This is a genomic window from Ruegeria sp. YTSA135 (genome assembly GCF_059610165.1).
This window is the reverse complement of the sequence record NZ_JBXWNC010000006.1, coordinates 111,716-222,667: the sequence shown is the minus strand read 5'-3', so window position 1 is coordinate 222,667 and position 110,952 is coordinate 111,716. Positions and strand designations below refer to the sequence as shown.

The window sequence follows — 110,952 nt, the reverse complement described above, 5'->3', positions numbered from 1 at the left end:
CTTCACAAACTTCAGGATCGGGCAGTGTGTCTTCGGGTACGGCGGGCGGTTCCTGATAGGTAATGGACAACGAGAACGCTTGTGCGTCGCCCAGTTTTTCGGACAAAAACCCAGCGATCTGCGCCTTTGTGTCCGGGCTGTGACTGACACCATTCAGAACAAGATCATCAGGCGTGACCGTCAGCGCACCGTTGTGCAGATGAGCAAGCGCTTCAAGCCCGGTCAGAACGCGAACGGGCCACGTCATTGGCAGATCCTCTGGCGCGATGCGGGTCGCGGTGTAGACGTGTTCGGACCCAAACGCAGCGCGGGCATAGCTGTCCACCATGTCACGCTGAGATGCATCGCTCAGCCGGCCACGCATCTGAACCAGGCCTTCGGGGCTGCGTGTTGCTGTGAACTCTGGCGGGCCGGCCTCTTCTTCGGTCTCGGGCGGTGGCAAGATCGCGTGCAAGGCAAAGACCGGAGGCAAGGCGTTCTCAAGCTCACCCACCACCCGGTCAAAGGTTCCGGCATCGGTGCCTTCTGCGGCGACCAGCGTTATGTCTGCGTCCGACATCGTTACCGACCCTCGGCCAAGTTCGGCCAAAGCGCGAATGCTGAGTGCGGCGGCCTCGGGCCAACGCGGTGAGGGTTCGCCCAGCCCGATGGTGCAGGTGTAGATGGAATTCAGACCGGCCTCTTGCGCTGCGGCAATAATGGCATCGCGCGCCTTTGTGTCCTGGGCGGAACAGGCGTCGAATTGACCACCGTTTTCGTCGATAAGAAAGCGCAGGGTAAAGGGTGTGATAACAGGACGCGGTGCCGAGATTGAAAGACCGATCCGAAGGCTGGGCGGGGCTGCACGCATCAGGCCTTGTTCCAGTTGTTCCTTTTCCTGTTGGCTGTCGGCAATAGCCGTGATCTTGACCAGACCGGGGCTGGCCGAAATTTTTGCCCGGGGCAGGCGGGCCAGTGCCTCAACGGCAAATCCTATTGCGTCGTCCCAGCCCGTGGGCTTGGGATAGTTCGCGGTTTCCATCAGGTCCGAAACCGGGCTGCCATTGCCCAGGTCGCTCAGTCGTTTCACCAGCGCATCTCGGTCCTCGCTGGCCGGAATAAGGCCGATGACGGAAATGCCGCTGTCGTTGCGTAGAATCTCGGCCGAGAATCCGGGTGCAGCCAGCTCGGTTGTTGGCGCGACCTCCATCTCGTCGATCACGCGCGAGGTGTCGACCTCGGTGCCTGCGGCCGTAAGCGCGCTAAAGCGTACTGCCTCTGTGCTGGCCGTGCCCGTTAGAACAACGCGCAAACCGTCTGAATATACCTCAGCCCAATCATGCCCCTGAAGGTCCAGCGCGCGGCGAACAGCAAATTCCGACGTTTCCTCGACCTTGGTCACTGCAAAGCTGGCGGCCAACAGACACAGGCCCGCAGACAAAAGAAAGATGATAGCAGCGGCAAGGGCATAGGGTAGGCGCATGTTCGGTTTATCGACTCCTCAAGCGATTGTGCGAACTCTTACAGAGGCCCGCGCCAAGGTGCAATCAGAGCACAAGCGCGACGCAGATGAAGATCAGCGGAATAAGGCCGGTATCGCGATTGGCGCGGAACAGTTGCAGCAGTTTCGCGTTGTCCTCAATGTCCAGTCCGCGAAGTTGCCATGCCATATGCCAACCCATCGCCCACGGACCGGCCAGCGCCACGACAAGGGCCAAAACGGAAACCTGCGCCAGCGCCCCGTCAATAATGGCCAATGCCATGAGGAAAACAGTCGCCACAAGAAAGTACTTGAGCCAGCGCGCGGTATCGGTGCCAAACAGCCGGGCGGTGGACTTGATACCAATCAGCTCGTCATCCTCGGCGTCCTGATGGGCGTAGATTGTGTCATAGAACAGCGTCCACGCGATTCCAGCCAGGTACAGCGTGATCGCCGGAACACCGACCGAACCCGTATGTGCCGCCCACGCCAGCAGAATACCCCAGTTGAAGGCCAGCCCCAGAAACACCTGCGGCCACCATGTGAACCGTTTCGCAAACGGATAGATCGTCACCGGTAGCAGTGACAACACCCCCATAGCAATGGCCGCTTGATTGAAGGTCAGCAGAATCCCCAGCGCCAGCAGGCATTGCAGGCCCATCCAGATCACTGCTTGCCTTACGCTGACCTGACCTGACGGGATCGGGCGCGATCTTGTGCGTTCGACCTGCCCGTCAAAATCGCGGTCGGTGATGTCGTTCCATGTACATCCGGCACCGCGCATTAAGAAGGCCCCGATCGCGCAGCCGATCGCGATCCACAGGTCCTCCCCCCGGGGATTGCCATCACTCAGAATCGCCAGCGCCAGACCCCACCAGCAGGGGATCAGCAAAAGCCACGTGCCGATGGGCCGGTCTGCGCGGCTCAGGCGCAGGTAGGGGCGGGTGAAAGCCGGTGCGTGTGTGTCCACCCAGTTGCCGGATACCGCATCAGCGACCTGACCGTCTGGTGTTGGGGCGTTGCCTTGCATATGTAGCGTCTCATGAGTGCAAAGATCAGACTGTATGTAGAGCACCCTCTGGGTCAGGGGCAATCCGTTGATTTGACGCGTGAGCAGGCCCATTACCTGTTTGGCGTCATGCGTCTGTCTGTCGGCGGTCATGTGGCCCTGTTCAACGGGCAGGACGGAGAATGGCTGGCCGAGGTGGCCGAGGCAGGCAAGCGGGGCGGTGTTCTGGCCTGTTTGGAACAGACCAAACCGCTTCAAATGCCGCCCGATCTGTGGTTTCTGTTCGCGCCGATCAAAAAGGCGCGTACAGATTTCATTGTGGAAAAAGCGGCGGAAATGGGCGCGGCGCGGATCATGCCGGTACAGACGGAGTTCACCAATTCGGAACGTATCCGTCAGGATCGCTTGCAGGCTCATGCAGTTGAGGCCGCAGAACAATGCGGCGGAACGTTTGTGCCCGAGGTCACTGATCTGCAGCGGCTCAACCATGTTTTGGACACATGGCCTGACGGTCGTCAACTGATGTTCTGCGACGAGGCCGAGGTTGGTTCGGCGCTTCGTTTGGCCGCAAATGAAAAGAAACAACCCTGGGCCATCCTGATTGGACCCGAGGGCGGATTCTCTGAACGTGAACGCGCGCGGCTGACCGGTTTGCCCTTTGCGCATGTGGTCAGTCTTGGGCCGCGCATCCTGCGGGCAGACACGGCTGCAGTGGCGGCGCTGACGCTTTGGCAACAGGCTTTGGGGGATTGGTCGTGATGTGGCGCCTTGCCCAGAAGCAGGATGTGCCAAGGATCGAGGCGTTCCTTTCGCAGCATATTCAAACCTCGATGTTTCCCTTGGCCAATCTAAGGGATTACGGTCTTTCCGCGTCACATCCACGCGGTATCAAGGCCTGGGTTCTGGGGAACGAGCCAAACGCCGTGTTTTGCATCACGAATGAAGGCATGGTGATGCCGCAATGCCCCGACTGTTCCGATGATCAACTCGCCGCCGCAATTCAGTTGATCCGCGGTCAACCACTGTTCGGAGTCGCTGCTGAGGCATCACAAGCGCGCAGGATCATGCGGCTTGCGGGCTGGGAAAATCGCCCTGCGACATTGAACAGCGATGAGCCCGGGTTTTCACTGGATCTGGACAAGCTGGTTTTACCTGATGCCAATGGCGCGATACTTTTGCCATTGGGTAATTTCAATCTGACGATCTTTGACGCGTGGCGCGAAAGTTACCTGATAGAGGTCTCGGGGTTCCCTCCAGAAAGGGCGAAGACGCAGGCAAGGCAGGATATTGCGGTTTATGCGGAACGTGACTCGCACCGTGCCTTGGTGATTGACGGGCAACCGGTAGCCATGACCGGCTTCAACGCCCGCCTGCCTGAAACCGTCCAGATCGGAGGCGTTTATACACCGCCTGACCTGCGCGGCAACGGTTACGCTAAACTGGCTGTCGCGTTGCATCTGCTTGAAGCACGCACCGCCGGTGCGACGCGCGCGGTTCTGTTTGCGGCTTCCGATTCTGCCGCTCGTGCCTATATCGCAATCGGATTTCAACCTGCGGGTCAATTCTCGCTGCTTCTGTTCACAAACTCAAAGGATACGGCATGAGTTTCATCCGACCCGAAGCCAAACTGACCCTGTGGCGCTGGCGCGAGGTGCTGGTGGCCGGGTTTGTCCTGCTGGTTGGCCTAAGCTGGATCGGTGGCCCCGGTGGGTTGCTTGCCTGGCTTGGCTGGGTGCTGGTATTTGTAGCCGTGGCGCTTGCCGTCATCGGTATTCAGCGCGCCCGCTTCCGCAGGGGGGCTGGTGGCCCCGGCGTAGTGGCGATCGACGAAGGTCAGATCACCTATCTGGGTCCGTTGGAGGGTGGCATGGTTGCGACGCGGGAAATTGAGCGCTTGGCACTGGACCCAACCTCGTCTCCGGCCCATTGGGTGCTGGAACAACCAGGTCAGCCCGCGCTTCACATTCCCGTGAATGCCGAAGGGGCCGAGGCGTTGTTCGATGTCTTCTCGGCCCTGCCGGGGTTGAAAACCGAACAAATGTTGACCGAATTGAACAGTGGTGGGGCACATCCGGTGGTGATCTGGGAACGCACGCCATCCCGTCCGACTCATCTCCGCCTGCATTGACACTCGCGCGGTTTGCCCCCACGACTGACCAACTAAACAGACACAGCAGGATCGGAGCGCGATTCATGTCCATCCCCCAGTCCGGCGGCGGGCCGATCGAACGCCATGAGCAATTGGCAGAATATCTGGAATCGGGCTGCAAGCCCAAACAAGATTGGCGCATCGGGACCGAGCATGAAAAGTTCGGTTATTGCAAAGATACTCTGAAACCATTGCCATTCGAAGGTAAGCGGTCGATCGTTGCGGTGCTGGAAGGCTTGCGGGATCGTCACGGTTGGAGCGAGGTGCGCGAAGGCGACAAGCTGATCGGTCTGGAAAAAGACGGGGCCAATGTCAGCCTTGAACCCGGCGGCGCGCTAGAGCTGTCAGGTGCTCCGTTGGAAACGATCCACGAGACCTGCGACGAGGTGAACACCCATCTGCGCGAGGTCAAGGATATCGCAGATGAAATCGGCGTGGGTTTCATCGGTCTGGGCGCGGCTCCGATCTGGACCCATGACGAGATGCCGCTGATGCCTAAAGGCCGCTATCGGCTGATGAATGACTATATGGCGAAGGTTGGAACCATGGGCCGCGCCATGATGCGCCGGACTTGCACGGTGCAGGTTAATATCGATTTCGGGTCCGAGGCCGACATGGTGCAAAAACTGCGCGTCGCGCTGGCCTTGCAGCCGGTGGCTACAGCGCTGTTTGCCAACTCGCCGTTTTTCGAGGGTAAGGTGAACGGCCAGAAAAGCTGGCGCAGCTATATCTGGCGGCATCTGGATGATGCGCGCACTGGCATGCTACCTTTCGTGTTCGAAGATGGGTTCGGGTTCGAGCGTTACGTGCAATACGCGCTGGATGTACCGATGTATTTTGTCTACCGCGATGGGCAGTATATTGATGCGCTGGGCATGTCCTTCCGTGACTTCCTGCAAGGCAAACTGCCGGCGCTGCCGGGTGAAACGCCAACTCTGTCTGATTGGGCCGACCATCTGACCACCGCTTTCCCCGAAGCGCGGATCAAAAAGTTCATGGAGATGCGCGGCGCCGACGGCGGTCCGTGGCGGCGTCTTTGCGCGCTGCCCGCCTTTTGGGTTGGTCTGACCTATGATCAGGGCGCGCTGGATGCGGCTTGGGATTTGGTCAAAGGCTGGGATGCGGAAACGCGCGAGGCACTGCGCGTTGCTGCCGCCAAGGACGGGTTGCAGGCGCAGGTCGGCAGCATCAACATGCATGACCTGTCGCGCGAGGTTCTTGCGATTTCCGAGGCGGGCTTGAAATCCCGTGCCTTCCCCGGTGCAGGTAGTCTGGTGCCGGACGAGACTCATTTCCTCAGCGCGCTCAAAGACAGTATCGAAACCGGTAAGGTTCCGGCGGATGAGTTGCTGGATCACTACAACGGCGACTGGAACGGTGACCTGACCCGAATTTATCCCGAATACAGCTATTGATCCGCACCGTCCCGCTTGCATTCGCGGGGCGGGGCCGATAGCAGGTTCTGGACCAAATTCAGGGGCCGGTTTCGGAAAGCGTCATGGACGATCTAAAGGCAAAATATCTGGGGCAGATCGCCGAGGCTGGCGATGAAAGCACGCTTGAGGCGATCCGCGTCGCCGCCGTTGGCAAAAAGGGTGAGGTCGCGCTGAAGATGCGCGAACTGGGCAAGATGACGCCCGAGGAACGCCAAGTCGCAGGCCCGGCGCTGAACGCCCTGAAGGATGAGATCAACTCGGCGCTTTCCGCCAAGAAAGCAGCACTTGCCGATGCCGCACTGGACGAACGCCTGCGTACCGAATGGCTGGACGTCACGCTGCCGACCCGTGCCCGTCGTCAGGGCTCTATCCACCCGGTCAGTCAGGCGACCGAGGAACTGACCGCGATTTTTGCCGAACTGGGATTCTCGGTGGCCGAGGGGCCACGGATCGAAACCGACTGGCACAACTTTGATGCCCTGAACATCCCCGGCCACCACCCCGCGCGGGCCGAGATGGATACGTTCTACATGCACCGGGCCGAGGGCGACAACCGCCCGCCGCATGTTCTGCGGACGCACACATCGCCCGTGCAGATCCGCTCGATGGAGAAACAGGGCGCGCCGATCCGCGTGATCTGTCCGGGCGGCGTGTACCGCGCCGATTATGACCAGACCCACACGCCGATGTTCCATCAGGTCGAAGGGCTGGCCATCGACAAGGACATTTCGATGGCGAACCTGAAATGGGTTCTGGAAGAGTTCGTGAAAGCGTTCTTCGAGGTTGATGATGTCGAACTGCGCTTCCGCGCCTCGCACTTTCCCTTCACCGAACCTTCGGCCGAGGTCGATATCCGCTGTTCCTGGGATAACGGCCAGCTAAAGATCGGCGAGGGCGACGACTGGCTGGAGATTCTGGGCTCCGGCATGGTCCACCCCAAGGTGATCGCCGCAGGTGGCATCGACCCCGAGGTCTATCAGGGCTTTGCCTTCGGTATCGGTATCGACCGTCTGGCGATGCTGAAATACGGTATTCCTGACTTGCGGGCGTTCTTTGATTCCGATCTGCGCTGGCTGAGGCACTACGGGTTTGCAGCGCTGGATATGCCGAACCTGCATGGTGGTTTGTCGCGGTGAGCCTTGGGCAGTTTTTTCTCGGCTTAGTAACCATTTTGGTAGCAACGGTCGTGTACCGTTGGCAAAAACTTGTTGAACGAGAGGCCGTGCTCCAGGATAAGCAAAGAGAGTTGTTTGCCAGATACCTGACGCTAACGAACGCGCACTTCTTGTCACAGCCGTACAAAGACGTGGAATATTCCAAGGAAGAACTTGATGAGTTTTTTGGAATCTCCAAAACAGAGATAGAAATCTACTCGACTAGAGACGAACTGGTTCTGATTTCGTCAGACCGCATCTATGACGCGGTTAGTAGCCATGACGAAAAGTTCCGAGCTTGGAAAATTTCTTTTCCTAGAGAGACAGCGACTGATATCGAAATCGCGCAACGAACAAGACTTGCAGATGCGGAATATCGAAAATCTAGGCACGAACTAATCGACATTATGCGGTTAGAACTGGCAGATCACCAAAGCTTTCGTTTTCCTAAACGCTTCGGCAAATGGATGACCAAAAGTTTGCCAATTGGGCGGTCACGTTGAAAGCTGCAGCGGCTTAAGCATTTGACTTCTATTTGTCGATTTTTTTTTGGGGCTGCGAAGACGTGGCAAAACGCGGAGCAAGGGCCAATAGGCCGTGCTGTCGCCAGACCACTCGGACGGGCTGGTGATTTATCTCCGCCCGCGCGCCGCTCGAACAGCACAAGGAGTTGGCGGGCATAAAGTGCGCAACATCAGCCGAGGGCCGCCATCCTGCGGTCTGGCGACAGCGCGGCTTGTTACAAACTTGCACAGGGTTGTGACGTGACAGTCCTCGTCAGGCGGCTAGGCTCCGGGCTATGATTTACCGTCTGCTTTTCCTGCTGCTGACCGCAACCCCTGCACTCGCCATGGGTCCGTGGAAATCCGATTGCCATGGCGACACCGCCTGCGATCTCGGCGACCGCTCGTATCATGTGCTGGAGCCCGAGGGGTGGGATGGCAAAACGCCTTTGCCGGTGCTGATGCATTTCCACGGCTGGGCGCGGCAGGGAACCGTGGTTGTAAACCACGAACGGATTGCAGGGGCCACGAAATTGCGCGGCGTGCTGTTGGTGGCCCCGAACGGGCTGCGCAAAACATGGGATTTCTGGACCTCGGACACCGGCGATGTGGGGTTTGCCGACGAGGTTCTGGACGATGTTGCAAAACGCTATCCGATTGACCCCACGCGCATCTATGTTTCGGGCTATTCCTACGGCGGCGCGATGGCGTGGCGGTACGCCTGCCAGTCTGGCAATGACACGGCGGCGCTGCTGGCTGTTGCGGGATCGATCCGTCAGACCGAGCACTGCCCCGAGGCCCCGCGTGAGGTGCGCCATGTCCATGGCCTGAAAGACACGGTGATGGATTTCCCCTTTGGCGCAGATGGCGACACGACCTATCCGGTGGCGCTGTGGCGCGCGAAATACGACTGCCACGATGCCACCCCGCGCGGAGATTGGAGCGTGGTGCCGATCCTGACGCTGACCCGCGTGGAATGGACCGATTGCGTGCAAGGGCAGGTCACGCTCGACACCCATCCGGGCGGGCATTTCATCCCGCATGGCTGGATCGGGCGGCAACTGGATGAGCTTTTGGGCCGTACCCCGACATACCCTTGATCCGAATTCCGACACGGATGTGTCGTGAACAGGTATGCCTGCGATCTTTGTCCGGACTACCCGGTGGAAAACGGGGTATCCATGGCGACAATTCTCATCATCGAAGGCAACACACCTGACATGGTCGCGGCTGGCCATGCCGGCGCGAATGGTTTCATCGGAACGCTTGCCGCTTTGTCGCCCGAGACGCGCATCCGCATCGCCAACCCCTATGCGAATCCGGTTGGTAACGACGACCTGCGGGATGTGGACGGTGTAATCTTTACCGGATCGGGTGTCAGCTGGCCCGTTGACGCGGCAGAGGGTGCGCCACAACGCGCGGCCATGGAGATCGTACTTGCCTCGGGCCTTCCCATTTGGGGCTCTTGCAACGGGCTGCAATTGGCAATGCATGTACTTGGCGGGAAAGTCGGGGCCTCGCCCGTTGGGATGGAAGTTGGAATGGCGCTGGACATGTCTTTGACCAAGGAGGGTGCCATGCACCCGATGATGGCGGGTCGGACGCAAGGATTTGGTGCCCCGTGCATTCATCGCGATGAGGTTCAGCTGCTGCCGGATGGAGCAGTTCTATTGGCAGGGAATGACCACTCTCCGGTGCAGTCGGTGGCATATGAGCGCGCGGGTGTCAGGTTCTGGGGTACTCAGTACCATCCGGAACTCAGCTCACGCGACATCGGCATCTACGTGCGCGATCGCGGTATTTTTTCAGATCATATCGGTCTGGCAGAGGATCTGGAGGCCGCAGACTCGAGCGAAGCGGCGGCGGCGCGGCTGGGAACACATCCCGATGCCATAGTGTTGCCCGCGCGCAGCCGCGAACTGGCGAACTGGCTGCAATTCGTCACTGGCGGTTAAGCGGCCCTTCCACCCGCGGGGAATATCCGTTACACGCGATCCGACCCGAAAATTCTGGCGGATAGCGACTGATGAAATTCACCCTTTCCTGGCTGAAAGACCACCTCGACACTGATGCCTCGGTTGATGAGATCGCCGAGGCGCTGACTGATCTCGGGCTTGAGGTCGAAGAGATCGTGAACCCGGCGGATCGTCTGGCGGGCTTTACGCTGGGCCATGTGAAACATGCCGAGAAACACCCCGACGCCGACAAGCTACGCGTCTGCAAGGTGGACACGGACGAAGGGGAATTGCAGATCATCTGTGGCGCACCCAATGCACGCGAAGGCATCACCGTCGTCGTCTGCAAGCCGGGCATGTATATCCCCGGCCTCGATCTAACCATTGGCGTTGGCAAGATCCGCGGCGTCGAAAGCTTTGGTATGATGGCGTCTGAGCGCGAGCTTGAGCTATCGGACGAGCATGACGGCATTATCGAGCTGCCCTCGGGTGAGGTCGGTGACAAGTTCATCGATTGGCTGGCCGAGAATGAGCCCTCGAAAGTTGATCCGGTGATTGAGATTGCAATCACCCCCAACCGCCCAGATGCGCTGGGCGTGCAAGGGATTGCCCGTGATCTGGCCGCGCGCGGCATTGGTACGTTGAAGCAGCGCGACTATGCACCGGTGCCGGGTGATTTCGAAAGCCCGATCAAGGTCTCAATCGACGACGACACACTGGATGGTTGCCCGCATTTCACCGGGCGTTTGATCAAGGGCGTAAGGAATGGCCCCAGCCCGCAATGGTTGCAGGACCAGTTGAGGGCAATTGGTCTGCGTCCGATCTCGGCCTTGGTGGATATCACCAACTACATGACCTTTGACCACAACCGGCCTCTGCACGTGTTCGATGCCGACAAGGTGCAGGGCAATCTGCGCGTCCACCGTGCCAAGGGTGGCGAGAAACTTGTGGCGCTGGATGAAAAGGAATACACTCTGCAGCCCGGTATGATGGTCATTTCCGACGACAACGGTCCGGAGTCGATCGCGGGCATCATGGGCGGGCAAGAAACCGGCTGCACCGAAGAAACGGTGAATGTGTTTTTGGAAAGCGCGTTCTGGGATCACGTGCAGATTGCCCTGACGGGCCGCGCGCTTAAGATCAATTCTGACGCCCGCTATCGCTTTGAACGCGGGGTAGATCCGGAATACACGCTGGAAGGGCTCGAACAGGCCACTCAGATGATCCTTGATATCTGCGGTGGTGAGGTTTCCAAGGTGGTTGAGGCCGGTAAGGCTCCAAATCATTCACGCGCTTTCAAACTGAACGCGGAGCGGGTGCAGTCGCTGGTCGGCATGGACATTCCCGAAAGCGAGCAGCGTCAGACCCTGACCCGACTGGGTTTCCGTCTGGAAGGTGAAATGGCGCACGTGCCCAGTTGGCGCCCTGATGTAAACGGCGAGGCCGATCTGGTGGAAGAGGTCGCGCGGATCGCCTCGTTGACCAAACTACAAGGCAAGCCGTTGCAGCGTGTGACCGATGGCATCCCCAAGCCGGTGATGACGCCGACGCAGCGCCGCCAGTCCATGGCGCGGCGCACCTGCGCGGCGTTGGGCTACAATGAATGTGTGTCGTACACCTTCATTGATCAGGCGTCTGCCGCGTTGTTCGGCGGGGGCGATGAAGCGACGCAGCTGGAAAACCCGATCTCGTCGGAAATGAGCCATATGCGCCCCGATCTTTTGCCCGGCCTGCTGCAGGCGGCTGCCCGCAATCAGGCGCGCGGCTATGCCGACGTTGCGCTGTTCGAAGTCGGCCCCGTTTTCCACGACGGTGAGCCCGGCGACCAGAAAACCCAGATCACCGGTCTGTTGGTCGGTCGCAGCGGCCCGAAGGACGTCCACGGTGCTGCGCGACCGGTCGACGTGTTCGATGCCAAGGCAGATGCCGAGGCTGTTCTGGCCGCGATCGGTGCGCCAGCCAAGGTTCAGATTCTGCGGGACGGCGATGCCTGGTGGCATCCGGGTCGTCACGGCAAGATTTGCCTGGGTCCAAAAAAGGTGCTGGGCGTTTTTGGTGAACTGCACCCGCGCATATTGCAGGCTATGGATATCAAAGGCCCGGCGATGGCGTTTACAATCTGGCCGGACGAGGTGCCGTTGCCCCGCAAGTCCGGTGCCACCCGCGCCGCGTTGGAACTGCGGGATCTGCAAGCGGTCGAGCGTGACTTTGCCTTTGTCGTTGATGAAAGTGTAGAGGCGCTGACACTGGTGAACGCCGCCGCCGGTGCTGACAAGGCACTGATCGAGGATGTCCGTGTTTTCGACGAGTTCATCGGCGGTAGCTTGGGTGAGGGCAAGAAATCCCTCGCCATCACCGTGCGCCTGCAGCCGACGGATGCGACGCTGAAGGAAAAAGACATCGAAGCGGTGGGTGAGAAGATTATCGCCAAGGTCGTCAAGGCAACCGGCGGCGTTCTACGCAGCTGACTTTTTCAACTGGTTTCCCTTCTCTGGCTCATAGGTAGGGTGGGGAACAAAAGCGGAGTATAGTCATGGGTCTGAACGTTTACCTATCTGGCGAGATTCACACCGATTGGCGCGAACAGATCATCGATGGCGCACAGGGGCTGGACATCACCTTCAACAGCCCTGTCACCGATCATGCCGCCAGCGATGATTGCGGTGTAGCCATTCTGGGGGCCGAGCCAAACAAGTACTGGCACGACCACAAGGGCGCGATGGTCAACGCAATCCGTACCCGCAAAGGCATCGCAGATGCTGATGTGGTCGTTGTCCGGTTTGGTGAGAAATACAAACAGTGGAACGCGGCCTTTGACGCAGGCTATGCCGCGGCGCTGGGTAAATCCCTGATCGTGCTGCATGGCCCCGATCACCAGCATGCGTTGAAAGAGGTTGATGCAGCAGCTCTGGCCGTGGCCGAGGAGCCGGGCCAAGTGGTTGAGGTGCTGCGTTACGTCCTGACCGGCAAGCTGCCCGGCTAAAATCAAAAGGGCTTGCGAACCGACGCGGCCGCAAGCCCTTTTTCAGCGCACGAACTGTTGATCAGTCCCGCGCAGGTGTTTTCAACCCCTTCTGTACGGCCGGCCGCTGCAAAAACCGGTCAAGATAGGCCACCACATTGGCGTAGCTGTCCCAGCCCACGACCTCTTTGGTGCCGTAATACTCTAACCCGCGCAGCCAGGGTGCAATCGCGATGTCAGCAATTGAATAGTCGCCGGCGATCCAGTCCTGCCCGTCGAGTTGTTGGTTCAAAACGTTTAACAGCCGTTTGGCTTCGTTGACGTAGCGTTCTCGAGGGCGGGGATCTTCGATTTCTCTGCCGGCGAATTTGTGGAAATAGCCCAACTGTCCAAACATCGGCCCAACGCCGCCCATCTGGAACATCAGCCATTGGGTGATGCGGTGCTTGTCACCCGTATTCCGTCCAATGAACTTGCCCGTTTTTTCTGCCAAATACAAAAGGATCGCGCCGCTTTCGAACAAACCCAATGGTTCACCATCCGGGCCGTTGGGGTCGATGATCGCGGGAATCTTGTTGTTTGGGTTTAGCGACAGGAACTCGGTACTTTTGACATCCGAGTCAGACAGGGTGACCTTGTGCGCCTCATACTGTAGGCCGGTTTCTTCCAGCATGATCGAAACTTTGACACCGTTCGGTGTTGGGAACGAATAAAGCTGAATGCGGTCTGGAAACTGTGCAGGCCAGCGGTTCATGATCGGATGTGATGTGTTGTCCAGCATTGCGGCGCTCCTGTTTGGCGATCATCGGTACGTAGGTGGTCGCGGGCCAAGTTGTAAGGCCTGAATGCCAGCAGGTCCGGTGATCGCATGGTTTTGTCGGACAGCGGGGAAAACAGGGTCAAGAGGACCCTAGACCAAAGGGATAATTTACCTCACAATTCGGTGACTCCCGCGTGAATGGCGCGGGTTTCTTGTTGCTGAAAGGAGATGCGCGTGGATGAGGTCGTAACACAGGTGGGTGCCTTTGCCCCGCTGATCATGAATGCGGTAAAGGCTCTGATCGTTCTGATCCTGGGTTGGATCGCGGCTGGTGCGATCGGAGGCATGGTGCGTCGCCGGATCAACGCGACCCCGCAGATCGACCCAACGCTGGGCAATTTCATGGCCAGCTTGGTCAAATGGGCCATCCTTGCGATGGTTCTGGTCGCTGTTCTGGGAATATTTGGTATCCAAGCGACTAGTATCGTCGCCATTCTGGGTGCCGCATCGCTGGCAATCGGACTGGCATTGCAGGGCACGTTGAGCGATCTGGCAGCCGGTGTGATGCTGGTGGTGTTCCGTCCCTACAAACTGGGTCAATACGTGGATATCGGCGGCACGGCCGGAACGGTCAAAGACTTGAACCTGTTCACCACTGAACTGGTGACACCGGATAATGTGCAGATCATCGTGCCTAACGGGCAAAGCTGGGGCTCGGTCATCACCAACTACTCCGCACACGATACACGGCGTGTCGATCTGGTGTTTGGTATTGATTACGGCGACAGCGCGGATGAGGCGATGAAGATCATTCTGGACATTGCCAAAGCGGATCAGCGTATTCACGATGATCCCGAACCTTGGGTACGTGTTACCAACCTTGGGGACAGCTCGGTCGACTTGACCGCTCGCCTGTGGTGCGCCGCGGCGGATTACTGGGACGTGAAGTTTGAAGTTACAAAAGCGGTGAAAGAGGCGTTCGATGCAAAGGGCGTGTCAATCCCGTACCCTCATTCAGTGGAAATCCACAAAGAGGCGTAAAGGCTCCCGCCCGTAGAGCGGGCATTGAAATGCCCTCCTCCGGTTGGGCCCGGCGCAGCGCTGGCCGCGTGGCGCGGTGTCGTGTGTGGAACGGTTGTATCAAGGGCCAACCGCGCCGCACTGCAGGTGCGGCGCCTTGCCCAACGCTGTAAACGCCCTTGTCAAAGGGCGCTTTCAGAGGCGGGAGGGCTTCAGGATTTGATAACCACGTTGGGTGAGACGACGTCGATGCCCAATGCCTTACCAACGGCGTAATAAGTCAGCTGCCCGGCATGCACGTTCAGACCGGCCAGCAAATGCGCGTCATCCTGACACGCCTGTTTCCACCCTTTGTCAGCCAGCGCCAGCATGAACGGCATCGTCGCGTTCCCCAGTGCGATGGTCGAGGTGCGCGCAACCGCGCCCGGCATGTTGGCCACGCAGTAGTGCATGATGCCGTCTACGTTATAGATCGGGTCGGCATGCGTAGTGGCTTTCGACGTCTCAAAACATCCGCCCTGGTCGATGGCAACATCCACCAGAACCGCGCCGGGTTTCATTGTCGACAATTGCGCGCGGCTGATCAGTTTGGGGGCGGCCGCGCCTGGGATCAAAACCGCACCGATGACCATGTCGGCATCCTCGATCAATTCGGACGTCGCACCAGCGGTCGAATACCGGTTTTTGAACTGACGCCCGAACACATCGTCAAGATAGCGCAGGCGTGGCAGTGAACGGTCAAGCACGGTAACATCCGCACCCATGCCAGCGGCAACTCGCGCCGCATGGGTGCCAACCACGCCACCCCCGATCACCACAACTTTTGCCGGGCCGACACCGGGCACTCCACCCATCAGAACGCCACGACCGCCATTGGCTTTTTGCAGAGTCCACGATCCGACCTGAGGAGCCAGCCGACCTGCGACCTCGGACATTGGTGCAAGCAGGGGCAGACCGCCGCTTGCATCCGTCACAGTTTCATAGGCGATGGCCGTGCAGCCCGATTCCAGCAGATCATGCGTCTGATCCGGGTCTGGCGCCAGATGCAGATAGGTGAACAAAAGCTGACCTTCGCGGAGCATCTTGCGCTCAACGGCTTGTGGTTCCTTGACCTTTACGATCATGTCCGCGGTGGCAAACACTTCTTCAGCCGTGCCGACAATTCGCGCACCGGCGGCGACATAGGCGTCATTGTCAAATCCGGCACCGATCCCGGCATTTGTCTCGATCAGAACCTGGTGGCCGCGCGCAACGGCCTCTTGCGCGGCGTTCGGAGTCATTCCAACGCGGAATTCCTGGGGTTTGATTTCCTTGGGGCAACCGATTTTCATTGCGCTCCTCCCTTCACAATTTGAGCGGATATTGGGTAATTTCGGGTGCAATTTCTGTGAAACTTTGCCCGCTTGCAGGCTTTTTTTCAGGAAAAACTCCGCTAATCTAACGAAAACCTGCAAAGGACTTGCGTCGATGATACTGGATGCGACAGATAAAAAGATTCTCGCAGCACTTCAGCGGGATGGTCGCATGTCGAATGCCGAACTGTCCGAGCAGGTAAACTTGTCGCCCTCAGCGTGCCATCGGCGGGTTCAACGGCTGGAGGCTGACGGCTACATCCGGAACTACGTCGCGCTGCTGGACGCACGCAAGATGAACGTCCCGACAACGGTATTTGTCGAGATTACGCTACAAGGGCAGGCCGAGGAACTTTTGGACGCGTTCGAAAAGGCAGTCGCCCGAATACCAGATGTGCTTGAATGCCATCTTATGGCGGGAACGGCTGATTATATTTTGAAGGTTGTCGCGGAAAACACCGAGGATTTTGCACGTATACACCGGCAATACCTGTCGCGGCTACCGGGGGTGGCCCAGATGCAAAGCTCGTTTGCCTTGCGGACTGTTTTCAAGACCACGGCCCTTCCTGTGTAAGGTCAATCTCGGGCCGAAATGGTAAGAAAGGCAACAGATGAAAGCGTCAACCCGAAGTGTATGAGGGCTAGCCGCAAAAAATCAGGCCCGGCTCGTTCCCAACTTCAACAAGGGCCATTGCCGTGGTCTGCCTGTGTTTTTTGGCTGGGTCCAGGGCGCACTGATGCCAACCCGCTGGCAATGCGTCAATTCTAACGCTTGCATCCCTTGGCGTGTCGGCTCAAGTTTACTAAAAGACTAATTTCCGTTTTGCATCACCTTGACCCCGCAACCACTGCGGTTTCGCTTGGGAGAGGCTTTCATCAAGTCTTCTGATGACATCAGGCAGTTACGCGCGTGGTGTACGGTTCTGACCCGATAGACGATAAGGAAAAGATCTTGGTTTACGAACGCAATGATGGCCCCAAAGACTGGCTGGAAGCCGAGTTGGAAGACACGCTGGACGAAGATTTTGAGATCGAATTCAGCGAACCCATGCTCTCGATGGAAATCCGCAAGATCTACAGGGATCAGCACCCGGACATGCTGGACCGCAAGGTCTATTTCCGCAATCTGCTGCGATTGCAGGCCGAACTGATCAAAGTTCAGGATTGGGTGCAGCATACCGGGGCCAAGGTTTGTATCCTGTTCGAAGGCCGCGACAGTGCTGGCAAAGGTGGTGTGATCAAGCGTATCACCCAGCGCCTGAACCCGCGTGTTGCGCGCGTTGTCGCCCTGCCCGCGCCCAGCCGTCGAGAACAGAGCCAGTGGTACTTTCAACGTTACGTTCCGCATCTGCCCGCAGCCGGGGAGATTGTTCTGTTTGATCGGTCTTGGTACAACCGCGCCGGGGTGGAACGCGTAATGGGTTTTGCCTCTGACGACCAGGTTGAACAGTTCTTTCAGGACGTTCCCGAATTCGAGCGGATGCTGGTTCGGTCAGGGATCATCTTGCTGAAATATTGGTTCTCGATCACAGACGAGGAGCAGCAACTGCGCTTTCTCATGCGCATTCATGATCCGATGAAACAGTGGAAACTCTCCCCGATGGATCTGGAATCGCGCATCCGTTGGGAGGCTTATACAAAGGCCAAGGAAGATATGTTCTTCCGCACTAACATCCCAGAGGCGCCTTGGTACATCGTTGAAGGCAATGATAAAAAGCGCGAACGTCTGAATTGTATCGAGCATCTGTTGACCAAGATTCCATACACGGATGTGCCGCAGGAAAAAGTCAATTTACCGGATCGTAAGTACAACCCTGATTACGAGCGTCGCGTTCTACCGGATGAACTGCACGTGCCCAAAATCTATTGATCAAAAAAACACCCCCCGGAATCGGGGGTGTTTTGTGTCAAATCGCCAGCAAATTCAGAACAGAAAATGATCCATCGTCAGGTCTGCAACTCGTGTATCTTCCAGAGTTAGAGAGTTTCCTGCGCCGTCGTCGATAATCACATCTCCGCGCGATTCTGAAATGTGGTTGTTCATCAAATCGCTGTACCCGGTGATGGCGGCATTCAGGCTTAAGTCGATGTAATCCTCATCGGTGAAATCCGTCACGGTGTCCGGCCCGATGGTGAACACAAACGTATCCGAACCGGAACCGCCGGTCATGGTGTCGATGCCGCGCGCCCCGATCAGGGTGTCGTCGTCATCGCCGCCGATCAGTGTGTCGCGGCCGCGTCCGCCCCGCAACACGTCATCGCCAGCACCGCCTTGCAACCGGTCGGCGCCCATGCCTGATTGCAGCCAGTCATTGCCCGTGGCACCCTTCAACAGGTCGACGCCCTGGCCGCCAAGTAGGGTGTCATTGCCGCCATAACCGCTGAGAGTGTCATCGCCGAGCCCACCAATCAGGGTGTCACGGCCATTTCCTCCGCCCAGAATGTCATCGCCATCGCGACCTTCCAAGGTGCCGGCCTGACCTGATTTCAGGATAAACCAGTCATCCGACGCATCGCCGATGGTGCCAGCGTCCACGGCCTCTTGGCCCGGTTCGGTTGGGGTCGGTGCAGGGGTACTTCCACCCGAGCCACCAGTATCCAGATCAAGCTGCCCCGAGGTGCGGGCGAAATTCTGGGTCACGATGATCGCGTCCCAACCTTCGAACTTGCCAACCTCGATGCCAATACCGACCACGGTGACATTCGGATCAAGGATGTTCGCCCTGTGGCCCGGGCTGTTCATCAGGCTGTTGTGCAGGTTTTCAACGTCGTCCGATAGTCCGGGTGCCCCCCGGACGCTTTGCCACGCGATGTTTTCGGTCGCGCGCCAACTGCCGGAAAAGTCAAACCCGGCCGCATCCATGCGCTGCGACGGGCTGGAGCCGCCCTGGCCGGTATGACTGAACGTATCGGTGTTCAGCATCCATTGACTGTGGTCTTCCGCGGCCTCATTCAAATTCAATTCAAGCCGGACAGGGGGAAGTCCGGCCTGCGCGCGCTCTGCATTGATCAATGCGAGCATCTGCCTTTCTAGTTCGCTTGCGGTTGACATGATTCTGCCTCCAAAGAATTGCGTTATTTTGCGGCGACATTAATGGCGAGAATTTGGCGGGATACAGACGCAATCTGGGCCGCTGGCCTCGTCGGCGAATTGCTACCGCCCTATTTGCCTTTGTGTGCAAAAAACTGCGCATGCGCAGTGTCAACGCGTTTGAGGGACGCCATTGCGGCACCCTGCGGGCCTAAGAGGCTGTCCGGCAAAATCCATCAAAAGGCCGAGGTCGAGCTGCATAAGGCTTGAAGGAATTTCGATTGCGCCACGGGTTGGGCCGGTATGTTTACGGGTGCCGATGATAGGCGTCCAGGTCTTGCGATCATCGGCAGGGTCACCAAACCGACCTTCCGGATTCAGCCGGTTTGCCCGTGGGCGATTCAGCGGGCTACAACCGGTGTCTAAAACGACAAACCCCCGGGCAGGGCCTCGGGGGTCGTCAAATAGTGTCATCCAAAGCTGGACGAGACGGGTCTTAGAGCAGACCTTCGCGCTGGGCTTTCTTGCGTGCCAGTTTACGGGCACGGCGGATCGCTTCAGCTTTCTCGCGCGCTTTTTTCTCGGACGGTTTCTCGAAATGTTGCTTCAGCTTCATTTCACGGAACACGCCTTCGCGCTGCAGCTTTTTCTTCAGGGCACGAAGCGCCTGATCGACGTTATTGTCGCGAACACTAACCTGCATGTGGTTGTCACCACCTTTCTAGATAGAGTTGCAAGGAAATTGCAGGAGTTGGCCGTATAGCAAAGCTGGCCTATCTTGTCTAGTACTGGCCCCGAGAACCGGAGAACCCCATGACTGTCACCTACGAAGATGCCAAGCAACAGCTTTTGGACGCGATCTTGATGCACGTCCCCTTTGATGGCTGGTCCGAAAACAGCTTTCGCGCCGCGGTAGTCGATTGTGATCTGGATCAGGGTCTGACGCGGGCAATTTGTCCCCGTGGTGCGGTTGATCTGGCACTGGCCTTTCATGCCCGTGGCGATGCCGCGATGGTGGAACGACTCAATACCACCGATCTGAGGGAACTGAAATTCCGTGACCGCGTGGCCGCAGCCGTACGCTTTCGGCTTGAGGCTGTTCCCGACAAAGAGCTGGTTCGTCGCGGGATGACGCTTTTTTCTCTGCCAAGCCATGCGGCCGATGGAGCGAAGGCGCTTTGGCAGACCTGTGACCTGATCTGGGACACGCTGGGCGATACGTCGGATGATGTGAACTGGTACACCAAACGAGCAACCCTGTCGGGGGTCTATTCTTCGACCCTACTGTTTTGGCTGGGCGATGATTCTCCGGATCATCAAAAGACGTGGGAGTTTCTGGACCGTCGCATCGACAATGTGATGCAGATCGAAAAGCTCAAGGCGCAGGTAAACGGCAATCCGCTGCTCAAACCCCTCCTTGCGGTGCCGAACTGGTTTGCCAGTCAGGTAAAGCCGCCAATCAGGATGAGGGCTGATCTGCCCGGAGTTTTGAACACGAGAAAGTAACTGTCTGGGCCTTCTGTCACTACCCTGATAGGCATTGGGCAAAGGAGATTTGCCAATGACCCAGACAATGCGCGCTGTTGAGATCACCAAGCCCGGAGGACCGGAGGTTCTGCAGGTGACAGACCGTCCAATACCCGAGCCAAAAAACGGTCAGGTGATCCTCAAGATCGCTTATGCCGGCGTGAACCGCCCGGATGCGTTGCAGCGCGCAGGAGCTTATGATCCGCCGCCGGGGGCGAGCGATCTGCCCGGGCTTGAGGCTTCGGGAGAAGTGGTCGCAGTAGGTTCCGGCGTTGAAGGGCTTTTTTTGGGTGATCAGGTTTGTGCGTTGTTGCCGGGCGGCGGCTACGCCGAATACGTGGCCACGCCTGCCGCACATTGTCTGCCGGTGCCGGCGGGGATGGGCATGAAAGAGGCCGCGTGCCTGCCCGAGACATTCTTCACCGTCTGGTCCAACGTCTTTACCCGCGGTGGGCTCAAGGCTGGTGAGCGGTTTCTGGTCCACGGCGGCTCAAGCGGGATTGGCACCACGGCAATTCAACTGGCCCATGCCTTTGGCGCCCGCGTTTTCACCACTGCCGGGTCGGATGAGAAATGCGAGGCCTGCTTAAAACTTGGTGCCGAGCGCGCAATCAATTACCGGGATGAGGATTTCGTCGCGGTTATGCGGGCTGAAGGGGGTGCAAACCTGATCCTTGATATGGTGGGCGGTGACTATATCCCGCGCAACGTAAAAACTCTGGCCGAAGACGGTCGGCTTGTTCAGATTGCCTTTCTGCAAGGTTCAAACGTCGAGTTGAACTTTGCGATGATGATGGTCAAGCGCCTGACCCTGACCGGCAGCACCCTGCGTCCGCAAAGTGATTTGGCCAAGGCAAAAATCACTCGGGACTTACACGAGGCGGTCTGGCCGTTGCTGGAGGCAGGGAAGGTCGCCCCCGTCATGGACAGCGAATTTGATCTGGGAGATGCCTCGGCCGCCCATGCGCGAATGGAGAGTTCAGATCATATTGGAAAGATCGTTTTAAAAGTCTCAGGTTGACAGAGTGCGCGGGCTGGTACCGCGCAATTTCCTCAAGTCACAGCGCGGCGGTACAGGTGCCAGGTTGCATGGCCAAGTACCGGCATGACCACGATCAGCCCAAGCAGCATCGGAATGGCACCGGCAATTAACATGACAGCAACGACGAGACCCCAGGCCAGAATGACCCTTGGGTTATGTCGAAGGACACGGACCGAGGTCACAACCGCCACCGGAAGCCCGACTTTACGATCCAGCAAAAGCGGAAAGCTGACGACACTGATCGCCAGCGCGACCAGGGCAAACAGAAACCCTACCGCGTTGCCAAAGATGATCATCGTCCAACCCGCACCGGTGGTGAATACTTGCGCCACGAATGCGCTGAAGGATATTGGCAAATCTGGGCCTAGCGTGTGGACATAGATGCTCTGCGCAACCATGAGCCAGACCAACAGCCAGATGACCAGATAAAAGCCCAATAGCAGAATTGCACCGAATGAGGGTGAGCGGAAGACACCGAAGGCGTCCAGCCAATGCACATCGCCCCCTTGTTCTCGTTTGCGGCTGATTTCATACAATCCCACCGCCGCAATGGGGCCAATCAATGCAAAGCCCATGATCAGCGGTGCAAGCAATGGCACCATGTTCTTGTTCAACCCAAAGCCAAACATGAGCAGCCCTGCAATCGGGTAGATCAGTACGATGAAAATGGCATCTGCCCGCGTTTCCAGAAAATCGTTGTATCCTGCCCGCAGGCAATCCTTCAGGTCTTGCATTGTCAGCGTTTGCACCACCGGCATTTGCCGCGTATCCGCGCTGCCGATGCGGTTCACGCTTTCCGCAATGTGATCGCTGGTCGCGCCGATGTTCTTGGCGGCCCAGCTGATCGGGTTTCCAATCGTTTTCGCCATCGATATCCCCTCCCGTAGCGTATCAGCGCAGCAGAGTGAATCCGGCACGGGTTGCCCTTGGCCGGACCAGCCGGCAACGCCCGATGGTCATTATACCACATTTTTTCGCCTTTTGGTTGCTTGATGCGAAACAGAGCCGATTGCCCTGATTCTCAGGCGTGTTAGCTTGGTCGCAGGCAACAGGAGGTCAGCATGCATCAAACGGCAAGAACCGTCGTCATTCACGAACACGGCGGCCCGGAAGTATTAAGGATCGAAGACCGGCCGCTGGGCGATCCCGGTCCCGGAGAAGTTCGTATCCGTCACCATGCTTGCGGGTTGAACTTTATTGATGTCTATCAGCGCTCCGGACTTTATCCGCTGGATCTGCCGCATGCCTTGGGCATGGAAGCCGCAGGCGTGATCGAGGCCGTGGGCGAAGGCGTGACTCACCTGGAACCCGGCCAGCGGGCGGCATATGCAGCGGCCCCTCCCGGTGCCTATTGCGAGGCACGGGTGATGCCTGCTGCGCAGGTGTGCCCTTTACCCGACGAGATTGGATTTGACGCAGCGGCGGCGATGATGCTCAAGGGGATGACGGTCGAATACCTGTTTCACCGCACCACGCCATTAAAACGCGGTGACACCGTCCTGTTTCACGCAGCGGCTGGTGGCGTGGGGCTGATCGCCTGCCAATGGGCCAAATCCGAAGGTATCACTCTTATAGGCACCGCCGGAACCGATGAAAAATGCAGTCTGGCGCAATTCAATGGCGCAGCCCACTGTATCAATTACCAGACCGAAAACTTTGCTGAACGAGTGGCCGAACTTACCGGGGGCAAAGGCGTGGACGTGGTGATGGATTCAATCGGGGCGGATACCTTCAGCGGGTCACTGGACTGCCTCAAGCCCCTTGGGATGATGATATCGTTTGGCAATGCCTCGGGACCGGTGCCGCTGATCGATCTGGGAATATTGGCCAAGAAAGGGTCGCTCAAGATCACGCGCCCGACTCTTTTTTCGCATATCGCCGATCACGTTGTCTGTCAGGCGATGGCGCGGCGGCTATTCGGCAAGGTCGAGGGTGGAGAGGTGAAAATCCACATCGACCAGCGCTTTCCGCTGGAACAAGTGGCCGACGCCCACCGCGCGCTTGAGGCGCGCCAAACCACCGGTAGCACGGTTCTTGAGCTTTGAGAAAAGACCCGGCCTGTCGGCGCCGGGCCGGTTTTCAACCGCTTTTCCGATCAGAACCGATAGGAGGCGCGGATTTGAACCGTGGTCGCATCCACGTCGACCCCTGTTGAGTCAAAGTCGTTGAACTCGTGATAAAGGATTTCACCGCCGACACTGATATTCGGGGCGATAATCTGTTCGTAACCTGCGCCGAAGAACCAGCCGTCATCGCTGCCAAGGTTGTCGGTTCCGGCCCTGGCGTAACCGCCGATACCATACAAAAGACCTTGCGGAATCACGTTGTAACCGGCGCGGGCTTTAATGCGCCAGACGTCCTCGACCTCGACGCCCGGCGTCAGTTCGATACTGGTCCAGTCATAGTCGAACCCACCACCGACGACCCAGTCACCCAGATCGACATCATAACCCAGAATGATACCATCGATAAAACCGCCACCGTCTACGTCGGATATATTGGTATCAATATCAGCGTAACCAATTTGTGCGCCGCCGTAAAACCCCGTCCAGTCGCCCGAGGCCTACGCCATCGCCGACCCAGCAAACACGGTTGCCACGCGGAAGCGAATAAAACTTTACCTGCCATGTCGTAACCTTTCGTTCTGACAAATTCATTTCGGAGAGTGACGTTGGTTATTATGTGTTCGTGCCTGACACCCGATCTTGGATCGAAATAGCAGTCCAGGCAGCGGTCCGGTTTCTAAAAGCACAGCCTTGACCTGAAAATGGGTGGTCTGTGGAGTGCGTCATGAACACGTTTAGAGAATGTAAGATTGCATGGTTATGGTTTCAAACAGAGTTGGGTGAAAACGTTGCCTTTCACTGGCCGTTTGGCTGAGTAAGCAAATTGTTGCCACGGGTATGTCCGGAACGGTCGGATACATTTTTGTCGTGTACAATAAAAACTTATGCGCACGCTCAGCTGATGGAGTGTCAAATGCGTTGGGATGGCAAATGGAAACCAAGAATCGAACCTGCCGCAAGGCATTTCGGGATTAGCGCGATTGAAGCTATTCGATCAATCGGTACAAGTGCACGTTTTCCGAATCAAGTTGGATTTTGCTCAATGCGCCGGGCCGTGTTGTGTACCGAAAAAGAAAAGGCGGCGAGGTGACTCGCCGCCCAATGCTTTTCAAACTCAGCTGATTTACTGCTGCAGTTCAGCCGGATCTTTGTCAGCAATGGTTTCCCAGTTTGCGCTGGCTTTTTCGATGAAGCCCGGGACGTCGCCTTCCCAACGTTCCTGAATGTCCTTGGACAGGTTCAGGTACAGTTTGTTGTCAACGATTTTCCAGTATGTCGGGTCACCGTCGAACTTGAAGCCCATGGCCGCGCCGAATGCGCAGTAACCGCCGTATGCAGGCAGGTAAGCTTCCGGGTTGGCTTCGAACGCCGCTTTGTTTTCTTCGGTTGCAAAACGGTACAGAGCGTCGTTGTGCAGTGCGGAGATGCGGTAGTCACCTTTGGTCGGTGCGCCTTCGGTGAAATAGGCAACCGGGTCATAGCCCTGCATTGCAAGACCGGTCGAGCTTGCGTTCAGTTCAACGCCTGCAGCCATGGCCGAGCTTGCGATTGCGACGGACAAGGCAACCCCGCCCAGGATGGATTTGAACTTGTTCATTTGTTTCACCTTTCGTGAACTTAGGCACCCTTTGCCGCCGGAATTGCGGCTGGTGCCCCTTTGGATTTTTTTTCATGTGCGGTCAGCAATTGCCCGGCACGCAGCCTACTTGGGCAGTGATCCCTTCACGTTCAAAGCAATCAATTGTGATTGTGTGGTAACAAAGATTGAACTGTTCAAATATGCACAGAATCAGCTTGCCGATCGGGTCTGAAGCCCAGCACAAATTTGACCACTTTTTCTGCGGGCATCTCGCAGGGGCGCAACAGGGCACCGCTGTTGCGAGTCAAGTAGAGGTTCAGGCTGATGTAATCGTTGCCGCCAAGCTCATGAGCGACCAGCTTTTGGGATTTGCCCCCGGCCAGTTCCGAACGGCTTATGACATAGCGCTTACCATTGCTTTGGCCGGTAGACGACCCCGCGGGAATCGCGAAAAAGGCACTCAGAAAGGTATCAGGGGCGTTCAAGATTGACCGATCTTTGGTTCAGTGCCGGCCTTGATCCGCATAAGGTTGGCCCGGTGACGCCAAAACACAAGAACGGTCAGCACGATACTCAATGCAAGGGCTGAGCCATCCGTCAGGGACAGGACCCATACAGCTGACATCGCAGCGGCCACCAACGCACCCAGCGAGGAAATCCGCCATATTGCAGCCGCAACCAGCCACGTCAGGCAGCAGGCCACCCCAACACGCCAGTCGAGTGCGAGCCAAAGGCCAAGAAAGGTTGCCACGCCCTTGCCGCCCTTGAACCCCAACCAAACCGGAAAACAATGACCCAGAAACGCGGCCAGTGCCGCGATCTGCGCGGCGTCCTCCTGGGCCAGCGCACGGGCCAGCAAGACGGCGATTGCGCCTTTGGCGGCATCGAAAAGCAATGTCATCGCAGCGGCGGGTTTGTTCCCGGTGCGTAATACGTTGGTTGCACCGATATTGCCCGATCCGATGCTGCGCAAGTTACCCAGCCCCATGACCCGTGCGATAATCATGCCAAACGGGATTGAACCCATCAGATAGCCGAGTATTGCCCAGAGGAGCAACTGGGTCATCGAACTGTCAATTGACGGCATCAGGATCTCCGGTACACTTCTTGCCCAGCGACATAGGTTGCGGTGACCTTACCCTGCATCCTTTGGCCGTCAAACGGTGTGTTCTGCGATTTCGATTTTAGCGAGAAACGGTCCAGTATAAACGGCACGTCCGGGTCGAACAGTACCAGATCGGCAGGTGCGCCTAGTGACAACCGACCGCTCTCCAGACCCAACCGCTTCGCTGGATTCAAGGCCATGGCCCGGAACAGGGTGGGTAGGTCTAGGTACCCCGCATGGTAGAGCCGCAGCACTGCGGGCAGTAACGTTTCAAGCGCCACCGCGCCCGAGGCAGCCTCTTCAAACGGTAGGCGTTTGCTCTCTTCGTCCTGTGGTGTGTGCATTGAGCTGATCGTGTCGATCAGGCCGGACCGCACAGCCTCAATCACGGCGAGCCGGTCGTCTTCGGACCGCAGCGGCGGCTTGACCTTGAAGAAGGTGCGATAGTCGGCCACGTCCAGCTCATTCAGGGTAAGGTGGTGAACTGAAGTCCCGGCAGTGATGTCCAGCCCGTTGCGCTTGGCGCGCTCCAGCGCGGGCAGGGCGCGGGCGGTGGTGATCTGATCGGTGTGGTACTTGGCGCCTGTCATCTCAAGCAAGGCGATGTCTCGATCCAGGCCCATACGCTCGGCCATGGGCGAAACAGCTGGCAAACCGCGCAGGGTTGCGAATTTGCCGCTGGTTGCGGCAGCGCCGCTGCTGAGCGTTGGCTCCTGCGGATGGGCGATGACCAGCGCACCGCAGGATCGCGCATAGGTCAGCGCGCGGGAAAACACTTTGGTATTGGTGACCACGTGGTCGCAATCGGTAAAGGCAACCGCACCGGCATCTTGCAGAAAGCCGATCTCGGTCATCTCGCGCCCTTCACGGCCCTTGGTCAACGCCGCCATCGGCAGCACGTTGACCGGCGAGTCCGACTGTGCGCGTCGCGTGACAAATTCCAGGCTTTCAGGGGTGTCGATAGACGGAGTGGTATCGGGGCGGGTGACGATCGTGGTCACACCCCCGGCAGCCGCTGCAAGACCTGCGGTTTTATAGCTTTCCTTGTGCCTCTCACCGGGCTCACACACTTTGACGCCGATATCGACGATTCCGGGTGCAAGGCATTTCCCACCGCAATCAATGGCCTTGGCCTCGGTGGTCGGGGAATTGCCTTCACCACGCGCGGTGATCCGGCCATTAGTCACCTGCAGCCAACCGGGGCTGTCCGTGCCGGTTTCTGGGTCGATCAGGCGCGCGTTGGTAAAGATCAGGTTGGTCATGCCATGGCCCTTTCGATGGAGGCTTTGGTAGCGGCGGGATTGGCCTGATACTTGATCAGATGTTTGTCGCCGCTTTTTGTGACGATCTGGACAAAGCTTCCCATGGTGTTGACGGCCTCAATCTGGGTCAGCGCCACTTTGCGCGGGCCAGGGCCGGTGAGGGCGGTGTCGGTCATCTCCCACGTGGCGACCAGCTCTTCGGATGCCAGATACCACGCGCGCAGGCCGATGGCCGCAAGGCCCGCGGGCGCGCCGGTCCAGGGATAGGGGTTGCCGATCAGCCAAAGCACAATCATCGCGCCCGCCATGGCGACAGCGGCCAACCACGTGTTCGTGCGGATATAGGCACCCTTGTCGGGGGCAAAGATCACAGGATCAGCCATAGGGCACCTCCGACTGCCAACAGAACTACCAGCGCAACAATGGCTGAGCCGACGCGGCGGGGTTTGTCGTATTTCGGCGCGGTTTGAGGGGCAGAAAACGGCTTGGCGCTTTCTGTTTCAATCGGATCACCGGTCCAGTTGGTCGCTTCTTCGGTGTAGAACCCGATCAGGCGCAAGCGGTTGTCCGGGGTCAGAGTGGCCGCACGCCCGCCGAACGCAGCGCTTCGAACCACCATCACCCAGCCTTCAATTGCCTCAAGCCCTTCATGATCCAGCTGATCGGCAACCACACCGCAGCCGTCGTTCAGATAGCCAAAAAGCCCAAGGTCTTCGAGGTCCGATACGGGAAAAACGTCGATCTGACCTGAATCCAGCCCCTCAACGCCTAAGACCTGATCGGCCGCGCCGGGTTCGCGCAGGAACTTCGCCTCTTCAGGGCGCATATCCAAAGAGAAAACGCGGATCACACCGCGTTCATGGGGGGCAATGGTCAGCTTGTTCATGCCGCCTCACGCAGGTTGCGGGCCAGCAGTTCCATCGCGGCCATGCGGACGGCGACACCCATCTCGACCTGGTCTTGAATAACGGATCGATTGATGTCGTCGGCCAGCGTGCCATCAATCTCAACCCCGCGGTTCATCGGACCGGGATGCATGACGATGGCGTCGGGCTTCGCCAGCGCCAGCTTGGCGGCGTCCAAACCATAGCGATGGTAGTACTCGCGTTCCGAAGGGATAAAGCCGCCATCCATACGCTCTTTTTGAAGGCGCAGCATCATGACCACATCGACGTCTTTAAGACCTTCATTCATGTCGTCATAAACCTCGGCACCGAAATTGGCGAAATGGCCGGGGACTAGCGTTGGCGGGCCAATCAGGCGAATGCGGTTTTCCATCTTGCCCAGCAGAATGAGGTTCGAGCGTGCCACGCGGGAATGTGCAACATCGCCGCAAATGGCGATGTTCAGACGGTGAAGACGACCCTTGGCACGACGAATGGTCAGCGCGTCCAGCAGCGCTTGCGTCGGGTGTTCGTGCCGCCCGTCGCCCGCGTTCAGAACCGCACAGTTCACTTTCTGCGCCAGCAGATCGACGGCACCGGAATGCGGATGGCGCACCACCAGCAGATCGGGATGCATCGCGTTCAGTGTCATGGCGGTGTCGATCAGCGTCTCGCCTTTTTTGATCGAGCTGGCCTGCATCGCCATATTCATCACATCTGCGCCCAACCGCTTGCCCGCCAGTTCGAAACTGGCCTGCGTGCGGGTCGAGTTTTCGAAGAACATGTTGATCTGTGTCAGCCCCGATAGCACATCAGATCGTTTTGTCGATTGCCGGTTCAGGTCGACATATGTTTCAGCCAGATCCAGAATGGCGGTAATATCGGATTGCGACAGGTGCTCAATGCCAAGAAGGTGACGATGGGCGAAACGCATGGGCGGGCTCCTGTCTGACAATCGAACCGCTTATAAGAAGCTGCAGAGGCCGAGGCAACCTACGGTTCGGCTCCTTCCGGCAGTTTCTCGCATCCGCCATCGGGCAGGCATTGCTCGCCGGGTTTGCACCATTTGGCATAGCCGCAGTCGATAGCGTTGACCGGTACACATCCCTGATGTTGCGAACACTTAAACCCCGGGCGGCATTGCGAGCCCGTTTCTTCGCACACGAACCATCCGGGGCGCGAGCATCCGCCACCCTGCAAGCACGAAGACCCATCGCCACAGACCAGACCATCGTCGCACACTTTGCGAAGACCGTCGGTCGTTGCGTTCGGGTCAACTCCGGGTGTTGTGGGTTCACACTCGCCACGTGCATTGCAAAACGTATCTCCCGGGCAATCCACGCGCGACGTGCATTTGTTTGGCCCGGCTGGCGCGCACCGTGTGCCGCCCGCGACGCAGCGTTCAAACGGGCCGCAGGTTCGCCCACCGCCGCAATAGGTTCCGCCCAACGGTATACAGTGGCCGTCAAAGCTGCATCTCTGCGCGCCTGAACAGCAGCGAAAACCGCATTTGAATTGCCCGGGCCTGCATTGGCCGTCCCGGTCAAAGAGCTGCGCAAAAGCTGGGCCGCCGAGCATGCCCAGCAGCAAGAAAACAAAAAGGAATCGAAACAGCACAATCATGAATGTCTTGATGGTCGGTGCGATGAACGGCCCGATCAAGGCCTATTCGCTTTCCCTCGGACAAAAGCTGGTTAGATTGAGGGTTATGGAATCGGTTATGGACTATCACACTGCGCGGGCGCTGCTGGATTGGCAGATAGAACTGGGCGCGACGGACGCGATCGGTGATACACCGGTGGACCGGTACGCGCTGCCTGATACAACGCCCAAGGTCAAAAAAGCCACTATATCCCAAGCCGCACCGGAAAAGCCCAAGCACGTGGACCCGGTTGCAGTTGCGAAGGCGGTGGCGCAAAGCTCCGGGTCGCTTGATCAGCTGCGCGCGGCAATGGACGGGTTCGAGCTTTGCGAGCTGAAGCGCGGCGCGCGGCAACTGGTCTTTGCCGATGGGACACCCGGCGCGCGGGTCATGATCATCGGCGAAGCACCGGGCCGCGAAGAAGACCGCGAGGGCAAGCCATTTGTCGGACGCGCGGGGCAATTGCTGGACCGGATGCTGGCAGCGATTGATCTGGATCGTAAACAGAACGTCTATATCACCAATGTCCTGCCGTGGCGGCCGCCGCAGAACCGAGACCCCAAGCCGGAAGAGATCGGGATGATGAAACCCTTCCTCGAACGGCATGTCGCATTGGCCAAACCCGAAGTTCTGGTGATCATGGGCAATATCAGCTGTCAGGCGGTTTTGGGCAAACGTGGCATCACACGGCTGCGCGGACAATGGGAACAGGCGCTGGGCTTGCCGGCCATCCCGATGTTCCACCCCGCCTACTTGCTGCGCCAACCACAGATGAAGCGCCACGCCTGGGCGGATCTTCTGGAGTTACAAGCCTGGTTGGAGGGCAAGTGATGCGCGTCATGGCTTTTTCGGACCTGCACATGGCCCGCTCGCGCGCGGCTGAGATCGTCGCGGCAAGCGCAGAGGCCGATCTTGTGATCGGGGCTGGCGATTTCTGCAATATGCGGCAGGGGCTGGATCAAGCGATGGCGATGCTATCTGGCATCACAGCGCCTTTCGTCATCGTGCCCGGCAATGCAGAAAGTGTGCAGGACCTGACCGAGGCTGCACCCGAGGGCGGCCATGTACTGCACGGCACCGGTATGACGCTGGATGGTCTGCGGCTGTTCGGTCTGGGGTATGGCGTACCCGTTACACCTTTTGGTGACTGGTCATGTGATTTGACCGAGGCCGAAGCCGCTGAGCTGCTGGAGCGTTGCGAAGCTGCGGATATCCTCATTTCGCATTCTCCGCCAAAAGGGTATGGCGATGTTACATCCATGGGTGATGCGGTGGGGTCAGTTGCTGTGCGGGATGCGGTGGAACGCCTGCAGCCACAATACGCGTTTTGCGGACATATCCACGACAGTTGGGGCTATCGCGGGACTTTGGGCCGTACTCAGGTCGCCAATCTGGGGCCAACGGTAAACTGGTTCGAGGTCTCCATATGATCGAGACGGTCACCCTGCTGGCGTTCGTTCCGGCTGCTCTGGCGCTGAACTTTACCCCGGGCGCGGATATGATGTTCTGTTTGGGTCAGGGGCTGCGGTCTGGTGCCAAACCGGCTTTGGTGGCCAGCGCCGGGATCTCTATTGGCCTGATGGTGCATGTGCTGTTGGCCGGGCTCGGGCTGGGAGCCGTGGTCTCCAGTATGCCGTGGCTGTTCGATGTGATCCGTTGGGTGGGTGTGGCGTATCTGCTGTACCTTGCGTGGGGCGTGATCCGGCACGGGGCGATGACCGCCGAAACACCTGCAAAACCGACACGTTACGCGTTTCGCGACGGAATGGTGGTGAACCTGACCAACCCCAAGGTCATCCTTTTTGTGCTGGCATTTATCCCGCAATTCGTGAACCCCGCCAACGGCCCGATCCTGCCGCAATTTCTGATATTCGGCGTAATCATCGCGCTGGGCGGTTTCGTGGTGAATGGGATGGTTGGCATTTTTGCTGGTGGGGCAGGGAGGGTTCTGATCTCAAACCCGCGCGCCTCACGTATCATGGGCTGGACAACCGGGGGTATCTTCACAGCCCTCGCCGTCCGGCTTGCCATAATGGAAAGGGCCTGACGCCATATGTCGCGCATTGACGAGAGCATTGAATTCATCCCGGTCCGGATCGCCGTTCTGACGGTCTCGGACACACGCTCGCTGGACGAAGATCGTTCTGGCCAAACACTGGTCGACCGGATCGAACGCGCGGGCCATTTGGTGGCGGATCGCAAGATCATCCGGGATGAGCGCGCCGAAATCGCGGCGCAGCTGCGGCTGTGGGTCGGTGATCCTGAAATCGACGTTGTGATTTCGACTGGCGGCACAGGGCTGACCGGCCGTGACGTGACGGTTGAGGCGCATCGGGACGTCTATGAAAAGGAAATCGAGGCGTTCAGCACTGTTTTCACCATTGTATCCATGGAAAAGATCGGTACATCGGCCGTGCAATCGCGCGCGACAGGCGGCGTGGCTCAGGGCACTTATCTGTTTGCGTTACCTGGCAGCCCCGGGGCCTGCAAAGACGCGTGGGACGGGATTTTGGAAAAACAGTTCGATTATCGTCACCGACCCTGCAATTTCGTGGAAATAATGCCCCGATTGGACGAACATCTGCGACGGAAGTAGACTGCACACGCGTATAACTGGTTGAAACCGCTTTGTGGCTTGGCATTTTCCTTTGCCCGGCTACCTTCTGCAGGTGGCAGCCTGATGCGACCGGGGTAAGTGACTGATGCGATTCTTAAGGCAAAGCCTTTTTGGTGTCTTTCTGGCGTTTCTGACGCTGGCACTTCTGTTTGTCGCGGTTCAACTGATCACCAACGCGGTGCAAGAGGCGTTGAATCGGGATAACGCGCCGCCAGAGGCGCGTGAACGTACCTTCGCAGTCAGCGTGCAGCGTGCAGAATTTCAGACAGTTACACCTTACCTCGAAGCCTTTGGCGAGGTGCAAAGCCGTCGCCGGTTGGAACTGCGCGCAGCGCTCGGCGGTCGGGTCATCGCGCTGGCGGACGATTTCGAGGATGGCGGCGTCGTTCAAGCCGGAGAGGTCTTGGTGGAACTTGACCCGGCTGATGCACAATCAGCGCTGGATCGGGCCAAGTCCGATCTCTTGGATGCGCAGTTCGAAGAGCGTGATGCAGAGCGCTCACTGCTCTTAGCACAGGATGAGCTGAACTCGTCCACCGCGCAGGCCGAGTTGCGCGGGCGTGCCTTGCAGCGTCAGAAAGATCTGCAAGGCCGGGGCGTCGGAACACCTGCCGCCGTGGAAGAGGCGGAACTGGCCGAGGCTGCCGCCCAGCAATCCGTTCTGGTCCGCCGCATTGCGCTGGCACAGGCTGAGTCCAGGGTTGACCAGGCTGCCACTTTATTGTCTCGCGCCCGCATCGCGCTGGAGGCCGCAGAACGTGATCTGGACGACATGACGGTTCGCGCGGGGTTCGACGGGACATTGACCGATGTTTCACTGGTTGAAGGACGGTTGGTATCGGCCAATGAAAAACTGGCGGAACTAGTGGATCCCAACGCGTTGGAGGTCGCTTTCCGTGTCTCGACTGCACAATATGTGCGCTTGTTGAACGCTGACGGCACGTTGATCGACGCTCCTGTAACCGTTTCGCTTGAGGTGACGGGAACTGATCTGACGGCCAAGGGGCGTATCAGCCGTGACAGCGGCTCGGCGGGTGAAGGGCAGACAGGTCGCCTGATTTACGCGCGGCTGGATGATGCGCCGGGCTTCAAACCGGGTGATTTCGTGACTGTTACTGTCGAAGAGCAGCCATTGGACAACGTGGTGCGACTGCCGGCATCGGTTCTCGACTCAGTTGGCACCGTTTTGGTGCTTGGCGCGGATGACCGGCTTGAGGTTCTGCCGGTGCAACTGATCCGCCGTCAAGGGGACGAGGTCTTGCTGCGAGGAGACGGGCTGGCCGGGCGTGAGGTTGTTGTTGGCCGGACACCTTTGTTGGGTGGCGGGGTCCGGGTGCGGCCATTGCGGGTTGAGGCCAGTGCCGACCCCGACATGGTTGAACTGTCTGACGAGTTGCGCGCGCAACTGGTGGCGCAGGTCGAGGCAAGCGACCATATGCCCAACGACATGAAGGCGCGGGTTCTGGGCCAGTTGAACGAGGTCAAGGTTCCCGCCTCTTTGGTGCGCAGCATCGAGACGCGGGCCGGAGGGTAAGCGCGATGATGCGCAAAATCCCCGGCGCGGCGGGTGGAATTCTCAGCTACTTCACCCGGCATCGCACGGTGGCCAACCTTCTTCTGCTGCTGATGCTGGTTCTGGGCGCGGCGGCGATCCCCGCGATGCGCGCGCAATTCTTCCCCGATGTGATACTTGAGCGCGTGGACGTTCGGGTCTCGTGGGAAGGAGCGGGACCAGAAGATGTGGATAGCGGCATCGTTCAGCTTCTGGAGCCGGAGCTGCTTGCAGTGGAAGGCGTGACCGACACGACCGCGACCTCGCGCGAGGGGTCTGCCCACATCCGTCTTGAGTTCGAGCCTAACTGGGATATGTCGCGGGCGGTGGACGAGGTCAGAACCGCTGTCGATGGTGTCACCAACCTGCCGGAAGATGCCGAAGAGCCAACGATCCGGCGCGGTGCGTGGCGCGATCGGGTTACGGATGTGGTTGTCACCGGCCCTGTCGACCCGGATCAATTGGCCAAGTTCACGGATGAACTTATCAATCGTCTGTTCGCGGCCGGAGTGACCCGCACCACGATCCGGGGTCTTGCCGCGCCGCGCGTGGTGGTCGAGGTGCCAACGGCACAGTTGATCGCCAATGACATCACCCTATCCGAAATTGCCCAAGCCATAGCGGCCGAAGCGATCACCAACCCGGCCGGAGATGTCACAGGGGCCAACGCACGCATCCGCACCGGTACGGAAAAGCGCACCCCTGAAGAGATCGAAAGCATCGCGCTGCGTAACTTTGCCGATGGATCGAAACTTTATGTGGGCGATGTAGCCGAGATCAGGGTTGAGGGCGTCAACCGTAACCGCAGCTATTATGTAGGCGAAAACCCGGCCATGTCGGTGCGCGTGGACCGCTCGAACTTGGGTGACGCGATCAAGGTCCAGCAGACGGTTGAAGATGTGGTCGCCGAAATGCAGGCCAGCCTGCCCGAAGGCGTTACGGCCGAGCTGATCCGAACACGCGCCCAAGCCATCACCGACCGTCTGGATATTCTGGTCGACAATGGGCTGGTGGGTCTGGGGCTTGTGGTTTGTTTGCTGTTTCTGTTTTTGAACGCTCGTATCGCCTTCTGGGTGGCGGCGGGTATTCCTGTGGCGATGTCAGCCGCCATTGCGTTCATGTATATTGGCGGGTTGTCGATCAACATGGTCTCGCTGTTCGGACTGATCATCACGCTGGGTATAGTTGTGGACGATGCCATTGTCGTAGGGGAACATGCGGATTTCCGTGCCCGGCGGCTGGGCGAAGCGCCAGTCGTGGCCGCTGAACGGGCAGCGCAGCGCATGGCGATGCCGGTCTTTGCCGCCACGCTGACCACCGTGATCGCGTTTTTCGGGCTAACCGCAATTGGTGGCCGGTTCGGAGAGTTGATCTATGACATCCCTTTCACTGTTATCGCGGTTCTGATCGCCTCGTTGATCGAGTGCTTCCTGATCCTGCCCAACCACATGGCCCACGCGATTAAGCACTCTGCCAAGGAACACTGGTACGACTTGCCCAATCGCGTGGTCAATCGCGGTTTCCGTTGGGTGCGGGATACGCTGTTTCGACCGTTGATCGCTTGGGTCGTCCGAGCGCGATACGTGGTTGTAGCGATCATGGTGGTGATACTGTCCAGCCAGATTGCCCTGTTTATCAAGGGCGACGTGAACTGGCGCTTTTTCAATGCACCCGAACAGGGATCGGTGACGGGGAACTTCATCATGGTCGAAGGCGCGACCCGTGATGACACGCTTGCCATGATGCGTCAGCTGCAGGTGGCGGTTGAAGAAATGGGCCAAATTTACGAAGAGCGCCACGGCCGCAACCCAATCGAATATGTTCTGGCCGAGGTCGGGGGTACCGCTGGTCGCGGTCTGTCCGCCGCCGATGGCAAGGATACCGACCTGCTGGGCGGGATCTCGGTTGAGTTGATCGACGCCGATCTGCGCCCTTATTCCAGTTTTGAATTTGTGGCTGATTTGCGGGATCACGTGCCCCGCCACCCGAAGGTCGAACTGCTCAGTTTCCGTGGCTGGCGGTCTGGTCCCGGTGGGGATGCGATCGACGTGCAACTCTCTGGTGCCGATCTGGACGCGTTAAAACAGGCATCTGAGGATTTGCAGACAGAACTGTCGAAATACCCAGAAGTTTCGGCGCTTGAAGACAACCTCGCCTATGACAAGGAAGAGTTCATTCTGGACCTGACTGCGAAAGGTGAGGCGCTGGGCTTCCGGATCGAAATGTTGGGCCGCGTGCTGCGGGATCGGCTCAACGGTATCGAGGCCGCGACGTTCCCTGATGGCCCGCGCAGTGCCGAAATACGTGTCGAACTACCCGAAAACGAACTGACCGCTGATTTCCTTGAGCGTACACTGATGCGCACCCCAGACGGTGTTTATGTGCCCTTGGCCGACATCGTGTCAGTTGAACGGAAAGCGGGATTTTCAAGCATCCGACGCGAAAACGGGCTGCGGGTTTTGACAGTGAACGGAGACATTTCAGAGGATGATCCGGCCCGCGCTGCTGAGATTGAGCGCGCTATGGGCGAAGAGATTTTGCCCAAGATCGCATCCGAGCGGCAAGTCGAATGGCAGATGTCAGGCCTGAGCGAGCAGGAGAATGAATTCCTGTCCGAGGCGCGCACAGGGCTGATCCTGTGCCTGACAGGTATATATCTTGTTCTGGCCTGGGTCTTTGCCAGCTGGACGCGGCCCGTGGTGGTGATGGCGATCATTCCTTTTGGGTTGGTGGGCGCGATCTGGGGGCATTACATCTGGGATGTGCCGCTGAGCATGTTCACCGTGATCGGCCTGCTGGGGATGACCGGGATTATTATCAACGACTCGATCGTGCTGGTAACGACCATCGATGGCTACCAGCAGGAGCGCGGGCTGGTGCCTTCGATTGTCGAGGGCACGGCAGACCGTTTGCGTCCGGTGATGTTGACGACACTCACAACAGTTCTGGGGCTGACGCCGTTGCTATACGAAAGCTCCACGCAGGCGCAGTTTCTCAAACCCACGGTGATCACGTTGGTCTATGGGTTGGGCTTCGGAATGTTGCTGGTGCTATTGCTGGTGCCTGCGCTGCTGGCCATATTGAATGACCTGTCGCGCCCGATGACAGCAATGCGTCGCGCGTTGCGTGCGCCGGATCGCGTGGTGCAGGGCGCGGTGGCGGCTACGGCGCTTGCGCTGTTGGTCTGGTTCGGCGTGACTATGATCTGGCCTGCGATAGCTGGCACGCCGTTCGGCCTGCTTTCGGCGCTATACGGAGGCGCCGAGAGTGTCGTGGCCCTGCAAATGGGGCTAGGGGCGTTTGTTGCTGGGGCCGTACCGATCCTGTTGGTCAGCTTTGTACTGTCCGGTCTGTTGTATGTACGGCTACGGGGGCGGGCAGTTTAGGACTGACGCAGCGCGGTTTCCAGCAGGTCGGCGACACGATTGCTCATGGGCAGATCACCTTGCCTGATCCGTCCAACCGGGAACCAGCGAGCGTCCTGCGCGTCATCTCCGGCCAAGGGCGTGCCCGATCGGTATTGGCAGGCGACCCCGACCAGCAAATAGTGTGATTGCACGCTGCCCTGATCGTCGTGGAGCAGTAAATCCAGGTTATCGAGGTAGTGCAGCGGCTCGGCGATGATCGAGGTTTCCTCATGCAATTCCCGCTGTGCAGCCTGCATGACAGTCTCACCCCATTCGACATGACCGCCGGGAAAACCCCAAAGTCCTGCATCAGGTTGCTTGCTGCGCTGCACAAGTAGGACCCGGGCATTGTGCACCACGACGGCAAGCGCGCCGATCTTCGGAGTTTTCTGCATGCCTCAGCCCGCGCTGCATCCCTGAATGTCGACCGCGTGATTGGCACCCAGAACCGTGATCCGAATGTCAGATCGGTCCAAGGCAAAAGACCTGCCCGCGGCGCTGATCACCTCGGATTTGGCAACCAGCGTGTCGCCGTGGCGTGTCGTCTCGGGCTGAGAAGTCCACAATGCCGGATCGCCCGGCTCAATCACGGCAACTTCGCGTCCACCGGCCGAGGGCATAGTAACGCGGGCTTCGATTTGCATGCCATCCGCCGTAGGGGTCAGGTGGCAGCTGGCGGCAGAAACGCGCGCCTCTTTTGCCGAGAAGGGACGCTGCGCCAGCGCAGCGGCGATTGCCGGGTTGCGCGCAGCATTGGCGTCCAGCATATGGTCGAAATCCAAACGTTCGGGAATGCAGACATCCTTGCAGACGCCCAAATCCATGTCCCCGCGAAGCCGCACAGGTTTAGCCGGATTGCGGGGGGTGATTTCAACTGGCAGCACCAGTTGATTGGCGTAGCCGATGGACTGTAGCCCGTTTTGGACAAACACCTCGGGTGCGGGCCAGGTGATCGACACGTCACCCACATTCTGTGAACTCTGCCAGTCAAACTGCGGTGGAATGCCCGCATCGCCGGGCGCGCGCCAATAGGTTTTCCACCCATCCTGCAACGTCAACCTGAGCGCGCCAAGATAGGTGCCACTGGCCGTACGTCCGCCATCAAGAATATCCAGTTGCACAACGCCGTCCACCCGCTGCGCTTGCGCAGGGGCGTTCAGCATGACATAGGCGGTCAGCGCGACTGCAGTCGACTTAAGAAAACGCTTCATACGTAATAAATGCGCGCTTTCGACCGTGATTCCAAGTCACGTTCCGGTCACATGGATGAAATCTGGCGAAATGTGGCTTGATCCCTTGCCAATCCCCACATGCCGGGGCCATTGTTGAAAGGGGACGAAGCGAGAGTCAAAATTCAATGGACCTGACTGGAAAACTGTTGATTGCGATGCCCGGCATGGGTGACCCGCGCTTCGATCACTCGGTTGTTTTCATTTGCAGCCATGGTGATGAAGGGGCGATGGGGCTGATTGTGAACAAGCCATCGGATTTGCGGATCAAAACCCTGCTGAGCCAGCTGAATATCGCTTGCCGCATCCCTGTCGTGGGTGAACGTCTGGTGCATTTCGGTGGGCCGGTCGAGATGTCGCGCGGCTTTGTCCTGCACAGCGCCGATTATGAGGCTAACCTGCATTCGATGCAGATTTCAGATGATTTCAGCATGACAGCAACTCTGGACATACTCGAGGATTTGGCCTCGGGGAGGGGGCCTTTGAATTCGACGCTGGCGCTGGGCTATTCCGGTTGGGGGCCCGGCCAGTTGGAGGAAGAGATCGCAATGAATGGCTGGCTGACCACTGAGGCGACATCGAAACTTGTGTTTGATGTGCCCGATGATGGCAAGTGGGAAGCCGCACTGGCCACGCTGGGTGTGGATCCGCTAACTTTGTCGGCCAGCGCCGGGCGGGCCTGATCAGGTGTCGCGTGGCGCTGCGGCGCGGCGCAGACGGTCGTTGATGGCCGCACCCAGACCCTGATCCGGTATCGGAGAAACGGCAATTGGGCGGCCTGTCCCGTTCAGCGTGTGCAGAGCCGAGAACAGGTTGGCTGCGGCTTCGTCCAGATCACCCGCCTCTGATAGGTTCAGATCGCACGAGACCGGGCCAAAGCCCAGCAAAACCTCATCACCTTGGGGGCTTTCAGCGTTCAGGCGCACCGGAGCGTCCGGGGCATAGTGTGATTGAAGCTGGCCCGGAGCGGTCAGCAGATCTCCGGCCTGATGCAGGTGCAACCGCGTACCCAGAACGGATTCGATGTCTTCCAGTGCCACACCGCCGGGACGCAGAAGGCTGGGCTCTCCGGCCAGTCCGACGATGGTGGATTCCACACCGACGCCACACGGGCCGTCGTCCAGAATGGCGGCAATGCGACCCCCCAGACCCGCACGTACGTGATCCGCTGTTGTCGGGCTGATCTGACCCGAGGGGTTGGCTGAGGGTGCCGCGACCGGGCCACCGAAGGCAGTCAGCAGCGCCCGTGCGGTGCCGTGTGCCGGTACCCGAACCGCAAGCGTATCCAGCCCGGCTGTCACCAGTGAAGAAATCCGGTGCCCCTCTTTCAACGGTAGAACCATGGTCAGGGGACCGGGCCAGAAAGCCGCGGCCAGTGTCTCGGCCTGGTCGGACCATTGCACGAAACGGCGTGCCGCCTCAGCAGATGACACATGCGCGATCAGGGGATTGAAACTGGGTCGACCCTTGGCTGCGTAGATGCTGGCCACGGCCCTGCCATTGCATGCGTCTCCCCCCAGCCCATAAACCGTTTCGGTGGCAAAGGCGACCAACAGGCCTTGTCGCAGCAGGTCAGCCGCCTGCGCGATTCCGTCGGGATCGGCGGACAAGTCCAAAGTGCCGTTAGGGATCATATCTGGTGACGCCGCGTTTTGATTGCGTGTAACATGGGTCCGGTTAGGTATTCACTGAACACCGGATGCATAAAGGTGAGTGTTGGATTTTCCAACCCCAACCGCGAAAACACGCCAAACAAACCCGAGGGAAGACATGCCATACCGTGCCCCCATCTCCGACTACGAAGTGTTGTTCCGCCACGTTGTGGGATTCGATCAGATCGCGGCGACCGAAAAATTCTCGGACGCCAGTGAAGATGTGGTCAGCGCGATCCTGGCAGAGGCAGGCAAATTGAGCGAAGAGGTTATGGCCCCCTTGCAGCGTCCGGGTGATCTTGAGCCTGCGCGTCTGGAAAACGGTGTGATGCGAACATCTCCGGGCTATGCTGACGGCTGGAAGGCAATTGCCGAAGGCGGTTGGGTCGGCATGAGCGGCGACCCGGAATATGGCGGCATGGGCCTGCCGATGACTCTGACCACGGCGGTGAATGAGATGATGTCGGCGGCCTGCTTGTCCTTACAACTTGCACCGCTGATGACCCAGGGACAGATCGAGGCACTGGAACACCACGCAAGTGACGCGTTGAAGGCGCTTTACCTGCCCAAGATGATGTCGGGTGAGTGGGCCGGCACGATGAACCTGACCGAGGCGGGCGCGGGCTCGGATGTTGGGGCTCTGACCACGAAGGCCGAAGCAAACGAAGACGGGACCTATTCCGTGACAGGGCAGAAAATCTTTATCTCGTGGGGCGATAATGATTTCACAGAAAATGTCTGCCACCTTGTGCTGGCACGCCTGCCCGATGGGGTGCCCGGAACCAAAGGGATCTCGCTGTTTCTGGTGCCGAAGTTCCTGCCCGATGAGAATGGCAACCCGGGTGTGGCCAACGATCTGAAGGTTGTCTCGGTCGAGCATAAGATGGGCCTGCATGGTTCGCCGACCTGCGTGATGCAGTATGACGGGGCCAAGGGTTGGCTTGTGGGCGAGGAACATGGCGGTATGGCCGCGATGTTTACGATGATGAACAATGCCCGTCTTGGTGTGGGCGGTCAGGGCGTGGGCGCAGCCGAAGGTGCCTATCAGCACGCGCTGGCCTATGCGATGGAGCGCAAGCAGGGCAAGACGCCCTCGGGTACAATTGTGGACCATGCGGATGTGCGTCGGATGCTAATGGGCATGCGCGCCGATACCTTTGCCGCGCGTGCCATCATGCTGGCCAATGCGGCTGCGATTGATATGGCGAATGCCACTGGGGATGCCGAATGGAAGGCCAGGGCCGCATTGCTGACGCCGATCTGCAAGGCCTTCGGGACAGAGACAGGGATACGCGTGGCTGAGACCGGCGTGCAGGTTCACGGCGGCATGGGGTTTGTTGAAGAAACCGGCGCTGCGCAATACTACCGTGATGTCCGCGTGACGGCGATTTACGAGGGCACCAACGGCGTTCAGGCCATGGACCTTGTTGCACGCAAGATGATGGATGGGGGGGAGGCCGCCTCGCGCCTTCTGGATGAGATCGAGGACCACGCCGAACAGGCTCGTGCCACTATGCCGGATCTGGCTGGCCCGGTTTGGGAGGCCACCGAGAGCCTGCGCGAAACAACCGAGTGGATCGTGGCACAGTCTGACATGAACGCGCGGTTCGCTGGTGCGGTGCCCTATCTGCACGCCTTTGCCCGTGTTCTGGGCGCGCACTATCACCTAAAGGCGGCGCTGACCGATCCCAGTGGTCCGCGCTTTAAACTGGCGCGTTACTACATCAATGCGCTGCTGCCGGAACATACCGGTCTGCTGGTACAGGTGCAGAATGGTGCGGATGACCTATATGCACTCAGCGTTGAGGAACTGGCAGCGTAATGGACGGAAATACCCCCTTGGCGATCCGATACCCGTGGCCTGACCCTCCGGCAGAGGGTGAGGCGGTTGAGATAGCCCAAGGTGTGCTGTGGATGCGCTTGCCGCTGCCCATGGCACTGGACCACGTCAATGTCTTTGCGCTGGACGACGGTGATGGATGGACGGTGATCGATACGGGGATGTCTTCCAAAAAGACACGCCGGATCTGGGAGTCGCTGATGGCTGGGCCTTTGGGTGGCAAGCCGATCACCCGGATTGTCGTAACGCATCACCATCCCGACCATATCGGCAATGCGGGATGGTTCCAGTCCGAGCATGGAGCGGAACTGGTCACAACCCGCACGGCGTGGCTGTTCGCGCGCATGTTGCAACTGGATGTGCAGGAAAGCTGGCCGCAGGAAACTCTGGATTACTATCGCAGTGCCGGGATGGATGCTGAATTCCTGGCCAAACGGATGACGCAGCGGCCATTCAACTTCTGTGACACCGTTTACCCGATGCCGTTGGGGTTTACCCGGATCAAACAGGGCAGCGTGATCCGTATGGGCGGGCGGGATTGGGACGTGCACATGGGCAACGGCCATGCCCCGGAACATGCTACATTCTGGAGCCGCGACGATGATCTGGTGATCACGGGCGACCAGATCCTCAGCTCAATCAGCCCCAATCTGGGGGTCTATGTCACTGAACCGATGGCGGATCCAGTGGCTGAATGGCTAGAAGCCTGTGAACGGTTGAAAGAACTGGCCCGGCCTGAACAACTGGCACTGGGCGGGCATAAGCTGCCCTTCACCGGTCTTCCTATCCGGATGAAGCAGCTGATCGAAAATCATCATAGCGCGTTGGAGCGGTTACAGGATTTTCTGGACACACCCAAAACCGCGGCCGCGTGTTTTACCCCTCTGTTCAAACGCCAGATCGGCGAAGGGGAGTATGGGCTTGCGCTGGTCGAAGCGGTTGCACACCTGAATCATCTCTACCACATTGGAATTGTCACCCGCACACGGCGCGCGGATGGGGCGTGGGAATTTCAGCGCAAAAGGTAGAGCGATGCAGGACAAAATCGAAACGTCGGCCGAAGCTGCAGAGGCTGCGGCCTTGCCTCGGTGCTATGAAGTGCATGCAAGCCCGAACGCCGAATCCGGTGCAAAGGATCTGCCCGGACAATTGAAAAAACCTGTCGCCAGCAAAAGCCCGGCACAATGGGCTTATGAGCGGCTGATCCTCTACATTCAGAACTTCGAAAAGACACTGGACGCAGATCACGAGGTCGCCATGGGATTTACCGGGGGTGACGCCGGTGTGATGCGGATCGAAGGGATGGGGTATTTTGATCCCGATATCATCACATTTTACGGCTCGGACGCGACCGGGGCACGGACCCAGTTGGTGCAGCATGTCAGCCAGTTGAACGTGATGCTGCGCGCATTGCCCAAATCCGTTCAGGACAAGCCCGCCAATCGCATCGGGTTCCGGCTGGCGGCGGATTTGGAAGAAACCTGATCCGCTGACTTGCAATTCACGTCTTCGCAGACTTGAATGAGTTAGTCATTCCAGGGGGCCTCACGTGTCCAGTTTTACAACCGTTTCAACCGCCTATAAGGGTGCGTGGGCACGTCGCCGCGTGTTCGTGCCCATCTATCTTGTTATGCGTCTGTTGTTGATCGCCTTGATCGCGCCGGGTGTGGCGATCACGGTCAACCTTGCGGTGTTGCTGTCGAACCAGACCGCTGTCACCGATCAGGCCATCGCCGCGTTCATCCTGTCACCTGCCGGGTTTGTTGCCGCCGTTGTGGTTCTCAGCCTGTTTCTTCTGGCCGAGGTGTTTGTCTTTTCCGTCATGGCTGGGTCGTTGCGAATGAAAGACCGTGACCCGTGGCGCGCTGGCAGCTCTGCCATCGGTCTGATCTTGTCCCGATTGCCGTCGCTTTTTGGTTTTGCGGTACGATTTGTGCTGCGTATTCTGGTGTTGGTGCTGCCATTTGCCGTTGTGGCTGCGGTGATCGCGTGGTGGACGCTGACTGAATACGATATCAATTACTACCTCACGTTCCACCCGCCATCCTTCTGGGTGGCCGTCGTACTGATTGGCGCGGTGCTTCTGGTGATGGCTTGGGTGCTGATCAGGCGCCTTTCGGCTTGGGCGCTGTCGTTGCATCTGGTGCTGTTCGAAAACGTCCACCCTGCAAGTGCTTTCCACATCAGCGCGCTTCGGATGGAGGGTAAGCGCGGGCGTCTGAAAGTCGAACTGGCTGTGTGGTTGATCGTACGGCTTGTGATCGCGGCCCTGATCGCTTGGGTGGCAGGAATGCTTTTCGATTTTGTGCCGCTGCAAGGCACCAATCACCTGCGTTTGGCGCTGACATACTTTTTGGTGATTGCTGGGCTTTGGACGTTGGCCGGATTGATTCTGGCCGCCACTGCCCTTGGGGCTTTGGCGATACTGCTGGACGGTTTCTTTGAGATTAAAACATCAGAACCCCCGCACCCCGAGCCGCGCCGCCTGCAGACACAGTTGTTTACGGCGGTTGGCTTGGCACTGGCTGCTTTGCTGATTGGGGGTTGGTTCGGGCAGCACTTGCTGGAGCGCATACAGGCACCGGACCGTGCCGAGGTCATCGGTCACCGGGGGGCTGCCGCACTGCGGCCCGAAAACACGATGGCATCCGTACGCAAGGCGATCGAGGATGGCGCGGATTGGGTCGAAATCGATGTGCAAGAAACGGCGGATGATGTGGTTATCGTAGCCCATGACAGTGATTTCATGAAGCTGGCAGGTGTTGATCTCAAGGTTTGGGATGCGACGATGGAAGACATCGCCCAGATCGATATCGGTAGCTGGTACGGCCCCGAATACGCCGAGGAACGGACGCCGACGCTGCGCGACGTGCTTGAGGCCGCGAAAGGGAAATCCAAGGTCATAATTGAGCTGAAGTATTACGGCCACGATGTCGATCTGGAAAACCGCGTCGCGGCCCTTGTCGAAGAGATAGGGATGCAGGACGACATTGCCACCATGTCGCTGAAATATCCGGCCGTGCAAAAGATGAAGTCCATCCGTCCCGATTGGCGCGCTGGTGTTCTGGCAGCAACGGCCATTGGTGACCTGACCGGGCTGGAAGGCGATTTTGTGGCCGTCAACGCTGCGATGGCGACGCCAAGGCTTGTGCGCTCGGTTCAACAAGCAGGAAAGGACATTTACGTCTGGACCGTCAACGACCCCCTGCAGATGTCAGCCATGGCCTCAATGGGCGTGGATGGTCTGATCACTGACCGCCCGGCGATGGCCAACGAGGTTTTACGGGTGCGAGCGGGAATGGGTCCGGCAGAGCGGTTGCTTCTGTGGCTTGCGACCACCTTCGGTATGTCCGTCGATACACAGGCAATGCGCGATGCAAGCCCATAGCCTGGTGGTTGCTGTAATGCTGACGGCTGCACCGGCTTTGGCGCAGGATTTTATGCGCACGATTGAGATGCCAGCGCATCGCGCTTTGTTTGCGCAAAAGGGTGAGGCCGCTCCGATTCCTTTTGAAACGGACGGGTGTTCCGGCGGTCTGTCTACCAGTTGGCGCTTTGTGGCCGAGACCTTCCCAAAGTTCCGCGCGCTGTATGAGGCGCATCCCCCTTGGGAATACTGCTGCGTGACACATGACCGCGCCTATCACAATGCAGGCGGGGCGTCGCAGGCCGATGACAGTTTTGAGGCGCGCATGGCAGCAGACGATGCCCTGCTCAACTGCGTCAAACAGCACGGCGAGGACTATGCCGAAGACTATGCCGAGCGCTATGACATGACGCCCGACCAGATTCGGACCGCTCATTCCCTTACTGCCGAGGCAATGTTCGCAGCGGTCCGTTTGGGCGGTGGCCCGTGTTCCGGCCTGCCATGGCGATGGGGGTTCGGATATCCTGGGTGCTCGGTACTCGGACCGCTGGCCCCTGCGCCCGAATGACGTGGTGACAGCCTTCGGATTTTCGATTATTCAACACTTCAAACACGCGAACTAGGAATCTTTTTCTCATGGTTGAACACAAGCACGGCAACATGGACATCAACGTTCAAACCAAAACCTTCAACGGGTTTGTCAAGGCCATCACGTGGTGTGTGGTCGCAATTGCCATCCTCTGCCTGTTTCTGGCGGTCTTTGCCTCTTAACTGAAAAAACGGGGTAGACCGTGATCAGGATTTTGCTTGTCTGCCTGTTGGCGGTGACTGTGGCTGGATGCACCGGATCGCAGCGGCCACAGGCGGATCAGTCCGAGATTTCAGCCCGATCCTACCGGGACCCGGGTCCGTCAACGCTGACGCTTTACACAATGATCAATACCCGAACTGGGTCGGGCGCGCACACGTCGCTTATGATCAGCGGCAGCGAACGCGTAATTTTTGACCCGGCAGGATCGTTCCGGGCGGATATCGTTCCGGTGAAGAACGATGTGCTGTATGGGATTACCCCGGCCGTGGAACGTGCCTATCGCAGCAGCCACGCGCGGGAAACGCACTATGCGCGTATCCAGACGGTAGAAGTCTCTCCGCAACAGGCCGAACTCGCTTTGCAACTGGCCAAGCAAATGGGGCCAGTGGCAGGCGCATTCTGCGCAAATTCTACCGCACAGCTTTTGCAGCAAGTCCCCGGCTTCGAGCGAATCGGGACCACGTTTTACCCCATCAGTCTGTCTGACCAGTTCGCGCAGTTGCCGGGTGTCGAAACTGCAGAGTACCGAGAATTCGACGACGCCGACTTGCAACAGGGGCTGGCATTTAACAACGCCCGTCTCAATGAGTTGGACGCGACATCATCCCAATAGGTACAGCAACCCATACAACGTACCAGCACCGGTAAAGATTGCCGCAAGCACGTTCTTCGTGATCAACCCGACAACCAGCGCAACCGTGGCCGCAGCCATGCGGCTGGTGTCCGGTTGACCCTCGGTTGCGGTTGGCCAGACCACCAGCGGGGCAATCAATGCAGGCAGGATCGCCACCGCAGTATAACGAAGATGGCGCAGAACCCATGGCGGCATAGGACGGTCGCCGACCAGCCCGATAAACAGGAACCGCAGTCCGTAACTGCCAAGCGCCAGCCCGACGATGATGACCCACATGGTGACTGTGTCGACAGAACTCATGACAATGCTTCTTTTTTAAGCGTCCACAATTCAGCCTGTGCCCCGGCCATCATGCCCGCGCATCCTGCGATCAGCAGACCAAGGTTATAAGGCACAGCAACCGTCAACAGCGACACGGTGATCGCCACGAGTGCCGTAATGACATGAGGCATGGTGCGCAGCATCGGGCCAATCATGGCCAGAAAAGTGATCGGCAGCGCGAAATCCAGCGCCCAGCTTTCGGGGATTTGCGTACCCAGCACCGCTCCCAGAAACGTGGCCAACATCCACAATGGTGTGATCGGTGTGACCGAGCCAAAGAAGTAGGCCATGCGTTGGGGCATGGTCATCTGTGGCTCTTTCTCGAACCGAACGATGCTGCAGGCATAGGACTGGTCCACGATCAGATAAGCGGCGAATGCCCTTTGCCATAACGGTGCCGCCCCAAGGTAAGGCGTAAGTGAGGCTGAATACATTGCCATGCGCAGATTTACCGCCAGTGCCGACGCCAGAATGATCACGGTGGGCGTATTGTCCTGCAGCAATTGCAGCGCCGCGAACTGCGCGGCCCCGGCAAAAACGGTGGCAGTGAATGCCATCGTCTGAACGATGGTCAGCCCGGTTTCGGTTGCAAAGACCCCAAACAGGGTACCGAAGGGGATAGCGACGAAGATAAACGGGGTGCCGTCGCGAAAACCCTTCCAATAGTATGACTTGGATGTGGTGCTTGCCATGTCTTGATCCTATGGTGTTGGCCGCAGCAGTATCGGTCTTGGAAGAGGGTTGCAATTGGCTAAGGAAATAGATGCCTCGGATTACGTCATCGCCCCCGATCCCGGCGCGGAGCGTCTGACCCGCGCGGTTGAGGGCGTAGACCAGAATGGCGCGGTCAGCCGGATCTCGGTCGTGGAAGAGCGGCCCCTGACGATCTTCCTCAACGCGCAGGAAATCGTGACTGCGATGACGATTGGCGATTACCCGGAATACCTGGCGCTGGGTTTCCTGCGCAATCAGGGCATGCTGTTGGCGGATGACGAAATTACCCGCGTCGACTACGACGATGATCTTGAAACTGTCGTGGTCCGCACCGCGCGCGAGACCTCTTACGAGGACAAGCTAAAGAAAAAGACCCGCACCAGCGGTTGCGCGGTCGGTACAGTTTTCGGTGATATGATGGAGGGGCTAGAGGGCGTTCGCCTGCCGCAAGTTCAGGTGCGAACCTCGTGGCTGTATGATCTTGCGGCAAAGATCAATCGAACACCTTCATTGTATCTTGAGGCAGGTGCAATTCACGGTACGGTCCTGTGCCATGAAAACCGGCCACTGGTCTATATGGAAGATGTGGGCCGTCACAACGCGGTCGACAAGATCGCCGGTTGGATGCTGTCCGAAGGCGCGGCGGCGGATGACAAAATCCTTTATACCACTGGCCGTCTGACCTCGGAAATGGTGATCAAGACCGCGATGATGGGCATCCCGGTTCTGGCGTCCCGGTCCGGTTTTACCGCCTGGGGTGTCGAGATCGCGCGCGAGGTTGGCCTGACCCTGATTGGCCGTATGCGCGGGCAGCGGTTCGTGTGTTTGTCGGGTGAAGACCGATTGCTGCGCGACGCCGACCCCGCGAGCATCGCGGTTGAAGACAAAAAGCACCGCAGGAAAAGCTCTCGGGTTTGAAACTCCATCGTTGAAACGCGATGATCTGAGGGCTTTGTGGAACTGATCAACCTTGTTGCGCTGATACTGGCGGTGCTTCTGACCAAGCGGGAAAGTTATAGGGCCCTCGAAACTGTGGCTGTTTGTCCTGCACCACGTTTATCCACCTGCGTTCCAATTGGATTAAGTTCGATCTACAACACGCGAGTGACAGATTTCTCGTCGCGCAGCATGAAGGTGCAGGAATGACCAAACCTCTTGGCGTCATACTCGCAGGCGGTCTGGCCACCCGCATGGGGGGCGGAGACAAAGGCCTGTTGCAGATCGGTGGTCACAGCTTGCTGAGCCACGTTGTCGACCGTTTGGCCCCTCAGGTGGAGGGTTTGGCGCTGAACGCAAATGGCGATCCGGCGCGGTTCCGTGAATTGGGCCTTCCGGTGGTGCCAGACAGTATTGAAGGGTATGCGGGTCCTCTGGCAGGGGTTCTCGCCGGTCTCGACTGGGCTCATTCGCAGGGGGCAGATCGCATCGTGACCGCTGCGGCCGACACTCCGTTTTTCCCGCGTGATTTGGTGGCGCGTCTATGCCAAGCCGCTGAAGCGCAGGATCACCCGCTGGTGCTTGCGACCACGCCGCGCCGCGCGGATGAGGCGCTGAAATCCGGTGGGGGCCGAGGCGTCAATCGTCACCCGACATTCGGACTTTGGCCCGTGGCGCTGCGCGACGATCTGCGCGCGGCACTGAACGACGGGCTGCGCAAGGTCGTGTTGTGGACTGATCGGCACAACGGGCGCGAGGCCTTGTTTTCAGCCGAACCGTTTGATCCGTTTTTTAACGTCAATACGCCCGAGGATTTGGCGCTGGCGAAAAAACTGTTGGAGCAGGCATGAGGGTTTATGGCGTCACCGGTTGGAAAAACGCGGGCAAAACCGGCTTGATGGAGAGATTGGTGGCCGAGATCACCGGGCGCGGATTTACCGTCTCGACCGTGAAACACGCCCATCACAGCGTTGACGTCGATCAGCCCGGCACCGACAGCTATCGTCACCGGGCCGCCGGGGCGTCCGAGGTTCTTTTGGCCTCGGGCCAACGTGTCGCGATCATGCAAGAACTGCGGGGCGCTGCCGAACCTACGCTGGACGAACTATTGGCGCGCCTTTTGCCCGTGGATCTGGTTCTGATCGAAGGGTTTAAACGTGAAGCTCACCCCAAGGTCGAGGCGTTTCGGGCCGAGGCCAACAATCCTCTGATCGCGCCCGAAAACTCCACCATCCACGCTGTTGCCAGTGATACACCGCTGGAACTGGACCTTCCTGTTTTTGACCTGAATGACACTCCGGCCATTGCAGAGTTCATTTTGCATGAGGTTGGTTTGTGATCGGGTTCGACAGTTTTGCCATGGTCGACTGGTCCAGTGGAAACGACACCGGCCCCCGGCCGCGCAAGGATGCGATCTGGGTCTGTGTCGTGCGACAGGGCAAAGTGGACGAAGGGCCAACCTATTTCAGAAACCGTAAGTTGGCAGAGCAATGGCTGCACGATCTGATTACAACTGAGATTGAAGCGGAACGGCGGCTGTGTCTGGGGTTTGATTTTCCTTTCGGTTATCCCAAAGGTTTTGCCCGCGCTCTGACCGGATCGGACGATCCGCTTGGACTATGGGAATGGTTTGAACACCGGATCGAGGATTCGCCAAGAGCAAATAACAGGTTCGATCTGGCCGGGGAGATCAACCGCCTTTTTGGCGGTAAGGGACCGTTTTGGTTCAATGGTCTCAAGCGTGAGATTGACGGTCTGCCGAAGACCAAAGCCGACTATCACTCCCCGTTTCCCGAGCGACGCAGCGTGGAGTTGGCGCCGGAAGCCAAGGGCAGCTTTAGCTGCTGGCAGATGGGCGGGGCTGGTGCGGTAGGCGGTCAGATGATGACTGGACTGCCCGTGCTGACCCGTCTGCGCCGCACTTTTGCCGGAAAGGTCGCGGTTTGGCCGTTCGAGGTGCTGGACACTCCGGTTGCGTTCGTGGAAATCTGGCCCTCGCTCACCCTCGGGACCGCACCGGAAGGCCGGATAAAAGATGCTTGGCAGGTCGAGCAGGTCGCGCTGTCGCTGGCGGGCATGCCGATACAGGATTTGGCGCGGCACCTGAATGTCAGCGCAGCAGAGGAAGGTTGGATTTTGGGAGTGTCACAACGCAAACCGAATATCGCGCCGCCCCCTTTGCGCAATGACTGTTTTGCCTTGCCAGCGGGGATAAACTGGACGCCGGTTGACGAAGCGCTGGGCCTATTGCGCGAACGCTTAACGGTGGTGACGGCAGCAGAAAGCCTGCCGGCAATGCAGGTCAGCGGGCGCATTCTGGCCGAAGATGTTTTTGCCAATCGTTCAAATCCACCGCAGCCCAACACGGCCGTGGATGGATACGGTTTTGCCGGTGCCGCACCAGAGGGCGCGCAGGTCATGCCGTTGTGTGACGGGCGTGCGGCGGCCGGTATCCCTTTCGATGGGGTGGTGCCGGGTGGTCAGGCGCTGCGCGTTTTGACAGGGGCAGCTCTGCCAGCAGGTGTGGATACAGTTATACTGGAAGAAGATGTAACCGTGCAGGACAATCACATCGCCTTTCACGGCCCGCTGAAACAGGGTGCCAACACCCGCCGGGCAGGTGAGGACGTGGCAGAGGGCGATTTGGTTCTGACGGCCGGGCGCAGGTTGACGCCAGCCGATCTGGCGCTGCTGTCTGCGACGGGGGGTGCCGACGTGCAGGTGCGCAAGCCATTGCGCGTCGCGGTTCTGTCCACCGGAGACGAGTTAATCGAACCCGGAGGGACCGCAAGCCCGGGTCAGATATACGATGCAAACCGCCCCATGTTGATTGCGCTAATGGATCGCATGGGGTTTCAAGCGGTGGATTTGGGGCGTGTGCCGGACGACCGGGAAACGTTGCGCGACCGGTTGAACAGCGCTGCAGAACAAGCGGATGTGATCCTGACCAGCGGCGGTGCCTCGGCTGGGGATGAGGATCACGTCTCAGCCCTGCTGCGAGAGGCGGGCGCGATGCAGGAATGGAGGATCGCGCTGAAACCGGGGCGTCCTCTGGCACTGGGTATGTGGGAAGGGGTGCCAGTTTTCGGCCTGCCCGGAAACCCGGTCGCGGCCATGGTCTGCACGCTGATTTTTGCGCGCCCCGCGCTGGGCCTGATGGCGGGTGAGGGGTGGCAAGAACCGCAGGGGTTCGACCTGCCCGCCGCATTTGAAAAACGAAAGAAACCGGGGCGCCGCGAATATCTGCGTGCCCGTGTCAGGGATGGCCGGGCCGAGGTGTTTGCCTCCGAAGGATCGGGCCGGATCAGTGGCCTCAGCTGGGCCGAGGGGCTGGTTGAAATCGAAGACGGCGCGCGCCACATCAAGCCGGGCGAACTGGTCCGGTTCATCCCCTACAGCAGTTTTGGGCTTTAGTCGAAGGTCCCTGCAACGCGTCCCAGCAACATGAACGCCCGTGCGGTGCGGGTTTCCCCCAACGCGGTCAGGTCAGAGTCACTAGCCTCGGGCTCAAAATCGACGATCATGTGGTCGAAGCGGCGCAGGAAATGATGCGCGGCATCGCGGAAGATCGGGTCCTGCTTCATCCGGGCCGCCGTCAGCGCCAGCGAGGATCGGTCGCGAATCCCTCCAAGCGCCGCGACCGAGCGGCCACGCGCACCCTGTGCGAACTGCCGCCAGATTTCTGGGCGTGCCATGTCAGGGCGCAGGTCGTCCATATAGATACCTTCTTGGCTCAGCAGGGTCAGAACATCCTGCGAAGCCTGCACCAATTGCGCAGTCTTTCGATCCTTCAGCGCCAGACGCAGGGCATCGAACCCTTCGGAATCGTCCTGCGTTTCCGGGAAGTTCAACGCGCGAATGAAAACCTCGGTGCTCAGCGGCGGTGCGATATCTTCGGCCTGTGTGCCCAGTTCCAAAGACGTCTGATCGCCTTTGATTTGCGGTTCGGGTATGCGCGGAGGGTCCGTGCGTTTGGTGGAAAACGTGGCCAGCGCAGTTTCGGTCTTTTTTGCGGTCTCGGCGATTTCGTCCAGCTTTTTGCTGACCGCCGGCTCATAGGAACTGGCGGCGCGTTGCTGTTGCACCACATACGCCTGGCGGATTGCGTCAATCGCGGTTTGCAAACGTTCGCTTTCTTCACGCATGACGCGGCTGGCTCGCATGGCCGTGGCGGCGACCCAGACCATCGCTACCGGCATGAACACCGCCAGCAAAGTCACCACAAAGCCACCGCCCTGAACCTTGTCAGGCAGCACCAGGAATACAACCGATATAATCAGCCACAGAAGGCTGAGTGCTATCGCCACGATCTCGATCCCGGTTACGGACGGACGTGATGGCCTGTCATAAATGCCCAGCGATGTTTTGCGCTCAGGTTCGTGCTCGGGCGTGGGCTCGGACATAGGAGCACTCCGGTCAGACGTACTCGATCGTCAGGATTTCGTAGGCCCGCACACCGCCGGGGGTGCGCACCTCGACACTGTCGCCCTCTTCTTTGCCGATCAGCGCGCGGGCGATTGGGGACCTGATGTTCAGCAAGCCGTTTTCGATGTTGGCCTCATATTCACCAACGATCTGCCAGGTCTTTTCCTCGTCCGTGTCCTCATCGACAAGCGTTACCTTGGCACCGAATTTGATTGCACCGGACAGCTTGGCTGGATCGATCACATCCGCCAGCGAAAGGATGCCTTCCAGCTCTTTGATGCGGCCCTCGATAAAGCCCTGCTTTTCGCGGGCCGAATGATATTCCGCGTTTTCCTTGAGGTCGCCCAGTTCGCGTGCCGTTGCGATGGCTTCGATGATCGCAGGGCGTTCAACGGATTTCAGGTTTTTCAGTTCCGCCGCAAGCGCGGCATTGCCCGCAGGCGTCATTGGAATCTTTTCCATGTTCTTGTCCGTCCACGCATAAATTGATGCGCCCCGCCGCAAAAGGTAAGCGTCGGGGCGATGTGTTGGGTTGCTAAATACCTGACCCAAATGCAGTGCGAATTGCAAGAGGGCTTGAAAGCGCAACGCGCGGAATACGGCCTAGTTGTAACTTATGACCTCGAATTCGATGCCATTGTCATCGTCGAAATAGAACCGTTTGCCGGGTTCATAGTCCGCGTGGGACTTGGGAACAAAACCTGCGTCTTTCACTTTCTGTTCGGTGGCGTCGATGTCTTCGACCAGAACACCCACATGGTTCAGCCCGCCGATGATGTCATAGCTGCTTTCGCCGGAAGGCTTTGGGGCGCTGGGCGCATAGAGCGCAAGATAGGTATGCGCGCTGCCCACATGCACGGTGTAGCCGCCCGCAATGGCCGGGCCTTCCCAGCGTGTTTTCCACCCAAAAACCTTATGCATCCACGCGGCCGAGGCCTGTGGATCGCGGACCGTGAAATTGGTGTGTTCAAGCGTTGCCATCATGGGATCTCCTTTTCCGTCTTGAGGCTTGTCCCGACTCACCGTAATTTCTAAACCTCACTTGAGGTCAAGGTATTTATTGGGGGATGAAATGGCAGTATCCGAGGGGCTGGCAATCGGCGCATTGGCAAAGCGAACGGGATTGGCTGTTTCGGCCATTCGATACTATGAGGCGCAGGGGCTGATCGCGCCTTGGCGCAATGCCGGTGGGCAAAGAAGGTACCAGCGCGCAGACATCCGGCGACTGAGCTTCATCATTATTGCCCAACAGTTCGGCTTGTCACTGCCGGAAATCCGTAAAGTTCTGACCGGTCTGCCCGGAAATCGCACGCCGACACCGCAGGACTGGAAGGATATCAGTGTAAAGTTGCGCGCTCACCTTGATCAGCGAATCGCTGCCCTGACGCGGTTACGTGACAATTTGGACGGGTGCATCGGCTGTGGCTGCCTGAGCCTGCCCAAATGCGCACTTTACAACCCCGATGACCGCGCCAAGTCTAAAGGCAGCGGCCCCAGGTATCTATTGGGCGACGCGCCAGAGACATAACTGCCGCATAGCAGCAATGTTACGCCGTGTTTAGATTGACCAAGGTCTTTCAGAGCATGTAATCAGCCGTGAAACAAAATTGCGCCGACCGCGCGTGAAAAGCGCCAATTCGGAAAGTTAGCTAGGGAGCCCGCGATGGCCGAAATTGAACGCGAAGCGATGGAATATGACGTGGTGATCGTGGGTGCAGGCCCTGCAGGCCTGTCTGCGGCCATCCGTTTGAAGCAGCTGGATGCCGATCTGAACGTCGTTGTTCTTGAGAAGGGTTCGGAAGTGGGCGCGCATATCCTGTCTGGCGCAGTGCTTGACCCTTGTGGACTGGATGCCCTGATCCCCGATTGGAAGGAAAAAGGCGCGCCGTTGAACGTGCCGGTGAACGAAGATAATTTTTACATGCTGGGCGAAGCGGGCCAAATCCGCATCCCGAACTTCCCTATGCCACCGCTGATGAACAACCACGGCAATTATATTGTCTCGATGGGAAATGTCTGCCGCTGGATGGCAGAGCAGGCCGAGGAACTGGGTGTGGAAATCTTCCCCGGCATGGCGTGCTCGGAGCTTGTGTACGGCGACAATGGCGAGGTCAAAGGCGTCGTCGCAGGTGTGTTCGGGCTTGAGGCCGACGGCTCGATCGGTCCGAATACCGAGCCGGGCATGGAACTGCACGGCAAGTACGTGTTCCTGTCGGAAGGTGTCCGCGGATCGTTGTCCAAAGAAGTGATTGCCCAGTATGACCTGTCTGCCGGGAAAGAGCCGCAGAAATATGGCGTCGGCATGAAAGAGATCTGGGAAATCGACCCGGCCAAGCACAAGGAAGGCACGGTCACGCATACCATGGGCTGGCCTCTGGGCAGCAACGCCGGCGGTGGGTCGTTCATCTATCATCTTGAGAACAATCAGGTCTATGTCGGCTTTGTGGTTCACCTGAACTACAAGAACCCCTACCTTTATCCCTACATGGAATTCCAGCGGTTCAAGCATCACCCGATGGTGGCCGAGCTGCTCAAGGGCGGTAAGCGCGTGGCCTATGGTGCGCGGGCGATCACCGAGGGTGGCTATCAGTCGATGCCAAAACTGGTTGCGCCGGGTGTGGCGTTGCTGGGGTGTTCGGCGGGTATGGTTAACGTTCCGCGCATCAAGGGCAATCACAACGCGATGCTGTCGGGTAAAGCCGCAGCGGAGGCTGCCTATGATGCCATCAAGGCGGACCGGTCTGGTGATGAGCTGTCCGCGTATGAGACCGACGTGCGCACCGGAGCTATTGGCGCTGACCTCAAAAAGGTCCGCAACGTCAAACCGCTGTGGTCGAAATATGGCCTGACCGCCTCGCTGGTGTTGGGTGGCATGGATATGTGGACCAATACGCTGGGCTTTTCGCTGCTGGGCACATTGGGCCACGGTAAGAATGACGCCGAAGCAACCGAGGATGCCAGCAAGCATCAGCCCATCGACTATCCAAAACCCGATGGCACGCTGTCATTCGACCGTCTGACCAATGTCTCTTTCGCGATGACGAACCACGAAGAAAGCCAGCCTTGCCACCTTAGACTGGCTGACCCCGAGGTCCCCGTGAAAGTCAACCTGCCCAAGTTCGATGAACCGGCACAGCGCTATTGTCCGGCAGGTGTGTACGAGGTGGTCGAAGATGACGGTGATCCGCGGTTTGTGATCAACTTTCAGAACTGTGTTCACTGCAAGACCTGTGACATCAAGGACCCCAGCCAGAACATCACCTGGACCACGCCGCAGGGAGGGGATGGGCCGAATTATCCCAACATGTAAGCAGAAAACCGGGCAGTGGCGGCGTCGTGAAGGCTGCGCCATTGCCTCTTGTCCGCCAAAGCCCTAGCTTGTTTCGCAGATAAGACTAACAAGGCAGTATTTTGGTGTTTTCTCTGGCTCGTCGCGCAACAGTCGCAGCACTTTTCATCTCGTCATTTATGTTTCCGGCTGTGGCGGACACAGGGTCTGGCGCCTATCTGGCGGGTCGTCAGGCGGTTTTCCAAAATGATTATGCGGCCGCCGAGAAGTTCTATGCGCAGGCTCTGAAAGCCGATCCTGAAAACCCCACGCTTTTGGAAAGCGTTGTTGTCGCCCGGCTGGCCCTGGGTGAGGTAAAACGCGCCCTTCCCGTGGCGCAGGTGATCGAGAATATCGGCCTGAATAGCCAGGCAGCCCGCATGGCGATTGCAGCCAATCTGGTGGCAGACGATAAACTGGACGAATTGCTGGCCCGGGACCCCGAAACACAGGGTGTCGGACCGTTGGTCGACGGGCTGATGCAAGGCTGGGCGCATATGGGTCGCGGCGCTATGACCAGCGCGATGGAGCAGTTTGACGCGGTTTCGACCGAAGACGGGCTGCGCGATTTTGCAATGTATCACAAGGCGTTGGCGTTAGCCTCGGTTGGCGATTTCGAGGGTGCGGAAGAGGTTTTTGCCGCAAACAACAATGCGGTCGCCCGCTTTTCGCGCCGCGCGGCTTTGGCCAGGGCCGAAGTCCTGTCGCAACTGGACCGCAACGATGATGCGCTGCAGTTTCTGAATGACGTTTTCACCGCGGGCAGCGATCCATCCATCGAAAGCTATCTGGCCCGCTTGACCGCTGGTGACAGGCTGCCGTTCACCCACGTCCAAAACGCGCAGGATGGCATGGCCGAGGTGTTCTTTACCGTCGGTGCCGCACTAAGCAACGAAGCAGCGCAGAACTATGTTCTGTTGTTCGTGCGCACTGCCGTTTTTCTGCGCCCCGACCACGTGGACGCCATCCTGCTGAGTGCCGAGCTTTTGGATGCGCTAGAGCAATACGATCTGGCGGTGGAAGTTTATCGAATGGTGCCTGCAAGCAGTAATGATTATCACGTCGCTGAACTTGGGCGGGCCGAAGTTCTGAGCCGGTCGGGCAAAAAGGACGCCGCTGCCGAAGTACTGCAATCGCTGGCCAGCCAGAACCCGAACCTACCCAGTGTGCATGTCGCATTGGCGGACCTGCAGCGCCAGCAAGAGGAATACTCAAGCGCTGTTGCGTCATACAACCGTGCTATCGAATTGACCGAAGACACCTCGGGCGGCAATTGGTTCCTGCATTATGCGCGTGGAATCTCACATGAGCGGCTCAAGCAATGGGACGAGGCCGAAGCAGATTTCCGCCGCGCGCTTGAGCTGAACCCGGACCAGCCGCAAGTGCTCAATTATCTTGGCTATTCGCTGGTCGAACGGCAGGAAAAGCTGGATGAGGCGTTGGACATGATCGAACGTGCCGTCGCCGCGCGGCCTGACAGTGGCTACATCGTCGATAGTCTTGGCTGGGTCCTGTTTCGTCTGGGGCGGTATGCTGAGGCGGTCGAACATATGGAGCGCGCGGTCGAGTTGATGCCGGTCGATCCGGTGGTAAACGACCATCTGGGTGATGTGTATTGGGCTGTGGGTCGCGCGCGTGAAGCGGAATTTCAGTGGAAACGCGCCCTCTCGTTCATCGATCCTGCTGATGCGGATGGCGAGGCCGACCCGGAACGCATTCGCCGCAAGCTGGAAGTTGGGCTGGACGCGGTTCTGGCCGAAGAAGGCGCCGACCCTTTGAAGGTTGCAAATGGCAACTAAGGCCTTTGCGCCCGCTAAGGTAAACCTGACCCTGCACGTTACCGGTCAACAGGCCAATGGGTATCATGAGCTGGATTCGCTCGTGGTGTTTGCCAATGTCGGTGACACCTTGGAATTCTCACCGGGTCCCGATTTGTCGATGGCTGTGATTGGGGAACATGCAGCCGGGGTGCCAGTGGACGGCCGGAACCTTGTTTGGAAAGCAGCCGAAGCCGCAGGTTGGACCGGGCATATCGTCCTGAAAAAAGTGCTGCCCCATGGCGGTGGTATCGGTGGGGGGTCATCCGACGCTGCCGCGACCCTGCGGATGGCGGCAGATCAGGGTGCGTCCGTCTCGTCGGAGGCGGCGTTGTCACTTGGTGCGGACGTCCCGGTCTGCTGGCTGGCGCGGGCAGCCCGGATGCGAGGCATCGGCGAGCGGCTTGACCCCATCTCGTTACCGCAATTGCCCGCCTTGCTGGTCAATCCGGGTGTCGAGATCCCGACAGGCGCGGTGTTCTCAGCCCTCGAAAGCCGGGAAAATCCGCCGATGCCCATGGAAATCCCGTTATTTGAGACCCCGGCGGATTGTGCCGAATGGCTTCGGCATCAACGCAACGATCTTGAGCCGCCGACGACGGGGTTAGCGCCTGACGTGGCCCGCGTGCTTGAGGCGTTGTCCGACACGAAACACGCCCTGCTGGCCCGCATGTCAGGATCGGGGTCAACGTGCTTCGCGCTGTATCCCACGATGAAAGATGCGCATTTCGCAGCTTACGAGATTGGTGCAGCACACCCGAACTGGTGGTGCCGCGCGGCGCAGCTTAATTAAGGCGCGCGACCACGTAATCAGCCAGATCACGCAGTAGCGTGCGGATTTCGTGATCTGGCAGTGCCTGCAGCGCCGCTTTCGCTTTGTCGGCCCAATTGAATGCGTCTGACCTTGTGGCATCGAGCGTGCCATACTTTTCCATCAGGCCCAGTGCATGGTCCAGGTCGCCTTCGTCCTGACGCCCCCTGCTTATGGTGCGTTCCCAAAAGGCATATTCGTCCGGTGTCGCTTGCGCTACGGCCTTTATCACCGGCAACGTCAACTTACGCTCGCGGAAATCATCCCCGACATTCTTGCCGGTAGTTTGGCTATCACCCTGATAGTCCAGAAGATCATCAGCGATCTGGAACGCGATGCCCAGGGCGTCACCATATTCAAACAGAGCCTTGACCTGATCCTCTGACGCCCCGGCGATGACGCCACCCACCTCGGTTGCTGCTGAAAACAGGGCTGCCGTCTTGCCGCGCACGACTTGCAAATAGACAGCCTCATCCGTGCCCAGATCGGTGGCTGCAGTCATCTGCAGCACTTCGCCTTCGGCAATTGTGGCCGACGCATTTGCCAGAATGTCCAAAACGCGCAGCGATCCGGTTTCAACCATCAATTGGAAGCTGCGGGAGAACAGGTAATCGCCGACAAGAACACTGGATTTATTGTCCCACAAAAGGTTAGCGGTAGGACGCCCGCGCCGCTGGGCGCTCTCGTCCACGACGTCGTCATGTAACAGTGTCGCCGTGTGAATGAATTCAACCGTCGCAGCCAGACGTATGTGGTGGTCGCCCGAGTAGCCGAACAAGCGCGCCGTCGCCAAAGTCAGCATTGGGCGCAGACGCTTGCCGCCAGCCTCGACCAGATGCGCGGTCACTTCGGGAATGCGCGGCGCATGTTCCGAAGCCATACGCGTGCGGATCAGCGTGTTGACCGCATCCATTTCGCTGGTCAGAAGATCCGCAAGACGCTCATGCGGTTTCGTGATCGTGTCGGTATCCATCACACTCCTGATACAAGGCTCGACTTTCAGCGCACCTTGCCCTTACATCCATCCCCATGAAAGAACTTTTGCGCAGCACCGATCCGACGATCCTGGCCTTTGCTTCTGCCCTTCTCGAGGGTGAGGATATAGACTGCTTTCAGATGGACGTAAATATGAGCATCCTCGAAGGTGGAATTGGCATCTTCCCGCGCCGCCTGATGGTGCGAACCGACGATCTTTCCCGTGCAGAGCGGGTCATGCGCGACAATGACATCCCGCTGGGCCGATGAGCCGGTTCGCCGATAATGATCTGACCTGTAATGATTTTCTGAACGGGCGTTTGCGCCTGTGGCAACCGCGTGCGGGTTATCGTGCAGGGGTTGATCCAGTGCTTCTGGCGGCTGCGGTTCCGGCAACGTCCTCGCACACGGTGCTGGAACTTGGCTGCGGCGTAGGAGCTGCAATTCTTTGTGTTCTGACACGGGTACCAGGTGTACGGGGCGTCGGGGTGGAGTTGCAGGCACCCTATGCCGATCTTGCGCGTCGCAATGCAGCTGAAAACAACCTGGCGATAGAAGTGGTTGAGGCCGACCTCAGCGTCCTTCCTGCGGGTTTGAAGCAACGCCAGTTCGACCATGTCATCGCCAATCCACCCTATTACCGTGCTGGGGCACACAGTGGTGCATCCGATGACGGACGGCGAATTGCATTAGGGGAAGTTACACCGCTGGACAGGTGGTTTGACACGGCCGCCAGACGCCTGGCACCGCGGGGCCATCTACACATGATTCAGAAGGCTGACCGCGTGCCAGACATGTTGGCTGGCTGCGCGGGGCGCTTAGGCTCGGTCGAAATTCTGCCATTGGCGGCACGGGCAGGTCGCTCTGCTGAACTGGTGATTCTGCGGGCCAGAAAAGGCGGAAAGGCAGCTTTTCGTCTGCACGCCCCATTGATTTTACACGCCGGTGAGCGTCACGAAAAAGACGGCGAAAGCTATACGCCTCAGGTCGTGGAAGTGCTGCGTCACGGCGCCGCGATAAGCCAGTTTTTCTCAAAATAGGCATTAACCAGCCGAATTTGTCGGATTTATTTTAATTTCTGTGCGCCTGCAGCGTGACAGGGTGGAAACGATGTGTTCAAATTCTTACGTGAAACTCAGACACCAACAAAGGAGTATCGCCATGAGCGTGAGCGCACACCTGACCGAACTGAAGAAAAAGCACGAAACCCTCGGTCTTGAAGTTGAACAAGCCCAACGCTCGCCTGGCATCGACGATCTCCACGTAGCTCAACTCAAAAAGCAAAAGCTTAGGTTAAAAGAAGAGATCGAGCGTTTGTCGAATTAACGACGCAAACTTGCCCGCGCTGCAAGAGCAGCGCCGCCTGTAACCAAGACGGCTGCGATCGCCAATCCCCAAGACGGGGTGGCGATCCCGGCCACAACAAGGGCCAGAGTCGACAAAAGCGGCGCCGCGTAGGATGCCGTGCCCAGAATCTGAATATCCCCCTGCTTCACCCCGATATCCCAAACATAAAACGCCAGCCCCACCGGCCCCAGACCCAGCGCCACGACCGAGGCCCAGCCATATCCGCTGTCCGGCCAAATGGTATCTTCCACGGTCAGATGCAACGCACCCGAGGCGATGGCCGTTGCAATGCAGAACACGGCCACAGAACTGGTTGGCGTATGCCCCAATCGGCGCGACAGGACAGAGTAGCCCGACCAAAAAAGGGCACACAGCAATGCCAGCCCATAACCCGGCAGATGTGCGGCCTGAAACCCGGTGCTGCTGCCCCCGGCAATGATCACGGCGGCCCCGGTAAAACCCAGGCACGCGCCGATCAGATGCCCGATACGCAGATGCTCCCCCGGCAGCAGCCCGGAAAACAGTACGATGAGCAGCGGCCAGAGATATGCGATCAGCCCAGCCTCGGCCGCCGGGGCCATTCTCAGGGCTGAGAAGTACAGCGCATGATACCCGAACAAACCCACGGTTCCGAACAGGTATATGCGCCAGCCTACAGTGCGCAATTGGCCCAGCCCGCCACTTGCCCATGTCCAGATCAGACCCAGAGTACCCCCGATTGAAAAGCAAACAGTGTTCAGCAACAGCGGCGGAATTGGGGTAGACCCAACTGTGAAAAGGGCCAGCAAGGACCACAGCAAAACGGCCGCAAAGCCGATGCTTGTCGCCTGTGTTCTGGTCAAGGCGTTGTTACCTTTTCAACGGGGATAATTTCGAAGTCATCCGATACATGTGCGGTTTTTTCGATCTCAGCCACGAACCAATCCCTGAACGCCGCGATCTGGGGCCGTTTTTCCGCGCCGGGAAGGCAAAGGAAGCGATATCGGCCTTTGGTTTCGATTGCTGTCTTAAAGGGCGCAACTAATCTCCCCTCGATAATGTCCTTAAGGATCATCGAGCGGCGGCCCAGCACCACCCCAACGCCCGCAAGGGCGGCATCAATCGCGTGATCGGCGTTGGAAAACCGCGCTCCATGCTCGGGGACGAAATCGACCCCGACCGCCCGGAACCAAGCAGGCCAATCGCAGGGCGGCTGCAGAAACGTAATTGAGTCGTCATGGATCAAGGGCGCATCCCTAAGGCAGTCGGGCGTTGGATATTGCGCGGCCAGTTTCGGTGTCATTACCGGAGTTTGCCATTCCTTGCGCACGGGCAGGGAATACAGCCCTTCGTCAGGGCCATCGCCAAAGCGGATAGCGACATCTACATCGTCGCGTTCCAAATCCATATTCCGCAAGGTGGCCGAGAATTTCAGGTCAATCTCGGGGTGTTCTCTTGCGAATTCATACAGGCGCGGGGCAAGCCATTTCGCCGTCAGGGCTGGCCCTGCTGTCACGGTGAGGTTGGTGTCATCCCCTTGCCTTCGGGCGGCCTGCCAGGCGGATTGCAAGGCGGCAAAACCCTCGGCCGCGCCCGGAGCAAGGGCGCGCCCTGCTTCGGTCAGCTCAACCGCGCGATTCAAGCGTCGAAACAGCGGACGCCCCAGATGTTCTTCTAGCGATTTGATCTGAAACGACAGGGCCGCAGGGGTGACGTGCAATTCCTCAGCCGCCTTCGCGAAGGACATATGCCGTGCAGCTGCATCAAAAGCACGCAAAGCGGTCAGAGGAGGGAGGGAGGTGCTCATCAGTAAAGAAATTCTTATTCGAAAGTCGTAGAAACCTCGTTTGTCAGCCTTTTAATGTCAGCCCATACTTTAAGCAAGTCAAACAAAATTAAACTGAAAGGAATAAAGTCATGATTGAAGTTTCCAGCAACTCTGCGATGGCTCGCGTCTTTCAGCGCGCACATTTGGAACGATCACGCGCGGTTGGCAATGCCTTGAAATGGATTTTCGGTTCCCGCTGAGCGTAGCGCGCACGTTCTTACGGGATAAAAATGGGCCGGTCCAAATGGATCGGCCCAGCTTTTCATATGTCGGTATTAGCTAAAGAACTGCGCACCGTTGGCCGAAATGGTCGAACCGTTGATAAATTGCGAGTCGTCCGAGGCCAGGAACGCCACGCAGCGCGCGATTTCCTCGGGCTCACCCAGGCGACCAGCCGGAATCTGGCCGATGATTGCTTCACGAACCTTTTCCGGAACGGCCATCACCATCTCGGTCGCAATATAGCCCGGGCAGACTGCGTTTGCGGTAATGCCAGCGCGTGCACCTTCCTGCGCAAGCGACTTCACGATCCCCAAATCACCCGCTTTGGTCGCGGCATAGTTCACCTGGGCGAACTGACCCTTTTGGCCATTGACCGAGCTGATAACAATCACGCGGCCAAATTTCCGTTCACGCATGCCGGGCCAGACAGGATGGACGGTGTTGAATACACCAGTCAGGTTGGTGTCGATCACCTGGTGCCACTGTTCTGGGGTCATCTTGTGGAAAGGCGCATCGCGGGTAATCCCCGCATTGGCAACCACGATGTCAATCGGGCCAATCTCGGATTCTACCTTTTCGATCCCGGCCTTCGATTCGTCATAGTCGGCAACATTCCACTTATAGGTGGCGATACCGGTTTCCTCGGAAAACTTTGCGGCGGCTTCGTCATTACCGGCATAGGTGGCTGCAACATTATACCCTTCGGCCTTAAGCGCCTTGGAAATTGCTGCGCCGATGCCGCGGGAACCGCCGGTGACGAGTGCTGTACGTGCCATTGAGGACTCCTTCAATATTAGTCTGGCTTGGTAATCTTGTTACTCTGAGTGTTCAAATCGCGCAATAATGCATCGTGACGGGATTTTCGTTTTGATTCAAATTCATTGAAGCACTCGGGAGAGGTTATAGAGATTCTACAAAAAAGGGCGCCAAGTGGCGCCCTTCGTATGCCGCGTAATCCAGCACTTAGTCGCGCTCCACGCAGAGGGCGACACCCATACCGCCACCAATGCAGAGGGTCGCCAAACCCTTCTTGGCGTCACGGCGTTTCATTTCAAACAGCAAGGTGTTCAGAACACGGCAACCCGAAGCGCCGATCGGGTGTCCGATGGCAATTGCTCCGCCATTCACGTTCACGATCGATGGGTCCCAACCCATGTCCTTGTTAACGGCGCAAGCCTGAGCGGCAAAGGCTTCGTTGGCTTCGATCAGATCCAGATCGTCAACCGACCATCCTGCTTTTTCCAGCGCCTTGCGCGATGCGTAGATCGGCCCCACGCCCATGATCGACGGGTCCAGGCCAGCGGTTGCGTAAGAGGCAATGCGGGCCAACGGCTCAATCCCGCGCTTTTCAGCGTTTTCTGCCGACATCAACAGGGTGGCGGCGGCACCGTCATTCAGGCCGGATGCGTTAGCAGCAGTCACAGAGCCATCCTTGGTGAAGGCAGGGCGCAGCTTGGCCATGGCTTCCATCGTGGCACCGTGGCGGATGTACTCGTCGCTGTCCATCACAGTTTCGCCCTTGCGGGTCTTGATGGTGAATGGAACGATTTCATCGTTGAATTTGCCTGCCTTCTGCGCGGCTTCGGCCTTATTCTGTGAGGCTACGGCAAACTCGTCCTGCATGTCGCGGCTGATCTGCCATTTTTCGGCGACGTTTTCAGCGGTCTGACCCATGTGATAGCCGTTGAATGCATCCCAAAGGCCATCACGGATCATCGTGTCGATGTATTTCATGTCGCCCATTTTGTGACCTGCCCGCAGAGCGGCGGCGTGGGGCGAAAGTGTCATGTTTTCCTGCCCGCCAGCCGCGACGATTTCAGCGTCACCCAGTTGGATATGCTGCGCGCCCAGAGCGACAGCGCGCAGGCCCGAACCGCAAACCTGGTTAATACCCCAGGCGGCGCTTTCCTGTGGTAGGCCGGCGTTGATGTGGGCCTGACGTGCCGGGTTCTGACCCTGAGCAGCCGTCAGAACCTGACCCATGATGGTTTCGCTTACTTCACCCTTTTCAACTCCGGCACGTTCGACAACGGCTTCAAGAATGGCAGCACCCAGATCATGTGCGGGTGTGTTTGCAAACGAGCCGCCAAAACTGCCGACACCGGTGCGTGCTGCGGATGCGATTACTACGTTGGTCATTTAGACAATCCTTTACCATCAAGGTCCTGTGGGAACCGTAACGGCGTGGATCACTGGCGCAAAGCCCCAATGAACCAGAGCGCCTCCTGATCCCCCGCTCCAACTGCACGTGGCATAGCGTAACGCTGCAGTTGCAGCAACGGTAAGCTTGTCACAGGTGCTGAGGATGGCGTATTTACAATGTTTAAGTGCCTGTTTGTTTGAGTTTTTCGCGCGTCCATGGTGCGGACACGGTAGGCGCGCCGAACAAAAAGCCTTGCAAACAATCCACACCGCTGGCCACGAGAAATTCGGCATCTTCCTTGGTTTCAACCGATTCGGCCGTGACCAGGATCTCGAATTCCCGCGCTACGGCCACCAACGCCCTGACCAATGCCTGATTGTCGGGATTGTCGCTGATACCCCGGACAAACTGCCCGTCGATTTTGGCAGCGTCGAACAGAAACTCACGAAAATGACGGAAACTGAAATTGCTGGCGCCGAAATCATCAAGGGCAAAAGCAACGCCACGCGGTTGTAGCTGGTCCATGAAATCAATCACAAGTTCGGGCACCGTCATGGCTGATCTTTCCGAGATTTCAAGGATCAGACGCTCACCCAGAGTGTCATCTTTCTTTAGATATCGGTCCAGAACCCGAGCGTATCGCGCGTATCCGATCGAGCGCGCGGACATATTGATCGACAAGCGTATGTCTGGGTTTTTGGTCAGCGTACGCAGACCCATCTCAAGCGCTACGCAATCCAGATCACGACCGATGGGCGTGTTTTCCAACTGAGGCATGAAATCCCGCGCGGGGATGACCCGACCGGTTTCATCCAGAACCCGAATAAACCCCTCATAAAAGGCGACACCGAAGGGGGGATGCGCCTGCATGACCGGCTGATAGGCCAGTTTGCACTGTTTGTGCTTGACCGCCTCGGTTGCCATTTGAACAGTAGATTTGTCACGAGATGAAATGGCCGCGTTCAGCGGGCTATCGGCACCTTCTGGTACGTCCGCTTGGTGTTTGTCCCCCATGCTTGTGAAATCCCCTACGTCACAGGTCAGGGTAGGATTTCACTGCAAAGTCATGAATCTGAGGTTAAGATCAAAAGAACTGATCGCCTTTATCGTGGCGTGTCCCAAACGCGACCCAATGCGGCCGCCGCACCGATGACTGCGCCGAAAAAACCCAACGCCAGCATGACAAAACCAAGGGCGATCATCGTTTGCGCGCTTCCGATTAAAGCCGACACCATTGCGATGATTAAACCGATCAGACCAAGTGTAATTGATATCATCGTCAGTCGGTTCATGGGTTCCTCAAATCGCTTAAGTGGTTAACTCCTTAACAAATTGGAACCGGTCGGTGCGATTTCAAGAAAGCTGGGGTTTGGATCGGCGGATTTAAGCCTGTTTTGCCTTCGTATTGTGCGATTTTGCCTCGAACTGCTCGAATCCGGGCGTTCCACGATCCTCTGGGTGGCGGGCCAGATGCCGGGCTTTTATCTGTTCCGAGTTCTGACGGCTGCCATCGTGACTGTACCCGGGCGGGGCAAAGCAATAGGCAAGGCGTTCCCTTGGGCTCAAACCTGGTTGCGTCGCATCGCGCCAGATACCAACCCATTCGTGAAATGCGACGCGCAGCGGGTTGAACGTGCCGATATTGTGAACCAAGCCATAGTCGACCCGGTCGTTTTCTTGTTCCGGGACAAACGTGCCAAAGATTTTGTCCCAAACGATAAAGACTCCGGCATAGTTGCAATCCAGATAGCGCGCATTTCGGCCGTGATGGGCGCGGTGGTGGCTGGGCGTGTTCATGACGGCTTCGAACCAGCGGGGCATTTTGCCAATTGCCTCGGTATGAATCCAGAATTGATAAATCAGGTTCAACCCGCCCACGAACAGCACCATCGCGGGGTGAAAGCCCAAAAGGATCAACGGTGCCCGAACCACCATCATAAAGGTAAAAGTATAGGTCCAGGTCTGCCGCAATGCGGTGGTCAGGTTGTAGTGTTGGGAACTGTGGTGGTTCACATGGCTGGCCCAAACCCAGCGGATACGGTGACCAAAGCGGTGAACCCAGTAATAGCGCAGATCATCCAGCACAAAGCACAGAATAATCACAGGGATCGAGGTGCCAAGGTTCAGTGGTGTAATCTGCCACAGCCACATGAAAAACCCATACGCGATGAACCCCAGCAGAAAGCCCGAGGCGATGTTTCCCGCGCCCATCACCAGTGAGGTTACCGCATCCCGCGTCTCGTATCGTCCACCTTTGCCTTTGACTGCGATCCACAGGAATTCGACCAGAATAGCGGCGATAAAGAACGGTACGGCCCATTGTACGGCGTCCGGAAAGCTGAGTTGGTCGGTCATGCGGTGTCCATCAGTTTTTGCCAATGCGGGCGTTCGAATTCATCCAGGCGGACGAGGGCGTTGGGGGCGCCGAAACCGAGGAATTGAATCTTGAACCCCTCAGGGTGGTTGATCCGGTCAAAGTCCTGCAGATGGCGCGCCACTGTATCGGCCCCAAAAGACCACAGCAGGCCAATGCCTGCCTCAGTCCGAACCAGCGCCGACCGCATGTCATGTGCAATTGTAACGTCCACGATCACATCGTCTGGCGCATGGCGCATCCATTCAGATCGCGCGGTCTGCTGCGTCAATTCGCGCACACGCGAACGCCCTGAAAGGTGCAGCAGCGCCGTTATCCCAAGTATGCCTCCGACCACCAGAACCAGAAGAATTTCAAGCGGCATATTTTCCTCCCGCCCGGCAAGGTGCAGAGCGGTAAACAGCTTGTCAAAGGTTGCGTAGCGTCAGCTTGTTTCTAGCCTGTTCAGGATTTCGTGCTGCACAACCCGTTCCACAAATGGCACAAGCCCGTCCGGGCCTGACGATCTGTCTTTCAGGTGCATGCAGATGTCCGGCCTGCGTGCGGCGATGATGCCAACCATCTCGCCACGTATCTTGTCATTCAGGCCTGCGCCCATGATCGCGCAGGCGATCCGCGGTTCGGCGTCCAGTTGCCGCCGAACTTCATCCCGGTCATGCGCGCCAAGCCATTGGATCGGCAAGTGATCCAACTGCCGTGCCACGTCGCCGATGACGCTCGGCAAGCGGCCAATCAGTAAAACCACCGGTTTCATTGTCGCTTCCGTTTCGTTGTCACGTTTGGAGTGTCACTGTCGTGAACGGTGACACTCTTAGTTTAACACGAAAGTGAAAAAATTGATGTAGAGGTTGCCTGTACTGAAGTTCTCCCGACAAAGAGCGGGAGAACTGGATATTCCGGCAATGTAGTGGGTCAGCTTTCAGCGCCCACAAGCGTCGATATGATGGCCTTGGCACTGTCAGAGTTCCATTCCGCGTCACCAATCAGGCGGGCCATTTCATTGCCTTCGGGGTCCAGAATCACCGTGATCGGCAATGCGATCACGCCAAATTCCCGCGCCACGGCTGAACCAGTGTCTTGATGGCGAGGCAGGTTCTTAATCCCGTTTTCCTCGAAGAATTTCTTGATCCCGGCAGGGGAGTTGCGACCAGTGGCAAGCGTAAGAACCTCGAACTTGTCACCGCCGAATTCTTCTTGCAGCTCGGCGATCTGCGGCATCTCCTTGCGGCAGGGCGCACACCATGTCGCCCAGAAGTTCAGCAGAACGTATTTGCCTTTGTAGTCTTCAATCGTTGCAGTGCCGCCATCATCCTCAAGCTGAAACTCAACCGGTTCTACGGGTTTCGGTTCCTTATGCAGGATCAGCCGCTTCAGTGTGCCATCTCGCAGCGGACCCAAGGTCTCGGCATCTGTGGCCAAAGCGGCATTTGCACCCAACGCAAGGGCCATATAAAGGGGGATCAAACGAAATAGGCGCATATCAACTCCGGGTTTTCTTTCATGACCGATCATTCCTCGAACCAGATGTGGGGCGGCCGCTTTGCCGCCGGTCCAGACGCGATCATGGAGGCGATCAATGCCTCGATCGGGTTCGATCAGCGGATGGCAGCCCAGGACATCGCAGGCTCGCGCGCCCATGCCGCCATGTTGGCTGCCACAGGCGTCATAAGTGATAGTGACGCTCAGGCCATTCGGGAAGGGCTGCTCACAGTCTTGTCAGAAATCCAAGGCGGAGAGTTCCAGTTCTCGACCGCGCTGGAAGACATCCACATGAATGTTGAGGCGCGCCTGAAAGAAGTCATAGGCGAGCCCGCAGGTCGTTTGCATACAGGTCGGTCGCGGAACGACCAGGTGGCGACCGATTTCAAACTTTGGGTGCGCGATCAGTTAGATGCTGCGGAAACCGGTCTGCTGGCCCTGATCCGCGCGCTTTTGGCGCAAGCCGAGGCAGGGGCAGGATGGGTCATGCCCGGTTTCACGCACCTGCAAACTGCACAGCCGGTGACATGGGGCCATCACATGATGGCCTATGTCGAGATGTTCGGCCGTGACCTGAGCCGTGTGCGCGATGCGCGCGCCCGGATGAACGAATCCCCATTGGGCGCGGCTGCATTGGCTGGCACGTCCTTTCCCATCGACCGGGACATGACGGCGCAGGCGCTGGGCTTTGACCGGCCCGCCGCCAACTCGCTGGACGCGGTCAGCGACCGTGATTTCGCGCTGGAGTTCCTGTCCACAGCCTCAATCTGCGCCGTCCACCTGTCGCGCTTTGCCGAAGAATTGGTGATCTGGTCTTCGGCCCAGTTCCGTTTTGTCACGCTCAGCGACAGGTTCTCGACTGGCTCATCGATCATGCCGCAGAAAAAGAACCCCGATGCGGCCGAACTGATCCGGGCCAAGGTGGGTCGGATTTTTGGTGCCAACACGGCGCTGATGATGGTGATGAAAGGTCTGCCGCTGGCTTATTCCAAGGACATGCAGGAAGACAAGGAACAGGTCTTTGACGCTGCTGACAACTGGATGCTGGCGCTGGCGGCGATGGAAGGCATGGTCAAGGACATGACCGCAAATCGCGACAGCCTTGCCGCCGCTGCGGGCTCGGGTTTTTCGACGGCGACCGATCTGGCCGACTGGCTGGTGCGGGTGCTGGGCTTGCCGTTCCGCGACGCACATCATGTGACAGGATCACTGGTTGCGATGGCTGAGAATAAGGGCTGTGATCTGCCCGACCTGACGTTGAATGACATGCAATCGGTGCATTCCGGGATTACCGAAGATGTCTTTTCTGTCCTTACCGTCGAAAACTCGGTAAACTCACGTCAGTCTTATGGGGGAACGGCACCGGATCAGGTGCGTGCCCAGATCAAGCGGTGGAAGGCGCTGGTGTGATGCGGATACTGCGAGTGTTGCAATTGATCGCCGTCGGGTTCGTTCTTGCAGCCTGTGGCGCGGACGGAGAACCAATTCAGCCGACGATGAACGCGACTGTCGGCGTTGGCAGCAGTGGCACACATGTCGGGGGCGGCATTGGGCTGCGACGTGGCGGCCTTGGGATTTACATAGGACGGTGACGCGGGGCGAAGGCAGCTCGACTGCGCCCGGCTATGTCCGGGTAAGTTGCGATCTTTAAAAAGTAACAGAAAAAGAGGACAAGTATGAGATTTACCGGCTTGATCCTGACCCTTGTCCTGCTTGCAGCCTGCGAACCGACTGCTAACCCGCGGCCGCAGCCGGAAACCAGCACGGGGGGCTCCGGCATCTCAATCTCGGGTTATGGCCGGGTCGGTGTGTCGACAACACGGTGACGGAATGCCGCCAATAGCGCGGAAATTATTGATCAGCCCGGCAGTTTTGGTCTAAGCGCGCAGTCATGGATCACTTTCTTTACCGCGACGGCGCGCTCTACGCCGAAGACGTCCCGATCACCGAAATCGCCGCTGCGGTGGGAACCCCGTTCTACGTCTATTCGACGGCGACCCTGCTACGGCATTTCCAGCTTTTCGATGATGCGCTGGACGGCACTGACCACCTTGTTTGCTACGCCATGAAGGCAGCCAGCAATCAGGCGATTCTGAAGACGCTGGCTCAGGCCGGTGCCGGAATGGACGTTGTGTCTGGCGGGGAATATCTGCGTGCCAAAGCTGCTGGTGTTCCGGGCGACAAGATCGTGTTCTCGGGCGTTGGCAAAACGGCAGAGGAAATCCGCACCGCACTGACCGGTGGCATTCGCCAGTTCAACGTCGAATCCGAGCCTGAGATGCAGGTGATCAATGCGGTTGCGCTGGAATTGGGTGTTGTTGCGCCGATCACCGTGCGGGTGAACCCCGACGTGGATGCCAAGACCCACGCCAAGATCGCCACCGGCAAGTCCGAAAACAAATTTGGCATTCCAATCTCGCGCGCATCCGAGGTTTATGCCTACGCGGCCAGCTTGCCGGGTCTGGAGGTCATCGGTATCGATGTTCATATCGGATCGCAACTGACCGAGTTGGAACCGTTCGAGCTGGCCTACACTAAGGTCGCCGAACTGACACAGCGTCTGCGCGCCGAGGGTCACACCATTCGCCGTCTGGACTTGGGTGGAGGTCTGGGTATCCCCTACACCCGTTCGAACGAGGCACCCCCTTTGCCGGTAGAGTACGGCGCGCTGATCAAGAAAACGCTGGGCCATCTGGGGTGTGAGATCGAGATTGAGCCGGGACGCCTGATTGCTGGCAACGCTGGTCTGATGGTCAGCAAGGTGATTTATGTGAAGTCCGGTGAAGGCCGTGATTTCCTGATCCTCGATGGAGCTATGAATGACCTGATCCGCCCTGCGATGTATGAGGCGTATCATGATATCGTAGCCGTGCAAGAGCCCGTGCCGGGGGTGGAACAGCAACCTTATGACATTGTGGGCCCAGTGTGCGAGACAGGCGATACCTTTGCCAAACAACGCGACATGCCGCCGCTCGAACCGGGTGATCTGGTCGCCTTCCGCAGCGCCGGCGCATATGGCGCGGTGATGGCCAGCGAATACAACACCCGCCCCCTGATCCCCGAGGTTCTGGTTCACGGGGATCAATTTGCAGTTATTCGTGATCGCCCAAGCTTTGACGAAATCATAAACCGCGATACCATACCAGAGTGGCTCTGACGCGATAACCGTGCGGGCCTGTTCAGGAGGCCCGCCTTGACCACAAGACCGACCCTGCCGATTCCAAGACTGTCCCTGTGGCTGACGCACGCAGGAATGCTGGCCGAGCAGGTTTTGCGCGCCTTCTGGCCCTTTTTCTCGATTTTTATGGCGATTTTGGCCGCTTTGATGCTGGGTCTTCAGGATCACGTCCGGGTTGAGATGGCTTGGACCCTTGGTGGTTTAGCGATCATCGCAGTGGTTATTTCGCTTATCTGGGGCATTCGGCGATTCCATCTGCCTCGCCGGGCCGAAGCGCTGATGCGACTGGACGAATCTCTGCCGGGACGCCCGATTCAGGCGTTGATGGATGATCAGGCCATAGGTGCGATGGATGCGGACTCAGTTGCTCTGTGGCACGCGCATCAGGCTCGGATGGCACAGCGGGCAGCACAAGCCGAAGCGGTCAAACCCGATCTGCGGCTTGCAGACCGAGACCCTTATGCGCTGCGGTACTCCGCGTTGCTGGCGCTGGTGATTGCGGGTCTTTTCGGATCATTCTGGCGCATTGGGTCCGTGGCCGAGATGACGCCGGGCGCAGCCGTGGCGGGACAGGGACCCAGCTGGGAGGGCTGGGTTGAACCGCCGCGCTATACCGGCTTGCCGACGCTTTATCTGGCGGATCAGTCTGGTGATACTCTTTCCGTACCGCAGGGCAGCCGGATCACATTGCGTTTCTACGGCGAGGTGGGGGCGCATAGCTTGTCGGAAACCACGTCGCTTTCGGGCATACAAGGCGCAGCGGACCCGGAACAGGAGTTCGTGGTCGAGCGTTCGGGCCAGATGATGATCGAAGGACCTGCCGGACGGGACTGGGCGCTGAGCGTCATAGAAGATGCGCCTCCGCAGATCGCTGTTACCGATCCGGCTGAGGCCGAGGCGGGCGGGCAGATGAAGCTGCCCTTTACCGCTACTGACGATTACGGCGTGGTGTCCGGTACGGCGGTGATCGAATTGGACCTGCCTTCCGTTGACCGTCAGTATGGCCTGGCGTCTGACCCCGAGCCACGTGATAGGATCGAGGTGCAGCTACCGATGCCGATAACCGGCGACCGGGCCGATTTCACCGAAGATCTGATCGAAGATTTCTCGGAACACCCTTGGGCGCATCTGCCAGTCAAGATCACCTTGATGGCACAGGATGCAGCCGATCAGGAAGGCCAGTCCGCGCCCTATGCAACAGAACTGCCCGCACGGCGCTTTTTCGACCCATTGGCTGCGGCGGTGATCGAACAACGGCGTGATCTGCTCTGGACGCGGGACAACGCGACCCGGGTGTCCCAAATTCTGCGCGCTGTGTCGCATCTGCCGGAAGAGGTGTTTCGCTCTGACACGGCCTACCTGCGTCTGCGCGTGACGCTTCGCCGGTTGGAGGCATTCAACGACTATGGGCTGACACAGGACCAACAGGAAGAGATCGCACAGGCTTTGTGGGATCTGGCGATTATAATCGAAGAGGGTACCCTCGCCGATGCGCTGGAACGTATGCGCCGCGCACAGGAGCGTCTGACCGAAGCCATGAAAAACGGCGCCACTGATGAAGAAATCGCCGAATTGATGCAAGAGCTGCGCGAAGCAACGCAGGATTACATGCGCCAGTTACAGCGTCTGGCACAGGAAAATGGTGAATTCGACGAAAATCAGCAGGGCCAGAATGGCGAAACCATGCAGATGACGCAGAACGACCTGCAACGGATGATGGATCGCATTCAGGAACTGATGGAACAGGGCCGCATGGCCGAAGCACAGCAGGCGCTGGAAGAATTTCAGCAGATGATGGAGAACATGCGCGTCACCCAGGGCCAGGGTCAGGGCCAGCAGTCAGAGGGCCAACAGGCAATGGAAGGGCTGGCCGAAACCCTGCGTGAACAACAGGGGCTGAGCGATCAGGCCTTCCGCGATCTGCAAGAACAGTTTAATCCTGGCGCTCAGGCCGGTGAAAGCCAGGGCAACGAAGGCCGCAATGGGGGTCAGGGTCGCGGCCAAAGCCACGAAGGCCAAGGCGGTCAGGGGCAGGGGTCTGATCAGGCCGAAGGCGGCGGTGGCCAGCCAAGCCAGGAGTCTCTGGCCGACCGCCAACAGGCTTTGCGCGACGAACTGGGTCGCCAGCAACAGAATCTGCCCGGTGCCGGAACACCCGAAGGCGAAGCTGCACGCGATGCGCTGGGCCGCGCGGGTCGGGCAATGGATGGCGCTGAAGAAGCCCTGCGCAGTGACGACCTGGCCGAGGCCATAGATCGCCAATCTGAAGCGATGGAAGCCCTCCGTGAAGGCATGCGGTCACTGGGTGAAGCTTTGGCACAGAACCAGCAGAACCAGCCCGGTCAGGGAACCCAAGACGGCGATATGCAGGCCAACAGCCGCGATCCGCTGGGTCGCAGCCCCGGCGCAAACGGCTCTATAGCAACTGACGACAACCTGTTGCAGGGCGAAGATGTGTATCGCCGCGCGCGTGAGTTGCTGGATGAAATCCGGCGTCGCACCGGTGAGACGGAACGCCCACAGATCGAGCTGGAGTACCTCAAGCGGTTGCTGGAGCGCTTCTAAACCTTGCCTGGCGTTTAATTCTGCGATGTCCCCGATGTCTGCGCTTCAAGCCAAAGCCGCGCCTGATCCACAAGCGATACGTACGGGTCAAGAATTGGCTCGGCCTGCGGCACCGCTTCGCTGATCTGCTGCGCGTTGCCATAGACCAGCAGCAGGATGACCCCGACAATCAGCATCAGTGCAAATCCACGCATGAAACCGCCGCCAGACTTGCGCGGCGCAGGTTCGCCATCCGAGGCCAAGCTTTCATCACTACGCAGGCTGGAGTTGATCGCTTCGACATCAGGCAGTGCATCTTTCTGCCCTGCATCCTTTGCCGTTTCCATAGCAGTGAGGTCTTTTACGGCGCGTTCCGGGTCGGGCTTGGAGGGTGTCTCCAAGGCCAGATCGGGCTGAGTTTCCAAACCGCCGCCTTCTTGCGCACGAAGATCCGCCTCACGTGCGGCTTCTTCTTTTAGGATATTTGCAACTGCAGGATCGATATTTCCGGTAGCTGGTGGTGTTTCTGGTTCGCTTGCAGCCTCTGGTTTTGGGGCAGCCTCTGGTTCTTGTGTGATCTCTGGTTCCGGTGCAGGCGTCGGCTCCGGCTGCGCTTGGGTTACTGAGTCCCGTTCCACAACATCAGGCTCGGGTGCGGATGTCTGGGACGGCGTGTCCTTGGCACCGGGTGCGTCTTTGGCGGGGACTGTTTGGTCTGGGTGTTTGGGCTGGAACCAAGTCGTCTCACAGTTCGAACACTGAACGTCGCGGCCATCTTCCGGAATGACCTCGCCTGGCACCTCGTACTGGGCACCGCAATTCGGACAAGTAAGACGCATGCTGCCTCCTGGCCGGGACCCCGACCGATAGTAGTTTTTTAAGGGATGTTAATCCGTTAAGACCTGACCGCAAAGGGTGTTTTCGGTTTCACAGTTTAAGTGTCACCGATTCGACCCGGTGCAGGCATTGAAACCGCAACCGCGCTCGGGCATGAAGGGCGGCAACAGAAACGGGGGCTCCTTTTGATCGAGCTGGAAAATCTCAGCTACACCTATGGCGGTGGCGAACTGCTGAGCGACGTGTCTTTACGGTTGCAACCGGGGTCGTTTCACTTTTTGACCGGCCCGTCAGGTGCGGGCAAGACCACCATACTCAAACTTTGCTACGGCGCTTTGTTGCCCACGACGGGCCGGCTCAGCGTGTTCAAGCAGGATATCGCCCGGCTGGATCGCGATCAGTTGGCCCTGATGCGCCGTCGGATTGGTGTGGTGCATCAGGATTGCCAGTTCCTTGATCACATGACGCTGGCCGAGAATGTGGCGTTGCCGCTAACGGTGTCCGGGCAAATCGATACTGCACAGCGCGAAGACCTTAGCCAGTTGCTATCCTGGGTGGGGCTGGGCACCCGATTGGATTCGCACCCGCCGGAATTGTCAGGAGGGGAACGCCAGCGTGCCGCACTGGCCCGCGCGGTCATCCTGTCGCCGGACGTGGTTCTGGCGGATGAACCAACCGGAAATGTGGATTGGGAGATGTCGCAACGCCTGCTTCGCCTGTTGGTCGAATTGAACAAGATGGGCAAGACCGTGCTGATCGCGACCCACGACATGAGCCTGATCCGCGCGGCGAAAAGCCAGGTGCAGGCAAGGGTTCTTCGAATCTCGCAACGTCAGGTCCAACTTGCGGGAGCGGATTTATGAGCAACGGAATGATCCGAAGCCTGCTGAAACGGGATACGCGCGCGGACCGGGTCGTTCCGCCAACTGGGTACACGGCGCATCTGACCCTGTTTGTATCAGGCGCGATGGCTTTTCTGGCGGTGTTTGCATTGGCCCTTTCCCTGGCATCGGGGCGGCTGGCTGACCGCTGGGGTACGGAATTGGCCGGGGCCGTCACCCTGCGTATCAGCGCACCTGCCGATCAGATGGACGCGCAGACCGAGGCGGCCCTAACCGTGCTGAGCCAAACTCCGGGTATAGCTTCGGCCCGCGCGTTGACCACCGAAGAACAGGCCGCGCTGCTCTCCCCTTGGTTTGGCCCGGACCTGCCGCTGGAAACGCTGCCTATCCCTCAACTGATTGAGATCATCGAAGGTGAGCCGGGTCTGGATGCGGCTGGTCTGCGCCTGCGGCTTGGCGCGGAAGTTCCCGGTGCAGTTCTGGACGATCATACCCGCTGGCGTGAACCCTTGGTAGAGGCCGCAAGGTCCCTGCGGCGGCTGGGCTGGGTTTCAATCCTGCTGATTGGTGGGGCCACGGCAGCCATGATCACGCTGGCCGCCAATGCTTCGCTAGCTGCCAATGCCCAGATTATCGAGGTGCTGCGGCTGGTTGGTGCCCGTGACGGTTTTATTGCCCGTGCCTTTGTCCGGCGCTTTACCTATCGGGCTTTCTTTGGTGCCGTTGTCGGCGTTCTGCTGGGCATGACCGGAGTGCTGCTGCTGCCCGCAGCCTCGGATGCGGGCGGGTTTCTGACGGGTTTGGGATTTCAGGGGTATGGCTGGCTGTTGCCGGCCCTGATCCCCGTATTGGGTGCGGCCGTTGCCTTTCTGGCAACCTGGAGTGCCGCCAGCCGTAAACTGAAGGAGCTTTCGTGATGGCCGCTGCGTTTCAGTGGGTACGCTCATTGATCTTCATGATCGTGATCTACGTTTGGATGCTGGTTCTGGGTATCCTGTTCGCCCCATACGCCATGTTCACCAAGCGTGGCGCATTGAAAGCTTGCAAGGCCTACGCGAGTACAACCTTGTGGTTGGCTCGTTGGATGGTCGGCATCCGGACCGAAGTTCGTGGCGCGGTGCCGTCGGGTGAAGTGGTCATCGGTGCCAAACATCAGTCCTTTCTGGATATTATCATCATTTTCGACGCCATCCCCCACGGGAAGTTCATTATGAAGAAAGAACTGCTTTGGACCCCGGTCATCGGTATGTATGCCCGGCGTCTTGGCTGTATCCCGGTTGATCGGGGTAAAAAGGGCGTCGCCGTGGCCAAGATGGTTAAGGACGTTGCCAAGGAATTCACGGAACCCGGGCAGTTGGTAATCTATCCCCAAGGCACGCGCGTCGCGCCGGGGGTGCGCAAGCCTTACAAGGTCGGCACGGCCATTTTGTACGAAGGGCTGGGTTTTCCCTGCGTTCCCACGGCGACAAATGCGGGTGTGTTCTGGCCTCGTACCGGTGTTCTGCGCAGGCCGGGGCTGGCCATTGTCGACTTCCTTGATCCTATCAAACCGGGTGCTGCACGGGACGATTTCCTCGGAATGCTGGAGGATGTCATCGAAACAAGGTCCAATGCGCTGATGCGAGAAGTTGGGTTTGATCCTGATGCAATTCATTGACGATATCGAAATACTTGAAAGTCTCTACGGTAAACCCGGTGCGCCCTCATTGCGGAAGGTGGCACACAGCCTGACTCCCCTTTACCGCAAGTGGATCATGGCCGCGCGGTTGTGCATTCTCAGCACCGTTGGCCCCGAAGGCGTAGACGGAAGCCCAAGGGGCGATGATGGCCCCGTTGTGCAGGAGCTTGATGCAAACACTTTGGCGCTTCCGGATTGGCGCGGCAACAACCGGTTAGATTCCCTGCGCAATATCGTACGTGACCCGCGCGTGGCCCTGATGTTTCTGGTGCCGGGCTCCAACACAGTCGTTCGGGTGAATGGTACAGCGCTCCTGACTGCGGACAGTGAATTGCGCGCCCGGTTTGAAAAAAACGGCAAGCAACCCGCCACGGTTGTCGTCATTGAAATTGCCGAAATCTACACGCAATGCGCCCGCGCACTTATGCGCGCGAGGACCTGGAGCGCAGGTGATGAAAGTGCCGCCTTACCCACAGTTGGCGAAATTCTGACCGAAGTAAGCCGGGGTGAGGAAGGCGGTGCACAATACGACGCGGAATGGGGTGCAAGAGCCGAAAAAACGATGTGGTAGCACGTGCAACTACACCGCAGCCGCACCGATTTTGGCGACTTGTGAGACCCAGCGCTCGACACTGCCGGGCTTTGGATAGCTGGCACTCGCAAAATAGGTGAAACGGGTTGGTTTGAAGCCGACAAATCCAAGAATTTGATCACGGACCTGCCGAATGAGGGCTTGCCGGTAAATCAGCCGCATAAACCAACCCGGCGTATCAGACGTCAGGATGACACGAGCTGTACGTCCTGCCAGCATCGGGGCTGGAAGTCCCAGCTTGCTGATATTTCTTGTGTCGAAGGTGCGTCCCGGGATGAACATCCGATCGATTAAGCCTTTCAGCTTGGCCGGCAACCCGCCCCACCACATCGGTGTTGTGAGGACCAGATGGTCACTCCATTCGAAATCCTGAAGTACTTGTTCCAAAACGGGCTCAAGCGGTTTGAAGTCTTTATAGTTGCCCTGACCAAAGTCGTGATCGAACTGCATTTCGCTGAGGTGAACCATTCGGACATCGTGGCCATTCTTTTCGGCCGCGTCTTTGTAGGTTTCAGCGAAAGTGCGGGACAGGCTGCTTTCTGCGGGGTGCCCATCAAGGATGAGGATTTTTTTCCGTTGCATCAGGATTCTCCAAAATTGACCATGGTCATTTTATAAACCAGAAAAATGACTATGGTCAATAAAAATTTGACCGTGGTCAAAAACTATGCAAATTGGACCTATGCAAAAGACAATTCAAAAACGTACTCTGAAAACTCGAGCGCGCCTTATGGAAGCCTCGGAAAACCTGATCAACACTGGTGGCTACGAGGCCCTGAGGGTCGAAGACGTAGTGCAGGCGGCGGGTGTGGCCAAAGGTACGTTCTTCGCGCATTTCCGTGACAAGGATGCGCTAATGGAAACTCTGATTGGCGCAAAGTTGAATGAGTTTCTGGATAGTGCCGAAGCCCAGGCACCACCCAGGACCGTGTCCGAGATTATCGCCGCGCTTGAACCTGTCCACAGATTCATGACATCCGAGCGATACGTATTTGATCTGTTGATCAGGTATTCAGGCGCGACGGCTGTTGCGGAAATAGGACCGATTGCCCATTTTTTCGACCGATACTATCGCCTTGTAATGATGTGGCTTGAAACAGCAGATGTGCGGAAGGACGTAACGCCTGAACTTCTTGCAGAAGGGGTGCAGGCTTTTGCCATTCAGGCTATGTCGCTAAGGTTCTGCGCCCTGCACGCGGCCACCACATTCAGTGACAGGTTAGAGACCTATCTGGACGCGTGGTTGACCCCGCCGACCGGTTAGCCGGCGGGGCAGTAAGTTAGCTGTGGATCGGGCCGTCGCCGCAGGCCAGTGCCGCTTCTCGTACCGCTTCGGAATAGGTTGGGTGCGCATGGCAGGTTAGGGCCAGATCTTCGGCTGACGCGCCGAACTCCATTGCGACGCAAACCTCATGGATCAGATCGCCTGCCGCCGGGCCGATAATGTGGGCGCCAAGTATCCGGTCGGTTTCGGTGTCAGCCAGAATTTTGACGAACCCATCGGCCGCAAAATTCGCCTTGGCGCGGCCGTTGCCCATGAACATGAACTTGCCCACCTTATAGGCGCGGCCTTGTTCTTTCAGGGTCTCTTCGGTTTCGCCGACATTGGCGACCTCGGGCCAGGTGTAGATCACCCCCGGAATGACGCCATAATTGACGTGGCCATGTTTGCCCGCGACCTGTTCCGCGGCGGCCATGCCTTCGTCTTCGGCCTTATGCGCCAGCATCGGGCCTTCGGTGACATCGCCGATGGCATAGATGCCGGGCACGTTTGTCTGCCAGTCAGAGCCCACCTTGATCTGGCCGCGTTGGGTCATTTCAACGCCCAGTGACTCAAGCTCAAGACCGTCCGAGAATGGCTTTCGCCCGGTGGCGACCAGAACGGTATCCGCCTCAATCACGTGTTCGCTGTCATCTTTGCGCAGCTTGTAGGTGACTTTGGCCTTGGTCTTGGTCGCTTCGGTCTTTTGTACCGCTGCGCCCATGACAAAGTTCAACCCCTGTTTTTTCAGAATGCGCTGGAACGTTTTCTGAACCTCGGGGTCCATGCCCGGCGTGATCACGTCGAGGAATTCGATCACGGTGACTTCGGCGCCAAGTCGCTGATACACCGAACCCAGTTCCAGACCGATCACGCCCGCACCAATGACAACCATCTTTTTCGGAACCTTGCCAAGCGACAGCGCACCGGTCGAGGTCACGACAACTTTCTCATCCACGTCAACGCCCGGCAGCGAAGCAGGTTCAGAGCCCGAAGCGATGATGATGTTCTTGGCCGTGTGAACCTCGTCGCCCACTTTGACCTGACCTGCAGCGGGGATCGAGCCCCAGCCCTTTAACCAGTCGATCTTATTTTTCTTGAACAGAAACTCGATGCCCTTGGTATTACCCTCAATGGTTTCGTCCTTGTAGACCTGCATCAGTTTCCAATCGACCGAGGGGCTTTTCCCCTTCAGGCCCATCTTGGCAAAGTTATGCTCGGCCTCATGCAGTTGGTGGCTGGCATGCAGCAGCGCCTTGGACGGGATGCAGCCGACGTTCAGGCACGTGCCGCCCAGCGTGTCTCGCCCTTCTACAACGGCGGTTTTCAAGCCCAGTTGGGCACAGCGAATAGCGCAGACATAGCCGCCGGGGCCAGCGCCGATTACGATGACGTCATAGTTTGCCATGAAAGGTCTCCTTGAGTAGTCGGGCTGTGGCAGAGCAGACACCACCTGCGCACAGGCTGTAAACTGGCGTTATCAAAAAAGCACCGCCAAAAGCATGAAAGTTGTTGCGAGGAAACCAGCAAACCAGATCAGGCTGCGCCAGGGCGACAAGCCAAAAAAGTAAGCCGGTACGTAGAGTATGCGGGCGATCAGATAGATCCACGCACATGCCGCGGTAAATCCGGTGCCCGCGTCTGCGACCGTGACCGCGGTGCAGGCTATGGTGAACAGGATCAACCCTTCGAAATGATTGTTCAGCGCACGGTATAAACGGCCGGTCTCGTCCGATAGCTGGTCTTCCAGCGATCCGTTCAGACGCGAGCGGTCGCGCGGGGACATGGTTTTACCCGGTCCCAGTTCGATATTCGCGGGTATCGCCATCAGGGCATATTGCACGACCTGCAACAGTGCGGCCAAGGTTAGTGCGATAAGTTCGGGGGTCATCTGGTGCGATCTCCGAATATGTGGTCGCTTGGCAAGTGAAAACTCAACGAAGATCGCCGTTGGGGGGCCTGGCAGGTTGTGGCGGCGCGGACGCCGCCAGAGAATTGGCCAGACAATCGGTATATGTCACGTACACAGGGCATCAGGCCTACTCGGGCGAAAGCACTTTGACCTGAATATGCGCGACGCCGCCGCGTTCGTGATGCATGGCAAGTTCCTCAGATTCGAGAAAGGCCGTGGCCCGCTCAAGATCCGAAATCTCGAACAGGGCAACGGCGTGATCAGGTCGCGCAGGATCGCGCCAGACGTGAAGGTCATGAATTCCGGCAGATTTGCGCACTGCCGTATCTTCACGGAACACCTTCAGCCAGGCATCGAAATCCGCCACATCAGCTTGCCAAAGCACATGGGTTGCCATGATTACAGGTCCATCAGCAGGCGGCGTGGATCTTCCAGCGCCTCTTTCACGCGAACAAGGAACGTGACCGCGCCTTTGCCATCCACGATCCGGTGGTCGTAAGACAGTGCCAGATACATCATCGGACGGATTACGACCTGACCGTTGATTGCCATCGGACGATCCTGGATTTTGTGCATGCCCAGAATACCCGACTGCGGGGGGTTCAGGATGGGTGAGGACATCAGCGAGCCGTAGACGCCACCGTTTGAGACGGTGAAGGTACCGCCCTGCATTTCGGCCATGGACAGTTTGCCATCTCGGGCGCGTTTGCCTTTCTCGGCGATGGCCTTCTCGATAGCGGCGAACGACATGCTGTCGGCATCGCGGATCACCGGAACCACAAGGCCAGTCGGTGTACCGGCGGCCACGCCCATATGGACAAAGTTTTTATAGACGATGTCGGTGCCGTCGATCTCGGCATTCACCTCGGGCACCTCCTTCAGCGCATGGCAGCAAGCCTTGGTGAAGAAGGACATAAAGCCCAGACGCACGCCGTGCTTCTTCTCGAACTGGTCCTTGTACTGGCTGCGCAGGGCCATCACCTCGGTCATGTCCACCTCGTTATAGGTGGTCAGCATCGCGGCGGTGTTCTGGCTGTCTTTCAAGCGCTTGGCGATGGTCTGGCGCAGGCGGGTCATCTTGACGCGTTCTTCGCGCGCAGCGTCATCCGCAGGAACCGGCGCGCGTGGCGCGGCGGCCGGAGCAGGAGCAGGAGCCGATGTAGGCGCAGCAGCAGTTGCGACCGCCTTGGCCACGTCTTCCTTCATGATGCGGCCATCGCGACCGGTGCCGGTGACCTGATCAGCACTCAGACCAGCCTCGGCCATCGCTTTTTCGGCCGAAGGGGCATTGGCCACGTCTTTACCCGCAGCCGCTGCGGCCGGGGCTGCTGCAGCAGCTGCCGGAGCCGCGGCGGGGGCCGTCGCAGCGCCCGCGCCCGAGATCACGGCCAGCTTGGCCGTTGCATCCACGGTCGTGCCTTCAGGTGCGACGATTTCGGACAGAACGCCTGCGGCGGGCGCTGGAACTTCAACGGAGACCTTGTCAGTTTCAAGTTCGCAGAGCATTTCGTCTTGCGCCACGGCGTCGCCCACCTGCTTGAACCACGTGGATACCGTGGCCTCGGTGACCGACTCGCCCAAGGTGGGAACCATCACGTCGACACTGCCAGCGCCAGCGGCTGGTGCGGCCTTGGGTGCGGGTTCAGCGGCTGCAGTAGCCGGGGCCGAAGCTGCGCCTTCGCCTGCGGCAATAGTCGCAAGCAAGGCGTCGACACCAACGGTTTCACCCTCGGCGGCGACGATTTCACCCATGACACCGGCAGCCGGGGCCGGGACCTCAACCGTTACCTTGTCAGTCTCAAGCTCACAGAGCATCTCATCCACAGCCACGGCATCACCGGGTTTCTTGAACCAGGTCGCAACCGTGGCTTCGGTGACGGATTCGCCAAGCGTGGGAACACGAACTTCAATTGTCATCGTTTACTTTCCTTCGAGGCTCAGCGCTTCGTTCACGAGCGCCTCTTGTTGAGCTTTGTGTTGGCTGGCCAGACCCGTCGCGGGCGAAGCCGAGGTTGCGCGGCCGACATAGGTTGGCCTTGTGTGTTTGGCGCCGATGCGGGTCAGCACCCATTCGATATTGGGTTCGATAAATGTCCAGGCGCCCTGGTTCTTGGGTTCTTCCTGACACCAGACCATCTCGGCCCCTTTAAAGCGCTCAAGCTCGTTGATCAGCGAGTGCGCCGGGAACGGATAGTATTGCTCGATCCGCAGCAGGTAGATGTCGTCGATCCCGCGTGCGTCGCGTTCTTCCAGCAGGTCGTAGTAGACCTTGCCCGAACACAGAACGACGCGTTTGATCTGCTTGTCGGCCACCAGCTTGGTGTCCGAGTTGCCCTGTTGCGCGTCGTCCCACAGCACCCGGTGGAAGCTGGAGCCGGTGGTGAAATCCTCGACCGTGCTGACCGCCAGCTTGTGCCGCAGCAGCGATTTCGGTGTAACCAGAATCAGCGGTTTGCGGAACGTCCGGTGCAATTGGCGGCGCAGGATGTGGAAGTAGTTCGCTGGCGTCGTGCAGTTCGCTACGATCCAGTTGTCCTGACCGCACATCTGCAAGAAGCGTTCCAGGCGGGCCGAGCTATGTTCGGGGCCTTGCCCTTCGAACCCGTGCGGCAGCAGGGTCACCAGACCCGACATACGCAGCCATTTGCTTTCGCCCGAGCTGATGAACTGGTCAAACATAATCTGCGCACCGTTGGCGAAGTCACCAAACTGGGCTTCCCACAGGGTCAGCGCGTTGGGTTCGGCCAGCGAATAGCCGTATTCGAAGCCCAATACCGCGTATTCCGAAAGCATCGAGTCGATCACTTCGTATTTCGACTGCCCTTCGCGGATGTTGTTCAGGGGGTAATACCGCTCTTCGGTTTCCTGATGCACGAAGCCCGAGTGGCGCTGACTGAACGTACCACGTGTCGCATCCTGCCCGGACAGGCGTACCGGATACCCTTCGGTCAGCAATGACCCAAAGGCCAGTGCCTCACCCGTTGCCCAGTCAAAGCCTTTGCCGCTGTCGAACATCTGTTTCTTGTGGTCCAGCAGGCGCGAGACGGTTTTGTGCACCGCGATATCTGCGGGCGCATGCGTCAGGGCCTTGCCGACTTCGGCCAGTGTCTCGGGCGAGATTGCAGTTTCGCCGCGGACATATTCTTCTTTGTTCTTGTTCAGATGCGACCAGCGCCCATCCAACCAGTCGGCCTTGTTCGGCTTGTAATCCTTGCCGGCGTCGAACTCATCGTTCAGATGCGCCTGGAAGGCGGCTTTCATGTCCTCGATCTCACCTTCCGGGATCAGGCCGTCTTGGACCAAACGCTCAGTATACAGAGACAGTGTGGTCTTATGGGTCTTAATTTTTTTGTACATGATCGGGTTGGTGAACATGGGCTCATCGCCCTCATTGTGACCAAACCGGCGATAGCAGAAGATGTCGATGACCACGTCCTTGTGGAACTTCTGGCGGAACTCGGTCGCAACCTTTGCAGCGTGCACCACCGCTTCGGGGTCATCGCCGTTCACGTGGAAAATCGGTGCTTCGACCATCAGCGCGATATCCGTCGGATACGGAGAAGACCGCGAGAAGTGCGGCGCGGTGGTAAAGCCGATCTGGTTGTTCACCACGATATGCATGGTGCCGCCGGTCTTGTGCCCGCGCAAACCCGACAGGCCAAAGCCTTCGGCCACAACACCTTGACCGGCAAAGGCCGCGTCACCATGCAGCAGGATACCCATCACCGCAGTACGATCGGTGTCGTTCAGTTGGTCCTGCTTGGCGCGGACCTTGCCCAGCACCACGGGGTTCACCGCCTCAAGGTGCGAAGGGTTCGCGGTCAGCGACAGGTGCACGCTGTTGCCGTCAAACTCGCGGTCGCTGGACGCGCCGAGGTGATATTTCACATCGCCGGACCCATCCACGTCTTCGGGTTTGAAGCTACCGCCCTGAAATTCGTTGAAGATCGCGCGATAAGGTTTACCCATCACGTTGGCAAGGATGTTCAGGCGACCCCGGTGAGGCATGCCAATCACGATATCCCTTATGCCCAAGGCACCGCCACGCTTGATGATCTGTTCCATCGCAGGGATCAGCGCCTCACCGCCGTCAAGACCAAAGCGCTTGGTGCCCATGTATTTGACGTGCAGGAATTTCTCAAATCCCTCGGCCTCGACCATCTTGTTGAGAATGGCCTTGCGGCCTTCCTTGGTGAACTGGATTTCCTTGCCGTAGCCTTCGATCCGTTCCTTAAGCCAAGCGGCCTGTTCAGGGTCAGAGATGTGCATGTATTGCAGCGCAAAGGTGCCGCAATAGGTGCGTTTCACGATCTCAACGATCTGGCGCATACTGGCCATCTGCAGGCCCAGAACATTATCGATAAAGATCGGACGGTCCATATCGGCCTCGGTGAAGCCGTATGTCTTGGGGTCCAGTTCTGGATGCGTACTGGCGGCTCGCATGCCCAGCGGGTCAAGATCGGCGGCCAGATGACCCCGGATGCGATAGGCCCGGATCAACATCAGCGCGCGCAGACTGTCCAGAACGGCGCGTTTGATCTGATCATCGCTGACCTCAACGCCCTTGTCAGCTGCCTTTTCCTTGATCTTCTTGCCTGCTGCTTTGGCGTCAATCTCTGACCATTCGCCTGTGAGAGCTCCGGTCAGGTCATCGGCGGGCATCGGCGGCCAGTCGGTCCGCGCCCAGGAGGGCCCTTCAGCCTCTTTCTGCACGTCCGGAGAAGCGTCCCCCATGGCCTTGAAAAACTCGGCCCATGCGGCGTCTACCGCACCGGGGTTCTTGGTGTATTGGGCATATAGCTGCTCCAGATACTCGGCATTGTGCCCCTGCATAAAGCTAGAGGCGTGAAATGCGGAATTGGGCGTATGTTCGGTCATGTGCGAACCTCGAATGGGTAGGCGGTTTCGGTTTTGGTTTCAGTGTTGCGGCTGGTCTGGATAACCCAGTGTATCAAATACCCAGGCCATGTTTCGTCGGACAGTATCGATCGTTTCAGTGTCGTAGTACTCTGGCACAGGTATGCCCTTTCGTCTTTCTTTCATGGATTTGTCGTGTCCGAGTTTAAAACCGTTTTCCGGCAGACCAAATCCAGCGAGCGTTTCTTTCAAGTCGGCGACAAGGTGTTCTTTGCGAATGAAACGATCAACAATCAGTTTGTTATCGATCGAAACGATGTCCCAATCTATGGACCATGTGCCCGACAAGACGAACGATCTGAACTGCTCGAATTCGGTTTTCGCGTCCTCCGAAGGCAGATTCTTCTGGTATTTCATAAAATGAAACTGCGACACCACCCGGTCGAAAGGATCGCGGACATTTGCGATCTTGGTATAGCTGTCAAATGTCTTGGCGCCCAGGTTTTCCCTTATGTTTATGGCTGACATATGACTACGCCATGGATGTTTGTGCCTGTGCCACAACCGCAGAATGCGATGGGTGTTCTGCGTTCTGGGTCCACGTGCCCCCACAATCCCATGTTTTGAGATCCTGATCTCTCCGTTCGGCAACTCACCCAGCCCCGGTTTTTCACACAAGGGCTGCAGGGCTTTCTCGGTCGAGGTGCCCGCCGTCTTGGTCGTCTTCAGGTAAATGAACTTGTGCTTGTGGCAAACCAGGACCATCTCACTGATCCTTTCCGGTTTGTGGCTGAGTGAAACCAGATTTTCCTGCGTGTCCGATCATGGGGCAACCTCCTGCGGGTTCGGGCCGTATTGGTTGAGGCCCGGTTGGCTGGGGCGGGTCAGCCACCACAGCACCAGAAGAGGCGACACAAAAAGGATCAGCAGTGTCGGAATGACGATCAACAGCGTGGCGCGGGTGAACAGGATGTCCAGATTGCCGCCATGCTGGAAACTGGATGCAAGGCCGATGCCGAAGAACAGAACGGCACCTGCCCCCAGGATCAGCAGGATCGGCAACAAAGCATAAAGACCACTGCGTCCGGTATCATGCATCCGCCGCCACGCGACGGCCAGATGCGGGATGAATACGATCAGGCTGACGATGCTTTGTACAGGTTGCGATGACGTGGCGGTGACGGATGTACTCGTCTCCGTTTCTGTCGTGGCGACTTGGGTGAAGAACTGCCAGTCGATGATCCCGGCGATGATGTTCCAGATCACGATAAAGAGGAAAAAGAACCAGTACTCGGGCCGTGAGGCACGGCCCGAAAAGGTGAAAAATTTGGAGAAACACGTTTTTACAGCCTCACCAAAGGTCATGTGTTCCGTTCCTCTCCAGACTAGACGGCCGAAGCCGCCATATCAGCCAATCGCTTCCAGAACAGCCTCACCCAGCGTTGCCGGGCTTTCGGCCACGACGATACCGGCTGAGCGCATGGCTTCGATCTTGTCCTCGGCACCACCCTTGCCGCCGGCGACAATCGCGCCTGCGTGACCCATTCGGCGGCCCGGAGGAGCTGTGCGGCCTGCTATGAAACCGGCGGTCGGTTTCTTGCGGCCTTTCTTGGCCTCATCCGCCAGGAACTGCGCGGCTTCTTCCTCGGCCGAACCACCGATTTCACCGATCATGATAATCGACTCGGTTTCGTCATCGGCCAGGAACCATTCCAGCACGTCGATATGCTCGGTGCCTTTGATCGGGTCGCCGCCGATGCCCACGCAGGTGGACTGGCCCAGACCTACATCGGTGGTCTGCTTGACCGCCTCATAGGTCAGGGTGCCCGAACGCGACACAACGCCGACCGAACCGCGCTTGTGGATGTGGCCGGGCATGATGCCGATCTTGCAGGCGTCGGGCGTGATGACACCTGGGCAGTTCGGACCGATCAGGCGCGAGCTCGAACCTTCCAGCGCGCGTTTCACCTTCATCATGTCCAGAACCGGAATGCCTTCGGTGATGCAGACGATCACTTCCATCTCGGCATCAATCGCTTCGAGGATCGAGTCGGCCGCAAAGGGCGGCGGCACGTAGATCACGCTGGCATTGGCTTCGGTCACATGCTTGGCTTCGTGAACCGAGTTGAACACGGGCAGGCCCAGATGCTCCATCCCGCCTTTGCCGGGCGTCACGCCTCCGACCATCTTGGTGCCATAAGCGATGGCCTGTTCGCTGTGGAATGTGCCCTGCGAGCCGGTAAAACCCTGACAGATCACTTTGGTATTTTCGTCGATGAGGACTGCCATCTGGCGTTCTCCTGTTTTAGGCGGGCCGCGGCCTGCCAGAATTATTCGGAAAGGTGGGATGAAGCCCACCCCACGGAATTGGATTAGCCTTTGACGGCCTTCACGATCTTCTCAGCGCCGTCTTTCAGGTTGTCCGCTGCGATCACGTCCAGGCCAGAGGTGTTGATGATCTCTTTGCCCTTCTCCACATTCGTGCCTTCCAGACGCACGACCAGCGGAACCTGCAGGCCGACCTCTTTCACCGCGGCGACAACGCCCTCGGCGATGACGTCACAGCGCATGATGCCGCCGAAGATGTTGACCAGAATGCCTTTGACGTTCGGGTCCGAGGTGATGATCTTGAACGCTTCGGTCACTTTCTCTTTGGTCGCGCCGCCGCCCACGTCGAGGAAGTTGGCAGGCTCAGCCCCGTACAGTTTGATGATGTCCATGGTGGCCATCGCCAGACCGGCACCGTTCACCATGCACCCGATCTCACCATCCAGAGCGATATAGTTCAGGTCGTATTTCGACGCTTCCAGTTCCTTGGGGTCTTCCTCGGTCTCGTCGCGCAGTTCGGCGATGTCGGGGTGGCGGTAGACCGCGTTGCCGTCAAAGCCGACCTTGGCGTCCAGCACTTTCAGATCGCCCTTGTCCGAAATGATCAGCGGGTTAATCTCCAGCATCTCCATGTCCTTCTCGACAAAGGCGGCATAAAGCTGGCTCATCAGTTTGACGCATTGCTTGACCTGCGCGCCTTCCAACCCCAGCGAAAAGGCGATGCGGCGGCCATGATAGGGTTGGTAGCCGGTCGCAGGATCGACCGAGAAGGACAGGATTTTCTCGGGCGTGGCAGCAGCAACCTCTTCAATGTCCATGCCGCCCTCAGTCGAGCAGACGAATGAGATGCGGCTGGTCTGACGATCTACCAGCAGGGCCAGGTACAATTCGCGTTCGATGCCGGACCCGGCCTCGATATAAATGCGGTTGACCTGCTTGCCTGCGGGGCCGGTCTGATGCGTGACCAGCGTGCGGCCCAGCATCTTCTTCGCTTCTTCGGCGGCTTCTTCCACCGACTTGGTCAGACGTACACCGCCCTTTTCGCCGGCATCGGCTTCTTTGAAAGACCCCTTGCCGCGACCACCTGCGTGGATTTGTGCTTTGACAACCCAAAGGGGGCCATCCAGTTCACCGGCTGCGGTTTTGGCTTCCTCGGCGCGCAAAACCGCGCGACCTTCGGAGACCGGAGCGCCATAGCTGCGAAGAAGAGCCTTGGCCTGATATTCGTGAATGTTCATCGAAACTGTCCCGTCTGACTACGATTAAGTCGTTATAGACGGCTGTATAACAGAAATATAAAGGCTTTTTTGCTTCTACAGAGCTTTTTCACTAAGATTTTCACCTTTTGTGATCACGGATTTTTGGGGTGTGATCACAAGCTACCCGTTGATGTGGGTCAATTGATTTGAACCGCCAAGTCGATTCTACAAACACATGCCTGCGACATACGTCTACTCGATATTCCTGAGTGCGGTTGCCACCCGAGCAAAAAATAAAAGATCGCGTCGTGTTGCATTCCGCAGACAAGGTTCGGAGGCATGTCGGATTTTGTCAGAGTTGACGGAAAGGGTGTTAGACGCGCGCCGATAGTAGAACCCAAACGGGCTTACCAGACAAAAAATGCGCGTCCGAAGACGCGCATTCAGAATCATAGTCGGTTATACCGAATTTTATGCCAACGAGTTGTCGATGCCTTTGCAAGCCTCAATCAGACCCTTCACAGCATTGACCGAGTTGTCGAAACCGGCCTGCTCTTCATCGTTCAGGGTGATGTTGACGATTTTTTCGATGCCACCAGCCCCGATTACGGTGGGGACACCTACGTACATGCCGCTAACACCCAGCTCTCCGTCACAATAGGCGGCGCAGGGTAGGACGCGTTTTTGGTCTTTCAGATAGGCCTCAGCCATTTCAATCGCCGACGTTGCCGGGGCGTAGAAGGCTGAACCTGTTTTCAGCAGACCAACGATCTCGGCGCCGCCGTCGCGGGTGCGCTGTACGATCGCGTCCAGCTTGTCTTGCGAGGTCCAGCCCATTTTGACCAGATCGGGCAGCGGGATACCCGCAACGGTCGAATAGCGGACCGACGGCACCATGGTATCACCGTGGCCGCCCAGAACGAAGGCAGTAACGTCTTTCATGGACACACCGAATTCTTCGGCCAGGAAGTGCCGGAATCGGGCCGAGTCCAGGACGCCAGCCATGCCACAGACCTTGTTGTGCGGCAGGCCAGAGAATTCGCGCAGCGCCCAGACCATCGCATCCAGCGGGTTGGTGATGCAGATAACGAAGGCGTCAGGCGCGTGGGCGGCGATGCCTTCACCGACGGATTTCATGACTTTCAGGTTGATCCCCAGCAGATCGTCACGGCTCATCCCCGGTTTACGCGGTACACCTGCCGTTACGATGCAGACATCGGCACCTGCGATATCCTCATAAGACTGTGTGCCTTTCAGCTTGGCATCAAAGCCCTCGGAGGGCCCGGACTCAGCGATGTCGAGCGCTTTGCCTTCGGGGATGCCTTCCGCGATGTCGAACAGGACGACATCACCCAGTTCTTTCATTGCTGTGAGGTGGGCGAGCGTGCCGCCGATCTGACCTGCGCCGATCAGCGCGATCTTGGGTCTGGCCATTTGGATTGTCTCCGGTCGGTTTTGAAGTCGCGGTTGTGCTAGTCGGTAAATGGCGTTCGCGCAAGGGTTATGCAGCGCGGCATGCAACCGCATACAGTTTGCGCCGGGCGCGCTGATTGCGCTAAACGGCTTTTTAGACAAGCCAATATACGGGATGCCGCATGTTCGAACTGAACCTGATGTTTTTTGCCGTCGCAATTCCGGCGGTGATCTTTGCGGGCATCTCGAAGGGCGGGTTCGGGTCAGGCGTGGCTTTTGCGTCGTCGTCGATTCTGGCGCTGATACTTGAGCCGGGGCAGGCGCTTGCACTGATGTTGCCCATTCTGATGGTCATTGATGTGGCGACACTTGGCCCGTATTGGAAACGCTGGAGCTGGCCTGACTCGCGCCTGTTGATTTTGGGTGCGGTCCCTGGGGTCGCGCTGGGCGCTTGGCTATACCGCGCGACCGATGATGACCTGCTGCGTTTGCTGATTGGTGGAATCTCGGTCGGATTCGTAGTCTGGCATTTCGCCCAGAGCAAAGGCCTTATCCGGGGGTTTGAAAAGAGACTGCCGACAACTGCCGGGTTGTTTGCCGGGCTGGTCGCCGGGTTTACCAGTTTTGTCAGTCATGCCGGCGGGCCGCCTGCCGCTGTTTATCTGCTGTCGCAACGCCTGACTAAGACCGAGTTCCAGGCATCCACCGTGCTGGTCTTCTGGGTCATCAATATCTCGAAATTCGTACCGTATGCCTTTCTGGGGATGTTTACCTGGCACACCGCATGGGCTGATCTGCTGCTGACACCTTTTGCACTGCTGGGTGCCTGGCTGGGCGTCCGGGCGCATTTCATGCTGTCCGAACGGCTGTTTTTTGGCATTGCCTATGTATTGCTGATCATTACAGGCAGCAAACTGATCTGGGATGCCTTGACTTAGATATTGGGTGGAAGGGCTTCTGCGATTGCCTCATAATCCCCACCCGCTGCGACCAGGCAAGTTGTTCCGTCCGGCAGCGTTACCGTGATCGTCCAGCTGCCGGTCTGATCCGAAGCAAAAAGCTCCATTATCGCACCTTGCCGCGCGATTCCGATAGCGTGGCGCGTTTCTCCGTATGTGCCCGCCAGTCGTTTCACCATTTCATCGCTTGGGGCGCAGGTCCGAGCCTGTACCTGCTGTGCGGCCAGCACCATGATACCAAGGCCCATCGTCAACTTGATCAGCATGTCTTTCATCTGCAAAACCTCCAGATTCCATCTGACCTTCAGCTTGGTGTCGGCTGACCCAAATTAGGTTAAGCCTACGCACGTTGCGGCGCTCATGCTGCGTTGCGGCGATTTTGCTCTTGAACTTTCCGGAAAAAAATGCCCCATTTCGCGCAATTTTGTTTCAAAGGGAGAGGCCAATGGACGCCCGTCAGCGCCCCTATCGCTCAGTATTGTACATCCCCGGCTCACGCGAGCGGGCATTGGACAAGGCACGCACATTGCCGGCGGATGCGATCATCTTTGATCTCGAAGACGCAGTGGCCGCTGAGGAAAAGGCAAATGCGCGCCAAACGCTGAGTGCGGCGCTGGCGGCTGGTGGCTACGGTGAACGCGTCAAGATCGTACGCATCAACGGCTTGGATACAGAATGGGGCCGCGCCGATGCCGAGGCGGTCCGCGATATGGACGCTGATGTTGTGTTGCTACCCAAGGTGAACGCGGCCGCTGACGTGGATGCACTAGCTGCCATCACAGGTGACAAGCCGGTCTGGGCGATGATGGAAACGCCGCGCGGCATGCTGAATGCGGATGAAATTGCGGCTCATCCGTTGATGACAGGCTTTGTGATGGGTACAAATGATCTGGCCAAGGACCTGCAAACCCGGTTCCGCTCTGATCGCCTGCCGCTGATGACCTCGTTGGGTTTGTGCCTGCTGGCCGCCAAGGCCGAGGGGCTGATCATTGTCGACGGCGTATACAACGCGTTCAAAGACAATGATGGTCTGGCGGCTGAATGTGAGCAGGGCCGCGATATGGGTTTTGATGGCAAGACTCTGATCCACCCGGCGCAGATCGACATCGCCAACGCGGCTTTTGCGCCATCGCAGGCCGAGATTGATCTGGCGCGCCGTCAGATTGCTGCGTTTGAAGAGACCGAGGCGCAGGGTCAGGGTGTTGCAGTGGTCGATGGGAAGATCGTTGAAAACCTGCATGTTGTAACAGCCCGCGAAATTCTGGCAAAAGCAGAGGTGATTTCAGCTTTGCAAGCGGGGTAGGCCAGTATGGGCTTTGTTCTTCTGATCCTTGGGGTGGCACTGTGGTGGGCCGCCCATTTGTTCAAACGTATCATGCCAACGCAACGTGCGGCGATGGGCGACGCCGGCAAAGCCGCAGTGGCCCTGTCGTTGGTTGCTGCAATCCTGTTGATGATCTTCGGCTATCGCATGACCGATTTCATCTATGTCTGGGCACTACCGGCATTCATGATCCACATCAACAACCTTTTGGTGCTTATCGCGATCTATCTGATGAGTCCGGCCGGAACCAAAGGCCGCTTGCTGCACAAGCTCCGCCACCCGATGCTGGGCGGGTTCAAGCTGTGGGCTTTCGCGCATCTTTTGGTCAATGGCGATCTGGCTTCGATCATCCTGTTCGGCGGCTTGCTGGCCTGGGCGGTGGTCGAGGTGATTGTCATCAACCGCGCCGAGCCTGAATGGACCCCCGGCGAGCCCGGCACCTTCGGCAAGGACGCTATGTTCTTTGCTGGCTCGATCGTGCTGTTGGGCATCATCGGTTACATCCACGGGCTGGTTGGTCCTTGGCCATTTCCGTCGTAAGGAGCTGATGCAATGGCAAAACTCTACCGGCTGCTGACTGCGGAAGACACGTCAGACTTCTGCCACAAGGTCTCGAACGCGCTGGCTAAAGGATGGGAGCTGTATGGCGACCCTTCATACGCGTTTGACGAATCCAGCCGTATGATGCGGTGCGCGCAGGCCGTGATCAAAGAGGTCGATACCGACTATTCACCCGACATGAAACTGGGACAGCAGTAATGGCAAAAACCAATCCGGGCCGCTTTTTCGAGGATTACTCAGTCGGGCAGGTGCTGCACCATGCTGTGCCGCGCACCGTAACTGATGGAGAGCGCGCGTTGTATCATGCGCTGTATCCCGCACGGCATGCGCTCTATTCCTCGGACGAGTTCGCCCGGATCTGTGGCCTTCCGCAAAGCCCGATTGACGATCTGGCCGCGTTCCACGTGGTTTTTGGCAAAACCGTGCCTGATATCTCGCTGAACGCAGTGGCAAATCTGGGTTATGCCGAAGGGCGGTGGCTTATGCCGGTCTATCCCGGTGACACGTTGCGCGCGGAGTCCGAGGTGATCGGCGTCAAACAGAACTCGAACGGCAAGACCGGGGTGGTGTGGGTTCGCACGCGTGGCTTTAACCAGCGAAACGAGGTTGTCATCGAGTATGTGCGCTGGGTTATGGTGCGCAAATCGAACCTTGACGCCCCTGCACCCGAAGTCGTTGTGCCGGATCTGAAAAAGGCGCTTGATCCGCAGGATCTGGCGGTGCCATCGGGGTTGGATTTCTCGAATTACAACTTTGTTCAATCGGGCGAGGGACATCGCTGGGGTGACTATGAGATTGGCGAAACCATTGACCATGTAGATGGCGTAACTGTGGAAGAGGCCGAGCATATGCTGGCCACGCGCCTCTGGCAAAACACGGCAAAGGTGCATTTTGATCTGACGTTCCGACCCGATGGCCGTCTGATCTATGGTGGACATGTGATTTCGATGGCGCGGGCCTTGTCGTTCAACGGTCTGGCCAATGCGCAGATGATCGTGGGTCTGAATGGCGGCGCGCATGCCAACGCCTGTTTCGCAGGTGACACGATCAAGGCTTGGTCCGAAGTCGTGGACAAGGCTGAAACCAATGTGCCGGGCATTGGGGCCATGCGCTTGCGACTAGTTGCAACCAAGGGCGGTGAGCCGTTTGTTTTGAAAAACGAAGACGGTCGGTATCAACCAAATGTCCTGCTTGACCTTGATTATTGGGCCTTGATGCCGGTCTGAGGGCGGCGCACACTCATGTGATCACAGCCTGCCGTATTCGTGCTAGGCTGTTGCCATGGCCTTGCTGCGCTCCATTCTTGCCTGCCTGTTTTTAACACCGCCTGCACTGGCGTGCGATCTGGCTTTGGCATTGGCCGTGGATGTATCGGGATCGGTCGACACAAAAGAATATCGGATTCAGATGGACGGATTGGCCGAAGGGTTGCGTGATCCGCTTGTGTCAGAGGCACTGGTGCGCGGGCAGGCGCAATTGATGCTTGTGCAATGGACCGGCTCGTCGCGCCAGAAGGTGACGATCCCCTGGACCAGAATCGACAGCTTTGACGCGCTTGAACGATTTGCCGCTCAGGTCGCCAGCGATCCCAGAGTCTGGCGCAACTTTTCCACGGCCATTGGTGAAGCGCTTGAGATGACGATGTCCAGCTTCGGGGCCGTGTCAGACTGTAAACGCCATCTGATAGACATTTCGGGTGATGGGGTCTCAAACGAAGGGGTAGAGCCGTCCGAACTGCACAATACGCTGCGGAGCAGAGGCGTGACGGTCAACGCCATTGCGATCGAAGAAAGCGAACCGGATCTGACGGCCTATTTCTTTGAAAATGTGATTGTCGGAGAGGGGGCGTTTGTTGTCTCGGCCGCGGGTTTTGCGGACTACCCTGACCGTATCCGGAAAAAGCTGCTGCGCGAGGTTGTGCAACAGTCGGCAGCTTTGGAGCAGCGGCAATAGATTCGTGATCACGATGCTTTTCCCCTGAAAACGCTAACATAATGAAGATTGAATAAACTTTGTGATCACAGTGCGATTTAGTGTGATCACGTATTGGCAAAATTTGCGATTTTGAGCCCATTTTACCCATTTTTACTCAAGCAGCACGTGACAGAGGATCAAAAAAGGGTAAAACGACCGGTAGCCAATGAAAGAGGAGCCGACATGGCCGATGTCAATCGGGGCAACCGCCCGCTCTCGCCACATATTATGATTTACCGCCCGCAGATGACGTCCATGTCATCGATCATGGTCCGTTTTTCGGGGCTGGGTGTTTTCGCCGTTGCAATCCTGATCGTCTGGTGGCTGCTGGCCGCTTCGACCTCGGAAAGCGCGTTTGTCTCCATCGACGGATTTCTGCGCAGTTGGTTCGGCGATATCCTCTTGACCCTCGCCACTTGGGCGCTTTGGTATCACACGCTTGGTCGCTTGCGACATGTCTTGTGGGATTTCGGCTATTGCCTTGACGTTAAAGTCGCCGAAAAACTGGGTCTGGGCATGTTCATTGGCGCGACCCTCCTCACCGTTATCACCGTGCTTGTGGTGTAAGGAGACGGCACATGCGATATCTGACAGACCGTAAACGCGCACAGGGTTTGGGTGCAGGAAAATCCGGCACACGAACACATTGGCAGGTGATGGTTCGGGCAATGATCCTGACCGTGTTGATTCCGATATTCATATTCACGTTCGGAGCAGGCCTTGGCGGCACCTACGAAGAGGTTGTGGCCTATTTCAGCCGCCCCTTCCCGGCGATCGTAACTGCCCTAACTTTGATAGTGGGCATGCTTCAGTTGATGTACGAAGCTCAGGAAACGATCGAGGATTATGTTCACGGAATTATGGAAAAAGTCTCTCTCGTTGCGATGTGGGCCCTGGGCTACACGCTGATTGCGGCCGGGCTGTTCGCCTTGGTCAAGCTGGCCCTGTAACGGCGCGCGATAAGGAACAAGAAGAATGACAGCAGCATATGAATATGAAACCCACGAATACGACGTCGTTGTCGTAGGCGCAGGTGGTGCGGGTCTGCGTGCAACGCTTGGCATGGCAGAGCAAGGCCTGCGAACAGCCTGCATCACCAAGGTGTTCCCGACACGCTCTCACACAGTCGCTGCGCAGGGCGGTATCGCGGCATCCCTGTCCAACATGGGCCCAGACCATTGGCAGTGGCATATGTACGACACCGTCAAAGGCTCTGACTGGCTGGGTGACACCGACGCCATGGAATACCTGGCCCGCGAGGCGCCCAAAGCGGTTTACGAGTTGGAGCACTATGGCGTGCCGTTCAGCCGTACCGAAGAAGGTAAGATCTATCAGCGGCCATTCGGTGGTCACACCACTGAGTTTGGTGAAGGTCCTGCTGTTCAGCGTACCTGTGCCGCCGCAGACCGGACCGGTCACGCGATTCTGCATACGCTGTACGGCCAATCGCTGAAGAACAACGCCGAGTTCTATATCGAATACTTCGCCATCGACCTGATCATGTCAGACGATGGTCAGTGTCAGGGTGTCGTCTGCTGGAAGCTGGACGACGGGACGATGCATGTCTTCAACGCAAAGATGGTGGTGCTGGCGACCGGCGGTTATGGCCGCGCCTATTTCAGCGCAACCTCTGCCCATACCTGCACCGGCGACGGTGGCGGCATGGTGGCCCGTGCAGGTCTTGCGTTGCAGGATATGGAGTTTGTTCAGTTCCACCCGACCGGCATCTACGGCTCGGGTTGTCTGATCACCGAAGGCGCGCGCGGCGAAGGCGGTTACCTGACCAACTCGGAAGGTGAACGGTTCATGGAGCGTTATGCGCCCCAATATAAGGACCTTGCGCCGCGCGACTATGTCTCGCGCTCGATGACCATGGAGATCCGTGAAGGCCGGGGTCACGGTGAGAATGGCGACCACATTCACCTGAACCTCAGCCACCTTCCGGCCGAAGCACTGGCCGAGCGCCTACCGGGAATCTCGGAATCGGCGCGTGTATTTGCGGGCGTCGATGTGACCAAGGAACCGATCCCGGTTCTGCCGACCGTGCACTATAACATGGGCGGTATCCCAACCAACTATTGGGGCGAGGTGCTTAACCCGACTGCTGACGACCCAACCGCTGTTGTCCCCGGCCTAATGGCCGTGGGTGAGGCTGGCTGTGCCTCGGTCCATGGTGCGAACCGATTGGGTTCGAACTCGCTGATTGACCTTGTGGTGTTTGGCCGCGCGGCGGCGATCCGCGCCGGTGAAGTTGTGGATGCGAAGGCTCCGAACCCGGTTCTGAACCAGGCGTCGGTCGACAAGGCCTTTGATCGCTTCGACGCAGTGCGGAACGCAAGCGGAGCCGTTCCGACCGCCGATCTGCGGCTTGAGATGCAGCGGACCATGCAAGAGGACGCCGCCGTATTCCGGACCGCCAAAACGATGGCCGAAGGCGTCGAAAAGATGACGGCGATTGCCGCCAAGATGGACGATCTTAAGGTCAGCGACCGCTCGTTGGTCTGGAACAGTGACCTTATGGAAACGCTGGAACTGACCAACCTTATGCCAAGCGCGCTGGCCACCATTGTCGGAGCTGAGGCGCGCAAGGAATCCCGCGGCGCGCACGCGCACGAAGACTACACCGAACGTGACGATGAAAACTGGCGCGTTCACACCGTCAGCCGGGTTGAGGGCAACAAGGTTGAACTCAGCTATCGCCCGGTCATCGTCGACCCGCTGACCACCGAAAACGAAGGTGGCATCAGCCTCAAGAAAATCGCGCCCAAGGCGCGGACGTTCTAAGGAGAGGAACACATGGTACAACTGACCCTCCCCAAGAATTCACGGATTACGACGGGGAAAACCTGGCCCAAGCCTGAGGGTGCAAAGAATGTTCGTAAGTTCCAGATTTATCGCTGGAACCCGGATGACGGCAAAAACCCACAGCTCGACACCTATTTTGTCGATATGGACAGCTGTGGCCCGATGGTTCTGGACGCACTGATCAAGATCAAGAATGAGATCGACCCGACCCTGACCTTCCGCCGATCATGCCGCGAAGGCATCTGCGGGTCCTGCGCGATGAACATCGACGGGATCAACACGCTGGCCTGTGTCTATGGCATGGATGAAATCAAGGGAGACGTGAAAATCTACCCACTGCCGCACATGCCGGTGGTCAAGGACCTGATCCCTGATCTGACGCATTTCTATGCGCAGCACGCGTCGATCATGCCATGGCTGGAAACCAAGACCAACCGTCCTGCGAAAGAGTGGAAGCAGTCTATTGAGGACCGCAAGAAACTCGATGGTCTGTATGAATGCGTGATGTGCGCCAGCTGCTCGACCTCGTGCCCAAGCTATTGGTGGAACGGTGACCGCTATCTTGGGCCCGCAGCGTTGCTGCACGCCTATCGCTGGATCATCGACAGTCGGGATGAAGCCACGGGTGAGCGTCTGGATGAACTTGAAGACCCCTTCAAGCTGTATCGGTGCCACACGATCATGAATTGCGCCAAGACCTGCCCGAAAGGTCTGAACCCGGCCAAGGCGATCGCTGAAATCAAAAAAATGATGGTCGACCGTTCGATCTAGGTACCCAAAAAAAATGCACTTGCCGTTTTGCGGCAAGTGCATGGCGAGGTTGCAAAACTATGCGATGTTGCCAGCCCTGAACGAGACTATCTTGCGTGCAGGGAGGAGTGATTGAACCGAAAGGGATCGCTCCGATGAAAAAACAAACCTCTAAAACAAAAGCAGCCGAAGCGCTGGAATTGCTGGAACAGGCTTGGGCTTACTACGCGCCAGAACCCGCAGCGGTATCAGATGCTCGTGAGCCTGAGCTGTTTGAATACGCAAACGCCGCCTGACGCTTGAAATCGCGGTTGGGTTGGGCAACAGATAGAAATGCCCATCTTGTTGCTTCTGTTGGCCGCCGGAGTATTCGCCTATTTCTTTTGGCGGTCACGAACGTCTTCTTTGACGCGCGACTGTAGGTGGCGGCAGCATCGTAAGGAAGGCGTCTGGAAATGCACCTATTGCGGCGCGCAGCAAAAGGGCGAGGATGCGCCTACAATTTGCTTAAATGGGAAATAGAAGGGCAGGGCGCTAACTGCGCCCTGTTTATTCAGTCATTGTCCGAAAAAGCTGAGTGCAGGGCGATCTCGACCATATCGCCGAAACTGCTTTCGCGTTCTGACGAGGGCAAGGCCTCACCGGTCAGCAAGTGGTCAGAGACCGTCAGAACAGCCAACGCCCGGCAGTCGTGGCGCGCGGCCAGAATGTAAAGCTCTGCGGCCTCCATCTCGACCCCAAGAATGCCGTGGCGCACCATCTGTTCGTTCAGATCGGGGCGTTCATCGTAGAATACGTCGGACGAGTATATTCCGCCGATATGGGTGGGCGTTCCTTTGGCCGCCGCCGCCCGTGCGGCCGCCTGCAGCAATCCCCAATCGGCGCAAGGCGCAAAGTTCAGTTCTTTAAGGATACCACGAGACGGAGTGCTGAGCGTTGTCGAGGTCATCGCCAGGATCACATCGCGGATTTTAACGCTTTCCTGCATGGCCCCGCAGGATCCGATGCGGATCAAGGTTTTTGCATCATAGTCACGGATCAATTCGTTGGCGTAGATCGACAAGGATGGCATGCCCATACCGCTGCCCTGAATCGTTACGGGGTTCCCTTTCCAGGTTCCTGTAAAGCCCAGCATACCCCGCACATTATTGACCAGAGTCGCTTTCTCTAAAAAGTTTTCTGCTGCCCATTTTGCCCGATACGGATCACCGGGCAAAAGAACTGTTTCAGCGATTTCACCGTGTTTCGCGCCGATATGAATTGTCATTCTTCAGTCAATTCCTTTCAGATTTCCAGGTCCGAAATATCAGCGCCGGCTTTCAAAGCGTCATGAACCCATTGCGGTTTACGCCCCCGGCCTGACCAGGTTTGATCAGGGTTGGCAGGGTTTTTGTACTTGGCGTTTGCCTTTTTTCCTTTTGATGACTTTGAGCTGACACCCGATAGTTCCGCAAGAGAAAACCCAAATTCCGCTGCGGCCTTTTCAGCAGCTTTCAAAGCCTCTTGGCGTTCGCGTTTTTCTGCATTTTTCAGTGCTATTGCAACTTTGTCGCTCAATTCAAGAAGTTCCTTTCGCGACATTTTTTCAAGGCTTATCGCCATTCGTCTTCTCCATTCCGAAAATTGACCCAAGCAGACGTAATGGCCCACCGTTGTTTCAAAATCGGTATCTATCCATCTCTTGCCAAAAGGCAATAGATATAGACATTATTAGGTTGTTGTAGTGTTATTCCGCCGCCATATTTTGCGGATCAACCAGCGTTACGATATCCCCCATTATCGCATTAAGCTCAAAATTCTTGGGTGTATAGATTTTGGAAACACCCATTGCCCTGAGTTTTGCAGCATCTTCATCTGGGATAATCCCGCCAACAACCACGGGGATATTGTCCAACCCGGCATCGCGCAAACGACTCATGACATCCTGCACCAGCGGTATGTGGCTTCCTGACAGGATCGACAGACCAATAACATGCGCTTGGTCTTCAATAGCGGCTGTTACGATTTCTTCCGGAGTTAATCGGATGCCCTCATAACTGATATCCATGCCGCAGTCGCGGGCGCGAAACGCGATTTGTTCGGCGCCGTTGGAATGGCCGTCCAGCCCGGGCTTGCCGACCAGGAATTTCAGACGGCGGCCCAGCTTGTCACTGACAGCGTCAACAGCGGCACGCAAATCCTCAAGACCCTCTGTCTTGTTCGACACGGACTCAGATACACCTGTTGGACCACGGTAGGTTCCGAAAACCTTGCGCATCTCCTCCGCCCACTCGCCCGTTGTCACACCCGCCTTGGCAGCAGCGATCGAGGGTTCCATTACGTTGGCTCCTGATTGGGCCGCTTGGCGCAGCGCGGCCAGGGCTGTGACAACGGCGGTGTCATCACGTTTGGCACGCCATGTGTTCAGCCGGTCGATTTGGTCCTGCTCCACCGCAGGATCGACAACCATGATCCCGCCATCCTCGGTTTGCAGGGGCGAGGGCTCTCCCTCAGTCCATTTATTCACACCAACCACAACAGTCTCGTTACGTTCAATACGGTTGAGGCGTTCGGCGTTGGAATCCACAAGACGAGACTTCATGTATTCGATAGACGCGACCGCACCCCCCATCGCATCCAGGTTTGCCAGCTCGGCGCGTGCACCGTCCTTAAGCACTTCAACTTTTGCGTCGACCACGGGGTTTCCGTCGAACAGGTCTCCGTATTCCAACAGGTCGGTTTCATAGGCCAGAATCTGCTGCATCCTCATAGACCATTGCTGATCCCACGGGCGAGGCAGGCCAAGGGCTTCATTCCACGCGGGCAACTGCACGGCACGTGCGCGGGCCTTTTTTGACAGGGTTACAGCTAACATCTCGATCAGGATGCGGTAGACATTGTTTTCAGGCTGCTGTTCGGTCAGGCCAAGCGAGTTCACCTGAACGCCATACCGGAATCGGCGGAATTTTGGGTTCTCGACGCCATAGCGTTGTTGCAGGATTTCATCCCAAAGATCGACAAAAGCCCGCATTTTGCACATTTCGGTAATAAAGCGAATTCCTGCATTCACAAAAAACGAAATCCGGCCGCAGAGTGCCGGGAAATCCTCAGCCGGTACGCGTGGGCGCAGCTCGTCCAGAACGGCGATGGCTGTTGCAAGCGCGTAGGCCAGTTCCTGTTCCGGTGTCGCGCCCGCCTCTTGCAGGTGATAGGAGCACACGTTCATCGGGTTCCACTTGGGAACATTCGAATAACAATACTCAGCGACATCCGCGATCATCTTGAGTGACGGCTTGGGCGGGCACACATAAGTTCCACGGCTTAGGTATTCTTTGATCAGATCGTTTTGCACCGTTCCCTGCAACTGAGAGACATCTGCGCTCTGCTCCTCGGCCACCGCGATATATAGCGCCAGCAGCCACGGCGCTGTCGCGTTGATCGTCATCGAGGTGTTCATCTGCTCCAACGGAATCTGGTCGAACAGAACGCGCATATCTCCGAGATGGCTGATCGGTACACCGACCTTGCCAACTTCGCCGCGTGCCAGCGTGTGGTCGCTGTCATATCCGGTTTGGGTCGGCAAATCGAATGCGACCGACAAACCGGTTTGCCCCTTGGCCAAATTTCCACGGTACAGCGCATTTGACGCCTTGGCGGTGGAATGACCGGCATAGGTTCGGATGAGCCAGGGGCGATCTTTCTGCGACTGCGTCATATCTGATCCTCGTGAATCGACTGAGTAAGAATATTGCGTTACAAGGTTCTAAATCGCAATTTTAGGGATATGTCAATTCGCTGCGTTGCGGCATCTGGCCTGTTCAGATTGTAGGGCAGGAGGATTGGTGGCAGTGTGCAGCCATGACTAAGACCGTTGAGCTTCCGCTTTGGCTGTTTTTGCTGATCCTGGTGTTTGCCGCGGTCACGTTTGCCTCGCATTTTCTTTTCCCTTCTGTGCGTTGGTTTTTCCGGCGTCGTCTTGAGCGCGCGGTAAAACGCCTGAACGAACGCCTGCAGCGACCGATCCAGCCGTTCAAACTGGCGCGTCGGCATGACATGATTCAACGCCTGATATATGACCCACAGGTCGGACACGCCGTTCAGAGCTTTGCCAAGGAGGAGCGCGTTCCCGAGGCCGTGGCGTTCGAAACCGCGCGCCGGTACGCGCGAGAGATCGTTCCATCCTTTTCCGCAGTAGCCTATTTCAGCGTCGCCATTCGTCTGGCGCGCATGCTGAGCAATGCGTTTTACAACGTGCGGCTCAGCTATATGGACGAAAAAGCCCTGCGTAATATAGACCCTGAAGCCACGGTTGTTTACGTGATGAACCATCGCAGCAACATGGACTATGTCCTGGTGACCTATCTGGCCGCCAATCAATCAGCTCTTTCTTATGCGGTGGGGGAATGGGCCAGAGTTTGGCCTCTCAGCCGTTTGATCCGCGCAATGGGGGCTTACTTTATTCGCCGCAAGTCGGGCAGCGAGCTCTACCGTCAGGTGCTGGCCTGCTATGTGCGGCACGCGACCGAGGCCGGTGTTACCCAGGCAATGTTCCCCGAAGGCGGGCTGAGCCTGACCGGAGGATTGGGGCGACCGAAGCTGGGCCTGCTCAAGTACATCATCGATGCTGCCGACCCCGAAGGTCGGGACGTTGTGTTCGTGCCGGTAGCCTTGAATTATGACCGCGTGCTTGAAGATACGATTTTGACCAAAGCGGCACTGGGAAACCAACGTCGTTTCCGGGCGAGGATTGGGGTCATTGCGTGGTGGATAATCAAACAAATCGGTCGACGGCTGGTCGGTCGTTACAAGCGCTTTGGCTTGGCATCCGTCCGGTATGGGCAGCCGATCTCGCTTGGGGCATTTCGGATGGATCACGAAGCGGATCTTACAACTGATCTGGCCCGCGATCTGATGGCAGGGCTTAAAGACGCCCTCCCACTGGTCCCGGGCCCTGCGGCGTGTTGGCTGGTGCAGGAAAAAGGTGAAATCCCCGAGAGTGATCTGATTGCCATGATCGACAAGCTATTGCGGAGCAACGGGGCCGAGACACCCATTGGTCGTGAAGCGATTGAAAGCGGCGTTCAGCAATTGGTGTATCGTCGCATCCTTAAACGCGAAAACGGAAAAATATCCTCGTCCGGTCAAAGGATTGATCTTCTGAATTACTACGCAGCGTCGGCAGCCCTAAGCGAAGAGCGTGTTCTTTCTGCATCTGCAAAAGAAATTTCTGCAGTTGCTGGGTCATAAAATTACAAAAATAGATCAAAATGGGTTGCAATATTGCTTGATGGAAAATATCCATCGGGTAAAGCCGGCGATTCTGCATCGCGGCAAGGATTGTGGACAAGGGAGGCCAATATGGCTCTGGACACCGACAGTGGCATCGCGTCGTACGAGGCACCGGAAAAAGACCTTTATGAGATGGGTGAGATCCCTCCGATGGGATATGTCCCGAAGCAAATGTATGCTTGGGCCATCCGCAGAGAGCGCCATGGCGAGCCAGATACCGCAATGCAGTTGGAAGTGGTCGACGTCCCAAAGCTGGACAGCCACGAGGTGCTGGTCTTGGTGATGGCTGCTGGCGTGAACTATAACGGTGTCTGGGCGTCGCTGGGCAAACCGATCAGCCCGTTTGACGGTCATGGACAGCCGTTCCACATCGCCGGGTCCGATGCATCCGGTATCGTTTGGGCGGTGGGTGACAAGGTCAAGCGCTGGAAAGTAGGGGACGAGGTTGTCATTCACTGCAATCAGGATGACGGCGATGACGAATACTGCAATGGCGGCGATCCGATGTATTCCCCAAGCCAGCGAATCTGGGGCTATGAAACACCGGACGGCTCATTTGCTCAGTTCACAAACGTACAGGCCCAGCAGTTGATGCCGCGCCCAAAACATCTGACCTGGGAAGAAAGCGCGTGCTACACCCTGACCCTGGCCACCGCATACCGGATGTTGTTTGGACATGAACCGCACGACCTGAAGCCGGGTCAAAATGTTCTTGTCTGGGGCGCGTCGGGTGGTTTGGGCTCGTACGCGATCCAGTTAATCAATACCGCAGGTGCCAACGCGATCGGCGTGATCTCGGACGAAAGTAAACGAGATTTTGTCATGGGGCTTGGCGCCAAAGGCGTGATCAACCGTAAAGACTTCAACTGCTGGGGGCAGCTGCCCACGGTGAACACTCCGGAGTATTCAGAGTGGTTCAAAGAGGCCCGCAAATTCGGCAAAGCGATCTGGGATATCACCGGCAAAGGTGTGAATGTCGATATGGTGTTCGAACACCCGGGCGAAAGCACATTCCCGGTTTCAACCTTTGTGGTGAAAAAGGGTGGCATGGTCGTGATTTGCGCTGGAACCACTGGCTATAACCTTACCTTCGACGTGCGCTATATGTGGATGCATCAAAAGCGTCTGCAGGGGTCGCATTTCGCGCATCTCAAACAAGCTGCATCCGCGAACCAGTTGATGATCGAGCGTCGTCTGGATCCGTGCATGTCCGAGGTATTCTCGTGGAAAGAGCTGCCCGAAGCGCATATGAAAATGATGCGAAACGAACACAAGCCCGGCAATATGTCGGTTCTGGTTCAGGCACCGCAGACCGGGATGCGCACCCTGGAAGAGGTTTTGCACGCGCGCAACTGAGCCAGAGTTAAAAAGGCGCTGACGCCCGCAAATCGTTACAACGGTTTGCGGGCGTCCTCTTTTCCGAGGGCAGGTTCAGGTTTTCTAAAGGGTTAGAAACGACACCCCCACTATTTTGGGGGAGTAGAAAGCAGTGAATATGCCGAAAATTATTGCTCATGCTATAGTTGTGTTAACCCTTCGTTAACCGTTTCGGAGAGACCTTGATGGCGCAAAATGAGTGGATACTGGACGTGTTGTCGGACCTCAACGCCTTCGCCGTTGAGAACGGTTTGATCGCGCTGGCCGAGCAGTTGGATGACACCAAACTGATCGCCGCGGCCGAGATCGCGTCCATGCAGGCTAAGGTGCGGACGCCAGCGGATGGGAATAAAACTAGATTTGAGCCAGGTTCTGGAGGATTTGGAAAACACCAGCACGCTGGATGAACTCAGCGATGTTGCCGTTCGGCTGCGGGACAGCCTGAGGGTTGAACACCTCATTTATCATTGGGTCGATGGTGCCGGTGATCAATATGGCTATACGACTTATCCAGATGCTTGGGTCCAGCGGTATCTGGAAAGAAGCTATCATCGCATAGACCCGGTGATCGTGGGATGTTTTCAGCGGTTCCATCCGGTTGATTGGAAAAAACTAGACTGGTCTAGTAAACCGGCCAAGGCATTCCTGAAAGATGCGCAAAGCCACGGCGTCGGCAATCAGGGATATTCGATCCCGATCCGGGGGCCGAATGGGCAATTTGCCTTATTCACCGTCAACCATTCCTGTGACAACAGCACATGGCAGGATTTTGTTGAAAGCCACGGGCGTAGCCTGATTCTGATCGCGCATTATTTCAACCGAAAAGGATTGGAATTTGCGAGTGAGCGGCAACCCGGTTCACCTCGGGGGCTTTCACCGCGCGAGGTGGACGCAATGACTTTGCTGGCGCTGGGCTACAGCCGGGCGCAGGTGGCGCATTCTCTGTCAATCTCCGAGCATACGCTGCGGGTGTATATTGAGGGCGCGCGAGCAAAACTCGGCGCCCAAAACACCACCCACGCCATCGCGACGGCACTCAGCCGGGGATTAATAGTAGTTTAAAGAGGCGCGCGGTCTCAGAACGAGAATTTAACAATGTTTCTGTACCCTTTTCGTTCCTGCAATGGACGACAAGGGGAAAAGTCATGTTGCGTTATCTTTATGCTGACGAATTATACAAATTTCCGGATTTGGCGGACGGGATGTTCCGGGACCGGGCAGACCAGTTTAAAACCCGGTTGGGCTGGGATGTTCGCGTCGATGTAAATGGGCAAGAGAAGGACCAGTACGACGAACTGAACCCCCTTTACGTCATCTGGGAAGAGGCAGATGGCAGTCACGGCGGCTCGATGCGCGTAATGCCCACCACGGGTCCGGTCATGGTAAATGATGTGTTTGGACATCTCACAGGGGGCCAGCCGATCCGCAGCCCGCTGATCTGGGAGGTGACGCGGTTCTGCCTTTCCCGCACCGCCAGCCCTCATACGGCTGGCGCGATCATGTTGAGCGGGGGCGAGTTGATGGAGGGGTTTGGCCTGACCCATATTGCCGGTGTCTTTGACGCGCGCATGATTCGGATTTACCGCCTGATCGGATCGTCGCCGGACGTGCTGGGATCAGAAGGAAAAGGGCGCGATCAGATTTCTGTTGGGCTGTGGCGCTATTCTGCCCAGGATTGCAACCGCGTGGCAAAGCGTGCGGGCATTCCGCGTGAGCTGTCCCGGCTGTGGTTCAAGACGGCATTTGGCGCCGGACGGCAGCAAAGGTTCCCTCTTTCGGCGTGATCGGGAAAACCCAAATCAGTCTCTGGTGATAGCTGGCGTAGCCCTGTAGGGTCGCGCCATGTCTTTGCCTCCTGTCACTTTCTCAGACGATCAGGCCGCCGCCTACGACAGCATCTCCGAGATGTTGAAAGCGGCCGGTGTCGATCTGGATGATGACGCGCTGTTAAAACTACCGGGTGGCGGCAAGTCTGGTGTCATGGCGGTGATCGGAAAGGCAGGATCGGGCAAAACCCTGCTATTGGCCGAGCTTTACAAGGCGCTTGCGGGAACCGGTGTTCAGATCGTTTCGGGCGATTTCGAAAGCCGCAAAGCGCGGGATAAGCGAAGCCTTGCGATATTGGCGCCCACCAACAAGGCCGCAAGCGTCCTGCGTCTGCGCGGTGTGCCGGCCACAACCATTCACCGGATACTCTATACACCGGTCTATGATCCGGAATACGAGCGGATCGCCGAATGGCTGGCGGGCAATGACGAACGCCCCGAGATCGAGGGCCTGACGGATGAGGCATTGGATCGCGCCGCCGCGTTTTATGAAAAGAACAAATCTATTCCCGGTGCGCTGGCGGCGGCTGGTTTGCGCGGGTCTGACTTCATCACTGGCTGGAAACGCCGGGATGAGCCGCTGGATATCGGATTCGTTGACGAAGCCTCGATGCTGGACGACCGGCAATTCGAAGACCTGAAAGAAATCTTTCCGACCCTTCTTCTGTTTGGTGATCCGGCGCAGCTGGCCCCTGTTAACCAATCGGGTGGCATGGTGTTCGATGCTCTGCCGGAGCCACGCAAGCAAATCCTGCACAGGGTTCACCGGCAGGATGCGGATAATCCCATCCTCGATCTTGCGCACGCATTGGCGGATCCTCAGATGGGGTTCGAAGACTTCGAACGTCTTGTCGAACAGACTGCCCGGCAGGATGACCGCGTGGTCTGGGGGCAGCGGGTTGAGGTTGATCTTATGGCGCGCAGCCCGGTTCTGGTCTGGCGCAACGCGACGCGCATTCGGTTGATACAGGCTTTCCGAAATGTACACGGCGCGCCGGACACAGAGTTGTTGGAAGGTGAACCCCTTATTTGCGACGGTATCGAACTGCCCCTAAAGCACCGCAAAAAGCGGCTGGACCTTGAGGCACGTGGTTTGATCAAGGGCGCGCAGGTGATTTACCTGGGGCCGGGTCGCAAGCCGGGGTTTTCTCGTTTGCATGTGATGGGTGCCGAAGACCCTCAGGTCAGTGCCGCGTCGATCGTCAAGATTGAGAAACCCGACGAAGAAGAACCATTTATCCCATACGCCGCGCGCATGGGCGCAACCTTTTTGCACGGGGCCGCAGTGACGATACACAAGGCCCAAGGGTCGCAGTGGGACACGGTTCAGGTTTTTGCTCCGGACATTTACGCGGCTGCCCGGATGGGCCGGACCGAGGCCGGGCAACCCTTGTGGAAGCGGCTGGCCTATGTGGCAATTACGCGTGCGCAGCAAAGTTTGATCTGGGTGGTCCGCAACCGGCTGGCTAAACCCACCCATGCGCTGCGCGTTGACGATCTGCGCGCCGTCCCGGCGGCGGCGCTGGAATTAGAGGCAGAAGAGACATGAGCACCATCATCATTACCGGCGCAAGCTCGGGCATTGGCCGCGCGACAGCCGAGCTGTTTTTGAACGAAGGCTGGACCGTTGGCTTGCTGGCCCGTAATGCAGACAAGCTGCACGACATGGCGGCGGATCACAAAAATGCGCTTCCGTTAGCTGCGGACGTTACAAATTCGGATGCGGTACAGGCAGCCTTCCGGGCTTTTTGGGACAAAGCTG

The 110,952-nt window shown here is 58.0% G+C and carries 118 protein-coding genes and 1 pseudogene (2 of these 119 only partly in view); 69 read left to right on the top strand and 50 right to left on the bottom strand.

Annotated features, from left to right (window positions below; all coding sequences use genetic code 11):
* Together AC2FIT_RS10520 and ubiA are read right to left on the bottom strand one after the other, a co-directional pair.
* Window positions 1-1,462 carry the 5' portion of an OmpA family protein gene (locus tag AC2FIT_RS10520; protein ID WP_496829205.1) on the bottom strand. It extends 473 nt beyond the left edge of the window, so only the first 1,462 of its 1,935 coding nucleotides appear in the window; its start codon is at window positions 1,460-1,462; its stop codon lies beyond the left edge, outside the window.
* A gap of 64 nt (window positions 1,463-1,526) precedes the next feature.
* Window positions 1,527-2,489 (bottom strand): 4-hydroxybenzoate octaprenyltransferase, encoded by a 963-nt coding sequence (gene ubiA, locus AC2FIT_RS10515; protein WP_496829203.1) that lies wholly within the window; start codon window positions 2,487-2,489, stop codon window positions 1,527-1,529.
* A 12-nt stretch (window positions 2,490-2,501) separates the two neighbouring features.
* On the opposite strand from ubiA, the gene AC2FIT_RS10510 reads away from it, so the two are divergent.
* From AC2FIT_RS10510 to AC2FIT_RS10465, 10 genes are all read left to right on the top strand, one after another.
* The gene (locus AC2FIT_RS10510) at window positions 2,502-3,227 is read left to right on the top strand and encodes a 16S rRNA (uracil(1498)-N(3))-methyltransferase (RefSeq protein ID WP_496829201.1); all 726 of its coding nucleotides are present in this window, start codon (window positions 2,502-2,504) and stop codon (window positions 3,225-3,227) included.
* Window positions 3,227-4,072 carry a GNAT family N-acetyltransferase gene (locus AC2FIT_RS10505; RefSeq protein ID WP_496829273.1) on the top strand — a complete coding sequence of 282 codons (846 nt, stop codon included), beginning with the start codon at window positions 3,227-3,229 and terminating at the stop codon, window positions 4,070-4,072. The genes AC2FIT_RS10510 and AC2FIT_RS10505 overlap by 1 nt, the downstream gene beginning before the upstream one ends.
* On the top strand, window positions 4,069-4,596 hold the full coding sequence (locus AC2FIT_RS10500) for a hypothetical protein (RefSeq protein ID WP_496829199.1): 528 nt from the start codon (window positions 4,069-4,071) through the stop codon (window positions 4,594-4,596). The genes AC2FIT_RS10505 and AC2FIT_RS10500 overlap by 4 nt, the downstream gene beginning before the upstream one ends.
* A 65-nt stretch (window positions 4,597-4,661) precedes the next feature.
* Complete coding sequence (locus tag AC2FIT_RS10495) at window positions 4,662-6,032, top strand: glutamate--cysteine ligase (RefSeq protein WP_496829197.1); 1,371 nt, start codon at window positions 4,662-4,664, stop codon at window positions 6,030-6,032.
* A gap of 83 nt (window positions 6,033-6,115) precedes the next feature.
* Window positions 6,116-7,189, top strand: a complete 1,074-nt coding sequence (pheS, locus tag AC2FIT_RS10490) for a phenylalanine--tRNA ligase subunit alpha (RefSeq protein ID WP_496829195.1) — start codon at window positions 6,116-6,118, stop codon at window positions 7,187-7,189.
* Window positions 7,186-7,710: a hypothetical protein gene (locus tag AC2FIT_RS10485; protein ID WP_496829193.1), complete on the top strand. Its 525-nt coding sequence runs from the start codon at window positions 7,186-7,188 to the stop codon at window positions 7,708-7,710. The genes pheS and AC2FIT_RS10485 overlap by 4 nt, the downstream gene beginning before the upstream one ends.
* Before the next feature lie 296 nt (window positions 7,711-8,006).
* Window positions 8,007-8,810, top strand: a complete 804-nt coding sequence (locus AC2FIT_RS10480; RefSeq protein ID WP_496829191.1) for a CE1 family esterase — start codon at window positions 8,007-8,009, stop codon at window positions 8,808-8,810.
* An 81-nt stretch (window positions 8,811-8,891) separates the two neighbouring features.
* Window positions 8,892-9,665, top strand: coding sequence for a type 1 glutamine amidotransferase (locus AC2FIT_RS10475; RefSeq protein WP_496829189.1), 774 nt, complete (start codon window positions 8,892-8,894; stop codon window positions 9,663-9,665).
* A gap of 71 nt (window positions 9,666-9,736) precedes the next feature.
* Window positions 9,737-12,133 (top strand): phenylalanine--tRNA ligase subunit beta, encoded by a 2,397-nt coding sequence (pheT, locus tag AC2FIT_RS10470; RefSeq protein WP_496829187.1) that lies wholly within the window; start codon window positions 9,737-9,739, stop codon window positions 12,131-12,133.
* Between the two features lie 65 nt (window positions 12,134-12,198).
* Window positions 12,199-12,648, top strand: a complete 450-nt coding sequence (locus tag AC2FIT_RS10465) for a YtoQ family protein (RefSeq protein ID WP_496829186.1) — start codon at window positions 12,199-12,201, stop codon at window positions 12,646-12,648.
* A gap of 61 nt (window positions 12,649-12,709) precedes the next feature.
* Here AC2FIT_RS10465 and AC2FIT_RS10460 read toward each other — a convergent pair whose 3' ends face one another.
* Complete coding sequence (locus tag AC2FIT_RS10460; RefSeq protein WP_496829184.1) at window positions 12,710-13,408, bottom strand: glutathione S-transferase family protein; 699 nt, start codon at window positions 13,406-13,408, stop codon at window positions 12,710-12,712.
* Between the two features lie 258 nt (window positions 13,409-13,666).
* Here AC2FIT_RS10460 and AC2FIT_RS10455 point away from each other — a divergent pair, with 258 nt between their 5' ends.
* Window positions 13,667-14,428, top strand: coding sequence for a mechanosensitive ion channel family protein (locus tag AC2FIT_RS10455; protein WP_264190658.1), 762 nt, complete (start codon window positions 13,667-13,669; stop codon window positions 14,426-14,428).
* A 191-nt stretch (window positions 14,429-14,619) separates the two neighbouring features.
* On the opposite strand, the gene ald is transcribed toward AC2FIT_RS10455, so the two are convergent.
* The gene (ald, locus tag AC2FIT_RS10450) at window positions 14,620-15,738 is read right to left on the bottom strand and encodes an alanine dehydrogenase (RefSeq protein WP_496829182.1); all 1,119 of its coding nucleotides are present in this window, start codon (window positions 15,736-15,738) and stop codon (window positions 14,620-14,622) included.
* 136 nt (window positions 15,739-15,874) lie between these two features.
* Here ald and AC2FIT_RS10445 point away from each other — a divergent pair, with 136 nt between their 5' ends.
* Window positions 15,875-16,333 (top strand): Lrp/AsnC family transcriptional regulator, encoded by a 459-nt coding sequence (locus AC2FIT_RS10445; protein WP_224891452.1) that lies wholly within the window; start codon window positions 15,875-15,877, stop codon window positions 16,331-16,333.
* Window positions 16,334-16,711: 378 nt separating this feature from the next.
* Window positions 16,712-17,629, top strand: a complete 918-nt coding sequence (ppk2, locus tag AC2FIT_RS10440) for a polyphosphate kinase 2 (RefSeq protein ID WP_068338352.1) — start codon at window positions 16,712-16,714, stop codon at window positions 17,627-17,629.
* 54 nt (window positions 17,630-17,683) lie between these two features.
* On the opposite strand, the gene AC2FIT_RS10435 is transcribed toward ppk2, so the two are convergent.
* Both AC2FIT_RS10435 and rpsU read right to left on the bottom strand, forming a co-directional pair.
* The gene (locus AC2FIT_RS10435) at window positions 17,684-18,811 is read right to left on the bottom strand and encodes a CAP domain-containing protein (protein ID WP_496829179.1); all 1,128 of its coding nucleotides are present in this window, start codon (window positions 18,809-18,811) and stop codon (window positions 17,684-17,686) included.
* A 475-nt stretch (window positions 18,812-19,286) separates the two neighbouring features.
* Complete coding sequence (rpsU, locus tag AC2FIT_RS10430; RefSeq protein ID WP_005614280.1) at window positions 19,287-19,493, bottom strand: 30S ribosomal protein S21; 207 nt, start codon at window positions 19,491-19,493, stop codon at window positions 19,287-19,289.
* Window positions 19,494-19,603: 110 nt separating this feature from the next.
* On the opposite strand from rpsU, the gene AC2FIT_RS10425 reads away from it, so the two are divergent.
* Window positions 19,604-20,296 (top strand): COQ9 family protein, encoded by a 693-nt coding sequence (locus AC2FIT_RS10425; protein WP_496829177.1) that lies wholly within the window; start codon window positions 19,604-19,606, stop codon window positions 20,294-20,296.
* A gap of 55 nt (window positions 20,297-20,351) precedes the next feature.
* Window positions 20,352-21,338 (top strand): NAD(P)H-quinone oxidoreductase, encoded by a 987-nt coding sequence (locus AC2FIT_RS10420; RefSeq protein ID WP_496829175.1) that lies wholly within the window; start codon window positions 20,352-20,354, stop codon window positions 21,336-21,338.
* Between the two features lie 32 nt (window positions 21,339-21,370).
* On the opposite strand, the gene AC2FIT_RS10415 is transcribed toward AC2FIT_RS10420, so the two are convergent.
* On the bottom strand, window positions 21,371-22,228 hold the full coding sequence (locus AC2FIT_RS10415) for a DUF2189 domain-containing protein (RefSeq protein WP_496829173.1): 858 nt from the start codon (window positions 22,226-22,228) through the stop codon (window positions 21,371-21,373).
* Window positions 22,229-22,420: 192 nt separating this feature from the next.
* Here AC2FIT_RS10415 and AC2FIT_RS10410 point away from each other — a divergent pair, with 192 nt between their 5' ends.
* On the top strand, window positions 22,421-23,404 hold the full coding sequence (locus AC2FIT_RS10410; RefSeq protein WP_496829171.1) for a quinone oxidoreductase family protein: 984 nt from the start codon (window positions 22,421-22,423) through the stop codon (window positions 23,402-23,404).
* A gap of 50 nt (window positions 23,405-23,454) precedes the next feature.
* Here the strand turns inward: AC2FIT_RS10410 and AC2FIT_RS10405 are convergent.
* The 8 genes and pseudogenes from AC2FIT_RS10405 to AC2FIT_RS10370 form a co-directional block, all read right to left on the bottom strand.
* Window positions 23,455-23,910 (bottom strand): annotated as a pseudogene (locus AC2FIT_RS10405) (outer membrane protein); the annotation flags it as partial.
* Between the two features lie 638 nt (window positions 23,911-24,548).
* Entirely contained in the window at window positions 24,549-25,022 is a 474-nt protein-coding gene (locus AC2FIT_RS10400) for a YHS domain-containing (seleno)protein (protein WP_496829169.1), read from the bottom strand.
* 176 nt (window positions 25,023-25,198) lie between these two features.
* The gene (locus tag AC2FIT_RS10395) at window positions 25,199-25,489 is read right to left on the bottom strand and encodes a hypothetical protein (protein ID WP_496829167.1); all 291 of its coding nucleotides are present in this window, start codon (window positions 25,487-25,489) and stop codon (window positions 25,199-25,201) included.
* Window positions 25,486-26,091 (bottom strand): glycerol-3-phosphate 1-O-acyltransferase PlsY, encoded by a 606-nt coding sequence (gene plsY, locus AC2FIT_RS10390; protein ID WP_496829165.1) that lies wholly within the window; start codon window positions 26,089-26,091, stop codon window positions 25,486-25,488. Before plsY ends, AC2FIT_RS10395 begins: the two co-directional genes overlap by 4 nt.
* The gene (gene pyrC, locus AC2FIT_RS10385) at window positions 26,091-27,371 is read right to left on the bottom strand and encodes a dihydroorotase (protein ID WP_496829163.1); all 1,281 of its coding nucleotides are present in this window, start codon (window positions 27,369-27,371) and stop codon (window positions 26,091-26,093) included. Before pyrC ends, plsY begins: the two co-directional genes overlap by 1 nt.
* The gene (locus AC2FIT_RS10380; RefSeq protein ID WP_496829161.1) at window positions 27,368-27,754 is read right to left on the bottom strand and encodes a hypothetical protein; all 387 of its coding nucleotides are present in this window, start codon (window positions 27,752-27,754) and stop codon (window positions 27,368-27,370) included. The genes pyrC and AC2FIT_RS10380 overlap by 4 nt, the downstream gene beginning before the upstream one ends.
* Entirely contained in the window at window positions 27,739-28,257 is a 519-nt protein-coding gene (locus AC2FIT_RS10375) for a hypothetical protein (RefSeq protein WP_496829160.1), read from the bottom strand. Before AC2FIT_RS10375 ends, AC2FIT_RS10380 begins: the two co-directional genes overlap by 16 nt.
* Window positions 28,254-29,189 (bottom strand): aspartate carbamoyltransferase catalytic subunit, encoded by a 936-nt coding sequence (locus AC2FIT_RS10370; protein WP_496829158.1) that lies wholly within the window; start codon window positions 29,187-29,189, stop codon window positions 28,254-28,256. Before AC2FIT_RS10370 ends, AC2FIT_RS10375 begins: the two co-directional genes overlap by 4 nt.
* Before the next feature lie 774 nt (window positions 29,190-29,963).
* Here AC2FIT_RS10370 and AC2FIT_RS10365 point away from each other — a divergent pair.
* From AC2FIT_RS10365 to AC2FIT_RS10340, 6 genes are all read left to right on the top strand, one after another.
* Entirely contained in the window at window positions 29,964-30,728 is a 765-nt protein-coding gene (locus tag AC2FIT_RS10365) for a uracil-DNA glycosylase (protein WP_496829270.1), read from the top strand.
* Window positions 30,728-31,327 (top strand): metallophosphoesterase family protein, encoded by a 600-nt coding sequence (locus AC2FIT_RS10360; RefSeq protein ID WP_496829156.1) that lies wholly within the window; start codon window positions 30,728-30,730, stop codon window positions 31,325-31,327. The genes AC2FIT_RS10365 and AC2FIT_RS10360 overlap by 1 nt, the downstream gene beginning before the upstream one ends.
* Entirely contained in the window at window positions 31,324-31,944 is a 621-nt protein-coding gene (locus AC2FIT_RS10355; RefSeq protein ID WP_496829154.1) for a LysE family translocator, read from the top strand. Before AC2FIT_RS10360 ends, AC2FIT_RS10355 begins: the two co-directional genes overlap by 4 nt.
* Before the next feature lie 6 nt (window positions 31,945-31,950).
* Window positions 31,951-32,493 carry a molybdenum cofactor biosynthesis protein B gene (gene moaB, locus AC2FIT_RS10350; protein ID WP_496829152.1) on the top strand — a complete coding sequence of 181 codons (543 nt, stop codon included), beginning with the start codon at window positions 31,951-31,953 and terminating at the stop codon, window positions 32,491-32,493.
* 106 nt (window positions 32,494-32,599) lie between these two features.
* Complete coding sequence (locus tag AC2FIT_RS10345; protein WP_496829150.1) at window positions 32,600-34,048, top strand: efflux RND transporter periplasmic adaptor subunit; 1,449 nt, start codon at window positions 32,600-32,602, stop codon at window positions 34,046-34,048.
* 5 nt (window positions 34,049-34,053) lie between these two features.
* A complete protein-coding gene (locus tag AC2FIT_RS10340) occupies window positions 34,054-37,452 on the top strand; it encodes an efflux RND transporter permease subunit (protein ID WP_496829148.1) in 3,399 nt (1,132 codons plus the stop codon).
* Here AC2FIT_RS10340 and AC2FIT_RS10335 read toward each other — a convergent pair.
* Both AC2FIT_RS10335 and AC2FIT_RS10330 read right to left on the bottom strand, forming a co-directional pair.
* The gene (locus AC2FIT_RS10335; RefSeq protein WP_496829146.1) at window positions 37,449-37,868 is read right to left on the bottom strand and encodes an NUDIX hydrolase; all 420 of its coding nucleotides are present in this window, start codon (window positions 37,866-37,868) and stop codon (window positions 37,449-37,451) included. The genes AC2FIT_RS10340 and AC2FIT_RS10335 overlap by 4 nt on opposite strands.
* Before the next feature lie 3 nt (window positions 37,869-37,871).
* Complete coding sequence (locus AC2FIT_RS10330) at window positions 37,872-38,684, bottom strand: protein-disulfide reductase DsbD domain-containing protein (RefSeq protein WP_496829144.1); 813 nt, start codon at window positions 38,682-38,684, stop codon at window positions 37,872-37,874.
* Between the two features lie 146 nt (window positions 38,685-38,830).
* On the opposite strand from AC2FIT_RS10330, the gene AC2FIT_RS10325 reads away from it, so the two are divergent.
* A complete protein-coding gene (locus tag AC2FIT_RS10325; RefSeq protein ID WP_068338016.1) occupies window positions 38,831-39,385 on the top strand; it encodes a YqgE/AlgH family protein in 555 nt (184 codons plus the stop codon).
* Here AC2FIT_RS10325 and AC2FIT_RS10320 read toward each other — a convergent pair whose 3' ends face one another.
* On the bottom strand, window positions 39,386-40,336 hold the full coding sequence (locus tag AC2FIT_RS10320) for an L-threonylcarbamoyladenylate synthase (protein ID WP_496829142.1): 951 nt from the start codon (window positions 40,334-40,336) through the stop codon (window positions 39,386-39,388). It abuts the gene before it with no gap.
* A gap of 136 nt (window positions 40,337-40,472) precedes the next feature.
* Between AC2FIT_RS10320 and AC2FIT_RS10315 the strand changes: the two genes are divergently transcribed.
* The 7 genes from AC2FIT_RS10315 (at window position 40,473) to AC2FIT_RS10285 (ending at window position 46,985) form a co-directional block, all read left to right on the top strand.
* Window positions 40,473-42,176, top strand: coding sequence for an acyl-CoA dehydrogenase family protein (locus tag AC2FIT_RS10315; protein ID WP_496829140.1), 1,704 nt, complete (start codon window positions 40,473-40,475; stop codon window positions 42,174-42,176).
* Window positions 42,176-43,222, top strand: coding sequence for an MBL fold metallo-hydrolase (locus tag AC2FIT_RS10310; RefSeq protein ID WP_496829138.1), 1,047 nt, complete (start codon window positions 42,176-42,178; stop codon window positions 43,220-43,222). Before AC2FIT_RS10315 ends, AC2FIT_RS10310 begins: the two co-directional genes overlap by 1 nt.
* A gap of 4 nt (window positions 43,223-43,226) precedes the next feature.
* A complete protein-coding gene (locus AC2FIT_RS10305) occupies window positions 43,227-43,679 on the top strand; it encodes a DUF6173 family protein (protein WP_224891474.1) in 453 nt (150 codons plus the stop codon).
* 64 nt (window positions 43,680-43,743) lie between these two features.
* Window positions 43,744-45,582 (top strand): glycerophosphodiester phosphodiesterase, encoded by a 1,839-nt coding sequence (locus AC2FIT_RS10300; RefSeq protein WP_496829136.1) that lies wholly within the window; start codon window positions 43,744-43,746, stop codon window positions 45,580-45,582.
* Window positions 45,569-46,129: a hypothetical protein gene (locus tag AC2FIT_RS10295; protein WP_496829134.1), complete on the top strand. Its 561-nt coding sequence runs from the start codon at window positions 45,569-45,571 to the stop codon at window positions 46,127-46,129. The genes AC2FIT_RS10300 and AC2FIT_RS10295 overlap by 14 nt, the downstream gene beginning before the upstream one ends.
* A gap of 68 nt (window positions 46,130-46,197) precedes the next feature.
* Window positions 46,198-46,332 (top strand): aa3-type cytochrome c oxidase subunit IV, encoded by a 135-nt coding sequence (locus AC2FIT_RS10290; RefSeq protein ID WP_496829132.1) that lies wholly within the window; start codon window positions 46,198-46,200, stop codon window positions 46,330-46,332.
* Window positions 46,333-46,352: 20 nt separating this feature from the next.
* Window positions 46,353-46,985, top strand: a complete 633-nt coding sequence (locus AC2FIT_RS10285; RefSeq protein ID WP_496829130.1) for a hypothetical protein — start codon at window positions 46,353-46,355, stop codon at window positions 46,983-46,985.
* On the opposite strand, the gene AC2FIT_RS10280 is transcribed toward AC2FIT_RS10285, so the two are convergent.
* Both AC2FIT_RS10280 and AC2FIT_RS10275 read right to left on the bottom strand, forming a co-directional pair.
* On the bottom strand, window positions 46,974-47,306 hold the full coding sequence (locus tag AC2FIT_RS10280) for an AzlD domain-containing protein (protein WP_496829128.1): 333 nt from the start codon (window positions 47,304-47,306) through the stop codon (window positions 46,974-46,976). The two genes, AC2FIT_RS10285 and AC2FIT_RS10280, sit on opposite strands and share 12 nt — an antisense overlap.
* The gene (locus AC2FIT_RS10275) at window positions 47,303-48,019 is read right to left on the bottom strand and encodes an AzlC family ABC transporter permease (RefSeq protein ID WP_496829126.1); all 717 of its coding nucleotides are present in this window, start codon (window positions 48,017-48,019) and stop codon (window positions 47,303-47,305) included. Before AC2FIT_RS10275 ends, AC2FIT_RS10280 begins: the two co-directional genes overlap by 4 nt.
* Before the next feature lie 49 nt (window positions 48,020-48,068).
* Here AC2FIT_RS10275 and AC2FIT_RS10270 point away from each other — a divergent pair, with 49 nt between their 5' ends.
* The 4 genes from AC2FIT_RS10270 to AC2FIT_RS10255 all read left to right on the top strand — a co-directional run bounded on the left by AC2FIT_RS10270 (window position 48,069) and on the right by AC2FIT_RS10255 (window position 52,391).
* On the top strand, window positions 48,069-48,959 hold the full coding sequence (locus AC2FIT_RS10270) for a formate dehydrogenase accessory sulfurtransferase FdhD (protein WP_496829124.1): 891 nt from the start codon (window positions 48,069-48,071) through the stop codon (window positions 48,957-48,959).
* A 224-nt stretch (window positions 48,960-49,183) separates the two neighbouring features.
* Window positions 49,184-49,828, top strand: coding sequence for a molybdenum cofactor guanylyltransferase MobA (mobA, locus tag AC2FIT_RS10265; protein ID WP_496829122.1), 645 nt, complete (start codon window positions 49,184-49,186; stop codon window positions 49,826-49,828).
* A complete protein-coding gene (gene mobB, locus AC2FIT_RS10260) occupies window positions 49,825-50,316 on the top strand; it encodes a molybdopterin-guanine dinucleotide biosynthesis protein B (RefSeq protein WP_496829120.1) in 492 nt (163 codons plus the stop codon). Before mobA ends, mobB begins: the two co-directional genes overlap by 4 nt.
* A gap of 20 nt (window positions 50,317-50,336) precedes the next feature.
* Window positions 50,337-52,391, top strand: coding sequence for a molybdopterin-binding protein (locus AC2FIT_RS10255; protein ID WP_496829268.1), 2,055 nt, complete (start codon window positions 50,337-50,339; stop codon window positions 52,389-52,391).
* On the opposite strand, the gene AC2FIT_RS10250 is transcribed toward AC2FIT_RS10255, so the two are convergent.
* From AC2FIT_RS10250 to AC2FIT_RS10240, 3 genes are all read right to left on the bottom strand, one after another.
* Entirely contained in the window at window positions 52,388-53,380 is a 993-nt protein-coding gene (locus AC2FIT_RS10250; RefSeq protein ID WP_496829118.1) for a hypothetical protein, read from the bottom strand. The two genes, AC2FIT_RS10255 and AC2FIT_RS10250, sit on opposite strands and share 4 nt — an antisense overlap.
* Before the next feature lie 13 nt (window positions 53,381-53,393).
* Window positions 53,394-53,864 (bottom strand): transcription elongation factor GreA, encoded by a 471-nt coding sequence (gene greA / locus AC2FIT_RS10245; RefSeq protein ID WP_068338048.1) that lies wholly within the window; start codon window positions 53,862-53,864, stop codon window positions 53,394-53,396.
* A 141-nt stretch (window positions 53,865-54,005) separates the two neighbouring features.
* A complete protein-coding gene (locus tag AC2FIT_RS10240) occupies window positions 54,006-54,386 on the bottom strand; it encodes a VOC family protein (RefSeq protein WP_496829115.1) in 381 nt (126 codons plus the stop codon).
* A gap of 88 nt (window positions 54,387-54,474) precedes the next feature.
* On the opposite strand from AC2FIT_RS10240, the gene soxR reads away from it, so the two are divergent.
* The 4 genes from soxR (at window position 54,475) to AC2FIT_RS10220 (ending at window position 59,340) form a co-directional block, all read left to right on the top strand.
* Window positions 54,475-54,930 (top strand): redox-sensitive transcriptional activator SoxR, encoded by a 456-nt coding sequence (soxR, locus tag AC2FIT_RS10235; RefSeq protein WP_496829113.1) that lies wholly within the window; start codon window positions 54,475-54,477, stop codon window positions 54,928-54,930.
* Window positions 54,931-55,065: 135 nt separating this feature from the next.
* Window positions 55,066-56,712: an electron transfer flavoprotein-ubiquinone oxidoreductase gene (locus tag AC2FIT_RS10230; RefSeq protein WP_496829111.1), complete on the top strand. Its 1,647-nt coding sequence runs from the start codon at window positions 55,066-55,068 to the stop codon at window positions 56,710-56,712.
* A 158-nt stretch (window positions 56,713-56,870) separates the two neighbouring features.
* The gene (locus AC2FIT_RS10225) at window positions 56,871-58,529 is read left to right on the top strand and encodes a tetratricopeptide repeat protein (protein ID WP_496829109.1); all 1,659 of its coding nucleotides are present in this window, start codon (window positions 56,871-56,873) and stop codon (window positions 58,527-58,529) included.
* A complete protein-coding gene (locus AC2FIT_RS10220) occupies window positions 58,519-59,340 on the top strand; it encodes a 4-(cytidine 5'-diphospho)-2-C-methyl-D-erythritol kinase (protein ID WP_496829107.1) in 822 nt (273 codons plus the stop codon). Before AC2FIT_RS10225 ends, AC2FIT_RS10220 begins: the two co-directional genes overlap by 11 nt.
* Here the strand turns inward: AC2FIT_RS10220 and AC2FIT_RS10215 are convergent.
* Window positions 59,333-60,331, bottom strand: a complete 999-nt coding sequence (locus AC2FIT_RS10215) for a polyprenyl synthetase family protein (RefSeq protein WP_496829105.1) — start codon at window positions 60,329-60,331, stop codon at window positions 59,333-59,335. The two genes, AC2FIT_RS10220 and AC2FIT_RS10215, sit on opposite strands and share 8 nt — an antisense overlap.
* A 56-nt stretch (window positions 60,332-60,387) precedes the next feature.
* On the opposite strand from AC2FIT_RS10215, the gene AC2FIT_RS10210 reads away from it, so the two are divergent.
* From AC2FIT_RS10210 to AC2FIT_RS10200, 3 genes are all read left to right on the top strand, one after another.
* Window positions 60,388-60,603 (top strand): putative signal transducing protein, encoded by a 216-nt coding sequence (locus tag AC2FIT_RS10210; RefSeq protein ID WP_068338058.1) that lies wholly within the window; start codon window positions 60,388-60,390, stop codon window positions 60,601-60,603.
* The gene (locus tag AC2FIT_RS10205) at window positions 60,600-61,373 is read left to right on the top strand and encodes a tRNA1(Val) (adenine(37)-N6)-methyltransferase (RefSeq protein WP_496829103.1); all 774 of its coding nucleotides are present in this window, start codon (window positions 60,600-60,602) and stop codon (window positions 61,371-61,373) included. The genes AC2FIT_RS10210 and AC2FIT_RS10205 overlap by 4 nt, the downstream gene beginning before the upstream one ends.
* A gap of 121 nt (window positions 61,374-61,494) precedes the next feature.
* Window positions 61,495-61,659, top strand: coding sequence for a YdcH family protein (locus AC2FIT_RS10200; protein ID WP_496829101.1), 165 nt, complete (start codon window positions 61,495-61,497; stop codon window positions 61,657-61,659).
* Here the strand turns inward: AC2FIT_RS10200 and yddG are convergent.
* From yddG to AC2FIT_RS10150, 10 genes are all read right to left on the bottom strand, one after another.
* Window positions 61,656-62,522 (bottom strand): aromatic amino acid exporter YddG, encoded by an 867-nt coding sequence (gene yddG / locus AC2FIT_RS10195; RefSeq protein ID WP_496829099.1) that lies wholly within the window; start codon window positions 62,520-62,522, stop codon window positions 61,656-61,658. The two genes, AC2FIT_RS10200 and yddG, sit on opposite strands and share 4 nt — an antisense overlap.
* Window positions 62,519-63,466, bottom strand: a complete 948-nt coding sequence (locus tag AC2FIT_RS10190; protein WP_496829097.1) for a transcriptional regulator GcvA — start codon at window positions 63,464-63,466, stop codon at window positions 62,519-62,521. Before AC2FIT_RS10190 ends, yddG begins: the two co-directional genes overlap by 4 nt.
* 296 nt (window positions 63,467-63,762) lie before the next feature.
* A complete protein-coding gene (gene phbB / locus AC2FIT_RS10185; RefSeq protein WP_496829095.1) occupies window positions 63,763-64,485 on the bottom strand; it encodes an acetoacetyl-CoA reductase in 723 nt (240 codons plus the stop codon).
* Between the two features lie 187 nt (window positions 64,486-64,672).
* On the bottom strand, window positions 64,673-65,848 hold the full coding sequence (locus AC2FIT_RS10180) for an acetyl-CoA C-acetyltransferase (RefSeq protein WP_496829093.1): 1,176 nt from the start codon (window positions 65,846-65,848) through the stop codon (window positions 64,673-64,675).
* 184 nt (window positions 65,849-66,032) lie between these two features.
* Window positions 66,033-66,866: an EAL domain-containing protein gene (locus tag AC2FIT_RS10175; RefSeq protein WP_496829091.1), complete on the bottom strand. Its 834-nt coding sequence runs from the start codon at window positions 66,864-66,866 to the stop codon at window positions 66,033-66,035.
* Window positions 66,867-66,955: 89 nt separating this feature from the next.
* Window positions 66,956-67,144: a hypothetical protein gene (locus AC2FIT_RS10170; protein WP_496829089.1), complete on the bottom strand. Its 189-nt coding sequence runs from the start codon at window positions 67,142-67,144 to the stop codon at window positions 66,956-66,958.
* Window positions 67,145-67,235: 91 nt separating this feature from the next.
* Window positions 67,236-68,207, bottom strand: coding sequence for a sterol desaturase family protein (locus AC2FIT_RS10165; protein WP_496829087.1), 972 nt, complete (start codon window positions 68,205-68,207; stop codon window positions 67,236-67,238).
* Window positions 68,204-68,590, bottom strand: a complete 387-nt coding sequence (locus tag AC2FIT_RS10160; RefSeq protein WP_496829085.1) for a hypothetical protein — start codon at window positions 68,588-68,590, stop codon at window positions 68,204-68,206. Before AC2FIT_RS10160 ends, AC2FIT_RS10165 begins: the two co-directional genes overlap by 4 nt.
* Before the next feature lie 60 nt (window positions 68,591-68,650).
* Window positions 68,651-68,980, bottom strand: a complete 330-nt coding sequence (locus AC2FIT_RS10155) for a hypothetical protein (RefSeq protein ID WP_496829083.1) — start codon at window positions 68,978-68,980, stop codon at window positions 68,651-68,653.
* A 158-nt stretch (window positions 68,981-69,138) separates the two neighbouring features.
* Complete coding sequence (locus tag AC2FIT_RS10150; protein WP_205626546.1) at window positions 69,139-69,705, bottom strand: TlpA disulfide reductase family protein; 567 nt, start codon at window positions 69,703-69,705, stop codon at window positions 69,139-69,141.
* Between the two features lie 21 nt (window positions 69,706-69,726).
* On the opposite strand from AC2FIT_RS10150, the gene argH reads away from it, so the two are divergent.
* The 5 genes from argH (at window position 69,727) to AC2FIT_RS10125 (ending at window position 75,448) form a co-directional block, all read left to right on the top strand.
* The gene (argH, locus tag AC2FIT_RS10145; protein WP_496829081.1) at window positions 69,727-71,115 is read left to right on the top strand and encodes an argininosuccinate lyase; all 1,389 of its coding nucleotides are present in this window, start codon (window positions 69,727-69,729) and stop codon (window positions 71,113-71,115) included.
* Window positions 71,115-71,297, top strand: a complete 183-nt coding sequence (locus AC2FIT_RS10140) for an argininosuccinate lyase (protein WP_496829079.1) — start codon at window positions 71,115-71,117, stop codon at window positions 71,295-71,297. Before argH ends, AC2FIT_RS10140 begins: the two co-directional genes overlap by 1 nt.
* 84 nt (window positions 71,298-71,381) lie before the next feature.
* Window positions 71,382-71,531, top strand: a complete 150-nt coding sequence (locus tag AC2FIT_RS10135; RefSeq protein ID WP_496829078.1) for a hypothetical protein — start codon at window positions 71,382-71,384, stop codon at window positions 71,529-71,531.
* Between the two features lie 65 nt (window positions 71,532-71,596).
* Window positions 71,597-72,862 carry a diaminopimelate decarboxylase gene (gene lysA, locus AC2FIT_RS10130; RefSeq protein WP_496829076.1) on the top strand — a complete coding sequence of 422 codons (1,266 nt, stop codon included), beginning with the start codon at window positions 71,597-71,599 and terminating at the stop codon, window positions 72,860-72,862.
* Between the two features lie 36 nt (window positions 72,863-72,898).
* Window positions 72,899-75,448 (top strand): TIGR02302 family protein, encoded by a 2,550-nt coding sequence (locus tag AC2FIT_RS10125; protein WP_496829074.1) that lies wholly within the window; start codon window positions 72,899-72,901, stop codon window positions 75,446-75,448.
* 14 nt (window positions 75,449-75,462) lie between these two features.
* Here the strand turns inward: AC2FIT_RS10125 and AC2FIT_RS10120 are convergent, their stop codons facing one another.
* The gene (locus tag AC2FIT_RS10120; RefSeq protein ID WP_496829072.1) at window positions 75,463-76,266 is read right to left on the bottom strand and encodes a zinc-ribbon domain-containing protein; all 804 of its coding nucleotides are present in this window, start codon (window positions 76,264-76,266) and stop codon (window positions 75,463-75,465) included.
* 183 nt (window positions 76,267-76,449) lie between these two features.
* Between AC2FIT_RS10120 and AC2FIT_RS10115 the strand changes: the two genes are divergently transcribed.
* Genes AC2FIT_RS10115 through AC2FIT_RS10100 form a run of 4 tightly spaced genes read left to right on the top strand, consistent with a single transcriptional unit; the run spans window position 76,450 to window position 79,355 of the window.
* A complete protein-coding gene (locus AC2FIT_RS10115; protein ID WP_496829266.1) occupies window positions 76,450-77,127 on the top strand; it encodes a cell division ATP-binding protein FtsE in 678 nt (225 codons plus the stop codon).
* Window positions 77,124-78,023, top strand: a complete 900-nt coding sequence (locus tag AC2FIT_RS10110; protein ID WP_496829070.1) for a cell division protein FtsX — start codon at window positions 77,124-77,126, stop codon at window positions 78,021-78,023. Before AC2FIT_RS10115 ends, AC2FIT_RS10110 begins: the two co-directional genes overlap by 4 nt.
* A complete protein-coding gene (locus tag AC2FIT_RS10105) occupies window positions 78,023-78,763 on the top strand; it encodes a lysophospholipid acyltransferase family protein (protein WP_496829068.1) in 741 nt (246 codons plus the stop codon). Before AC2FIT_RS10110 ends, AC2FIT_RS10105 begins: the two co-directional genes overlap by 1 nt.
* Window positions 78,750-79,355 carry a pyridoxamine 5'-phosphate oxidase family protein gene (locus AC2FIT_RS10100; RefSeq protein WP_496829066.1) on the top strand — a complete coding sequence of 202 codons (606 nt, stop codon included), beginning with the start codon at window positions 78,750-78,752 and terminating at the stop codon, window positions 79,353-79,355. Before AC2FIT_RS10105 ends, AC2FIT_RS10100 begins: the two co-directional genes overlap by 14 nt.
* A gap of 9 nt (window positions 79,356-79,364) precedes the next feature.
* On the opposite strand, the gene AC2FIT_RS10095 is transcribed toward AC2FIT_RS10100, so the two are convergent.
* On the bottom strand, window positions 79,365-79,958 hold the full coding sequence (locus tag AC2FIT_RS10095; protein WP_496829064.1) for an NAD(P)H-dependent oxidoreductase: 594 nt from the start codon (window positions 79,956-79,958) through the stop codon (window positions 79,365-79,367).
* Window positions 79,959-80,058: 100 nt separating this feature from the next.
* Between AC2FIT_RS10095 and AC2FIT_RS10090 the strand changes: the two genes are divergently transcribed.
* Window positions 80,059-80,640, top strand: coding sequence for a TetR/AcrR family transcriptional regulator (locus AC2FIT_RS10090; RefSeq protein WP_496829062.1), 582 nt, complete (start codon window positions 80,059-80,061; stop codon window positions 80,638-80,640).
* A 16-nt stretch (window positions 80,641-80,656) separates the two neighbouring features.
* Here the strand turns inward: AC2FIT_RS10090 and lpdA are convergent, their stop codons facing one another.
* From lpdA to mdh, 10 genes are all read right to left on the bottom strand, one after another.
* Window positions 80,657-82,045, bottom strand: coding sequence for a dihydrolipoyl dehydrogenase (gene lpdA, locus AC2FIT_RS10085; protein WP_496829060.1), 1,389 nt, complete (start codon window positions 82,043-82,045; stop codon window positions 80,657-80,659).
* Between the two features lie 72 nt (window positions 82,046-82,117).
* Window positions 82,118-82,528, bottom strand: coding sequence for an MAPEG family protein (locus AC2FIT_RS10080; protein WP_496829058.1), 411 nt, complete (start codon window positions 82,526-82,528; stop codon window positions 82,118-82,120).
* A gap of 148 nt (window positions 82,529-82,676) precedes the next feature.
* Window positions 82,677-82,946 carry a hypothetical protein gene (locus tag AC2FIT_RS10075; RefSeq protein WP_068338094.1) on the bottom strand — a complete coding sequence of 90 codons (270 nt, stop codon included), beginning with the start codon at window positions 82,944-82,946 and terminating at the stop codon, window positions 82,677-82,679.
* 2 nt (window positions 82,947-82,948) lie between these two features.
* The gene (gene odhB, locus AC2FIT_RS10070) at window positions 82,949-84,466 is read right to left on the bottom strand and encodes a 2-oxoglutarate dehydrogenase complex dihydrolipoyllysine-residue succinyltransferase (RefSeq protein WP_496829056.1); all 1,518 of its coding nucleotides are present in this window, start codon (window positions 84,464-84,466) and stop codon (window positions 82,949-82,951) included.
* A 3-nt stretch (window positions 84,467-84,469) separates the two neighbouring features.
* Window positions 84,470-87,427, bottom strand: coding sequence for a 2-oxoglutarate dehydrogenase E1 component (locus AC2FIT_RS10065; RefSeq protein ID WP_496829054.1), 2,958 nt, complete (start codon window positions 87,425-87,427; stop codon window positions 84,470-84,472).
* Window positions 87,428-87,466: 39 nt separating this feature from the next.
* Entirely contained in the window at window positions 87,467-88,171 is a 705-nt protein-coding gene (locus tag AC2FIT_RS10060; protein ID WP_496829052.1) for a sulfotransferase family 2 domain-containing protein, read from the bottom strand.
* Between the two features lie 57 nt (window positions 88,172-88,228).
* Window positions 88,229-88,771: a DUF805 domain-containing protein gene (locus AC2FIT_RS10055; RefSeq protein WP_496829050.1), complete on the bottom strand. Its 543-nt coding sequence runs from the start codon at window positions 88,769-88,771 to the stop codon at window positions 88,229-88,231.
* Between the two features lie 42 nt (window positions 88,772-88,813).
* The gene (sucD, locus tag AC2FIT_RS10050; protein ID WP_496829048.1) at window positions 88,814-89,695 is read right to left on the bottom strand and encodes a succinate--CoA ligase subunit alpha; all 882 of its coding nucleotides are present in this window, start codon (window positions 89,693-89,695) and stop codon (window positions 88,814-88,816) included.
* Between the two features lie 83 nt (window positions 89,696-89,778).
* Window positions 89,779-90,972: an ADP-forming succinate--CoA ligase subunit beta gene (gene sucC, locus AC2FIT_RS10045; RefSeq protein WP_068338112.1), complete on the bottom strand. Its 1,194-nt coding sequence runs from the start codon at window positions 90,970-90,972 to the stop codon at window positions 89,779-89,781.
* A 432-nt stretch (window positions 90,973-91,404) separates the two neighbouring features.
* Window positions 91,405-92,367 (bottom strand): malate dehydrogenase, encoded by a 963-nt coding sequence (gene mdh, locus AC2FIT_RS10040; RefSeq protein WP_475184611.1) that lies wholly within the window; start codon window positions 92,365-92,367, stop codon window positions 91,405-91,407.
* A gap of 161 nt (window positions 92,368-92,528) precedes the next feature.
* Here mdh and AC2FIT_RS10035 point away from each other — a divergent pair, with 161 nt between their 5' ends.
* Complete coding sequence (locus AC2FIT_RS10035) at window positions 92,529-93,284, top strand: sulfite exporter TauE/SafE family protein (protein ID WP_496829045.1); 756 nt, start codon at window positions 92,529-92,531, stop codon at window positions 93,282-93,284.
* On the opposite strand, the gene AC2FIT_RS10030 is transcribed toward AC2FIT_RS10035, so the two are convergent.
* Entirely contained in the window at window positions 93,281-93,580 is a 300-nt protein-coding gene (locus AC2FIT_RS10030; protein WP_496829043.1) for a hypothetical protein, read from the bottom strand. The two genes, AC2FIT_RS10035 and AC2FIT_RS10030, sit on opposite strands and share 4 nt — an antisense overlap.
* A 170-nt stretch (window positions 93,581-93,750) precedes the next feature.
* Here AC2FIT_RS10030 and AC2FIT_RS10025 point away from each other — a divergent pair, with 170 nt between their 5' ends.
* The 10 genes from AC2FIT_RS10025 to AC2FIT_RS09980 all read left to right on the top strand — a co-directional run bounded on the left by AC2FIT_RS10025 (window position 93,751) and on the right by AC2FIT_RS09980 (window position 101,015).
* Window positions 93,751-94,608 (top strand): HpcH/HpaI aldolase/citrate lyase family protein, encoded by an 858-nt coding sequence (locus AC2FIT_RS10025; RefSeq protein ID WP_496829041.1) that lies wholly within the window; start codon window positions 93,751-93,753, stop codon window positions 94,606-94,608.
* A 6-nt stretch (window positions 94,609-94,614) separates the two neighbouring features.
* Window positions 94,615-95,169, top strand: a complete 555-nt coding sequence (locus AC2FIT_RS10020) for an NnrU family protein (RefSeq protein ID WP_496829039.1) — start codon at window positions 94,615-94,617, stop codon at window positions 95,167-95,169.
* A gap of 12 nt (window positions 95,170-95,181) precedes the next feature.
* The gene (locus AC2FIT_RS10015) at window positions 95,182-95,388 is read left to right on the top strand and encodes a DUF1737 domain-containing protein (RefSeq protein WP_496829037.1); all 207 of its coding nucleotides are present in this window, start codon (window positions 95,182-95,184) and stop codon (window positions 95,386-95,388) included.
* A complete protein-coding gene (locus AC2FIT_RS10010; protein ID WP_496829035.1) occupies window positions 95,388-96,416 on the top strand; it encodes a MaoC family dehydratase in 1,029 nt (342 codons plus the stop codon). The genes AC2FIT_RS10015 and AC2FIT_RS10010 overlap by 1 nt, the downstream gene beginning before the upstream one ends.
* Before the next feature lie 55 nt (window positions 96,417-96,471).
* Window positions 96,472-97,143: a DUF1194 domain-containing protein gene (locus AC2FIT_RS10005; protein WP_496829034.1), complete on the top strand. Its 672-nt coding sequence runs from the start codon at window positions 96,472-96,474 to the stop codon at window positions 97,141-97,143.
* A 204-nt stretch (window positions 97,144-97,347) separates the two neighbouring features.
* Entirely contained in the window at window positions 97,348-97,731 is a 384-nt protein-coding gene (sdhC, locus tag AC2FIT_RS10000; protein WP_496829032.1) for a succinate dehydrogenase, cytochrome b556 subunit, read from the top strand.
* A gap of 11 nt (window positions 97,732-97,742) precedes the next feature.
* Entirely contained in the window at window positions 97,743-98,114 is a 372-nt protein-coding gene (locus tag AC2FIT_RS09995; protein ID WP_068338132.1) for a succinate dehydrogenase, hydrophobic membrane anchor protein, read from the top strand.
* 25 nt (window positions 98,115-98,139) lie between these two features.
* Window positions 98,140-99,948 (top strand): succinate dehydrogenase flavoprotein subunit, encoded by a 1,809-nt coding sequence (gene sdhA, locus AC2FIT_RS09990; RefSeq protein WP_496829030.1) that lies wholly within the window; start codon window positions 98,140-98,142, stop codon window positions 99,946-99,948.
* Window positions 99,949-99,960: 12 nt separating this feature from the next.
* Entirely contained in the window at window positions 99,961-100,740 is a 780-nt protein-coding gene (locus AC2FIT_RS09985) for a succinate dehydrogenase iron-sulfur subunit (protein WP_496829028.1), read from the top strand.
* A 134-nt stretch (window positions 100,741-100,874) separates the two neighbouring features.
* Window positions 100,875-101,015: a hypothetical protein gene (locus tag AC2FIT_RS09980; protein WP_496829026.1), complete on the top strand. Its 141-nt coding sequence runs from the start codon at window positions 100,875-100,877 to the stop codon at window positions 101,013-101,015.
* A 257-nt stretch (window positions 101,016-101,272) separates the two neighbouring features.
* On the opposite strand, the gene deoD is transcribed toward AC2FIT_RS09980, so the two are convergent.
* From deoD to AC2FIT_RS09965, 3 genes are all read right to left on the bottom strand, one after another.
* The gene (gene deoD, locus AC2FIT_RS09975; RefSeq protein ID WP_496829024.1) at window positions 101,273-101,986 is read right to left on the bottom strand and encodes a purine-nucleoside phosphorylase; all 714 of its coding nucleotides are present in this window, start codon (window positions 101,984-101,986) and stop codon (window positions 101,273-101,275) included.
* 17 nt (window positions 101,987-102,003) lie between these two features.
* Entirely contained in the window at window positions 102,004-102,321 is a 318-nt protein-coding gene (locus AC2FIT_RS09970; protein WP_496829264.1) for an H-NS histone family protein, read from the bottom strand.
* A gap of 124 nt (window positions 102,322-102,445) precedes the next feature.
* Window positions 102,446-104,413 carry a methylmalonyl-CoA mutase family protein gene (locus AC2FIT_RS09965; protein WP_496829022.1) on the bottom strand — a complete coding sequence of 656 codons (1,968 nt, stop codon included), beginning with the start codon at window positions 104,411-104,413 and terminating at the stop codon, window positions 102,446-102,448.
* Between the two features lie 143 nt (window positions 104,414-104,556).
* Between AC2FIT_RS09965 and AC2FIT_RS09960 the strand changes: the two genes are divergently transcribed.
* The 7 genes from AC2FIT_RS09960 to AC2FIT_RS09930 all read left to right on the top strand — a co-directional run.
* Entirely contained in the window at window positions 104,557-105,945 is a 1,389-nt protein-coding gene (locus AC2FIT_RS09960; RefSeq protein ID WP_496829020.1) for a 1-acyl-sn-glycerol-3-phosphate acyltransferase, read from the top strand.
* Window positions 105,946-106,056: 111 nt separating this feature from the next.
* Window positions 106,057-107,343: a crotonyl-CoA carboxylase/reductase gene (ccrA, locus tag AC2FIT_RS09955; RefSeq protein WP_496829018.1), complete on the top strand. Its 1,287-nt coding sequence runs from the start codon at window positions 106,057-106,059 to the stop codon at window positions 107,341-107,343.
* A 206-nt stretch (window positions 107,344-107,549) separates the two neighbouring features.
* Window positions 107,550-107,771 (top strand): hypothetical protein, encoded by a 222-nt coding sequence (locus tag AC2FIT_RS09950; protein ID WP_496829016.1) that lies wholly within the window; start codon window positions 107,550-107,552, stop codon window positions 107,769-107,771.
* Entirely contained in the window at window positions 107,707-108,426 is a 720-nt protein-coding gene (locus tag AC2FIT_RS09945; RefSeq protein WP_496829014.1) for a helix-turn-helix transcriptional regulator, read from the top strand. The genes AC2FIT_RS09950 and AC2FIT_RS09945 overlap by 65 nt, the downstream gene beginning before the upstream one ends.
* An 83-nt stretch (window positions 108,427-108,509) precedes the next feature.
* A complete protein-coding gene (locus tag AC2FIT_RS09940) occupies window positions 108,510-109,148 on the top strand; it encodes an acyl-homoserine-lactone synthase (protein ID WP_496829012.1) in 639 nt (212 codons plus the stop codon).
* A 58-nt stretch (window positions 109,149-109,206) separates the two neighbouring features.
* Window positions 109,207-110,739: an ATP-dependent DNA helicase gene (locus AC2FIT_RS09935; RefSeq protein WP_496829010.1), complete on the top strand. Its 1,533-nt coding sequence runs from the start codon at window positions 109,207-109,209 to the stop codon at window positions 110,737-110,739.
* Window positions 110,736-110,952 carry the 5' portion of an SDR family oxidoreductase gene (locus AC2FIT_RS09930; protein ID WP_496829008.1) on the top strand. It continues 512 nt past the right edge of the window, so 217 of the gene's 729 nt are visible here — the first part of the coding sequence; the start codon lies at window positions 110,736-110,738; its stop codon lies off the right edge, out of view. Before AC2FIT_RS09935 ends, AC2FIT_RS09930 begins: the two co-directional genes overlap by 4 nt.

Bases quoted from the DNA above. Each gene is read 5' to 3' on its own strand.
- AC2FIT_RS10155 (WP_496829083.1), bottom strand. From the start codon at position 68,980: ATGAAACCGGTGGTTTTACTGATTGGCCGCTTGCCGAGCGTCATCGGC.
- AC2FIT_RS10315 (WP_496829140.1), top strand. From the start codon at position 40,473: ATGCCATACCGTGCCCCCATCTCCGACTACGAAGTGTTGTTCCGCCAC.
- AC2FIT_RS10425 (WP_496829177.1), top strand. From the start codon at position 19,604: ATGACTGTCACCTACGAAGATGCCAAGCAACAGCTTTTGGACGCGATC.
- AC2FIT_RS10330 (WP_496829144.1), bottom strand. From the start codon at position 38,684: ATGAAGCGTTTTCTTAAGTCGACTGCAGTCGCGCTGACCGCCTATGTC.
- AC2FIT_RS10220 (WP_496829107.1), top strand. From the start codon at position 58,519: ATGGCAACTAAGGCCTTTGCGCCCGCTAAGGTAAACCTGACCCTGCAC.
- mdh (WP_475184611.1), bottom strand. From the start codon at position 92,367: ATGGCCAGACCCAAGATCGCGCTGATCGGCGCAGGTCAGATCGGCGGC.
- AC2FIT_RS10225 (WP_496829109.1), top strand. From the start codon at position 56,871: ATGTTTCCGGCTGTGGCGGACACAGGGTCTGGCGCCTATCTGGCGGGT.
- AC2FIT_RS10370 (WP_496829158.1), bottom strand. From the start codon at position 29,189: ATGCGTTTCGCCCATCGTCACCTTCTTGGCATTGAGCACCTGTCGCAA.
- AC2FIT_RS10340 (WP_496829148.1), top strand. From the start codon at position 34,054: ATGATGCGCAAAATCCCCGGCGCGGCGGGTGGAATTCTCAGCTACTTC.
- AC2FIT_RS10445 (WP_224891452.1), top strand. From the start codon at position 15,875: ATGATACTGGATGCGACAGATAAAAAGATTCTCGCAGCACTTCAGCGG.
- AC2FIT_RS09935 (WP_496829010.1), top strand. From the start codon at position 109,207: ATGTCTTTGCCTCCTGTCACTTTCTCAGACGATCAGGCCGCCGCCTAC.
- AC2FIT_RS10355 (WP_496829154.1), top strand. From the start codon at position 31,324: ATGATCGAGACGGTCACCCTGCTGGCGTTCGTTCCGGCTGCTCTGGCG.
- AC2FIT_RS10105 (WP_496829068.1), top strand. From the start codon at position 78,023: ATGGCCGCTGCGTTTCAGTGGGTACGCTCATTGATCTTCATGATCGTG.
- AC2FIT_RS10075 (WP_068338094.1), bottom strand. From the start codon at position 82,946: ATGGCAACCCATGTGCTTTGGCAAGCTGATGTGGCGGATTTCGATGCC.
- AC2FIT_RS09980 (WP_496829026.1), top strand. From the start codon at position 100,875: ATGAAAAAACAAACCTCTAAAACAAAAGCAGCCGAAGCGCTGGAATTG.
- AC2FIT_RS10010 (WP_496829035.1), top strand. From the start codon at position 95,388: ATGGCAAAAACCAATCCGGGCCGCTTTTTCGAGGATTACTCAGTCGGG.
- moaB (WP_496829152.1), top strand. From the start codon at position 31,951: ATGTCGCGCATTGACGAGAGCATTGAATTCATCCCGGTCCGGATCGCC.
- AC2FIT_RS10230 (WP_496829111.1), top strand. From the start codon at position 55,066: ATGGCCGAAATTGAACGCGAAGCGATGGAATATGACGTGGTGATCGTG.
- AC2FIT_RS10090 (WP_496829062.1), top strand. From the start codon at position 80,059: ATGCAAAAGACAATTCAAAAACGTACTCTGAAAACTCGAGCGCGCCTT.
- AC2FIT_RS10495 (WP_496829197.1), top strand. From the start codon at position 4,662: ATGTCCATCCCCCAGTCCGGCGGCGGGCCGATCGAACGCCATGAGCAA.
- AC2FIT_RS10055 (WP_496829050.1), bottom strand. From the start codon at position 88,771: ATGACCTTTGGTGAGGCTGTAAAAACGTGTTTCTCCAAATTTTTCACC.
- sucC (WP_068338112.1), bottom strand. From the start codon at position 90,972: ATGAACATTCACGAATATCAGGCCAAGGCTCTTCTTCGCAGCTATGGC.
- lysA (WP_496829076.1), top strand. From the start codon at position 71,597: ATGGATCACTTTCTTTACCGCGACGGCGCGCTCTACGCCGAAGACGTC.
- AC2FIT_RS10210 (WP_068338058.1), top strand. From the start codon at position 60,388: ATGAAAGAACTTTTGCGCAGCACCGATCCGACGATCCTGGCCTTTGCT.
- AC2FIT_RS10250 (WP_496829118.1), bottom strand. From the start codon at position 53,380: ATGTCCGAGCCCACGCCCGAGCACGAACCTGAGCGCAAAACATCGCTG.
- AC2FIT_RS10190 (WP_496829097.1), bottom strand. From the start codon at position 63,466: ATGAGCACCTCCCTCCCTCCTCTGACCGCTTTGCGTGCTTTTGATGCA.
- AC2FIT_RS10035 (WP_496829045.1), top strand. From the start codon at position 92,529: ATGTTCGAACTGAACCTGATGTTTTTTGCCGTCGCAATTCCGGCGGTG.
- AC2FIT_RS10305 (WP_224891474.1), top strand. From the start codon at position 43,227: ATGCAGGACAAAATCGAAACGTCGGCCGAAGCTGCAGAGGCTGCGGCC.
- AC2FIT_RS10160 (WP_496829085.1), bottom strand. From the start codon at position 68,590: ATGCCGCTTGAAATTCTTCTGGTTCTGGTGGTCGGAGGCATACTTGGG.
- AC2FIT_RS10295 (WP_496829134.1), top strand. From the start codon at position 45,569: ATGCAAGCCCATAGCCTGGTGGTTGCTGTAATGCTGACGGCTGCACCG.
- AC2FIT_RS10110 (WP_496829070.1), top strand. From the start codon at position 77,124: ATGAGCAACGGAATGATCCGAAGCCTGCTGAAACGGGATACGCGCGCG.
- AC2FIT_RS10165 (WP_496829087.1), bottom strand. From the start codon at position 68,207: ATGACCGACCAACTCAGCTTTCCGGACGCCGTACAATGGGCCGTACCG.
- AC2FIT_RS10415 (WP_496829173.1), bottom strand. From the start codon at position 22,228: ATGGCGAAAACGATTGGAAACCCGATCAGCTGGGCCGCCAAGAACATC.
- mobA (WP_496829122.1), top strand. From the start codon at position 49,184: ATGACCAAACCTCTTGGCGTCATACTCGCAGGCGGTCTGGCCACCCGC.
- AC2FIT_RS10480 (WP_496829191.1), top strand. From the start codon at position 8,007: ATGATTTACCGTCTGCTTTTCCTGCTGCTGACCGCAACCCCTGCACTC.
- pheS (WP_496829195.1), top strand. From the start codon at position 6,116: ATGGACGATCTAAAGGCAAAATATCTGGGGCAGATCGCCGAGGCTGGC.
- AC2FIT_RS10280 (WP_496829128.1), bottom strand. From the start codon at position 47,306: ATGAGTTCTGTCGACACAGTCACCATGTGGGTCATCATCGTCGGGCTG.
- AC2FIT_RS10205 (WP_496829103.1), top strand. From the start codon at position 60,600: ATGAGCCGGTTCGCCGATAATGATCTGACCTGTAATGATTTTCTGAAC.
- sucD (WP_496829048.1), bottom strand. From the start codon at position 89,695: ATGGCAGTCCTCATCGACGAAAATACCAAAGTGATCTGTCAGGGTTTT.
- ccrA (WP_496829018.1), top strand. From the start codon at position 106,057: ATGGCTCTGGACACCGACAGTGGCATCGCGTCGTACGAGGCACCGGAA.
- ald (WP_496829182.1), bottom strand. From the start codon at position 15,738: ATGAAAATCGGTTGCCCCAAGGAAATCAAACCCCAGGAATTCCGCGTT.
- odhB (WP_496829056.1), bottom strand. From the start codon at position 84,466: ATGACAATTGAAGTTCGTGTTCCCACGCTTGGCGAATCCGTCACCGAA.
- AC2FIT_RS10335 (WP_496829146.1), bottom strand. From the start codon at position 37,868: ATGCAGAAAACTCCGAAGATCGGCGCGCTTGCCGTCGTGGTGCACAAT.
- argH (WP_496829081.1), top strand. From the start codon at position 69,727: ATGACCGATCATTCCTCGAACCAGATGTGGGGCGGCCGCTTTGCCGCC.
- AC2FIT_RS09940 (WP_496829012.1), top strand. From the start codon at position 108,510: ATGTTGCGTTATCTTTATGCTGACGAATTATACAAATTTCCGGATTTG.
- AC2FIT_RS10380 (WP_496829161.1), bottom strand. From the start codon at position 27,754: ATGGCTGATCCTGTGATCTTTGCCCCCGACAAGGGTGCCTATATCCGC.
- AC2FIT_RS10240 (WP_496829115.1), bottom strand. From the start codon at position 54,386: ATGATGGCAACGCTTGAACACACCAATTTCACGGTCCGCGATCCACAG.
- rpsU (WP_005614280.1), bottom strand. From the start codon at position 19,493: ATGCAGGTTAGTGTTCGCGACAATAACGTCGATCAGGCGCTTCGTGCC.
- AC2FIT_RS09970 (WP_496829264.1), bottom strand. From the start codon at position 102,321: ATGGCGATAAGCCTTGAAAAAATGTCGCGAAAGGAACTTCTTGAATTG.
- AC2FIT_RS09950 (WP_496829016.1), top strand. From the start codon at position 107,550: ATGGCGCAAAATGAGTGGATACTGGACGTGTTGTCGGACCTCAACGCC.
- AC2FIT_RS10180 (WP_496829093.1), bottom strand. From the start codon at position 65,848: ATGACCAACGTAGTAATCGCATCCGCAGCACGCACCGGTGTCGGCAGT.
- AC2FIT_RS10420 (WP_496829175.1), top strand. From the start codon at position 20,352: ATGACCCAGACAATGCGCGCTGTTGAGATCACCAAGCCCGGAGGACCG.
- deoD (WP_496829024.1), bottom strand. From the start codon at position 101,986: ATGACAATTCATATCGGCGCGAAACACGGTGAAATCGCTGAAACAGTT.
- AC2FIT_RS09995 (WP_068338132.1), top strand. From the start codon at position 97,743: ATGCGATATCTGACAGACCGTAAACGCGCACAGGGTTTGGGTGCAGGA.
- AC2FIT_RS10505 (WP_496829273.1), top strand. From the start codon at position 3,227: ATGTGGCGCCTTGCCCAGAAGCAGGATGTGCCAAGGATCGAGGCGTTC.
- AC2FIT_RS10455 (WP_264190658.1), top strand. From the start codon at position 13,667: ATGAATGCGGTAAAGGCTCTGATCGTTCTGATCCTGGGTTGGATCGCG.
- AC2FIT_RS09985 (WP_496829028.1), top strand. From the start codon at position 99,961: ATGGTACAACTGACCCTCCCCAAGAATTCACGGATTACGACGGGGAAA.
- AC2FIT_RS10375 (WP_496829160.1), bottom strand. From the start codon at position 28,257: ATGAACAAGCTGACCATTGCCCCCCATGAACGCGGTGTGATCCGCGTT.
- AC2FIT_RS10475 (WP_496829189.1), top strand. From the start codon at position 8,892: ATGGCGACAATTCTCATCATCGAAGGCAACACACCTGACATGGTCGCG.
- AC2FIT_RS10400 (WP_496829169.1), bottom strand. From the start codon at position 25,022: ATGAACAAGTTCAAATCCATCCTGGGCGGGGTTGCCTTGTCCGTCGCA.
- phbB (WP_496829095.1), bottom strand. From the start codon at position 64,485: ATGGCACGTACAGCACTCGTCACCGGCGGTTCCCGCGGCATCGGCGCA.
- AC2FIT_RS10080 (WP_496829058.1), bottom strand. From the start codon at position 82,528: ATGACCCCCGAACTTATCGCACTAACCTTGGCCGCACTGTTGCAGGTC.
- AC2FIT_RS10360 (WP_496829156.1), top strand. From the start codon at position 30,728: ATGCGCGTCATGGCTTTTTCGGACCTGCACATGGCCCGCTCGCGCGCG.
- mobB (WP_496829120.1), top strand. From the start codon at position 49,825: ATGAGGGTTTATGGCGTCACCGGTTGGAAAAACGCGGGCAAAACCGGC.
- pheT (WP_496829187.1), top strand. From the start codon at position 9,737: ATGAAATTCACCCTTTCCTGGCTGAAAGACCACCTCGACACTGATGCC.
- AC2FIT_RS10410 (WP_496829171.1), top strand. From the start codon at position 22,421: ATGCATCAAACGGCAAGAACCGTCGTCATTCACGAACACGGCGGCCCG.
- AC2FIT_RS09965 (WP_496829022.1), bottom strand. From the start codon at position 104,413: ATGACGCAGTCGCAGAAAGATCGCCCCTGGCTCATCCGAACCTATGCC.
- AC2FIT_RS10020 (WP_496829039.1), top strand. From the start codon at position 94,615: ATGGGCTTTGTTCTTCTGATCCTTGGGGTGGCACTGTGGTGGGCCGCC.
- AC2FIT_RS09960 (WP_496829020.1), top strand. From the start codon at position 104,557: ATGACTAAGACCGTTGAGCTTCCGCTTTGGCTGTTTTTGCTGATCCTG.
- AC2FIT_RS10215 (WP_496829105.1), bottom strand. From the start codon at position 60,331: ATGGATACCGACACGATCACGAAACCGCATGAGCGTCTTGCGGATCTT.
- AC2FIT_RS10135 (WP_496829078.1), top strand. From the start codon at position 71,382: ATGAGATTTACCGGCTTGATCCTGACCCTTGTCCTGCTTGCAGCCTGC.
- lpdA (WP_496829060.1), bottom strand. From the start codon at position 82,045: ATGGCAAACTATGACGTCATCGTAATCGGCGCTGGCCCCGGCGGCTAT.
- AC2FIT_RS10500 (WP_496829199.1), top strand. From the start codon at position 4,069: ATGAGTTTCATCCGACCCGAAGCCAAACTGACCCTGTGGCGCTGGCGC.
- AC2FIT_RS10060 (WP_496829052.1), bottom strand. From the start codon at position 88,171: ATGGTCCTGGTTTGCCACAAGCACAAGTTCATTTACCTGAAGACGACC.
- AC2FIT_RS10365 (WP_496829270.1), top strand. From the start codon at position 29,964: ATGGAATCGGTTATGGACTATCACACTGCGCGGGCGCTGCTGGATTGG.
- AC2FIT_RS10170 (WP_496829089.1), bottom strand. From the start codon at position 67,144: ATGAACCGACTGACGATGATATCAATTACACTTGGTCTGATCGGTTTA.
- sdhC (WP_496829032.1), top strand. From the start codon at position 97,348: ATGGCCGATGTCAATCGGGGCAACCGCCCGCTCTCGCCACATATTATG.
- AC2FIT_RS10005 (WP_496829034.1), top strand. From the start codon at position 96,472: ATGGCCTTGCTGCGCTCCATTCTTGCCTGCCTGTTTTTAACACCGCCT.
- greA (WP_068338048.1), bottom strand. From the start codon at position 53,864: ATGGAAAAGATTCCAATGACGCCTGCGGGCAATGCCGCGCTTGCGGCG.
- AC2FIT_RS10200 (WP_496829101.1), top strand. From the start codon at position 61,495: ATGAGCGTGAGCGCACACCTGACCGAACTGAAGAAAAAGCACGAAACC.
- AC2FIT_RS10095 (WP_496829064.1), bottom strand. From the start codon at position 79,958: ATGCAACGGAAAAAAATCCTCATCCTTGATGGGCACCCCGCAGAAAGC.
- AC2FIT_RS10100 (WP_496829066.1), top strand. From the start codon at position 78,750: ATGCAATTCATTGACGATATCGAAATACTTGAAAGTCTCTACGGTAAA.
- AC2FIT_RS10015 (WP_496829037.1), top strand. From the start codon at position 95,182: ATGGCAAAACTCTACCGGCTGCTGACTGCGGAAGACACGTCAGACTTC.
- soxR (WP_496829113.1), top strand. From the start codon at position 54,475: ATGGCAGTATCCGAGGGGCTGGCAATCGGCGCATTGGCAAAGCGAACG.
- AC2FIT_RS09945 (WP_496829014.1), top strand. From the start codon at position 107,707: ATGGGAATAAAACTAGATTTGAGCCAGGTTCTGGAGGATTTGGAAAAC.
- AC2FIT_RS10150 (WP_205626546.1), bottom strand. From the start codon at position 69,705: ATGCGCCTATTTCGTTTGATCCCCCTTTATATGGCCCTTGCGTTGGGT.
- AC2FIT_RS10310 (WP_496829138.1), top strand. From the start codon at position 42,176: ATGGACGGAAATACCCCCTTGGCGATCCGATACCCGTGGCCTGACCCT.
- sdhA (WP_496829030.1), top strand. From the start codon at position 98,140: ATGACAGCAGCATATGAATATGAAACCCACGAATACGACGTCGTTGTC.
- AC2FIT_RS10120 (WP_496829072.1), bottom strand. From the start codon at position 76,266: ATGCGTCTTACTTGTCCGAATTGCGGTGCCCAGTACGAGGTGCCAGGC.
- AC2FIT_RS10290 (WP_496829132.1), top strand. From the start codon at position 46,198: ATGGTTGAACACAAGCACGGCAACATGGACATCAACGTTCAAACCAAA.
- AC2FIT_RS10435 (WP_496829179.1), bottom strand. From the start codon at position 18,811: ATGTCAACCGCAAGCGAACTAGAAAGGCAGATGCTCGCATTGATCAAT.
- AC2FIT_RS10255 (WP_496829268.1), top strand. From the start codon at position 50,337: ATGGTCGACTGGTCCAGTGGAAACGACACCGGCCCCCGGCCGCGCAAG.
- AC2FIT_RS10320 (WP_496829142.1), bottom strand. From the start codon at position 40,336: ATGATCCCTAACGGCACTTTGGACTTGTCCGCCGATCCCGACGGAATC.
- AC2FIT_RS10465 (WP_496829186.1), top strand. From the start codon at position 12,199: ATGGGTCTGAACGTTTACCTATCTGGCGAGATTCACACCGATTGGCGC.
- AC2FIT_RS10140 (WP_496829079.1), top strand. From the start codon at position 71,115: ATGCGGATACTGCGAGTGTTGCAATTGATCGCCGTCGGGTTCGTTCTT.
- pyrC (WP_496829163.1), bottom strand. From the start codon at position 27,371: ATGACCAACCTGATCTTTACCAACGCGCGCCTGATCGACCCAGAAACC.
- AC2FIT_RS10065 (WP_496829054.1), bottom strand. From the start codon at position 87,427: ATGACCGAACATACGCCCAATTCCGCATTTCACGCCTCTAGCTTTATG.
- AC2FIT_RS10345 (WP_496829150.1), top strand. From the start codon at position 32,600: ATGCGATTCTTAAGGCAAAGCCTTTTTGGTGTCTTTCTGGCGTTTCTG.
- AC2FIT_RS10325 (WP_068338016.1), top strand. From the start codon at position 38,831: ATGGACCTGACTGGAAAACTGTTGATTGCGATGCCCGGCATGGGTGAC.
- AC2FIT_RS10030 (WP_496829043.1), bottom strand. From the start codon at position 93,580: ATGAAAGACATGCTGATCAAGTTGACGATGGGCCTTGGTATCATGGTG.
- AC2FIT_RS10460 (WP_496829184.1), bottom strand. From the start codon at position 13,408: ATGCTGGACAACACATCACATCCGATCATGAACCGCTGGCCTGCACAG.
- AC2FIT_RS10275 (WP_496829126.1), bottom strand. From the start codon at position 48,019: ATGGCAAGCACCACATCCAAGTCATACTATTGGAAGGGTTTTCGCGAC.
- ubiA (WP_496829203.1), bottom strand. From the start codon at position 2,489: ATGCAAGGCAACGCCCCAACACCAGACGGTCAGGTCGCTGATGCGGTA.
- AC2FIT_RS10175 (WP_496829091.1), bottom strand. From the start codon at position 66,866: ATGGGGGACAAACACCAAGCGGACGTACCAGAAGGTGCCGATAGCCCG.
- plsY (WP_496829165.1), bottom strand. From the start codon at position 26,091: ATGCCGTCAATTGACAGTTCGATGACCCAGTTGCTCCTCTGGGCAATA.
- AC2FIT_RS10025 (WP_496829041.1), top strand. From the start codon at position 93,751: ATGGACGCCCGTCAGCGCCCCTATCGCTCAGTATTGTACATCCCCGGC.
- AC2FIT_RS10510 (WP_496829201.1), top strand. From the start codon at position 2,502: ATGAGTGCAAAGATCAGACTGTATGTAGAGCACCCTCTGGGTCAGGGG.